This window comes from Afifella sp. JA880 (genome assembly GCF_025379905.1).
GTDB lineage: Bacteria > Pseudomonadota > Alphaproteobacteria > Rhizobiales > Afifellaceae > Afifella > Afifella aestuarii.
In genome coordinates this window covers 680,024-795,366 of sequence record NZ_JAOANH010000001.1, presented here as the reverse complement: position 1 = coordinate 795,366, position 115,343 = coordinate 680,024, and the positions used below count along the sequence as shown (strand labels likewise).

95 protein-coding genes and 1 pseudogene (2 of these 96 running past the window's edge) are annotated in these 115,343 nt (G+C 62.8%); 52 read left to right on the top strand and 44 right to left on the bottom strand.

Annotation, left to right across the window (positions count from 1 at the left end):
• Positions 1-1,929, bottom strand: the 5' portion of a protein-coding gene (pflB, locus tag NYQ83_RS03690; protein WP_261213926.1) for a formate C-acetyltransferase. Its footprint begins 342 nt before the window's first position; 1,929 of the gene's 2,271 nt are visible here — the first part of the coding sequence; the start codon lies at positions 1,927-1,929; the stop codon falls past the left edge of the window.
• 344 nt (positions 1,930-2,273) lie between these two features.
• Between pflB and NYQ83_RS03685 the strand changes: the two genes are divergently transcribed.
• Entirely contained in the window at positions 2,274-3,113 is an 840-nt protein-coding gene (locus NYQ83_RS03685; protein WP_128293669.1) for a MurR/RpiR family transcriptional regulator, read from the top strand.
• 33 nt (positions 3,114-3,146) lie between these two features.
• Here the strand turns inward: NYQ83_RS03685 and NYQ83_RS03680 are convergent, their stop codons facing one another.
• The 5 genes from NYQ83_RS03680 to ptsP form a co-directional block, all read right to left on the bottom strand.
• A complete protein-coding gene (locus NYQ83_RS03680; RefSeq protein ID WP_128293672.1) occupies positions 3,147-3,392 on the bottom strand; it encodes a hypothetical protein in 246 nt (81 codons plus the stop codon).
• Positions 3,393-3,507: 115 nt separating this feature from the next.
• Positions 3,508-6,165, bottom strand: coding sequence for a bifunctional acetaldehyde-CoA/alcohol dehydrogenase (gene adhE, locus NYQ83_RS03675; protein ID WP_261212538.1), 2,658 nt, complete (start codon positions 6,163-6,165; stop codon positions 3,508-3,510).
• A 347-nt stretch (positions 6,166-6,512) separates the two neighbouring features.
• The gene (locus NYQ83_RS03670) at positions 6,513-8,267 is read right to left on the bottom strand and encodes a fructose-specific PTS transporter subunit EIIC (protein WP_261212537.1); all 1,755 of its coding nucleotides are present in this window, start codon (positions 8,265-8,267) and stop codon (positions 6,513-6,515) included.
• A gap of 8 nt (positions 8,268-8,275) precedes the next feature.
• Positions 8,276-9,265, bottom strand: coding sequence for a 1-phosphofructokinase (gene pfkB, locus NYQ83_RS03665; protein WP_261212535.1), 990 nt, complete (start codon positions 9,263-9,265; stop codon positions 8,276-8,278).
• Positions 9,262-11,778 carry a phosphoenolpyruvate--protein phosphotransferase gene (gene ptsP, locus NYQ83_RS03660; RefSeq protein ID WP_261212532.1) on the bottom strand — a complete coding sequence of 839 codons (2,517 nt, stop codon included), beginning with the start codon at positions 11,776-11,778 and terminating at the stop codon, positions 9,262-9,264. The genes pfkB and ptsP overlap by 4 nt, the downstream gene beginning before the upstream one ends.
• 161 nt (positions 11,779-11,939) lie before the next feature.
• Between ptsP and NYQ83_RS03655 the strand changes: the two genes are divergently transcribed.
• Positions 11,940-12,983, top strand: coding sequence for a LacI family DNA-binding transcriptional regulator (locus NYQ83_RS03655; protein WP_261212530.1), 1,044 nt, complete (start codon positions 11,940-11,942; stop codon positions 12,981-12,983).
• Between the two features lie 19 nt (positions 12,984-13,002).
• Here NYQ83_RS03655 and NYQ83_RS03650 read toward each other — a convergent pair whose 3' ends face one another.
• The 3 genes and pseudogenes from NYQ83_RS03650 to NYQ83_RS03640 all read right to left on the bottom strand — a co-directional run.
• Positions 13,003-13,599 carry an SAM-dependent methyltransferase gene (locus NYQ83_RS03650; RefSeq protein WP_261212528.1) on the bottom strand — a complete coding sequence of 199 codons (597 nt, stop codon included), beginning with the start codon at positions 13,597-13,599 and terminating at the stop codon, positions 13,003-13,005.
• Positions 13,600-13,678: 79 nt separating this feature from the next.
• Complete coding sequence (locus NYQ83_RS03645) at positions 13,679-14,302, bottom strand: IclR family transcriptional regulator (protein WP_246008602.1); 624 nt, start codon at positions 14,300-14,302, stop codon at positions 13,679-13,681.
• Positions 14,303-14,473 (bottom strand): annotated as a pseudogene (locus tag NYQ83_RS03640) (helix-turn-helix domain-containing protein); the annotation flags it as partial.
• 227 nt (positions 14,474-14,700) lie between these two features.
• Between NYQ83_RS03640 and NYQ83_RS03635 the strand changes: the two are divergent.
• The 9 genes from NYQ83_RS03635 to NYQ83_RS03595 all read left to right on the top strand — a co-directional run bounded on the left by NYQ83_RS03635 (position 14,701) and on the right by NYQ83_RS03595 (position 27,092).
• Positions 14,701-16,269: an ABC transporter substrate-binding protein gene (locus tag NYQ83_RS03635; protein ID WP_314733296.1), complete on the top strand. Its 1,569-nt coding sequence runs from the start codon at positions 14,701-14,703 to the stop codon at positions 16,267-16,269.
• Between the two features lie 80 nt (positions 16,270-16,349).
• Positions 16,350-17,201, top strand: coding sequence for an alpha/beta hydrolase (locus NYQ83_RS03630; protein WP_128293694.1), 852 nt, complete (start codon positions 16,350-16,352; stop codon positions 17,199-17,201).
• Entirely contained in the window at positions 17,201-18,811 is a 1,611-nt protein-coding gene (gene ggt / locus NYQ83_RS03625; RefSeq protein WP_261212523.1) for a gamma-glutamyltransferase, read from the top strand. The genes NYQ83_RS03630 and ggt overlap by 1 nt, the downstream gene beginning before the upstream one ends.
• 17 nt (positions 18,812-18,828) lie before the next feature.
• Positions 18,829-19,803, top strand: a complete 975-nt coding sequence (locus NYQ83_RS03620) for an ABC transporter permease (protein WP_128293698.1) — start codon at positions 18,829-18,831, stop codon at positions 19,801-19,803.
• Between the two features lie 4 nt (positions 19,804-19,807).
• Positions 19,808-20,734 (top strand): ABC transporter permease, encoded by a 927-nt coding sequence (locus NYQ83_RS03615; protein WP_128293701.1) that lies wholly within the window; start codon positions 19,808-19,810, stop codon positions 20,732-20,734.
• 1 nt (position 20,735) lies between these two features.
• Positions 20,736-21,737: an ABC transporter ATP-binding protein gene (locus NYQ83_RS03610; protein ID WP_261212519.1), complete on the top strand. Its 1,002-nt coding sequence runs from the start codon at positions 20,736-20,738 to the stop codon at positions 21,735-21,737.
• Positions 21,738-21,754: 17 nt separating this feature from the next.
• A complete protein-coding gene (locus NYQ83_RS03605) occupies positions 21,755-22,774 on the top strand; it encodes an ABC transporter ATP-binding protein (protein WP_261213925.1) in 1,020 nt (339 codons plus the stop codon).
• Positions 22,775-22,846: 72 nt separating this feature from the next.
• Positions 22,847-25,675: a heavy metal translocating P-type ATPase gene (locus NYQ83_RS03600; RefSeq protein ID WP_261212516.1), complete on the top strand. Its 2,829-nt coding sequence runs from the start codon at positions 22,847-22,849 to the stop codon at positions 25,673-25,675.
• A gap of 181 nt (positions 25,676-25,856) precedes the next feature.
• Positions 25,857-27,092 (top strand): GTP-binding protein, encoded by a 1,236-nt coding sequence (locus NYQ83_RS03595; RefSeq protein ID WP_261212515.1) that lies wholly within the window; start codon positions 25,857-25,859, stop codon positions 27,090-27,092.
• A gap of 94 nt (positions 27,093-27,186) precedes the next feature.
• Here NYQ83_RS03595 and folE read toward each other — a convergent pair whose 3' ends face one another.
• Positions 27,187-27,819, bottom strand: a complete 633-nt coding sequence (folE, locus tag NYQ83_RS03590; RefSeq protein ID WP_409976951.1) for a GTP cyclohydrolase I FolE — start codon at positions 27,817-27,819, stop codon at positions 27,187-27,189.
• Positions 27,820-28,182: 363 nt separating this feature from the next.
• Here folE and NYQ83_RS03585 point away from each other — a divergent pair, with 363 nt between their 5' ends.
• The 5 genes from NYQ83_RS03585 (at position 28,183) to NYQ83_RS03565 (ending at position 33,748) form a co-directional block, all read left to right on the top strand.
• Positions 28,183-29,520, top strand: a complete 1,338-nt coding sequence (locus NYQ83_RS03585) for a tlde1 domain-containing protein (protein WP_261212513.1) — start codon at positions 28,183-28,185, stop codon at positions 29,518-29,520.
• 198 nt (positions 29,521-29,718) lie between these two features.
• On the top strand, positions 29,719-30,081 hold the full coding sequence (locus tag NYQ83_RS03580; RefSeq protein WP_261212512.1) for a hypothetical protein: 363 nt from the start codon (positions 29,719-29,721) through the stop codon (positions 30,079-30,081).
• Between the two features lie 305 nt (positions 30,082-30,386).
• Positions 30,387-32,285, top strand: coding sequence for a methanol/ethanol family PQQ-dependent dehydrogenase (locus NYQ83_RS03575; protein ID WP_261212510.1), 1,899 nt, complete (start codon positions 30,387-30,389; stop codon positions 32,283-32,285).
• 78 nt (positions 32,286-32,363) lie between these two features.
• Positions 32,364-32,888, top strand: coding sequence for a c-type cytochrome, methanol metabolism-related (locus NYQ83_RS03570; RefSeq protein WP_261212507.1), 525 nt, complete (start codon positions 32,364-32,366; stop codon positions 32,886-32,888).
• Positions 32,885-33,748 (top strand): substrate-binding domain-containing protein, encoded by an 864-nt coding sequence (locus NYQ83_RS03565; RefSeq protein ID WP_314733280.1) that lies wholly within the window; start codon positions 32,885-32,887, stop codon positions 33,746-33,748. Before NYQ83_RS03570 ends, NYQ83_RS03565 begins: the two co-directional genes overlap by 4 nt.
• Positions 33,749-33,845: 97 nt before the next feature.
• Here NYQ83_RS03565 and NYQ83_RS03560 read toward each other — a convergent pair whose 3' ends face one another.
• From NYQ83_RS03560 to NYQ83_RS03545, 4 genes are all read right to left on the bottom strand, one after another.
• Positions 33,846-34,502, bottom strand: coding sequence for a hypothetical protein (locus NYQ83_RS03560; protein ID WP_261212505.1), 657 nt, complete (start codon positions 34,500-34,502; stop codon positions 33,846-33,848).
• Positions 34,503-34,576: 74 nt separating this feature from the next.
• A complete protein-coding gene (locus NYQ83_RS03555) occupies positions 34,577-35,011 on the bottom strand; it encodes a hypothetical protein (RefSeq protein WP_261212503.1) in 435 nt (144 codons plus the stop codon).
• Between the two features lie 98 nt (positions 35,012-35,109).
• Positions 35,110-36,117, bottom strand: a complete 1,008-nt coding sequence (locus NYQ83_RS03550) for a YVTN family beta-propeller repeat protein (protein ID WP_409976950.1) — start codon at positions 36,115-36,117, stop codon at positions 35,110-35,112.
• The gene (locus NYQ83_RS03545; protein WP_261212500.1) at positions 36,114-37,349 is read right to left on the bottom strand and encodes an ABC transporter substrate-binding protein; all 1,236 of its coding nucleotides are present in this window, start codon (positions 37,347-37,349) and stop codon (positions 36,114-36,116) included. Before NYQ83_RS03545 ends, NYQ83_RS03550 begins: the two co-directional genes overlap by 4 nt.
• Positions 37,350-37,598: 249 nt before the next feature.
• Here NYQ83_RS03545 and NYQ83_RS03540 point away from each other — a divergent pair, with 249 nt between their 5' ends.
• The 9 genes from NYQ83_RS03540 (at position 37,599) to NYQ83_RS03500 (ending at position 45,349) form a co-directional block, all read left to right on the top strand.
• Entirely contained in the window at positions 37,599-39,281 is a 1,683-nt protein-coding gene (locus tag NYQ83_RS03540) for a sensor histidine kinase (RefSeq protein ID WP_261212499.1), read from the top strand.
• A 55-nt stretch (positions 39,282-39,336) separates the two neighbouring features.
• A complete protein-coding gene (locus tag NYQ83_RS03535; protein WP_261212489.1) occupies positions 39,337-40,086 on the top strand; it encodes a response regulator transcription factor in 750 nt (249 codons plus the stop codon).
• Positions 40,083-40,580, top strand: a complete 498-nt coding sequence (locus tag NYQ83_RS03530; protein WP_261212487.1) for a DUF3280 domain-containing protein — start codon at positions 40,083-40,085, stop codon at positions 40,578-40,580. Before NYQ83_RS03535 ends, NYQ83_RS03530 begins: the two co-directional genes overlap by 4 nt.
• 170 nt (positions 40,581-40,750) lie before the next feature.
• Complete coding sequence (locus NYQ83_RS03525; protein WP_234627578.1) at positions 40,751-40,963, top strand: hypothetical protein; 213 nt, start codon at positions 40,751-40,753, stop codon at positions 40,961-40,963.
• A 3-nt stretch (positions 40,964-40,966) separates the two neighbouring features.
• Entirely contained in the window at positions 40,967-41,785 is an 819-nt protein-coding gene (locus NYQ83_RS03520; RefSeq protein ID WP_261212484.1) for an ATP-binding cassette domain-containing protein, read from the top strand.
• The gene (locus NYQ83_RS03515; protein ID WP_261212483.1) at positions 41,782-42,585 is read left to right on the top strand and encodes an ABC transporter permease; all 804 of its coding nucleotides are present in this window, start codon (positions 41,782-41,784) and stop codon (positions 42,583-42,585) included. The genes NYQ83_RS03520 and NYQ83_RS03515 overlap by 4 nt, the downstream gene beginning before the upstream one ends.
• Before the next feature lie 125 nt (positions 42,586-42,710).
• Positions 42,711-43,703 carry an ABC transporter substrate-binding protein gene (locus NYQ83_RS03510; protein ID WP_261212480.1) on the top strand — a complete coding sequence of 331 codons (993 nt, stop codon included), beginning with the start codon at positions 42,711-42,713 and terminating at the stop codon, positions 43,701-43,703.
• On the top strand, positions 43,700-44,539 hold the full coding sequence (locus NYQ83_RS03505) for an ABC transporter ATP-binding protein (RefSeq protein WP_261212478.1): 840 nt from the start codon (positions 43,700-43,702) through the stop codon (positions 44,537-44,539). The genes NYQ83_RS03510 and NYQ83_RS03505 overlap by 4 nt, the downstream gene beginning before the upstream one ends.
• A gap of 45 nt (positions 44,540-44,584) precedes the next feature.
• Positions 44,585-45,349, top strand: coding sequence for an ABC transporter permease (locus NYQ83_RS03500; protein ID WP_261212475.1), 765 nt, complete (start codon positions 44,585-44,587; stop codon positions 45,347-45,349).
• Positions 45,350-45,415: 66 nt separating this feature from the next.
• Here the strand turns inward: NYQ83_RS03500 and NYQ83_RS03495 are convergent, their stop codons facing one another.
• Complete coding sequence (locus tag NYQ83_RS03495; RefSeq protein WP_261212473.1) at positions 45,416-46,306, bottom strand: LysR family transcriptional regulator; 891 nt, start codon at positions 46,304-46,306, stop codon at positions 45,416-45,418.
• Between the two features lie 128 nt (positions 46,307-46,434).
• Here NYQ83_RS03495 and NYQ83_RS03490 point away from each other — a divergent pair, with 128 nt between their 5' ends.
• The 8 genes from NYQ83_RS03490 to NYQ83_RS03455 all read left to right on the top strand — a co-directional run bounded on the left by NYQ83_RS03490 (position 46,435) and on the right by NYQ83_RS03455 (position 56,627).
• The gene (locus NYQ83_RS03490) at positions 46,435-46,746 is read left to right on the top strand and encodes a (2Fe-2S)-binding protein (protein WP_261212471.1); all 312 of its coding nucleotides are present in this window, start codon (positions 46,435-46,437) and stop codon (positions 46,744-46,746) included.
• Positions 46,743-48,119, top strand: a complete 1,377-nt coding sequence (locus NYQ83_RS03485; protein WP_261212469.1) for an NAD(P)/FAD-dependent oxidoreductase — start codon at positions 46,743-46,745, stop codon at positions 48,117-48,119. Before NYQ83_RS03490 ends, NYQ83_RS03485 begins: the two co-directional genes overlap by 4 nt.
• Positions 48,116-49,273: an NAD(P)/FAD-dependent oxidoreductase gene (locus NYQ83_RS03480; protein ID WP_261212468.1), complete on the top strand. Its 1,158-nt coding sequence runs from the start codon at positions 48,116-48,118 to the stop codon at positions 49,271-49,273. Before NYQ83_RS03485 ends, NYQ83_RS03480 begins: the two co-directional genes overlap by 4 nt.
• 296 nt (positions 49,274-49,569) lie before the next feature.
• Positions 49,570-51,627 (top strand): hydantoinase/oxoprolinase family protein, encoded by a 2,058-nt coding sequence (locus NYQ83_RS03475; protein WP_261212466.1) that lies wholly within the window; start codon positions 49,570-49,572, stop codon positions 51,625-51,627.
• Between the two features lie 18 nt (positions 51,628-51,645).
• Complete coding sequence (locus NYQ83_RS03470) at positions 51,646-53,640, top strand: hydantoinase B/oxoprolinase family protein (RefSeq protein WP_261212464.1); 1,995 nt, start codon at positions 51,646-51,648, stop codon at positions 53,638-53,640.
• A 275-nt stretch (positions 53,641-53,915) separates the two neighbouring features.
• Positions 53,916-54,083: a hypothetical protein gene (locus NYQ83_RS03465; protein ID WP_261212462.1), complete on the top strand. Its 168-nt coding sequence runs from the start codon at positions 53,916-53,918 to the stop codon at positions 54,081-54,083.
• A 25-nt stretch (positions 54,084-54,108) separates the two neighbouring features.
• Complete coding sequence (locus NYQ83_RS03460) at positions 54,109-55,167, top strand: tartrate dehydrogenase (RefSeq protein ID WP_261212461.1); 1,059 nt, start codon at positions 54,109-54,111, stop codon at positions 55,165-55,167.
• A complete protein-coding gene (locus tag NYQ83_RS03455) occupies positions 55,167-56,627 on the top strand; it encodes an NAD-dependent succinate-semialdehyde dehydrogenase (RefSeq protein ID WP_409976949.1) in 1,461 nt (486 codons plus the stop codon). Before NYQ83_RS03460 ends, NYQ83_RS03455 begins: the two co-directional genes overlap by 1 nt.
• 38 nt (positions 56,628-56,665) lie before the next feature.
• Here NYQ83_RS03455 and NYQ83_RS03450 read toward each other — a convergent pair whose 3' ends face one another.
• A complete protein-coding gene (locus tag NYQ83_RS03450) occupies positions 56,666-57,943 on the bottom strand; it encodes an NAD(P)/FAD-dependent oxidoreductase (protein ID WP_261212459.1) in 1,278 nt (425 codons plus the stop codon).
• Between the two features lie 23 nt (positions 57,944-57,966).
• The gene (locus NYQ83_RS03445) at positions 57,967-58,635 is read right to left on the bottom strand and encodes a haloacid dehalogenase type II (protein WP_261212458.1); all 669 of its coding nucleotides are present in this window, start codon (positions 58,633-58,635) and stop codon (positions 57,967-57,969) included.
• Positions 58,636-58,866: 231 nt separating this feature from the next.
• On the opposite strand from NYQ83_RS03445, the gene argE reads away from it, so the two are divergent.
• The 9 genes from argE to NYQ83_RS03400 all read left to right on the top strand — a co-directional run bounded on the left by argE (position 58,867) and on the right by NYQ83_RS03400 (position 69,535).
• On the top strand, positions 58,867-60,015 hold the full coding sequence (gene argE, locus NYQ83_RS03440; protein WP_261212457.1) for an acetylornithine deacetylase: 1,149 nt from the start codon (positions 58,867-58,869) through the stop codon (positions 60,013-60,015).
• A 158-nt stretch (positions 60,016-60,173) separates the two neighbouring features.
• Positions 60,174-61,010, top strand: a complete 837-nt coding sequence (locus tag NYQ83_RS03435) for a GNAT family N-acetyltransferase (protein WP_261212455.1) — start codon at positions 60,174-60,176, stop codon at positions 61,008-61,010.
• A 17-nt stretch (positions 61,011-61,027) separates the two neighbouring features.
• Positions 61,028-62,407, top strand: a complete 1,380-nt coding sequence (locus NYQ83_RS03430; protein ID WP_261212453.1) for an aspartate aminotransferase family protein — start codon at positions 61,028-61,030, stop codon at positions 62,405-62,407.
• A 3-nt stretch (positions 62,408-62,410) separates the two neighbouring features.
• Positions 62,411-63,340 (top strand): 2-hydroxyacid dehydrogenase, encoded by a 930-nt coding sequence (locus tag NYQ83_RS03425; RefSeq protein WP_261212451.1) that lies wholly within the window; start codon positions 62,411-62,413, stop codon positions 63,338-63,340.
• A 263-nt stretch (positions 63,341-63,603) separates the two neighbouring features.
• Complete coding sequence (locus tag NYQ83_RS03420) at positions 63,604-64,311, top strand: HAD-IA family hydrolase (protein WP_261212449.1); 708 nt, start codon at positions 63,604-63,606, stop codon at positions 64,309-64,311.
• Between the two features lie 61 nt (positions 64,312-64,372).
• Positions 64,373-66,001, top strand: a complete 1,629-nt coding sequence (locus NYQ83_RS03415; protein WP_261212448.1) for an ABC transporter substrate-binding protein — start codon at positions 64,373-64,375, stop codon at positions 65,999-66,001.
• Between the two features lie 77 nt (positions 66,002-66,078).
• Positions 66,079-67,032: an ABC transporter permease gene (locus tag NYQ83_RS03410; RefSeq protein WP_261212446.1), complete on the top strand. Its 954-nt coding sequence runs from the start codon at positions 66,079-66,081 to the stop codon at positions 67,030-67,032.
• The gene (locus tag NYQ83_RS03405; RefSeq protein ID WP_261212444.1) at positions 67,029-67,874 is read left to right on the top strand and encodes an ABC transporter permease; all 846 of its coding nucleotides are present in this window, start codon (positions 67,029-67,031) and stop codon (positions 67,872-67,874) included. Before NYQ83_RS03410 ends, NYQ83_RS03405 begins: the two co-directional genes overlap by 4 nt.
• Positions 67,874-69,535: an ABC transporter ATP-binding protein gene (locus NYQ83_RS03400; protein WP_261212442.1), complete on the top strand. Its 1,662-nt coding sequence runs from the start codon at positions 67,874-67,876 to the stop codon at positions 69,533-69,535. The genes NYQ83_RS03405 and NYQ83_RS03400 overlap by 1 nt, the downstream gene beginning before the upstream one ends.
• A 25-nt stretch (positions 69,536-69,560) precedes the next feature.
• On the opposite strand, the gene NYQ83_RS03395 is transcribed toward NYQ83_RS03400, so the two are convergent.
• Complete coding sequence (locus tag NYQ83_RS03395; RefSeq protein WP_261212441.1) at positions 69,561-70,049, bottom strand: Lrp/AsnC family transcriptional regulator; 489 nt, start codon at positions 70,047-70,049, stop codon at positions 69,561-69,563.
• A 221-nt stretch (positions 70,050-70,270) separates the two neighbouring features.
• Here NYQ83_RS03395 and NYQ83_RS03390 point away from each other — a divergent pair, with 221 nt between their 5' ends.
• Complete coding sequence (locus NYQ83_RS03390; protein WP_261212440.1) at positions 70,271-71,596, top strand: NAD(P)/FAD-dependent oxidoreductase; 1,326 nt, start codon at positions 70,271-70,273, stop codon at positions 71,594-71,596.
• An 81-nt stretch (positions 71,597-71,677) separates the two neighbouring features.
• Here NYQ83_RS03390 and NYQ83_RS03385 read toward each other — a convergent pair whose 3' ends face one another.
• On the bottom strand, positions 71,678-72,661 hold the full coding sequence (locus NYQ83_RS03385; RefSeq protein WP_261212438.1) for an AraC family transcriptional regulator: 984 nt from the start codon (positions 72,659-72,661) through the stop codon (positions 71,678-71,680).
• Between the two features lie 149 nt (positions 72,662-72,810).
• Here NYQ83_RS03385 and NYQ83_RS03380 point away from each other — a divergent pair, with 149 nt between their 5' ends.
• The 3 genes from NYQ83_RS03380 (at position 72,811) to NYQ83_RS03370 (ending at position 76,993) form a co-directional block, all read left to right on the top strand.
• On the top strand, positions 72,811-74,253 hold the full coding sequence (locus NYQ83_RS03380; RefSeq protein ID WP_261212436.1) for an APC family permease: 1,443 nt from the start codon (positions 72,811-72,813) through the stop codon (positions 74,251-74,253).
• A gap of 147 nt (positions 74,254-74,400) precedes the next feature.
• A complete protein-coding gene (locus tag NYQ83_RS03375; RefSeq protein WP_261212434.1) occupies positions 74,401-75,540 on the top strand; it encodes a tyramine oxidase subunit B in 1,140 nt (379 codons plus the stop codon).
• Positions 75,541-75,700: 160 nt separating this feature from the next.
• Positions 75,701-76,993 carry an NAD(P)/FAD-dependent oxidoreductase gene (locus NYQ83_RS03370; protein ID WP_261212432.1) on the top strand — a complete coding sequence of 431 codons (1,293 nt, stop codon included), beginning with the start codon at positions 75,701-75,703 and terminating at the stop codon, positions 76,991-76,993.
• A 54-nt stretch (positions 76,994-77,047) separates the two neighbouring features.
• Here the strand turns inward: NYQ83_RS03370 and NYQ83_RS03365 are convergent, their stop codons facing one another.
• From NYQ83_RS03365 to NYQ83_RS03330, 8 genes are all read right to left on the bottom strand, one after another.
• On the bottom strand, positions 77,048-77,395 hold the full coding sequence (locus NYQ83_RS03365; protein ID WP_261212430.1) for a DUF779 domain-containing protein: 348 nt from the start codon (positions 77,393-77,395) through the stop codon (positions 77,048-77,050).
• A gap of 74 nt (positions 77,396-77,469) precedes the next feature.
• Entirely contained in the window at positions 77,470-78,501 is a 1,032-nt protein-coding gene (gene adhP, locus NYQ83_RS03360) for an alcohol dehydrogenase AdhP (protein WP_261212428.1), read from the bottom strand.
• 78 nt (positions 78,502-78,579) lie between these two features.
• Positions 78,580-80,100, bottom strand: coding sequence for an aldehyde dehydrogenase (gene adh / locus NYQ83_RS03355; protein WP_261212426.1), 1,521 nt, complete (start codon positions 80,098-80,100; stop codon positions 78,580-78,582).
• A 92-nt stretch (positions 80,101-80,192) separates the two neighbouring features.
• Positions 80,193-81,215, bottom strand: a complete 1,023-nt coding sequence (locus NYQ83_RS03350; protein WP_261212424.1) for a GAF domain-containing protein — start codon at positions 81,213-81,215, stop codon at positions 80,193-80,195.
• A 460-nt stretch (positions 81,216-81,675) separates the two neighbouring features.
• Complete coding sequence (locus NYQ83_RS03345) at positions 81,676-83,814, bottom strand: PAS domain-containing protein (RefSeq protein ID WP_261212422.1); 2,139 nt, start codon at positions 83,812-83,814, stop codon at positions 81,676-81,678.
• A 324-nt stretch (positions 83,815-84,138) separates the two neighbouring features.
• Positions 84,139-85,374: a cytochrome P450 gene (locus NYQ83_RS03340; protein ID WP_261212421.1), complete on the bottom strand. Its 1,236-nt coding sequence runs from the start codon at positions 85,372-85,374 to the stop codon at positions 84,139-84,141.
• Positions 85,375-85,488: 114 nt separating this feature from the next.
• Positions 85,489-86,751, bottom strand: coding sequence for an alpha-hydroxy-acid oxidizing protein (locus NYQ83_RS03335; protein ID WP_261212417.1), 1,263 nt, complete (start codon positions 86,749-86,751; stop codon positions 85,489-85,491).
• A 46-nt stretch (positions 86,752-86,797) separates the two neighbouring features.
• On the bottom strand, positions 86,798-87,301 hold the full coding sequence (locus tag NYQ83_RS03330; protein ID WP_261212415.1) for a ferritin-like domain-containing protein: 504 nt from the start codon (positions 87,299-87,301) through the stop codon (positions 86,798-86,800).
• Between the two features lie 193 nt (positions 87,302-87,494).
• Here NYQ83_RS03330 and NYQ83_RS03325 point away from each other — a divergent pair, with 193 nt between their 5' ends.
• The 5 genes from NYQ83_RS03325 to NYQ83_RS03305 all read left to right on the top strand — a co-directional run bounded on the left by NYQ83_RS03325 (position 87,495) and on the right by NYQ83_RS03305 (position 91,378).
• Positions 87,495-88,316, top strand: coding sequence for a manganese catalase family protein (locus tag NYQ83_RS03325; RefSeq protein ID WP_261212413.1), 822 nt, complete (start codon positions 87,495-87,497; stop codon positions 88,314-88,316).
• A 193-nt stretch (positions 88,317-88,509) separates the two neighbouring features.
• Positions 88,510-89,079: an SRPBCC family protein gene (locus NYQ83_RS03320; RefSeq protein WP_261212411.1), complete on the top strand. Its 570-nt coding sequence runs from the start codon at positions 88,510-88,512 to the stop codon at positions 89,077-89,079.
• Positions 89,080-89,125: 46 nt separating this feature from the next.
• Positions 89,126-90,301 carry a zinc-dependent alcohol dehydrogenase gene (locus NYQ83_RS03315; RefSeq protein ID WP_261212410.1) on the top strand — a complete coding sequence of 392 codons (1,176 nt, stop codon included), beginning with the start codon at positions 89,126-89,128 and terminating at the stop codon, positions 90,299-90,301.
• 13 nt (positions 90,302-90,314) lie between these two features.
• The gene (locus NYQ83_RS03310; protein WP_261212408.1) at positions 90,315-91,097 is read left to right on the top strand and encodes an SDR family NAD(P)-dependent oxidoreductase; all 783 of its coding nucleotides are present in this window, start codon (positions 90,315-90,317) and stop codon (positions 91,095-91,097) included.
• 20 nt (positions 91,098-91,117) lie between these two features.
• Entirely contained in the window at positions 91,118-91,378 is a 261-nt protein-coding gene (locus NYQ83_RS03305; protein WP_261212406.1) for a hypothetical protein, read from the top strand.
• 118 nt (positions 91,379-91,496) lie between these two features.
• Here NYQ83_RS03305 and NYQ83_RS03300 read toward each other — a convergent pair whose 3' ends face one another.
• The 11 genes from NYQ83_RS03300 to NYQ83_RS03250 form a co-directional block, all read right to left on the bottom strand.
• A complete protein-coding gene (locus NYQ83_RS03300) occupies positions 91,497-92,537 on the bottom strand; it encodes a UDP-glucuronic acid decarboxylase family protein (RefSeq protein ID WP_261212398.1) in 1,041 nt (346 codons plus the stop codon).
• Position 92,538: 1 nt separating this feature from the next.
• Positions 92,539-93,321 (bottom strand): TIGR04290 family methyltransferase, encoded by a 783-nt coding sequence (locus NYQ83_RS03295; RefSeq protein ID WP_314733279.1) that lies wholly within the window; start codon positions 93,319-93,321, stop codon positions 92,539-92,541.
• A 10-nt stretch (positions 93,322-93,331) separates the two neighbouring features.
• On the bottom strand, positions 93,332-94,420 hold the full coding sequence (locus NYQ83_RS03290; protein ID WP_261212396.1) for a glycosyltransferase: 1,089 nt from the start codon (positions 94,418-94,420) through the stop codon (positions 93,332-93,334).
• Positions 94,417-95,538: a glycosyltransferase gene (locus tag NYQ83_RS03285; protein ID WP_261212395.1), complete on the bottom strand. Its 1,122-nt coding sequence runs from the start codon at positions 95,536-95,538 to the stop codon at positions 94,417-94,419. Before NYQ83_RS03285 ends, NYQ83_RS03290 begins: the two co-directional genes overlap by 4 nt.
• Entirely contained in the window at positions 95,538-96,665 is a 1,128-nt protein-coding gene (locus tag NYQ83_RS03280) for a glycosyltransferase (RefSeq protein WP_261212393.1), read from the bottom strand. The genes NYQ83_RS03285 and NYQ83_RS03280 overlap by 1 nt, the downstream gene beginning before the upstream one ends.
• On the bottom strand, positions 96,662-97,783 hold the full coding sequence (locus NYQ83_RS03275; RefSeq protein WP_261212391.1) for a glycosyltransferase family 4 protein: 1,122 nt from the start codon (positions 97,781-97,783) through the stop codon (positions 96,662-96,664). Before NYQ83_RS03275 ends, NYQ83_RS03280 begins: the two co-directional genes overlap by 4 nt.
• The gene (locus NYQ83_RS03270) at positions 97,765-99,060 is read right to left on the bottom strand and encodes a TIGR04295 family B12-binding domain-containing radical SAM protein (RefSeq protein WP_261212389.1); all 1,296 of its coding nucleotides are present in this window, start codon (positions 99,058-99,060) and stop codon (positions 97,765-97,767) included. Before NYQ83_RS03270 ends, NYQ83_RS03275 begins: the two co-directional genes overlap by 19 nt.
• Positions 99,057-101,078, bottom strand: a complete 2,022-nt coding sequence (locus NYQ83_RS03265) for an SDR family NAD(P)-dependent oxidoreductase (protein WP_261212387.1) — start codon at positions 101,076-101,078, stop codon at positions 99,057-99,059. Before NYQ83_RS03265 ends, NYQ83_RS03270 begins: the two co-directional genes overlap by 4 nt.
• Positions 101,079-101,080: 2 nt before the next feature.
• On the bottom strand, positions 101,081-102,199 hold the full coding sequence (locus tag NYQ83_RS03260) for an NAD-dependent epimerase/dehydratase family protein (RefSeq protein ID WP_261212386.1): 1,119 nt from the start codon (positions 102,197-102,199) through the stop codon (positions 101,081-101,083).
• 497 nt (positions 102,200-102,696) lie between these two features.
• Positions 102,697-103,818, bottom strand: coding sequence for a sensor histidine kinase (locus tag NYQ83_RS03255; RefSeq protein WP_261212383.1), 1,122 nt, complete (start codon positions 103,816-103,818; stop codon positions 102,697-102,699).
• 22 nt (positions 103,819-103,840) lie between these two features.
• Positions 103,841-104,581, bottom strand: coding sequence for a Crp/Fnr family transcriptional regulator (locus NYQ83_RS03250; protein ID WP_261212381.1), 741 nt, complete (start codon positions 104,579-104,581; stop codon positions 103,841-103,843).
• Positions 104,582-104,683: 102 nt separating this feature from the next.
• On the opposite strand from NYQ83_RS03250, the gene NYQ83_RS03245 reads away from it, so the two are divergent.
• On the top strand, positions 104,684-105,058 hold the full coding sequence (locus NYQ83_RS03245; RefSeq protein ID WP_261212379.1) for a response regulator: 375 nt from the start codon (positions 104,684-104,686) through the stop codon (positions 105,056-105,058).
• A 124-nt stretch (positions 105,059-105,182) separates the two neighbouring features.
• Here the strand turns inward: NYQ83_RS03245 and NYQ83_RS03240 are convergent, their stop codons facing one another.
• The 6 genes from NYQ83_RS03240 to NYQ83_RS03215 all read right to left on the bottom strand — a co-directional run.
• Positions 105,183-106,463, bottom strand: coding sequence for a c-type cytochrome (locus NYQ83_RS03240; RefSeq protein WP_261212377.1), 1,281 nt, complete (start codon positions 106,461-106,463; stop codon positions 105,183-105,185).
• Positions 106,460-107,029: a (2Fe-2S)-binding protein gene (locus tag NYQ83_RS03235; protein ID WP_261212375.1), complete on the bottom strand. Its 570-nt coding sequence runs from the start codon at positions 107,027-107,029 to the stop codon at positions 106,460-106,462. The genes NYQ83_RS03240 and NYQ83_RS03235 overlap by 4 nt, the downstream gene beginning before the upstream one ends.
• The gene (locus NYQ83_RS03230; protein ID WP_409976948.1) at positions 107,026-109,902 is read right to left on the bottom strand and encodes a xanthine dehydrogenase family protein molybdopterin-binding subunit; all 2,877 of its coding nucleotides are present in this window, start codon (positions 109,900-109,902) and stop codon (positions 107,026-107,028) included. The genes NYQ83_RS03235 and NYQ83_RS03230 overlap by 4 nt, the downstream gene beginning before the upstream one ends.
• A 1,249-nt stretch (positions 109,903-111,151) precedes the next feature.
• Complete coding sequence (locus tag NYQ83_RS03225; protein ID WP_261212373.1) at positions 111,152-112,861, bottom strand: ATP-binding protein; 1,710 nt, start codon at positions 112,859-112,861, stop codon at positions 111,152-111,154.
• 147 nt (positions 112,862-113,008) lie between these two features.
• Positions 113,009-114,304, bottom strand: a complete 1,296-nt coding sequence (locus NYQ83_RS03220; RefSeq protein WP_128293749.1) for an O-antigen ligase domain-containing protein — start codon at positions 114,302-114,304, stop codon at positions 113,009-113,011.
• Positions 114,279-115,343, bottom strand: the 3' portion of a protein-coding gene (locus tag NYQ83_RS03215) for a GumC family protein (RefSeq protein ID WP_261212368.1). The gene runs 516 nt beyond the window's last position; only the last 1,065 of its 1,581 coding nucleotides appear in the window; the start codon falls outside the window, past its right edge; it ends in the stop codon at positions 114,279-114,281. Before NYQ83_RS03215 ends, NYQ83_RS03220 begins: the two co-directional genes overlap by 26 nt.

The window sequence follows — 115,343 nt, the reverse complement described above, 5'->3', positions numbered from 1 at the left end:
GCTGTCGCGGCCGTGCATCGGATTGGCGCCCGGTGCGAAAGGCTCGCCGGCCTTGCGGCCGTCGGGCGTCGATCCCGTCTTCTTGCCGTAGACCACATTGGAGGTGATGGTCAGAACCGACTGCGTCGGCGTCGCTCCGCGATAGGCCTTCTGCTGGCGCAGAATGTCCATGAAGGTTTTGACCACCCAGGAGGCGATGTCGTCGACGCGTGCATCGTTGTTGCCGAACATCGGATATTCGCCGTCGATCTCGAAGTCGGTGGCAAGCCCGCGCTCGTCGCGGATGACCTTCACCTTGGCGTGCTTGATGGCCGAGAGGCTGTCCGCCACCACCGAAAGACCGGCGATGCCGCAGGCCATGGTGCGAAGCACGTCGCGGTCGTGCAGCGCCATCTCGAGGCGCTCATACATGTACTTGTCGTGCATGTAGTGGATGGCGTTGAGCGCGTTGACATAGACCCGCGCCAGCCATTCGATCATGGGCAGAAACTTCTCCACGACCGTGTCGTAGTCGAGCACATCGGCCGTGATGGGCGCGAAAGCCGGCACGACCTGCACGCCGGACTTCTCGTCGCGGCCACCATTGATGGCGTAGAGCAGGGCCTTTGCGAGGTTCGCGCGGGCGCCGAAGAACTGCATCTGCTTGCCGATCTGCATGGCCGAGACACAGCATGCGATGCCGTAATCATCGCCGTAATACGGCCGCATCAGATCGTCGTTCTCGTATTGCAGCGAACATGTCTTGATGGAGGTCTCGGCGCAGAATTCCTTAAAGCCCTTGGGCAGCATCTCCGACCAGAGGACCGTGAGATTGGGTTCTGGTGCAGGGCCGAGGTTGTGCAGCGTCTGCAGCATACGGAAGCTCGTACGCGTGACGAGCGTGGAGCCGTCGAGAGCCATGCCGCCGAGAACTTCCGTGACCCAGGTCGGGTCGCCGGAAAAGAGGGTGTCATATTCCGGAGTCCGCAGGAAGCGGACGAGACGCAGCTTGATGACGAACTGGTCGATGAGTTCCTGTGCCTGGGCTTCCGTGAGGGTGCCTTCGTCGAGGTCGCGCTGGATATAGATGTCGAGGAAGCTCGATACTCGGCCGAGCGACATGGCCGCGCCATTGGCTTCTTTCACGACCGCCAGATAGGCGAAATACGTCCACTGCACCGCTTCGCGCGCATTGGTTGCCGGCTGGGAAAGATCGAAGCCGTAGACCGCCCCCATCTCCTTGAGTTCGTTGAGGGCCTTGATCTGCTCGGCGATCTCCTCGCGCAGCTGGAGAATTTCGGCGTCGAGCGGGCTCACCTCCAGCGAGGTCATCTGCTCCTGCTTGTCGGCGATGAGGCGGTCGACACCGTAAAGGGCGACGCGCCTGTAATCTCCGATGATGCGGCCGCGCCCGTAAGCGTCGGGAAGACCGGTGATGAGCCCGGACTTGCGGCAGCGCAGAATTTCATCGGTGTAAACGTCGAAAACGCCGTCATTGTGCGTCTTGCGGAGGCTCGGGAACACCTCTTTGAGCTTGGGCGAAGGTGTGAAGCCATAGGCTTCCAGGCCCTTCACGACCATGCGCCAGCCGCCGAACGGCATGATCCCGCGCTTCAGCGGCTTCTCGGTTTGCAGTCCGAAAACGACTTCCAGATCGCGGTCGATGTAGCCCGCGCCATGCGAGGTGATGGAGGAGACCACCTCGGTGTCGGCGTCGAGAACGCCGCCCTTGGAGGCGCGTTCCTCTTTCAGGAGTTCGGCAACCTTGTCCCAGAGGGCCTTCGTCCGTTTGGTCGAGCCGCTGAGGAAGGAGGCATCGCCCTCGTAAGGCGTGATATTGTCGAGGATGAAGTCGCGGAGGTTGACTTCGTGCTGCCACGCGCCGGGCTTGAAGCCACGCCACGGGTCATTCGTCGTCGGGAAGTCGTTGAGATCGACGCGAGAGGACATCACTATGGCGTTCATTGTCACTCCTTGTGAAAAGGGCGCTGTGGCGTGAACCTATCATATTTCTGATGGTTCCGCCGGTTGGATTGGATCCGTTTCACGAACCGTTGACTTTCTGTAGTTTTACTACACAAATGGGTGTGGTTGAAGGGCAAAAGAGCGAGAATCGTAGTTCGCTCGAATTTTCCCCAAGGGCAAAAATACAAATTCGTCAGAGTGTTAGTCTTAATCCGGATCGGATTTGCGGTGTGTAGCATGCTGTCATGCGTACCGCGCAGGGCTTGTCTGTGTTGGCCCCCGTCATGGATGACCGCTTTCGCCGCCTGACGCAACAAATGAGGGCGGAAATGTTGGGAAGAATCACCTCGGTCAAGGATCAGATCCGACCGTCCGAGCGCAAGCTTGCGGACTTCGTGCTCTCGCATCCTGGCGAGGTCATCAATCTGTCGATGGCCGAAGTGGCGCGCCGCTCGGAGGTGAGCGAGCCGACGGTGGCGCGCTTCTGTTCCGCGCTCGGCTGCAAAGGGTTTCGCGAATTCAAGATCAAGCTGGCGCAGGATATCGCCGGCGGGATGCCGTTTCTCGATCAGGATGTGCTGCCCGACGACGGCGCCAGCGGCATCGCCGGAAAAGTCTTCGATCGCACCATCAACACGCTGATCGGCGTGCGCAACAATCTCTCGGCCTCTATGCTCGACAAGGCCGCGAACATTCTGGCGTCGGCGCGGCGCATCGAATTCTATGGCTCGGGCAATTCCGGCACCATCGCGGAGGACGTTCAGCGCCGCTTCTTTCGGCTCGGAATGCCGACCGTGGCCTACAGCGATCCGCACGTTTACTTCATTTCGTCGCTGTCGCTCGCACCGGGTGATGCGGTCGTGGCCGTCTCGAATTCCGGGCGAACGCGCGATATCCTGGACAGCGTGCAGAATGCGCTGACGGTCGGCGCCGATGTCGTGGCGCTGACCCGCTCCGATTCTCCGCTGGCCCGCCTCGCGACGGTGAGCCTTCTGACCGACGTTGCGGAGGAATACGACGTCTACTCGCCGCTCACCTCCCGTATCAGCCATCTCGTTTTGGGAGATGCGCTCTCCATCTGCGTGGCGCTGCGCAAGGGACGGACCCTGCATGAACGCGTGGAGCGCAGCAAAGCTCTCTTGAAGGAAAGCGGCGGGTTGCGGGACTGACGACAGGATATGCAAAGCCGTCGGCACGTGCTGTCAGAAGTCGCCGAGGGAGCGTGCGACATCGTGCATGAGCCGGTCTGCGACCTGCACCGACAGCGCCCGGTCGTCCGGATCCATGCCGAAAACGGGCTCGCTGCTTGCCAGAAAGGTCTCGCTGCGGCAGGTCCAGGCGGACTGGCCTGAGACGGTCATCTCATAGCTGCGGGCGTCGTCGTTGAAGAGGCACTGAACCGTGAGGCCTCGCGCGTCTTTGGCGGTCCACATCAAGCTCTTGCTCATCGTCTCATTCCTTCTGTCTCCGGCGACAAATCTTGGAATTGATTGACACTGGAGTTGATCTGGCGGGTCCGCTCTCTTCGGGAGGAGGGGTGAGAGCGGACCCGCCAATGCGCCGTCATTCGGCGGCAAGAGCGGCCGGGGAGGAAGCCTGCGTCTGGTCGTCGGCTTCGAGCGACGGCTCGACCCAGGCCCGGCCGTAATAGCTGTCGAGAAGGAGCTGCTTCAGCTCGCTGACGAGCGGAAAGCGCGGATTTGCGGTCGTGCACTGGTCGTCGAAGGCCGCCTCTGCGAGGTTGTCGACCTTGTCCAGGAAGTCCGCTTCCTTGACGCCGAAAGCCTGGATGCTCTCCGGGATTTCCAACGCCTCCTTCAGCTCGTCCACCCAGGCGATGAGGCTCTGAACGCGCTCGTGGTCGCGCTCGCCGGAAAGGCCGAGATGGCGAGCGATCTGAGCATAGCGTGCGACGCCTTTCGGACGGTCGTACTGGCTGAAGGCCGTCTGCTTCGTTGGAATGTCGGCCGAGTTGTAGCGGATGACATTCGAGATCAGGAGCGCATTGGCGATGCCATGCGGAATATGGAATTCCGCGCCGATCTTGTGCGCCATGGAATGGCAGACGCCGAGGAAGGCATTGGCGAAGGCGATGCCGGCGATCGTTGCTGCATTGTGCACCTGCTCGCGCGCCTTCGGATCTTCGTGACCGTTGCGGTACGCCGACGGCAGGTAGTCTTTCAGGAGCTTGAGGGCCTGCAGCCCCTGGCCGTCGCTATATTCGTTCGCCAGCACCGAGACGTAGGATTCGAGCGCATGCGTCACCGCATCGATGCCGCCGGCTGCCGTCAGGGACTTCGGCATGTTCATGACGAGGTTGGGGTCGACGATCGCCATGTTCGGCGTCAGCTCGTAATCGGCGATCGGGTATTTGATGCCGGTTTTCTCGTCGGTGACGACGGCAAACGGTGTGACTTCAGAGCCCGTGCCCGAGGTGGTCGGCACCGCGACGAACTGCGCTTTCAGACCCATTTTCGGGAATTTGTAGATGCGCTTGCGGATATCCATGAAGCGCAGCGCGAGTTCTTCAAAGGCGACGTCGGGGTGCTCGTACATCACCCACATGATTTTCGCCGCATCCATCGGCGAACCGCCGCCCTGCGCCAGGATCACGTCCGGCTTGAAGGCGTTGGCGAGAGAGGTGGCCTTGCGCACCGTCTCGAGCGTCGGGTCGGCGTTGACCTCGTAGAAGACCTCGACTTCGAGACCGAGATTCTTGAGGAGGCTGATGGTTTCGCTTACGGCACCGCTTTCGAAGAGGAACTTGTCCGTGACGATCAGGCAGCGCTTGTGTCCCCGCAACTCTTCGAGCGCGAAAGGCAGGCTGCCACGGCGGAAGTAGATGGATTTCGGAAGTTTGTGCCAGAGCATGTTTTCCGCTCGCTTCGCCACGGTTTTCTTGTTCATGAGATGCTGGGGGCCGACATTTTCGGAGATCGAATTGCCGCCCCAGGAGCCGCAGCCGAGTGTCAGCGATGGAGCCAGCCGGAAATTGTAGAGGTCGCCGATCCCGCCCTGCGAAGACGGTGAGTTGATCAGGATGCGCGCCGTTTTCATGCGGTCGCCGAATTGGCGGATGCGCTCTTCCTGCTGATCCTGCTCGGTGTAGAGGACCGAGGTATGGCCGATGCCGCCGAGCGCGACGAGGTCCGCCGCGATATCGCACGCATGGCCGAAATCCGTCGCGCGGTAGAGTGCGAGCGTCGGCGACAGCTTTTCGTGGGCGAAGACCTCTGCCTCGCTCACTTCGCTCACTTCGCCGATCAGAACCTTGGTGAAGGGCGGCACCGAAAATCCGGCCATTTCCGCGATGGCGGCGGCCGATTGGCCGACGACACGGGCATTCAGCGCGCCGTTCGGCATGATGACATGGCGGACCGCATCCGTCTCGTCGGGGGAGAGGATGTAGCCGCCGTGCTTGGAAAAGCGTGCGCGCACCGCGTCATAGACCTGATCGACGACAATCGCCGATTGCTCCGAGGCGCAGATGACGCCGTTGTCGAAAGTCTTCGACATGAGAATGGAGGCGACGGCGCGCTTGATGTCGGCGAATTCGTCGATGACGGCCGGCGTGTTGCCGGCGCCGACACCGATTGCGGGCTTGCCGGAGGAATAGGCCGCCTTGACCATTCCCGGCCCGCCGGTCGCGAGAATGAGGTTGATGTCCTTGTGGCGCATGAGCGCGTTCGAGAGCTCGACCGTCGGTTCCTCGAGCCAGCCGATGATGTTCTCTGGCGCGCCGGCCGCGACCGCCGCTTCGAGCACGATGCGAGCCGCCTCGCAGGTCGCGCGGCGGGCGCGCGGATGCGGCGAGAAGATGATGCCGTTCCGCGTCTTCAGGCTGATGAGCGCCTTGAAGATGGCGGTCGATGTCGGGTTGGTCGTCGGGACGATGCCGCAGATGAGGCCGATCGGCTCGGCAATCGTCAGCGTGCCGTACTCCGGCTCCTCGGAGAGGATGCCGCAGGTCTTCTCGTCCTTATACTTGTTGTAGATGTACTCCGACGCGAAGTGGTTCTTGACCACCTTGTCTTCCATCACGCCCATGCCAGTCTCTTCGACGGCGAGCTTGGCAAGCTTGATGCGGGCGTTGTTGGCCGCCAGTGCGGCGGCGCGGAAGATCCTGTCGACCTTCTCCTGGGAGTAACCCGCATAGACCCGTTGGGCCTCCTTCACGGGAGCGATGAGAGCGTCGAGGCTGGGGAGCGTATCGGATGTCATGGCTCTGGCCCTTCCAGGAATGCCGGTTTTCTGCGCGCTGCCCCAAGGGCGGAACCCGAGAGAGCAGGGATGGCTGTGCCGTTCGCTGAGGGACACCGGGATAGTCTGGGTTCTCCGGCCGAGCGATCGGCTTATGTAGTAAAACTACACTATCTACTACAAGCGACTTTAGCAAGCGAAATCGAGGTTTTCATGACAAAGTTTCGTGTGGCCAATGCGGTCTTTCTGGCCCTACGCGAAGCCCCGTCCATGCTCGCCAAAATATGCCTTGCAACACGATGAGGCCGGCGTTTTTAGCGCCGGCCTCTGCCTGGGTTCTTGCGGGGGAGAGGGCAAGCTCCGCAGGCTTATTCAGCGGGTGCCAGAGCCGGGGCGGCAGCCGCTATCGGCTTCTTGAGAAGTCGCAGGAGCACCGCGCTCACCACCGTGCCGACCAGGAGCGCCACGATATAGCCGCCGAGATGGGTGACGGCGTTCGGGATCGGCAGAACGAAGATGCCGCCATGCGGAACCTTGAGCTCCGCACCGATCGCCATCGAGATGGCCCCGGTCGTGGCAGCACCCACCATCATGGCGGGGATCACCCGCAAAGGATCGCGAGCCGCGAACGGGATGGCGCCCTCCGTGATGAAGGCGATGCCGAGCACGGCTGCGGCATTGCCGGCTTCCCGCTCGTCCGCGGTGAAGCGGTCGGCGAAGATCTTCGTCGCAAGCGCCACGGCGAGCGGCGGCACCATGCCCGCGGCCATTGCGGCCGCCATCGGCGTGTACACCTGGCTGGCGATCAGACCGGTGGAGAAGGTGTAGGCCGCCTTGTTGACGGGGCCGCCGAGGTCGAAGCCCATCATCGCTCCGATGATGAGGCCGAGCATGATGGCGCTCGAGCCCTGCATCGACTTCAGCCAGTTGGTCAGGAAGGTCATGGTTTCCGCGACGGGCGTGCCGATCACGTACATCATCAACAGGCCGGTGAGCAGCGTGCCGAGAAGCGGCAGAATGAGAACCGGCTTCAAGCCTTCAAGATTCTTGTGCAGCTTGATGTGGCGATTCATGAAATCGGTGCCGTAGCCGGCGATGAAACCGGCGACGATGCCGCCCAGGAAGCCGGCGCCCACATTGGCGGCGAGAAGGCCGCCGATCATGCCGGGCGTGATGCCGGGCCGGTCGGCGATCGAATAGGCGATATAGCCGGCAAGGGCCGGGACCATCAGTGCGAAGCCGCCCTTGGCGCCGATCTGGAAGAGATTGTAGGCGAGCGTGCCTTCGTTCTCGTAGGCGTAGATGCCGCCGATCGCGAAGGCGACCGCGATCAGCAAGCCGCCGGCCACGACGAAGGGCAGCATGTACGAGACACCGGTCATCAGGTGCTTGTAGGGGCCCGTGCGAGAGGCCGCGCGTTCCGCCTTGCCGGCGGCGACGCGATCAGCGAGGCCCTGGCTGCCGCCCTGGACTTCGGCTTCCTTGAAAGCCCGTTCAACCAGCGCCTTGCCGTTGTTGATGGCGGGTTTCGTGCCCGAGAGGAAGACGGGCTTGCCGGCGAAGCGGCTCAAATCCACCTGCGTGTCGGCGGCGATGATGACGAGGTCGGCCTTTGCGATTTCCTCGTCGGTCAGCTTGTTCTGCGAGCCGACCGAGCCTTGCGTCTCCACGCGCGCGGAGTAGCCGAGCGCTTCGGCGCCCTTCTGCACGCCTTCGGCCGCCATGAAGGTATGGGCGATGCCGGTCGGGCAGGAGGTGATGGCGACGATGTGCTTCTGTCCGCCCGATGACGCGGCCGGCGCCGCATCCGTGGCGGCACCAGCGTCTTGAACGGCCTGAGCGAGGACGCCGTCTGCATCCTCCAGGACCGCCTCGATGGTCGCGGTGCTTTGCTTCAGCGCGCCGAAACGGCTTTCCTCGTGCTCACCGGGGCCGACCAGGAGCACGGCGGCGGCGTCACTTGCAGCCTTGCCCGAAATCGAATTGCGGATGCCGAGGTCGGAGCGCACCTCGATGTCGATGCGATGGCCCAGATTGTCGGCCGCCTTGCGCAGGGCCTCGGCCGCCAATGCGGCCTGGGTCGTGAGGTCGCCTGCCGATATGACGGCAAGAACGTGTGTCATGGGTCCTCCTATGCTTGTTGCTTGAGGTCCCGGCCAGCCGGGAGCTCCGTCACGACGACCGCCCGCGCAAGACGCTGGACCTCCTCTGCATCGGGCAGGTGCGGCCCGATGCGGCCGAGCTTCGCGGCGGCAAAGGCGATGGAAAGGCGCGCCACGTCTTCAAGCGGCGCATCCTCTCGAAAGGCAGCGACGAGGCCCGCCACCATGGCGTCTCCGGCCCCGACCGTGCTCAAGGTCTCGACGGGCTCGCTTCGACCCATGAGAACCTGGTCTTTGTTCACGAACAGAGCTCCCTCGGCGCCGAGCGAAACCACCACGATTGCGATGCCGCTCGCCTGAAGGGCCTGGGCGGCGGCGAGAAGATCCTCGCGGCCTGCCAAGGATTTGCCCGCCCATTCCTCGAGCTCGTGCTGGTTGGGTTTGACGCAAAATGGCAGATCTTCGGCTGGTGCCGAGAGGGCGACCCTGAGCGGTGCCCCGCTGGTATCGACAACGACGCGTGCACCTCGTTTGCGCAATGCCGCCGCGAGGCGGGCAAGCGTGTCGTCGGGAAGCCCGGCCGGCAGACTGCCGGCGAGCACGACGAGACTATCGGGCGCGACCGTTTCGTTGAGAACGGTTTTCACCCGCTCGAGCGCAGCTTCGTCGGCCACCGGCCCGGGGAGGTTGATGTCGGTGGTCTCGTTGCGGGTGGGATCTGCGATTTTGATGTTCGTGCGCGTTTCTCCAGGAACGCGCACGAAGAGATCGCGAATGTTCTTGGCGCTGAAAAGCGCCTCGAAGGGGCCGGGATTGCCGCCGCCAAGGATGCCCGTTGCGATCACGGGCACCGACCAGTCGGCGAGGCAGCTCGCGACATTGACGCCCTTGCCGCCTGCATTGCTCTGCACGGACGAGGCGCGGTGCACTTCGCCGAGCGTCATCCCTTCCACGACGACCGTCTGGTCGATCGCCGGGTTCAGGGTGACGGTGACGACAGGGAGGGGCGAGGGTTTCACAATTCCTCCCGATCCAAGGCATGCACCTCGGCTGCAGTCTCGCAGGCCAGAGCTTTGTCGGCGAGGGCTTTGAGCGCGCTCAGCGACGTCTCGCGCAGAGCCGCTTTGACGGCGGGGATGTCACGCGGCGTCATCGACAATTCGTTGACCCCGAGGCCGGTCAAAAGGGAGGCCGCGAAGGGCTCGCCGGCGATGCCGCCGCACACGCCGACCCAGCGGCCATGCTTGGCCGCGCCCTCGACGGTCATGCGGATCAGGCGCAGGACGCAAGGATGCAAGGCATCCGCCTCCGCGGCGAGTTCCGGATGCTGCCGGTCGATGGCAAGCCCGTATTGCGTGAGGTCGTTGGTTCCGATGGAGAAGAAATCGACGTAGCGGGCGAGGATGTCCGCTCCGATCGCCGCGGCCGGCACCTCGACCATGGCGCCGAGCGGCACTTTTGGCGCATCGAGTTCATCGCGAATGCTGTCGGCGACGGCCCTGAGGCGCTGCATTTCGCCGACCGACGTAATCATCGGGAACATGATCGAAAGACCGCTGCTCTCGCCGTCACGGGCGGCGCGATAAAGCGCACGCAGCTGTGTTGCGAGAAGGTCGAGGCGGCGCAGGAGAAGCCGCGAACCGCGCACGCCGAGGAAGGGATTGGCCTCGCGCGGGAGGTTGAGATGCGGCACCTGCTTGTCGCCGCCGATATCGAGTGCCCGCACAATGAGCGGACGGTCTTCGAGACCATCGAGCATGGCCCGGTAGGTCTCGTACTGCTCGTCTTCGGTCGGTGCGGAGCTGCGCTCCAGGAACAGAAACTCCGTGCGCATCAGGCCGACGCCTTCGCCGCCTTGCGACAGTGCGAGCTCGATCTGGTCCGGCCGGTTGATGTTTGCGGCGATCTCCACCTGATGGCCGTCGGTGGTGCGCGCCGGCAGGCTGCGCTCGGCGATCTCGCGCTTGTGCTGCTCTTCCTGCGCGGCAAGCCAGTCACGCGCCGAAGCGATGGCCGAGGCGGACGGCTTCGGATAGAGGCGGCCGGCCTGTCCATCGAGAATGACTTCCGTGCCGTCTTCGAGATCGAGCAGGGCCTCGCTGCCGCCGACCATTGCCGGCAGGCCGAGCGTGCGTGCCAGAATGGCAGTGTGTGAAGTCGGTCCGCCCTGAACGGTGGCGAGCCCGAGCACCCGCTCCACGTCGAGGCCCGCAGTATCGGACGGCGAGAGGTCGCCGGCGAGGAGGATGCACGGCTCGGCGGGCAGGGGATCGCCGTCTCGGTTTTCGAGCGAGGGGTCGATCCGCGCCAGGACGCGGCGCCCGACGTCGCGCAGATCGGCGGCACGTGCGGCCAGCACCTCATTGTCGTTGGATTCGAGATCCCGGGCCGTGCGTTCGATCGCCTCGTTCCACGACCAGGCGAGACCGTGCCCTTCGACCATCAACTGACAGGCGAGGGTGATGAGATCGGTGTCGTGGAGGAGTTCGGCCTGGGCGCGGAAAATGTTCGCTTCCGCCTCGCCGAGACGGCGCAGCGTGTCGTCGGCGAGGACGCGCAGCTGCGTCTGCGTCACCGTCAAAGCCTCATGCAGCCTGTTGCCGCCTTCGTTGAGTGGCGTTGGCGTATCCGCAATCGCGATATCGGCGGGCGCATAGACGTGGATCGGCCCGATCGACAGGCCGGGGCTCGCGCCGATGCCTGCGATGACGGGCGTGTCTTCGGGCGGCGTCCAGCCCTTGACGGTCGGCTCCGGTCCCTTCGCCGCCTGGGCGTCGGCTTTTTCCTGGGCGCTGAGCCCGGTGACGGTTGCCTGCATCCGGTCGATTGCGGAGCCCGCATCGGGACCGTCGGCGGAAATGACGATCGTGTCGCCCTGGCGCAGGCCGAGCCGCAGAAGCGACACGAGCGCCTTAGCGTCGGCCACCGCGGCGCCTTTGCGCACCTGGACGGAGCCGCTCGCCTTGCGCGCGGCTGCAACCCATGCCGAGGCCGGGCGGGCGTGAAGGCCCGAAGGGTAGTCGACGGTCCACTCGAAGCGTTCGTCGAGATCTTCCGCGGGCGCCCCATCCATCTCGGGCTGGGCGTTGGCCTCACTCAAAGCATTGATGATGTCGGAGGTGTCGTTCGTCTTGAAGAGCTTCTGAAGTTGCTCCTCGTCTTGCAGGAGGTTGGTGAGACGCCTCAGCGTGTCGATATGCGCGTCCGATTCCGCGGCGATGGCGACGACGAGATGCACCGTCTGGCCCGCATTCCATTCGACGCCCTCAGGCGCTTGCAGGATGGAGAGGCCGTTGCGGCGGACCATGCCCCGATCTTCGACTTTTCCGTGGGGGATGGCGACGCCGTGTCCGAGATAGGTTTCGGCCACGTCCTCGCGCCGCATCATGCTGTCGGCATATTGGGGATCGATGCATCCGGCGGCGATCAACAGCTGCGCGGCTTCCCGGATGGCGGCCTCTTTGTCGGCAGGGGCGGCGCCGAGGCGAACCAGATTGGACGGTGGCAGGATGTCGGGCTGGGCGTTTGTCATTGGTCCATTTCCTCCGTACCAGTTGATTTACTGAAAACGATTACATTCTAGATGTCAATCGTGACGATGCCGAAAATCCATGTTTTGCAGCGCACAATGGTTGCCTGCGCGCACGCAACGTGGCATCGTTCGGGTGTAATGTCTGAAAACGATTTCTGAAAATGTCCATCAGCATCAAGGACGTCGCCGAGAAGGCGGGCGTATCGGTCGCCACAGTGTCGCGGGTCCTCAGCGAGGGGCCCGTGCGCGCGGACACCAAAGAGCGCGTTCACGCTGCGATCAAGGCGCTCGGCTACCGCCCGAACCTCTCGGCCCGGCGTCTGCGCACGCAGCACGCGCAGACGATCGGTCTCATCGTCTCCGATATCCGCAATCCGTTTTTTACGGCTGTAGGTCGCGGCGTCGAGGATGCCGCCTATCGGGCCGGCATGCGGGTGCTCTTGTGCAACACCGATGAGAACGTCGAGCGCGAGCGCATGTATCTGCGCCTGATGCAGGAGGAGCGTGTGACCGGCCTCATCCTCGCCCCGACGCTCGCCATGCTCGATCAGCTGCAAAAGAGCCCGCTGCAGTTTCCAGCCGTCCTCATCGACCGGGCCGGCGCGGGCGGCCTTTACGATTCCGTCGTTCTCGACAACCGCGAGGCCGCAAACACGCTCGTGGAGCATCTTTTCGACGAGGGCTATCGGCGCATCGGCGGCGTGTTCGGCCAGACGAGTGCCACGGGTTTGGAGCGCCGCGACGGCTATTGTGCCAGCATGAAGGCGAGGGGCCTCACCCCGGATCCGCGCCTCCTGCCGCCGACCGTCGATGCCGGCGAGAGGGCGATGAGCGAATGGCTGGCGGGGCGCGATGCGCCGGAGGCGATCATCGCCAGCAATGGCCTTCTGCTCATGGGCGTCGTCAAAGCGGCACAGCGGCTGGGGCGCGCCATCCCGAGCGATCTTGCCGTTGCCGGCTTCGACAATGAGCACTGGACGGAAGTGGTCGGGCCTGGGCTGACGGTGATCGAGCAGCCGGTGCACGACATCGGCCGCAACGCCATGTCGCTGCTCTTCGACCGCTTGCAAAATCCGGGTTTGGCGCCCCGCAAGGTGGTCCTGTCTGGTCGCTGTATCGTGCGCGGTTCGACCTTGGCGTCAAAACCGGCGGCTCTTGCGGAAAACAGATCCGCACCACTGGCTGCGGATGCGATGAACCCCTGAGCGTCGGTCGGGCGCGGGCTCAGGCGGGCTTGCGTGCCACGAGGTCGATCAAGGCCGAGAGGCCGGAATGTCCCTTGCCCTCGTGGATCTCGCTGTCGTGTTCCGCAAGGTGAATGATCTCGAAATCGGAGAACGCCGCCTCGAGCAGGGAGCGCGTATAGAGGTGGTCGGGATTGGGCGGCCCGCCTGTGCCGTAGCCGATCTGCTCGGGTCTGTAGCCTTGCAAGAGCAGAATGCCGCCCGGCAGGAGGGCCCGTTTCATCGCCTTGAACAGTTGCGCGCGCAGCGTCGGATTGGCGAACTGGACGAAGATCGCCACCGCGACGTCATAGGCGGAGGACGGCCATTCCCATGTGGCGATGTCCGCGTGCACGTGAGCGAGGGACACGCCGCGTTCGGCTGCGAGGCGTTTCGATTTTTCGATCGCCACCGCTGAGGCGTCGATCGCTGTCACCTCAAGCCCCCGTTCGGCCATCCAGACGCCGTTGCGCCCTTCGCCGTCGGCCACGGAAAGAACCCGCATTCCCGGGCTCAGCAGGTCCGCATGGGCGGCGAGGAAGGCGTTCGGCTCAGTGCCGAAGAAATAGCCGGGTTGGCCATATCTCTCGTCCCACATCACTCCAGCGCTCCTCGTCGCTCACATTGCCGCTCGTTTCTATCTATCGCGGCGTGGCGGGGCTGCGAGGTGTCTGGCTTCACAGAGCCATTCGTCCGCCGAGCGAGGCGTCGCCCTTCCAGCCGAGCCCTTCGGAAATCCGCCCCGCCGCCTCGGAAACCAGACGAATGAAGCGCTCGATGTCGGTGTCGTCGGTTCGGAAGGCCGGTGCGGCGATATTGATCGAGGCAAAGACAGAGCCGTCCGCGGAAAACACCGGCGCCGACACGGCCACGAGCTGGTCGCTCACTTCCCCACGGCTGATGCAGATTCGCGTCTGACGGATTCGATCGAGTTCGGCAAACAGGCGAGAACGGTCGGTGATCGTGTTGCCGGTAAAAGCTTTGAGCTCCTGCGGCAGAACCGATTCGCGTTCGTCTTCTGGGAGATAGGCCATGATCGCCTTGCTCGATCCGGCATAGAGCGGGCGGCGGCGGCCCACCACTGCATGTACGCGAAGATCCCGCGAAGGCTCGTATTTGGCGATGCACAGAGCCTCGTTCTTGTCGCGCAGGCGCAGCTGAACCGTCTCGTTCGTTTTGAGCCCCAGATCCTCCAGAATCGGATTGGCGAGTTTGACCAGATCGATCTGCGAGGAGGCTGAGGTGCCGAGCACTAGGATGGCATTTCCGAGGCGCCATCGCCCGTCAGACTCCTGCGACACCAGTTCTCGCCGTTCCAGTGTTCGTAACAATCGGAACGTTTTGGCCTTTGTCACTCCGGCTGCACGGGCGATTTCAGACACTCCAGCTTCGGGATGTTCCGCGACCGTCATGAGTATGTTGATCGCATCGTCAACCGACTGAACAACATAGCTTTTTCCCTGGTCTGCCATGGCGTGATCCCCCTTCGCTCAACAGCGTTGCGACAATCTGCCTCAAATTCCGGTTGTGGCACTCGCTTGTCTCACCTAATGAAACACAGTTTCATTCTTATTGACAGCCCTCCGTTGCGCATGCGTTGCTTGCAATCGTTCAAGCGTGGTCAAGGCATGGGCATCGCCGCCTGGCGTGGCACCGGCCTTGTCGAACAAGAGGGGATTAATTCTTGGGTATCTCGACAATGGGATGGATCGGCCGGGGTGCTGCTGCCTTGGCTTTATGCGCGGTCGCTGCCGGAACGGCATCGGCTCAAGACAAGGAGCTGACGGTCGGCATGGCGTCGACGTTCGCGACCGTCGATCCGCATGAGGAATCGAACTCGCCGCACAACGCGATGAGCCGGCATATCTTTGACAGCCTCATCTATCGCGGCGGCGCTGCCGAGAACGAACCGCAGCTCGCGACGTCCTGGGAGGTCGTCGACAACACCCATTGGCGGTTCCATCTGCGCGAAGGGGTGAAATTCCACGACGGCACCGATTTCGACGCCGAGGACGTGATCGCCTCGGTGCTACGGGCGCGCGACAAGCCGAGCCAGGCTTTCGCGTCCTACACGCGCAACATCACGGACGTGACGGCCGAAGATCCCCACACGGTGGTGGTGGAGACGAGCGTCCCGGATCCGATGATCCTCAATTCGCTGAGCCGCATTCGCATCATCAGCTCCGAGCACGCCGACGACGATGTCGCCGCGTTCGACAACGGCACTGCGGCGGTCGGCACCGGCCCGTTCAAATTCGTCTCCTACACGCCTGGCGACCGGATCGTCATGGAGCGGAACGACGACTATTTTGGCGGTGCCTCCGAATGGAGCAAGGTGACTTTGCGCATGCTGCCCGACAACGGCGCGCGGCTCGCAAGCCTGCTCTCCGGTGACGCAGACCTCATCGAGACGCTTCCTGCGGAAGGTGTCGATCGGGTGAAGAATTCCGACAATCTCAAGGTCATTCGCGGCCAGTCGACCCGTATCGTCTATCTCGGCACGGATGTCGCCCGCGATCAGACGCCTTTCATCACGGCAAAGGACGGCTCCAAGCTCGACAAGAACCCTCTCAAGGACGAGCGGGTGCGTAAGGCGCTCCTGATGTCGATCAACCGGCAGGCGATCGTCCAGCGCGTCATGCAGGACAACGGCACCGTCGCCCATCAGTTCGTCGCCGAGGGCTACTTCGGCCATTCGGACGATGTCGACGAAGTCTCCTACGATCCGGAAGGTGCCAAAAAGCTTCTGGAGGAGGCGGGTTATCCCGACGGCTTCCGCCTGACCCTGCACGGTCCGCAGGGGCGCTACGTCAACGACAGCGACGTGCTGCAGGCGGTCGGCCAGATGTTTGCCCGCATCGGCATCGAGACGAAGGTCGAGGTGATGCCGTGGTCGATGTACGCCGACAAATACTCCAACGGCGAATATTCCGTCTTCCTCGGCTCCTGGGGCGTCAACACGGGTGAAGTGTCGAATCCGGCGATCGCCATCGTGGCGGGGCGCGACGAGGCGAAGGGCACCGGCCGCTACAATGGCGGTGGCATCGACGATCCGGAGATCAACAAGCTCCTGGATGAAGCGACCTCGACGCTCGACGAGGACAAGCGTGAGCCGATCCTTCAAAAGGTCTCCGAGCTCACCTTCAACCACCACTATTTGCTGCCGCTGCACTACGAGAACGTCGTGCTCGGAGCCAGCAAGGACGTCGACTACAAGCCGCGTGGCGACAAGTATCTCCTCGCCTACGAGGTGAAGTCGGCCGAGTGAGCCCCAAGGCTCGCCTTTAAGTCACCGGGCGGGGCGCCTCTGCGCCACGCCCGCCATTTCTCCCCTTTCAGGACATAGGAATGCAGGAACTCGGCACCAGCGCTGCCGCTGCTCGCGCGCGCGCCATCTACGACTACGGCCATACGGCGATCTTTGCCTCCACGGCCGACCCGCGTTTTCACATGCTCTTATATGTGCCGCCGGCGGCGGCAGATGGCCGTCCGGTCGATCTCCTGGTCGCTGTGCACGGAACCGGCCGCACCTCGGCAATGGAATTCCGCGACGGTTTCGCCGAGTTCGGTCTCTACAACGACTGCGCCGTCCTGTGCCCGATCTTCCCGATGAATGTGCGCGGAGACGGCGCGCGCTCGGGGTACAAATATCTGATCGAGGGCGATATCCGCTACGATCTCCTGCTCATCTCCATGGTCGAGGAGATGGCTGCGAAATACGCCCAGGATTGGTCGCGTTTTGCGATGTTCGGCTATTCCGGCGGTGGGCATTTCACCCATCGCTTCGCGCTCGTTCATCCGGAGCGGCTCTGGGCCGCATGTGTCGGTGCGCCGGGGTCGGTCACGCTGATCGATCCAGAGCGTGACTGGTGGGTCGGCACCCGCGATCTCGCGGAAAAGTTCGGCAAGCCGTTCAATCTCGAAGAGCTCGCGAAGCTGCCGGTGCAGATGGTCGTCGGCAAACTCGATCTCGAGACCTGGGAAATCACGCACAAGCCTGGCTCGGCCTACTGGATGGAAGGGGCAAACGATGCCGGCGAGACGCGTCCGGAACGCCTGCGTTCGCTCGCGCGCTCTTTCGAGGCTGCCGGCGTGAACGTCACCTTCGACGAAGTCCCCGGCATTTCACACGACCGCATGAAGGTGCTTGGCCATGTCAAAGCCTTCCTGACACGCACGCTGGCAGAAAGGCGCAGCTGATGAACAACGCAACAATCGTCGCCCCGCAGCCGGAGGCTGTGGAGGCCGGAGCCAATGTCCTGGCGCGCGGCGGCAATGCCGTCGATGCGGCGCTCGCCTGCGCCTTCATGCAGGGTGTCGTCGATCCGCAGATGGCGGGTGTCGGCGGTTTCGGCTCGATGCAGGTCTATATGCCGGGCCGAGGCGTGCACGAGATGCTTGAATTCTACGCGCTCGCGCCGGCCGCGGCCACGCCGGAGATGTGGCTCGACAAGCTGCTCGGCCAAAGCCGCGATGGCTTCGGCTTCATTCTGGAAGGCAACATCTCCGAGATCGGCTATCTCGCCTGCTGCACGCCGGGCTCTCTCAAGGGCTATGAGACGGCCCTTCGCGATTACGGCACGTTTGATTGGGCTGATCTGATCACGCCTGCGGCCGAAGTCGCGCGCACGGGCTTCATGATCCGCCCGCACATGCACTGGTACTGGTCGAAGGACCAGTCGGGAGACGGGCAGGCGAACACCATCGACAAGCTGCGCTTCTCCAAGACCGGGCGGAGCGTCTATTTCCACGAGGACGGAAGCCTGCGTGCCGTGGGCGAGATCCTGCGCAATCCCGACCTTGCCAACACTCTGGAGCGGATCGCGCGAAGCGGCGGCTCGGATATCTACTACCACGGCGAAATCGCCGAAGAGATTGCCGCCGACTTCAAGGCGGGCGGCGGCCTCATTGGTCTGGAGGATCTCGCGAAATACGAGGTGACCCGATCGGAGCCGGTCTGGGGGCACTACCGCGGCCATAAGATTTCCACGAGTGCGCCTCCGGCATCCGGTTTCCCGATGCTGGAGATCCTGCACATCATGGAGCATTTCGATGTCGGGGCCATGCAGCATGCAAGCACCGAGCATGTGCGCCTTCTTTTCGAGGCGATGAAGCGCATGACGATCGACAAGGACGCCCATATGGGCGATCCGGCCTATGTCGAGGTGCCGGTCGAACGCCTTCTCTCCGACGAGAATATCCGGGCCCATGCCGAAAGCATCCGCCGCGGCGAACGCGCGAATGTGGAACGCCTCGACCTCTCGCAGCGCGACACCACCCATATTTCGGTGATCGATCGTGAGGGGAATGCGGTCGCCATGACCCACACGCTCGGCAGCCCCTCCGGCGCCATCACCGACGGCCTCGGCTTCATGTACAACGGCACGATGAGCCGCTTCGATCCGCGTCCTGGACGTCCCGGCTCGATCGCGCCGCGCAAGCGTCGGGCGAGCTCGGCTGCGCCGACGATCGTGTTTCGCGATGACAAGCCGTTTATCGTCATCGGCGCCCCCGGTGGCAGCTATATCGCCCCGACGGTCGCTCAGGGCATCATGAACATGATCGATTTCGACATGTCGATTCAGGAGGCGGTGACGGCACCACGCATTGTCGGCGTGTCGAATACGATCGACATCTGCAACCGCATTCGCCGTTCGGTGGAGGCGGATCTGCGCGCGGATGGCTACGAGGTCGAGCGCTCGCCGCAGACCTATGCCTTTGCAGCTCTGCACGGCATCCGGATCGATGACGGCATGTCGAAGGGAGCCGCAGATCCGCAGCGGGATGGTATGGCCATCTCGATCACCTAGGCAGGCGGAGAGGCTGAATGGTCACTTCCATTATTCGGCGGTTCATCCAGGCATTGTTCGTCATCGTGGCGATGACGGTGATCGTCTTTGTCGCCGTCAACGTCATCGGCAATCCGGTCGACATCCTGATCAACCCGGATGCGAACCAGGCCGAGCGCGCACGTGTGATCGCGGAATATGGCCTCGATCAGCCTCTCTGGCGCCAGTACATCGACTTCATGGCGGGGCTGTTGCGCGGCGATTTCGGCAACAGCTTCGTCTACGGTCGCTCCGCTCTTCAGGTGATTTTGGAGCGTTTCCCGGCGACGCTGGAACTCGCCCTCTCGGCGCTGGTGATTGCGCTCATCGTCGGTCTGCCGCTCGGCCTTTACGCCGGGCTGCGGCCGCGGAGCATCGCCTCGCGCATCATCATGTCGGGCTCGATCCTCGGCTTTTCACTGCCGACATTCTGGGTCGGCCTCATGTTCATCCTCTTGTTTTCCGTGCAGCTCGGATGGCTGCCGTCGAACGGGCGCGGCGAGACCGTGGAAATCCTCGGCATGCGCTGGTCGTTCCTGACGGAGGACGGGTTGCGGCATCTCTTTCTGCCAGCCCTCAACCTCGCGCTCTTCAAGACCTCGCTCGTTCTGCGCCTGACCCGTGCCGGCGTGCAGGAGGTGCTGCCGCAGGATTACATCAAGTTTGCCCGAGCCAAGGGACTGAGCGAGCGCCGGATCATTTCCGTGCACGTGCTCAAGAACCTGATGATCCCGGTCGTGACCATCGTCGGACTCGAGTTCGGCTCGCTCATCGCCTTCTCCGTGGTGACGGAGAGCATCTTCGCCTGGCCCGGCATGGGTAAGCTCATCATCGACAGTATCAACCTTCTCGATCGGCCCGTGATCGTCGCTTACCTGATGATGATGGTCCTGATTTTCGTCGGCCTGAATTTCATCGTCGATCTTTGTTACACGCTGCTGGATCCCCGCGTCCGGCTCGATGCCCAACGGTGACGCCATGGACCCTCAGCTTGTAGATCACATCGAAAACGCTGTGTCGGAGACGGAGACGCTCACCTCCGAGCGGGGCCGCAATAAGCTTCGGGAGTTCTTTCGCTCTCCCGGTGCGGTTCTGGGGCTGCTCACGCTTTTTGTGATCATCATTGTGGCGGTCCTTGCGCCGCATATCGCCCCGCAGAATCCTTACGACCTTTCGCAGCTCGATATCCTCGACAGCAGGTTGCCGCCGGGCTCGGAATCCTTCTCTGGCGTGCCCTACGTTCTCGGCACCGATGCGCAGGGACGCGACATCCTCTCTGGCATTCTCTACGGGCTGCGCGCCTCGTTGATGGTGGGTGTGCTCTCGGCGTTCGCCGCCGCGATCATCGGCACTTCGGCGGGCCTCACGGCCGCTTACATCGGCGGGCGGGTTGAGAGCCTCATGATGCGGATCGTCGATCTGCAGCTGTCGTTTCCAACGATCCTGATGGCTTTGATGATGCTCGCCGTCCTTGGCAAAGGCCTGGTGAACGTCATCCTGGCGCTGATCATCGCCGAATGGGCCGTCTATGCCCGCACCGTGCGCGCGACGGCGCTCGTTGAACGTGAGAAAGAATATATCGAGGCGGCGCGATGCCTGAGGCTGCCAGGCTGGCGCATTCTCTTCCGCCATCTTCTGCCGAACTGCCTCGCGCCCGTGATCGTCATCTCCACGATGCAGGTCGCCCGCGCCATCAGCCTGGAGGCGACCTTGTCTTTTCTCGGTCTCGGCGCATCCGTGACGGAGCCCTCGCTCGGCATGCTCATTTCCAACGGCTACCAGTACCTGCTCTCCGGCCTCTACTGGATCAGCTTCTATCCGGGCATTGCCCTGCTCGTGACGATCGTCGCGATCAATCTCGTCGGCGACAGGCTGCGTGATGTCCTCAATCCGAGGAACGTGTGAGATGGCCGCTTTGCTGGAAGTGAAGAACCTCGTCACCGAGTTTCCCCGTCATGGTGCAGCGCCCGTCAAGGCGGTCAACGACGTTTCCTTTTCGCTCGAGAAGGGAAGGGTGCTCGGACTTGTCGGCGAAAGCGGCTCGGGAAAATCCGTGACCGGCTTTTCGATCATGGGCCTCGTCGATGCGCCCGGGCGTGTCGCTTCGGGTGACATCTTCTTCAACGGTGAGAACCTCGCAGATCTCAATGCGGAAGAGATGCGGCGCCTGCGCGGACGCCACATCGCGATGGTCTTTCAGGATCCGATGATGACGCTCAATCCGGTCCTGCGGATCGAGACGCAGATGACCGAAACGCTCCTCGCGCATGAGAAGATGGATCGTGCCGAAGCGCGGGCGCGGGCGCGGGATGCGCTGGGCATGGTCGGAATCCCAAGCCCCGAAGAGCGGCTCTCCGCCTATCCGCACGAGTTTTCAGGTGGCATGCGCCAGCGCGTCGCCATCGCGATCGCGCTTCTGCACAGCCCCGAGCTGATCATCGCGGACGAACCCACAACGGCGCTCGACGTGACCATCCAGGCGCAAATCATTTCCGAGTTCCAACGCCTGGCCGAGGAGAGGGACACGGCCGTGATCTGGATCACCCACGATCTTGCCATCGTCTCGCGGCTCGCCGACGACATTGCCGTCATGTATGCGGGCCGCCTCGTGGAGACCGGCCCGGTCGCCGACGTCCTGACCGGTCCGCGCCATCATTATACGCGCGGGCTGATGGATTCCGTGCCGAGCCAGAACACCCGCGGCGCGCTTCTGAAGCAGATCCCCGGTATGACGCCGAGCCCGGCCAATCTTCCTTCCGGATGCAGCTTTCGCACCCGCTGCGGAGGCGCTGACGCGCTCTGCACGAAGCTCCCACCCGAGATCAGGGAAGGTGAGCGGAGCTTTCGCTGCGTGCATCCCTTGGGCGCGCAGTCGTTGGATGCGGTTGCCGGGGAGGCCGTATCGTGAGCGAGGCGAACGAGGTGATGGAAAAAGCTCCAAAGATGCCGCTGGTCGAAGCCTGCGACGTGACGCGCCGCTTCGGTGCGACGCCCGATCTTGCCGCCCGCATTGCCATCAGTGCAGGCGCGGCGGAACCGCCGGCCGTCGTCTATGCGCTCGACGACATCAATCTCTCGGTTGCCCGCGGCGAAGTCCTGGGGGTGGTCGGCGAGAGCGGCTGCGGGAAGTCGACGCTCGGCCGCATCGTGGCGGGCATTCTTCCTCCGACCGAGGGAGAAATCCGCTGGAAGGGCGAGCCGCATCACAAGCTGAAAGGTCGGGCGCGCAAGGCGGCCGATCTCGCCGCGCAGATGATTTTCCAGAATCCGATGGCGGCGCTCAATCCGCGTATGCGCATCGAGAGTATCGTGGCTGAGGCGCCTCGTGCACACGGTCTCATCGAGGGAAGCGTCTCCGATTACGTCGATGAGCATCTGCGCATGGCCGGCTTCGATCCGGCGATGAAGAAGCGCCTGCCGCACGAATTCTCCGGCGGCCAGCGTCAGCGCGTGAACATCGCTCGGGCGCTCGCCGTGAAGCCGGAATTTCTGGTTTGCGATGAAAGCGTCGCCGCCCTCGACGTCTCCATCCAGGCCCAGATCATCAATCTCTTCGTGAAGCTGCGGGAAGAGCTCGATCTCACTTATATGTTCATCAGCCACGATCTCGGCGTGGTCGAGCATATCTCCGACCGCGTCGTCATCATGTATCTCGGTCGGATCGTGGAAGAGGCGCCGGTGGAAGAGATCTTTGCCCGCCCGAACCATCCCTATACGCAGGCTCTGCTCGCCGAAATTCCGCGCATCGAGCCGCGCAAGCGCCGCTTCCAGGCGATCAAGGGCGAGATTCCGAGCCCGTTATTTCCGCCGAAGGGCTGTCACTTTCATCCCCGGTGCCCGTTCGCTCACGAACGCTGCCGGGTGGAGGTGCCGAAGCTCAAGCCGGTTGCCGGCGGCCATCTCTCCGCCTGCCATCTGAACGACGAGCCTGCCGCTGGGGCGTGACGATCGACTGACTTGACCTTCCAGTGGCTGGAAGCTCCATTTAGGGTGCGATCAGCCACGAGGATTGGTCTCATGAACGAGATTGCACCCGCCGCGAGCCTCCGCGAAGGCTCGTCTTCACGCCGATACCGTGTCGAGGGCATGACCTGTGCCTCGTGCGTGCGCCGGGTCGAACAGGCGATTGCGGCGCTGCCCTCTGTCGACAAAGCCAGCGTCAATCTGGCGACGGAGACGGCGGAGGTCATCTTCGCTGATACGCCTGAGGATCGCGCCGTCATCGCCGCGATCGAGAAGGCCGGCTACGACGTCCCGCGCGAGAATTTTGAGATCGCCATCGAAGGTATGACCTGCGCCTCCTGCGTCGGCCGGGCCGAGGGCGCAATCAGGGCTGTGCCCGGTGTCGATGAGGTGACGGTCAATCTGGCGACCGAACGCGCCTCGATTTCGGCCCGGGGCGGGCTTGATCGCGGGGCCGTCGCGGCGGCGATTCGCGAGGCGGGCTATACACCGCGCCTGATCGAGAATGACGCGGCCGGAGCCGACCGGCGCGCCGAGGTCAAGGCGCGTGATTATGCGGCCCTGAAGCGCGATCTCACCATTGCTGCAATCCTGACGCTGCCGGTCTTTCTGGTCGAGATGGGCTCGCATGTCTCGCCGGTGATCCATGATCTCGTGCAGCGGACGATCGGTTCGGGAACCAATCATCTCGTGCAGTTCGTCCTGACGACGCTCGTGCTCTTCGGCCCGGGATTGCGATTCTTCCGCAAGGGCTTGCCGGCGCTCCTTCACGCCGCACCTGACATGAATTCCCTGGTCGTCGTAGGAGCCAGTGCCGCCTGGGGCTATTCCACTGTCGCGACTTTTCTGCCCCAAGTGCTGCCGGCCGGGACCGCGAACGTCTATTTCGAGGCGGCGGCCGGGATCGTGACGCTCATTCTCGTCGGTCGTCTTCTCGAAGCACGTGCCAAGGGCCGCACGGGCGAGGCGATCAAACGCCTGATCGGCCTGCAGCCGAAGACCGCCCGGGTCGAGCGGGAGGGGCGTTTCGTCGAAGTGCCGCTTGAAGATGTCGTCGTCGGCGATGTCCTGCAGGTGCGGCCCGGCGACAAGATTGCCGTTGACGGAGCTGTGCTGACCGGCACGTCCTATGTCGATGAATCGATGATCACCGGCGAGCCGATCCCCGTCGAAAAGGCCGACGGCGCCGAGGTCGTCGGCGGGACCATCAACAAGACCGGCAGTTTCACCTATCGGGCCGAGAAGGTCGGCAGCGATACGATGCTCGCCAATATCATCCGCATGGTCGAGGCGGCGCAGGGCGGCAAGCTGCCGATCCAGGCGATGGTCGATAAGGTCACGCAATGGTTCGTCCCGGCCGTGATGAGTGCGGCCCTCCTGACTTTCCTCATCTGGCTCGTCTTCGGTCCAGAGCCGGCGCTGGGCTTCGCCCTCGTCAATGCGGTCGCCGTCCTCATCATCGCCTGCCCCTGCGCCATGGGGCTCGCAACGCCGACCTCGATCATGGTCGGCACGGGCCGGGCGGCCGAGTTCGGCGTGCTGTTCCGGCGTGGTGAAGCGCTGCAGACGCTGCGCGAGGCGGGCGTGATCGCGCTCGACAAGACCGGCACTTTGACGGAAGGCCAGCCTGAGCTCACCGATCTCAGCGTCTCTGAAGGGTTCGACGAGGCCGAAGTTTTGGCGCTGGTGGCGGCCGTCGAGGCGGGCTCCGAGCACCCGATCGCCGCCGCGATCGTGGCGGCGGCCGAGCGCCGGGGGCTGGGGCTGGCGAAGCCCGAGGCTTTCGAGGCGATCCCCGGTTTCGGCATCACGGCACGCGTTGCCGGCCATGATGTCATGGTCGGGGCCGACCGATTGATGGCGGAGCGCAAAATCGCTCTCGATGGCTTTACCGAGGACGCAGAACGTCTCGGCGCGGAGGGCAAGTCACCACTTTATGCCGCGATCGACGGGAAGCTTGCCGCGATGCTTGCGGTCGCCGATCCGGTCAAGCCATCGACGCCGGCCGCGATCAAGGCCCTGCACAATCTCGGGCTGAAGGTTGCGATGATCACCGGCGACAACCGCCGCACGGCGGACGCCGTTGCCCGCCGTCTCGGTATTGATGAGGTGGTCGCCGAAGTGCTGCCGCAGGGCAAGATCGACGCGATCAAAGCCTTGCGCTCTGGTGGGCGCAAGGTCGCCTTCGTCGGCGATGGCATCAACGACGCACCGGCGCTGGCGGAGGCCGATGTCGGTCTGGCGATCGGCACCGGCACGGATGTGGCGATCGAAAGCGCCGATGTAGTCTTGATGTCGGGTGATCTCGGGGGTGTCGCCAATGCGATCGCTCTCTCCAAAGCGACGCTTGCCAACATCCGTCAGAACCTCTTCTGGGCCTTCGCCTACAATGTCGTGCTGATCCCGGTGGCGGCCGGCGCGCTTTATCCGTCGACCGGCGTGCTTCTGTCGCCGGTTTTCGCGGCCGGAGCGATGGCGCTCTCAAGTGTCTTCGTCGTCACCAATGCGCTGCGTCTGAGGCGGTTTTCGCCGCCGCTCGAGGTTATCGGAACGCGGAGCGCGCCCGCTGCCAAGGCTTCGCAGAAAGCGGAGCCGGAAGCCTCGTCAAAGCCGGCACAATCTGTGTCCCAAACTCCGGCCATGCCGGCCAATGTCATGTCAGAAAAGGAGATTTCCATGCTGAAGCTCAAAGTTGAAGAGATGTCGTGCAAGCATTGCGTGGCCAACGTGGAGAAGGCGGTGAAAGGTGTCGATCCCGAGGCCAAGGTCGATGTCGACCTCGATGCCGGCACGGCCGCAATCGAGAGCTCGGCCGACGAGGCGGCGATCGAAGCTGCGATCCGCGAGGCGGGTTATCCGAACGAGAAGCTCGCCGCCGCCTGAGCGAGCTTTTTTCATCTTCCGGCCGGGCGGAAGCGCGAGACCCGACCTGGCCGGAACCCATACCTGCCTTGGTGCCGGCTCCCATCTGGCCCGTCTGGTGGCCGGCGAACGCGGCTTGACATGCGAAAGGTGACCTCGGTATCGATGCGATATGTTATAAAATTACATATCGCGAGGCGAGATGCAGCAATCCAAGTCCAATGACGGGCGCCTGCCTGTGACCGTGCTGTCGGGTTTTCTGGGCGCGGGCAAGACGACACTCCTGAACCATGCGCTCAACAATCGCGAGGGCCGGCGCGTCGCCGTCATCGTCAATGACATGAGCGAGGTGAACATCGATGCCGACCTCGTGCGCGAAGAAACGGCGCTGAACCGTTCCGAAGAGAAGCTCGTCGAGATGACCAACGGCTGCATCTGCTGCACGTTGCGCGACGATCTCCTCACGGAGGTGCGCCGTCTGGCCGAAGAGGGGCGCTTCGATTACCTGCTGATCGAAAGTACGGGCGTTTCTGAGCCTTTGCCTGTCGCTGCCACGTTCGAGTATCGCGACGAGAACGGACGTAGCCTGTCCGACATCGCGCGCCTGGATGCGATGGTCACCGTCATCGACGCCATGCATCTCCTGCAGAATTACGGATCGTCCGATTTTCTGGCCGATCGCGGTGAGACGGCGGGGGAGGGGGATGAGCGCACACTGGTCAACTTGCTGGTCGATCAGATCGAATTTGCCGACATCATCATTCTCAACAAGGTGTCGGGTGCGGAGCCTGCCCATCTCGATGCGGCCCGTGCGATCGTGCATGGCCTCAACCCGGACGCAAAATTGATCGAGACCGATTATGGCAACGTCGCTGCTGACGACCTCTTTGACACCGGATTGTTCGATTTTGACCGCGCCCACCAGCATCCGATGTGGTTCAAAGAGCTCTACGGCTTTGCCGACCATGTGCCGGAAGATGCCGAATACGGTGTGACGAGCTTTGTCTGGCGCGAACGTCGTCCGCTCATTCCCGAGCGCTTCAACGAATTTCTGCAGACACCGCTGCCCGGCGTCATCCGCGCCAAAGGGCATTTCTGGCTGGCCACCCGAGCTCAGATCGTGGGCGAATTCAGCCTCGCCGGCGCGGCGGCGATGGTGAGACCGCTCGGCTTCTGGTGGACGTCGGTGCCGCAGTCGCGATGGCCGGATGATCCGGAATTCCGCAAGCGGATCCTGAGCTTTTTCGACCCCGTTTACGGGGATCGGCGCCAGGAGATAGTCTTCATCGGAATGCTGGGCGAGATGAACCGCGAGCGCATTACGGCGATGCTCGAGCGTTGTCTTGCAGAACCGACCGAGAATGGTCGTTTCGATCCGAATGCCTATCGCGGTCTTCCGGATCCTTTCGAGGCGTGGGGATCGTCGCAGGCCGCCTGACGCTGGCCCATTAAAGTGACACCGCTTCAGGAAGCGGTGTCACTTGATGTCGAGAGCACGCCGTTTCTCGGGCGGGAAGCGCCCGTCGTCGTGCTCAGCCGAACCGTTCGCTCGGGGCTGCGATTTGAACGAGAAAGTCCCGCCGCAAGTCGGAATCCTCTTTGAACGCGCCGATAAAGCGGCGGGTCACCATGCTCACGCCGGGCTTCCTGATGCCGCGTGTGGTCATGCACATATGAGCGGCCTCGATGACGACAGCGACCCCGCGTGGCCGGAGAACCTCCTCGATCGTGTCCGCAATCTGCGAAGTCAGCGTTTCCTGGATCTGCAGCCGCTTCGCATAGGCTTCCACGAGCCGTGCAAGTTTGCTGATGCCGACGACACGCCGGTTTGGCAGGTAGGCGATATGCGCCTTGCCGATGATCGGCACGATGTGGTGCTCGCAATGCGATTCCAGTCGCATGTTCCGAAGCACGATCATGTCGTCGTAATCGTCGGTCTCTTCAAATGTCCGGGCGAGAAGCTCGGTTGGATCGGTGTTGTAACCTTCGAAGAACTCCTCGTAGGCGCGCACGACGCGCGCGGGCGTGTCGATCAGGCCTTCACGATCCGGATCGTCGCCGGCCCATTCGATGATGAGCCGGACTGCGGCTTCGACGGCGGCGCGATCGGGACGCGGCCGCCCGAGTGTCTTTTCTTGCGGCATGGCCGCGGGGAATGATGTCATGTCTCTGAGGATAGCCTTGGTGATCAGGGCAATTATTTGAAACGTTATAACATTAAAATCAAGAATGATCCCTCGATGACGCCCGCCTTGCAAAGGTCCTCAGGTGAGGCGGATCGAACCGCCATCGGTGGGGAGGTTGCCCTGGCGCGAGCGAGCAGGCATTCTCCGCGCGATTTTTACGTATCTTTTGGCGGTTGCGGCACGGGCATCCCGCTGAGAGCGGAGGCGTCGGTTATCGTAAACGAAAGCATAACGAGCCTCGGCGTATAGAGGAGCGAACCACAGTCCGGAGCGTGCATGTGCCGACGTCCGGCGTGAGTGGGAGTTGCGGTTCGCTCGCAGGGGCAGGGGAGAAGCTTGTTGATGAAGCCGAGCTTTGATGCGCGTCTGTTGACGGCGCGGAGACGCCTGAAGGGCTCCAAGCCTCTGCTCTTTTTGAGCGCCGCTGCCGGCATGGCCGCGTTGGTGGGGACGGCGCCGCTCGTCGCCGAGGGGGTCGTACAAGCCTCCGCTCATCTCATCGCGGCCGGAGAGGTTTTTTCGGCGCCGATGATCGGGGAAGACGCGCGGCTCAAACCCGCCTCGCGGGGAGACCGCCTGTCCTCGGTTGCTCTGAGGCAGAGCCCGTCGAACCGTCTCGGACAGCGCAGCTCAACGGTCGAGCGCAACCCCTTTGAAGACCCCGATGTGAAAGGCCCGGCGACTGGTCTTTTCGACTCGCAGCGTTTCGCCTGGCAGCCGAGGATGTTGCACCTGCCGGAAGTCGTTGCGGGCTATCCGGGGCTCCTGGTGCCGGCGAGTGAAAGCGGCGCCGTACGATCGGCGACGGCCTTTACGATGGCCCCCGAGACCAGTGCCGAAGTGTTTGCGAACCGCTGGATGTCTGAAACTTTTGAGCCCACGGCCGGAGCGTATCTCGCCGCTCTCATCGGGAGGGGGCACGTTCCATCATCGCCTGACGAGATGGTCCCAGATGCGGTGGCGAGGCTCGACCTTGTCCCGGCGCCGAGGCCAGATATCGGCGAAACGGAGATCGCCAGCCTGGAGCCCGATGCCCGCCCGGCATCGACGGTGGGTTTTGACGAGGCTCTCGATGCGCAGGCCGTTTTGAAAAAGGTGGCCGTGCCGGCATCCCGGCCCACGCCGGGCGTCGTTGCGAGAGGCGGGCGCTCGCCCGCAAGCCTTGCTTATGCGGCGGTCGAAGATCCGGCCGCAAGCGATTCATCTGACGGCTTTTTCAACAAGCTCTTTGCGCCTGCAAGCAGGGCCGCGCTTCCGGGACGGGATAGCGGCATTGCCGTCTACGAGATTCAATCGGCGACAGTCTATCTGCCCAATGGGGAACGTCTCGAGGCGCATTCTGGCCTTGCCAAGATGCAGGATGATCCCCGCTATGTGCGCGAGAAGAACCGCGGCCCGACGCCGCCGAACGTCTACAATCTGGTGATGCGCGAAAGCCGCTTTCACGGTGCGGAGGCCATTCGCCTGCTGCCCTCCGATGGTCGCAAGAAATACAACCGCGACGGGCTCCTGGCGCACCCTTACATGTATGCCGGCGGCGGCTCGCGCTCCCAGTCCAACGGCTGCGTGGTCTTCGCCAATTACGAGCGCTTCCTGAAGGCCTTCAAGAAGGGGCACATCACCCGCATGATTGTCGTGCCGCGGCTGAAGGACCTCAACACCTATATGGCTGCGCTTTAGGGCTGCATGGGCCCGTTGGCTGAGCCACCAGGCTGGTGGGTGAGGGTGCCGGCGCAGTGGATTCGAGATGGCAGGCTGGCGCGCAGCCGCGGCCAGCTGCGTTTCCGGCTCGGTTGGCTGGTGACTTCCGCGCCAGCCCCGCTGTGGCTAAACTTCTATAAAATCCGACAGCCTGTCAGCGCGATGGGAGGGCGAACGATGCGTCACACAATCTTTGGCCCCGTCCTTGCCGCCACTCTTTGCACGAGCCCGGCATTGGCGATGGCCGCCTCGGCCGGCAACGACTATCCGAGCGAGGCGATCGCCGAATATGTCTATGCCTGCATGAAGGCGAATGGCGAGACGCGGCCGGTTCTCTCCGCCTGCGCCTGTTCGATCGATGTTGTCGCTTCGCTCCTGACCTACGAGCGTTATCTGACCGCCAGCACCTTCTTGAGCATGCACCAGCTGCACGGCGAAGGTGCCGATATCTTTCGCAACAGCCCGCGTTCGAATGCGTCGATCCAGGATCTGCGCCGCGCCCAGGCCGAGGCGGATGTGCGCTGTTTCAAGGGCAACTAAACACCCGAAATCACGGCTTTCTCTGGTCTTTTGGGTCTTGGGTGCATCTAAGTGCGACAAGGAGTCATAAGTAACCTTGCCGAGAGCTCAGGATGCCTTTACAGTACTCATTAGGTTTTCGACTAAAAAAGACTCCAGTCTGGGAATTGGATGCTGTCGAAGGTTAGTTCGAGCGCGCCAAAGCAAGCGTAGCTCGATGTTGTGGCGTATTGTCGAAAACCCATCTCAATAAGCGTTCGTGCGTGTGCCAGAGGCTTTGCGTAACGAAACCATAGACGACGCTAATGTCGCAATGGGAGGGTCTAATGGGTCGCATCTTGACGGCGCTGTGCGCCGTGTTTGGGCTCGTCATATTGATGGGGCCTGCTTTCGCAAATGAAAAACTCATCGAAATGGAGAAGAACGCGAAAGAGTGGGTCATGCCCACCGGAAACTACGCCAATCACCGCTTCTCCGAGCTCAATCAAATCAACAAGGACAATGTCGGCGATCTCCAGGTCGCCTGGACGTTTTCCACCGGCGTGCTGCGCGGTCACGAAGGCGGACCGCTCGTCATCGGTGACACGATGTATGTGCACACGCCTTTTCCGAACATCGTCTACGCGCTCGACCTCAACAACGATGGCGCGATCAAATGGAAGTATGAGCCGGTTCAGGATTCGGGCGTGATCCCGATCATGTGCTGCGACACGGTCAATCGCGGCCCGGCCTATGCGCCGGAAGGTGAGGGCCATCCGGCGATGTTGATCCTCAGTCAGGCTGATACGACGGTCGTGGCTCTGAACGCCGACACCGGCGAAGAGGTCTGGAAGGTCAAGAACGGCGACCCCGGCAAGGCCGAGAGTGCGACCGCAGCGCCCCTGGTCTACAAGGACAAGGTGCTGATTGGCGTCTCCGGTGCCGAGTTCGGTGTGCGTGGTCGGGTCACCGTCTACAATCTCGCCGACGGTTCGGTCGCCTGGAAGGCGTTTTCCACCGGTCCGGATGAAGACATGCTCGTCGATCCGGAAAAGACGATGGCGCTCGGCAAACCGATCGGCAAGGATTCCAGTCTGCAAAGCTGGGAAGGCGATCAGTGGAAGACCGGTGGTGGCACCACCTGGGGCTGGTATGCCTACGATCCGGAGCTCAATCTCATCTATTACGGCACCGGCAATCCATCGACCTGGAACCCGAACCAGAGGCCGGGCGACAACAAATATTCGATGACGATCTTCGCACGCGATGCCGATACGGGCATGGCGAAGTGGCTCTATCAAATGACGCCGCACGACGAGTGGGATTACGATGGCGTCAACGAGATGATCCTCGTCGATCTCGAAATGAACGGCGAGATGGTGAAAGCGCTCGTGCATTTCGACCGCAACGGGATCGCCTACACCATGAACCGCGAGACGGGCGAACTCCTGCTCGCCAAGAAATATGACCCGGCCGTCAACTGGACGAGCGGCGTCGACATGGACAAGAATAGCGAAACCTACGGTCGGCCCACGGTGGTCAGCGATTATTCCACCGATGCGCAGGGCGAGGACACCAACGTGGAGGGCATCTGCCCGGCGGCTCTCGGCACCAAGGACCAGCAGCCGGCCGCTTATTCCCCGAAAACCAAGATGTTCTATGTCCCGACCAACCATGTCTGCATGGATTATGAGCCGTTCCGGGTCAGCTACACCGCCGGCCAGCCCTATGTGGGCGCGACCGTGTCGATGTATCCGGCACCGGACAGCCATGGCGGCATGGGCAACTTCATCGCCTGGGACGCCACGACTGGCGAGATCGTCTGGACGATCCCCGAACAGTTCTCAGCCTGGGGCGGCGCGCTCGCCACGGCCGGCGACGTCGTCTTCTACGGCACGCTCGAAGGCTATCTGAAGGCGGTCGATATCGAGACTGGTAAAGAGCTCTACAGGTTCAAGACGCCCTCCGGCATCATCGGCAACGTCAATACCTATGAGCACAACGGCAAGCAGTACATAGCCGTGCTTTCGGGTGTCGGTGGCTGGGCCGGCATCGGTCTTGCCGCGGGGCTCCTGTCGCCTGAATCGGCTGCCGGTTGGCACGAGGCTGTCGACCAGGGGCGCGAGCAGGGGGACACGGAAGCTCAGGTGGGTACGGCCGGCCTCGGCGCCGTCGGCGGCTATTCGGGCCTTGCCAACTTCACCAATCTCGGTGGCGTGCTGACGGTCTTCGCACTTCCCGATTGAGACTGACGAGCCGAAGCGGGAGCCCGGCCTTTGGCCGGGCTCTCCACCGATGCCCTCATCAATCAGCCAGGAGTTACGATGCTCGCTCGCAGCATGGTTGCGCTCGTCTTTGCTGTTGTCGCCGGATTATCAGCTTCTGTCGCCGTCGCGCAGAACAATACTCCGGGAGATCCCACAATCGCGGAGGAGCGGGACGGAAAGTATTTCGACGCCGACGGGACTCCCACCTTCAAGTTCGAGAATGGACAAGTCGACTGGTACACGTTCTCCGGCTATCGCCGCTATCACGCCGCCTGCCATGTGTGCCATGGCCCCGACGGTCTCGGCTCGAGCTATGCGCCGGCGCTCGCCCACTCGCTCGAACATCTCGATTACGCGAATTTCCTCGCCGTCGTCGCGGGCGGACGCGAGAACGTGTCGAGCTCGCAGAAGAACGTCATGCCGTCCTTTGGCACCAATCCGAACGTCATGTGCTACATCGACGACATCTACATTTATCTGAGGGCGCGTGCGCAGGGAGATCTGCCGCGCGGCCGGCCGCCCAAGAAGGAAAAGAAGCCGGATTCCTTCATGAAGGCGGAAAACGATTGTCTCGGCACATGATGCCGCCTCTCACCCGCATCCGCTGGGCGATCGCGATCTCGACCGCGATCCTCGGGGTCTTTGCGACACCCTGGCCGAGCCTGGCTCAGACGACCGGCCTCGGCGAGGCCATCGAGCTCGTCGATCCGAACGTCTTCCGCGTCTGCGCCGATCCGAGCAACATGCCTTTCTCCAATCAGAAGGAGGAGGGCTACGAGCAGAAGCTGGCCGAGCTTTTCGCTGAAAAACTCGGGAAGACGGTCGCCTACACCTACTTCCCTGAAGTGATGGGCTTCGTCCGCCATACGCTCGGCGCGTATGAATGCGACGTCATCATGAGCTACGCGCAGGGCGATGAATTGGTGCAAAACACCAACGCCTATTATCAGACCGCCTATGCGCTGGTGACCATGCCGGGCTCCGACGTCGGAGACGTTACGACGCTCGCCGATCCGCGCCTCACGGACAAGCGCATCGGTGTCGTCGCGCGCACACCGCCGGCGGCCAATATGGCCATGTACGGGCTGCTCAAGAAGGCGAAACCCTATCAGCTGATGGTCGACACGCGGCGGGGGACGAGCGCCGAGGCGATGATCGCCGACCTAAAGAAGGGCGAGATCGACGTGGCGGCGCTCTGGGGACCGCTCGCCGGCTGGTTTGCGAGCCAGTCCGATCCGCCTCTCAAGGTGACCCCGCTTTTGAACGAGGAGGGCGGCTCGCGCATGGTCTACCGCATCACCATGGGCGTCCGGCCGACCGATCAAGAGTTCAAACGCACGCTCAATCGGCTCATCAGAGAGAACCAGGACGCGATCGACGCAATCCTGCTCGACTATGGCGTGCCCATTCTCGATGCGCACGAAAACCCGATCACGCATTGATCCGATGCGCTCCGGCTGCTGCTTTCAGCCGGAGCACCTTCCCTCGATATGGGGATCTTCGGACGGGGAGGGCGCCGGGGCGTGGCGTGCGTCCCGCTCAATCCGGCAGATCGGCCTGTATCACCCTTGCGAGCGCGAAGAGCCGTTGCTCGATCAGTGACGGCACTTCGCAGACATAGGTGAGGGAATGTCGCCGGTCGTCGAAGATGCGGACCTGCACGAGAAGGTTGGTTTTGAGCTCCTGAGCTTGCGGAGAATTGGGCGAGGCCTGACGGAGGTCGCTCAGGCGCGACTGCTGCATGCGGATTTCCTCCGCCATCGCCTTTTGCCGCCGCGCATAATGCTTGATGCCGTTCATCACCTCGCTGCGCTCTGCGTTCAGGGTCGTGAAAATCCCGGCGAAGAGTTGGGTCAGACGCTCCTCTCTCCGGGATGGATCGAGCCGAGCTGAAAAGTCCCGGACTGCATCCTCCGCGTCCTCGATTGGCATGCGGCGTGCGGAGAGCCGCCGAGCCAGCCCTGCGATTTCCTCGTCGTCGCGCCACGCCGTTATCGCCTTATCGACCGAGGGGCCGGTCCATACCTGCACGACCGAGAGCGTCGGCACTTCCGGCTGAATGCACGGCCAGTCGGGATCTTTGCGCGGCTGGGCGATCGCAGGCGCGCCCGTCAGAGCGAGCCCCGTCAGAGCGAGTCCCGTTGGAGCGAGCATTGCAGCGACGACGATCAGGAAGCGGCATCCGGAGACGACCATGCAACCAGAATGCGCGTCGATGGGGCCGGCCGCAAGCCCATCAGGGCGATGCCGCCGGCCCCCGCCCCCACCCCTCATTTGACCAGGATCTGTGCGCCCTGGGTCTCCCCGGTGGTGTTGGGAATCCGCAATTCGAACCGGCCGGGCCGGATCGGCACGAAGGTCATTTCCACTTCGCCCGCAGCGTCGAACTCGATCGAATCGACGCCGAGCGGGCGGATTTCGATGTCGTTGATGACGATTTCGTTCACCCAGACATTGCGGAAGAAATCGGCGCCATGCACGGCGAGCTCGGCCGTGCCGTCGGCCTCGATCGTCAGCTTGTACTGCTTGCCGGATTCAAGCTCGATCGGCGCCTCGACCAGCGGCTTGCCCGAGGACAGCGTGATCGGCCCAACAGCGATCGGCCGGGTCAAGAGCCCGGACTGGGCATAGGCGCCCACGGGCGTCAGCGCGCAAGCTGCGGCCGCCGCCAGAATAGCAAGTCCTGCGCTCCTCTTCATCTGCATGGTTCTTCCTCCCCTCGTTTTCGCACTGGCGCTTTTCGACCGTGTCGTTCCGTTCCGTTTGTGTCGCTGTGTCTTGGCGTTTCCCAACCGGCGACCGCCTATTCCGGCGTCGTCACCACCCCCCAGGGCAGTCGCCCGACCTGAACGCTCTTGATCACCTTGCGATCGGCCACATCGATGACGGAAATGTCGTTGGAGATTCCATTCGTCGAGAAGAGAAGGCTTTCATCCGGCGAGAAGGCGAGCTGCCAGACCCGCTGCCCGACGAGGAGGTACTCCTCCACCTCATAGGTTTCGGCATTGACGATGGCGACGCGGTTCGCCGGGCCGAGAGCGACGAAGGCGGTCTTGTCGTCGCCGGTGATGCGCACCCCGACAGGCTGGATTGCTTCGGGCCGCAGGCCGGGGATTTCGAAGGTGATCTTGTGGGTCACTTCATGGGCAGCCGTGTCGATCACGCTGACCGTGCCGCCGATCTCGGCGGAGACCCAGACCTCCGAGCCGTCGTGTTTGAACTCAGCGAAGCGAGGCCTGGAATCGACGAGCACGTTGTCGGTGATGTCGTGCGTTTTGGCGTCGATGAAATGCGCCATGCTCGTGGTTTCCGACGTGTTGACGATCACCGATCCGTCCGGTGACACGCCCATGCCTTCCGGCTCCACACCGACCGGGATCTCGCTGACGAGCGAGCGGTCTTCGACGTCGACGACGGTGACGAGGTTGTCGTCCTCGTTGGCGATGTAGAGAAGGCGCCCCTCCGGATCGAGGGCAAAAAGCTCGGGATCTGGGCCGGAGGGAAGCGTGGCAACGACCTCATAGGTCTCGGAATCGATCATTTGCACTGTGTCGTCGTCACTCGCGCAGAGAAGCACGTATTTGCCGTCGTTGGTGATGGTGATGCCGCGCGGACGCTGGCCGACGGGCACGGTCTCGATCACCTCCATGGAGGCGCTGTCGAGCACCGTCATGGTGTTGTCGCCCTCGTTGGAGACGAAAATCTTGTAGGCGAAGGCGGGCGCCGGCAGCGACAGCGCCGTTGCTGCGAGCATCACCCCAACGAGACGGCAGAGCGTCTTGCGCTCTCTTTTCCGAATGTCCCGCGTCATAGCCGGCACTCGCTCTCGGGTCGGTCGTAGCCGAGCGTGTCGAGTGTCGAGGTCTGGTGCAGGAAACCGTCCTGTGGCGAGACGGAGACGACCATGCGCCCGTCGGCGAGCAGGATCGGTTGCCGGAGCTGCCAGTTCCAGTCGCGCAACGTCAGCTTCTGTCCCTTGAAGGCTGCCACCTCGAACTTCGGTCCCTTGATGAAATCGGCCATCGTCGCGGCATCGCTACTGGATGCGCGCGTCGCCGCCTCGCCGATCATCCGGACGGCCGTCCAGGCGTCCATATCCTTTGCTGTCATTTGTCGGTCGTAGGCAGCGACGAAGCGGTTCTGGATCTGGATTCCAGCCCATTGGTCGTGAGCCGGCGACCAGCTCGTCGGCCTCAGCCCGGAGGTCCCGGCGACCGGCCTCGGATCCCAGGTGTGGTAGGGGACATAGGGCCCAAATATCTCGCTCTCGTCGGCGACGACGACCACGTCGTGATCAGGTGCCGACTGGGTGAAGACGGCCATCTGCGCGTCGACCTGGACGAGGCCGGAATCAGTGGTGCGGGCGCCGCCGGTATCGGTGAAGACGCGCTTTTCCACGATTCTGGCGCCGAAGCGTTTCGCGGCCCGTTCCACCGCGGCGGCATAATCCTGATCGGCTGAATGCGAGCCGACGAGGAGGAACAGCCGCGTCCATTTCTTGGTGACGAGATATTGCACGAGCGCGTCGGCGAGCATCGCCCGGCTCGGCGTCACATGAATGAGATTGGCCCGGCAATCGGATTCGCGCAGCCGGTCGTCGGCGGCGCCGATATTAAAGACGAGCGTATCCCGCTTCGCAGCCTCATCGGTGACGGCAAGAAGCGTGTCGGCAGGAAGGTCCGCCACGACAAAACGGACGCCCCCAGCGCTCATCTCGCCGAGGGCGTCCAGTGCCTGCTGCTGGTCGCTCGCAGTGGCATCCTCAAGTTCGTATTCCTGGCCGGTGAAGCGGCCGGTCGTGTTGTTGTCCGTAATCGCGAGTCGTGCGCCGGCGATGCCGTCATCCTCGCGCGGCCGCTCGCTCAAAGAAATGGGAAGCCAGTCCGGCAAGGGGCTACGCAGGTAGCCGATCATGACCTTGCCCTTACCATCCTGTGCCACGCCCGGGCTGGCGCTGCCGACGACGAGCGCGAACGCAACGGAAAAAACGATCGCGAGGAGATTGCGCGCAATGTCGATCCGCATGAAACGCCCGTTTGCCATGTCTCTACCTCACGTCATCTCGCGTTAGAGAGGAATTAAGCGAAGGTTAGAATACGGTGAGAACTCCACGCATCCTCTTTTTGGCGTCCGGCCCGCATGCCGAGACTGAGAAAGATATGTTTGCGCACTTGCCGGGAAGAATTGAACGGGTAACATTCATCCGGCGCGACGAAGGCTCGTGAAAAAGAGCAAATAAAAAGCGCGAAAGGGAGGAGGCGACACTTTCGTGCCTCCGGACAGAGGGCCGGCATGCGGATATTTCCGCCGATGACGATCCGCACGCGCATCCTGGCGTTTCAGATGATCGTCGGGGCCTGTGTCGTCGTCCTCATCGTCGGGGCGTTTCTGGCGATTCAGGCTTTTCACTTCTACCTTACACGCGGGGCGCTCGCCCACCGTCAGCTTGCTGCCGTCACCGCTCTGGCGCGCGACGTCGATCACTACTCCAAGGCGCTCGCCGCGTTGCTGATGACTGGAAAACCGGGGCTCGGCGAAGTGGTGCGCCTTCAGACCAGCATCGGCGCCGCCTTCGAAATCTTGTCGGAAGCGACGCGCGAGGAGACGGCCTTCCTCGACAGACGTGGTGACGCCCGTGGCCAGACGGAGGAGGCGACGCGGATCGCGCGCCTGAAAAGCCTCTATGACGACATGAACCGTCGCGGCGAAGCGCTTCTCGCGATGCAGAAGGTGGGGCAGGGGGAGGCCGCGGCGCAGGTTTTCTTCCGTGCGATCGATCGCCGGGACGATGAGGAATTCTCCGCCCTCATCGATGTGGCGATGGCGGACGAGATCGCCGAGATCGAGACGGCCGACCGCGAGGCTCGTGCGCTTCTCGCCCGGCTCGGCTGGGGGATCGCGCTTGTCTCTGCGGTGCTTCTGGCGGGGGCGTTGATCGCGGGCTACGTGCTGCATCGATCGCTGGTGCGGCCGATCGGGCGGCTGAGTGCGGGGGCCGAAGCGATTGGACGCGGCGAGCTCTCCTTCCGACTCGGGCCGCTCGGCGATGATGAGATCGGCATTTTCGCGTGCCGTTTCGATGCGATGGCGGCCCGTATCGAGAAGCAGCGGGCAGAGCTTCTGAAAGCGCGAACGGGCCTCGAGGCGGAGGTTGCATCGCGCACGCGAGAGCTTGAAGAGGCGAATGCCGCCCTCTGCGAACGCGATCGGTCGCGGGTTCGCTTCCTTGCCGATGTGAGCCACGAATTGAGGGCCCCTCTGACCGTTCTGCGCGGGGAGGCCGAGGTGACCTTGCGGACAAAATCTCTGCGGCTCGCCGATTGCCGGGAGACGCTTCAGCGCGTCGTCGAAGAGGCGGAGGCGATGGGGCGGCTCGTCGAGGACCTGATGGTGCTTGCGCGCTCTGAAACAGACGAACTGGCTCTCGCCTCTGACCAGGTCGACATGAAGGACGTCGTGGAAGCCGTCGTGCGAGAGGCGGCGAGCCTTGCGCGGCCGCGGGCCATTCGGATCGCTTCGGAGATGACGGCCGCGCCGATCGTCATCGGCGACCGGCAGCGGTTGAAGCAGGTGTTGATGATCCTGCTCGACAATGCCGTGAAATACTCAAAGCAGGGAGAAACGGTCCACCTCAGCCTTGGCTGCAGCGACGGCGCGCTCGAACTCGCCGTCGTCAATCGCAGCGGTCCGATCGTCGAGGATGAGCTGCCGCGGCTCTTCGACCGCTTCTATCGCGGGCGCGATGCAGCGATGGCCGGTTCCGCCGGCAGCGGTCTCGGCCTCGCGATCGCGCGGTGGCTGGTGGAGAAGCACGGCGGCACGATCTCTCTCGATCGATACGGTTCAGACAGAATCAAGGCCGTGCTGCACCTGCCGGCAGCCGCGATAGAACGCGACGGCACGGCTTCCTCGCGTCCGATTGAGGCGCGGGAGACGGGCGGGTGGGAGCCGGCCTATCTGCCGGCGGCAGAATGATCGACATGCGTGAGGGATACGGGTCGATGAACGGATGGAACGGGGAGCGGAGATCATGACGAGGCTTCTCTTGGTGGAAGACGATCCGCGCATCTCGGGTTTCGTGCGCCGGGGGCTGAAAGCGGAAGGCTATGTCGTCGATCTCGCCGAAAATGGCCGGGAAGCCTTGGCGCTCGCCGCCGAGGCGGTCTATCCGCTCATCATCCTCGACCGCATGTTGCCGGGTGTCGATGGCATCGAAGTTTGCCGAGAGCTGAGAAAACTTCGCCTGCGCAGCATGATCCTGATGCTGACGGCGAAGGACAGCTTGAAGGATAAGGTCGACGGATTCTCGAGTGGCGCCGATGATTATCTCACGAAGCCATTTGCCTTCGACGAACTTGTGGTGCGTCTGCAGGCTCTCTTGCGCCGCGGGCCACATCTCGACGAGGAGGGGCCGCTCGTCGTCGGCGACCTGACACTCGACCCATCCGGCCATTCTGTGCGTCGCGGGGGGCGAGACATCGCGCTGACGGCGCGCGAATTCGCGCTCCTCCACTATCTCATGCGGCATGCCGGCAAGGTGGTGAGCCGCACACGTCTGCTCGCCAATGTGTGGGGCTACAGCTTCGAACCGGGGACGAAGACGGTCGACGTCTATATCCGCTACCTGCGGCGCAAGATCGATGAGGGAGAGGCGGAACCGCTGATCCAGACGGTGCGCGGCTTCGGTTACAAGCTGTCCGCGGGCGGCACAGGCGCCGGCCGGACGGTGCCACGCGAACCGTTGCCATCTTCCGCCAGAAATGCCGGGTGTCTCCCATGAGGCTGTCCCACCTGGCTCTCTGTATCGTCTTCGCTCTTGCAGGTCTCTCGGCAGAGGCCGCGCCGCTGAAGATCGCAGTCTTCGATTTCGAGCTGATCAACACCACGACCAGCGACCCCCCGAACGCAGCCGAAAAGCAAAGGCTCGTGATGCTCTCCGATCGGCTGCGCGCGGCGCTCGACGCCGACCAGACATTCAAGATCGTCGATATCGCACCGGTTCGCGAAAGGGTTGCTGAGACGCGGCTGCAGGCCTGCGGCAATTGCGATCGCAGCTTCGCCGAAAGCCTCGGTGCCGATCTCTCCATGGTTCCCGTCATTCACAAAATGTCGGAGCTGATCCTGAACATCTCGATTGCCGTGCGCGACGTGAAGACGGGCAGGATCATTGCCGGTTTCAACGCCGATATCCGATCCAACACCGACCGTTCCTGGCAGAAGGGGCTCGACTGGCTTCTGGCGAACCGTGTTCTCCCGAAAGACAAGGCCGAATGACGGCGATCATCAGGGCAGCATCGGTGCACGCTGGTCTTACCGCGGACCAATCCCGCCATATTTACAACCGCGCGTCGCATCAACGGCGTTTATCTGCATGGGCCGAAGTGACCGTCGCAGGACGGATCCGAGGACCTGCCCCGGGGGGCACCGGTACGAGAGGAGATGACATGGACGTCGTCGATCTGGTCCTCGCCGTGTGTCTGGTGAACAGCCCCAATAGCTGCCACGAAGAGCACCTCTACTACCAATCAAGCGGGCCGCTGAAGGCCTGCCTCTGGGAGGCGATGCCGACCATGGCGCAATGGGCGGGTGAACATCCGAAATGGCGCATTGCCGGTTTCCATTGCGCATGGGTGAACGACAGGGAAGAGAAGATCTGAGCGATGGTGGTCCTGCGGGCGGTCTCGGCTCAAAGCGACCTTCTCGGCGAGGTGCCCGTAAAGGCCGAGCGGCAGGCCCTTCTTCTGGAGCATCTCTCCTTCTCCTACCGCGACAAGCCGGTGCTCGATGATGTCGGCTTCGCCGTGGAAAAGGGACGGTTTACGGCGCTCCTCGGTCCCAACGGTGCCGGCAAGACGACGCTTTTCTCGCTGATCACAAGGCTGCTTGCGACGTCGCAGGGGCGCATCCTGATCGCTGGCCGTGACGCGCGAGAGACGGGCGCGGCAGCGCTTGCGCCGCTTGGCATCGTCTTTCAGCAGCCGACGCTCGATCTCGATCTCACGGTGCGTCAGAATCTTGCTTATTTCGCGCGGCTCCGGGGCCTTTCCCGGAGAGAGGCGGGCCGGCGGATCGACCGCGAACTCGCCCGCTTTGACATGGCCGAGCGGGCCCGAGAGACGGTGCGCTCGCTGAACGGGGGGCATCGGCGCCGTGTGGAGATCGCCCGCGCGCTCCTGCATGATCCGGAGCTTCTTCTGCTCGACGAACCGACGGTCGGGCTCGATGCGCCTTCGCGGAAGGCGATCGTGCGCCATGTGCATGCGCTGGCGGGCGAGCGTGACGTCGGCATTTTGTGGGCGACGCATCTGATCGACGAGATCCAGGATGAGGATGCGCTCGTCATTCTCCACGCGGGCAGGGTGGTGGCGCGCGGCACGGCGGCCGATATCATCGCGCGGTCCGGCGCCGGCTCTCTCGATGCTGCCTTCACCATGCTGACGATGCCTGCGTGGGAAAGCTCGGTGGGAGGGAGGGCGTGAGCCTCTATGCGCGCGTCTTCACGGCGATCGTCTGGCGCGAGATCATGCGCTTTCTCTATCAGCGCGAACGCTTCCTCGCGGCGCTGGTGCGGCCGCTCGTCTGGCTGATCGTCTTCGCCGCCGGCTTCCGCGCCGTCCTCGGCATCTCGATCATCCCGCCCTACGAGACCTACATCACCTACGAGGTCTACATCGTGCCGGGGCTCATTGGCATGATCCAGCTCTTCAACGGCATGCAATCATCGCTGTCGATGGTCTACGACCGGGAGATGGGCTCGATGCGCGTGCTCCTGACGACGCCGCTGCCGCGCTGGTTTCTCCTGGTGGCAAAACTGACGGCCGGAACCGCCGTCTCGCTCCTTCAGGTCTACACGTTCCTTGGGATCGCCTGGCTCTTTGGCATAGAATTCGCTCATCTCGGTTACGTTTTCATCCTGCCGGCGCTTGTCGTGAGCGGGCTGATGCTGGGCGCTGTAGGCATGTTCATCTCCTCCACCGTCAAGCAGCTGGAGAATTTCGCCGGCGTGATGAACTTCGTCATCTTCCCGGCCTTCTTCCTGTCTTCGGCTCTCTACCCGCTCTGGCATATGCGCGAGGCGAGCGTCGCGCTCTACAGGATCTCCATGGCGAACCCCTTCACGCATGCGGTCGAACTCGTGCGGTTCGCGCTCTACGGCAAGCTCGCACCTGTCTCGCTGATGGTCGTTCTCGGCTGCCTTGCGGTTTTTCTCGTTCTTGCGATCTGGGGCTACAAGCCGGCGCAAGGGATGGAGATGCGGGCTCGGCCTGCCGAGGCATAAAGATGCCGATCACTTCGGCCGGGCGCGACAACAGCTTGGCAGCGGCAAAGATACTGCTAAATTCATAGAAAAATCCGCTCCCGCATGTCGGCGGCGGGAAAAACGGCTGCGATTGGGAGGAAATGATGCGCCATCTAGTCTTGGCGCTCTCGGCGTCGTCCGTCTTATGTCTTGCCATCCCCAAAACGGGGGAGGCAGGCGCGGAAGAAATCGTGCGCGTTGGCGTCTTGAAGTTTGGGACCGTCAACTGGGAAATCGACACCATTACGAACAATGGCCTCGATGAGAAGCATGGGTTCAGGCTGGAACCGGTGGTGCTTGCCGGCAGCGATGCCGGCCGCATCGGCATCAATGCCGGCGAGATCGATGTCATCGTCAGCGACTGGCTCTTCGTCTCCCGCCAGCGGGCGGAGGGCATCCCGCTGACCTTCGTGCCTTATTCGACTTCGGTCGGCGCCATCATGGTCCCGGATGACAGCATTGCGAAGACGCTGGCAGACTTGAGGGGAAGTCGTGTCGGCGTCGCCGGAGGCCCGCTCGATAAGAACTGGCTCATGTACCGCGCCGTCGCGGAGGACAGATACGGTTTCGATCTCGCCGAGGAGACAGAGCCTGCGTACGCTGCGCCGCCGTTCCTCGCGGAGAAGCTGAAGGATGGCGAACTCGCTGCCGCGTCAAACTTCTGGCATTACAACGCGCGCTTGGAGACGGAAGGCTACCGTGAGCTCCTGAGCGGTCAGGACGCTGCGACAGCCCTCGGTGCGACGGGACCGATCTCGGCGATCGGCTATGTCTTCAATGAGGAGTGGGCGGCCGAGCACAAGGACACGATGCTCGGCTTTGTGGCCGCCTCGCGCGAGGCGAAGGAGCTTCTCGCCTCCTCGGATGCTGCCTGGGACAAGCTCCGCCCGAGCATGAATGCGGAAAACGACGCCGTCTTCCACAATCTCGTCCGGCGCTACCGCGAGGGCATTCCGAGCCGGCCGATTGCTGAGGAAGAGGCCGATACCAAGACAATCTATCTGAGGCTCGCAGCGATCGGCGGCGAGAAGCTGGTCGGGTCGGCGAAGACCTTGTCGCCCGGCACCTTCTGGTCGGCTCTGAAGGATGCCCAGTGACCACGGGCGTGCCAATCCCCCCGCAAGATGCGCGTGTCGGCGCAACGGTGCTGCCCTTCCATGCCGCCTTGCATGCGCCGTTCAATCCACTGCTTGCGGCCAAGGCGCAACGTGACGCCTTTTCCGTTCACATCGAGACCAAGCGCTTCAAACGTGCGAATGGTGGAGAGGTGGAGGTCATCCGCGACCTGTCCTTCGCGTTGGAGCCACAGACCTTCACCTGCCTTCTCGGCCCGTCGGGATGCGGTAAGACGACGACGCTGAAGATCATGCTCGGCCTCGACGGCGACTTCTCCGGCGCGGTTTCTTCAGCGCTCATGCGCGCGCGGTCCGCCGCCGTCTTCCAGGAGCCGCGGCTTCTGCCCTGGCGCAGCGTGGAGGACAATATCCGTCTCGCTCTGCCGCCGGAGATGGCGGAGAAGGATCTGATGCCGGTGCTCGACGCCGTCGAGCTCACGCATGTTCGCAATGCTTTTCCCTCCGAGCTGTCGCTCGGCATGGCGCGCCGCGTGGCGCTGGCGCGCGCTTTCTCCGTGGAGCCGGAGGTTCTGCTCCTCGACGAGCCTTTCGTCTCGCTCGACGAGATGACGGCGAACCGGCTTCGCCATCTGCTTCTGCAGCTTTGGCAATCCCGGCCCGTCACGGTGCTCATGGTCACCCACAACATTCGCGAGGCGGCACGGCTCGCCGACCGGCTGATCGTCCTCTCGCCGTCGCCCGCACATGTCGCCGGAACGGCCGAGATCTCAATCCCCCGCGCCGATCGCATGGGCGCAGCGCTCGGAAGCCTTCTCGTCGATCTTGCCCGACGCTTTCCGAGCCTTGCGCTGGAGTGAACGAGCCGGCTTAATCGCTCGACCCAAAAATGACAGGAGCGGCGCATGAGGTCCTTCCTCACAGGGCCGGTCGGGCTGCGGGCGATCTCGATCGCAGCCTTTTTCGCCGTCTGGACCACCGCCTCCTACGCTTTTGGGCCGCGCCTTTGTCCGGGGCCTGCCAGCGTCTTCGCTTTTGCGGCGGAGGAGATCGTCTCGGGTGAATTGCCCTATCATCTAGCGATCACGCTTCTCAGAGTGATCGCGGCCTTCGCAATCGCCATGTCGATCGGTCTGGCGACCGGCCTCATGATGGGGCGCAGCCGGATCGCCAACGATCTCGGCGAGCCATGGCTCATTCTTTTCCTCAACGCGCCGGCGCTGATCGTCATCGTGCTTGCCTATATCTGGATCGGCCTCAATGAGAGTGCGGCGATCCTGGCGGTCGCGCTCAACAAGATCCCGAACGCCACCGTCACCATTCGCGAAGGGGCGAGGGCGCTCGACACGCAGCTCCTGGAGATGGCGCGCGTCTACGGTTTTGGGCGCATGAAGACGCTGCGCCATGTCATCCTGCCGCAATTGCAGCCTTATATCGCCGCGGCGAGCCGCTCCGGCCTGGCGTTGATCTGGAAAATCGTCCTCGTCGTCGAGCTTCTCGGCCGCTCCAATGGCATCGGCTTCCAGATCCACCTGTACTTTCAGGTCTTCGACGTGCGCGCCATCCTCGCTTACACGCTCGTTTTCGTCTGCGTCATGCTCCTGATCGAACTCGCTGTGGTGCAGCCACTCGAGCGGCACGCCAACCGCTGGAGACCCAAACCGGCGTGAGGCTCGCAGGGGATGCGGCAGTCTCTGGAGATGGCTTCGCCCGGGCCAGATGGCCCGGGCCGGTCGTCAGCCTTCCAGATACTCTTCCACCGCCTTCTGCAGATGCTCGATCATGCTGTTGCGGAAGCGCGACCACGGAAGCGTTTCCGACAGGAGCAGATTGATGGGCAGAGAGAGGAGGGGCCGGAACGGTCGCCAGTCGACGTTTTCCGGTGCCATCAGCATGGCGAAGCGGTCGACAATAGCGACCCCCGACCTCTGTGCCACCTGAACGGCCGCAACGATCGACATCGTCGCCTGGATGTCGACACGTCGGGTCTCGTCGTACTGCAGGAAGGCTTCGTCGAGGAGCGCGCCGAAATGGTTCAATGAGTTGAAGGAAATGAACGTCTCGTCGGTGAGGTCCGGCGGCGTGACGTGGCTGAGGGCCGACAGCCGGTGTCCACGCGGGAAGATGCAGATCATCTCCACCTGGCCGAGGCTCCGCATGGTGAGCGTGTGAAGATCCTGCGGCGACAGGCAGAGGCCGAGATCGACCTGATGTGAACGCACCATCTCCGCGGTCTCGGCTCCCGGCAGGAGATGCGAGACGATCTTGACCCGCGGATTTGCGGCACGAAACGATGCGATCGCGCGCGGCACGATCGCGGCGGCAAGTGAGGAGGAGGCGGCGATGCGGAGCACGCCGCCCGAGCCAGCGCGCAACTCCTCTGCAAGAAGCCGCAACGCTCCAAGATCTCGAAAAACGCGGTCGGCGTCCGGGAAGAGCATCTCCGCCTGCGGTGTTGGGTGAAGGCGGCCGCGGATTCGCCGAAAGAGCCGGAGACCGAGTTGATCCTCCATATGATGGAGGATCTTGCTCACGGTCGGCTGCGACACGTTGAGAAGCTTGGCCGCGTCGGTGACGCTGCCTGTCTGCATGATCGTGCGAAAAATCTCGAGCTGGCGCGCGTTCATGGGTCTCCGGCCGACTTTGTTCCGTCAGCCTATAGCCTCGGGCTATTGTTTGTCGACACATCGGAATTTGATCTCGTCTGTATCTCGCTCTTCAATCGCGGCAACGAGACGCAGCGGTTTTGCATGTCATGGACGAACAGTCGCTCTTTCTTCGTGTCGCCGAACAAGATCGCGAGATCGTGCCTTTCTTTGTGAACGGGCATCCAGCGACGGCGCTGTCTGGGGACACCGTGCTGACGGCTCTCCTGACCCATCGCCACGAAGTGCGTCTGAGCGAAATCCTGGAGCAACCGCGAGCGGGTTTCTGCCTGATGGGGGCCTGTCAGGATTGCTGGATTTGGACTGAAGACGGCAAAAGAGTCCGTGCCTGCTCCACGATGATTGAGCCGGATATGCGGTTGCGGACGCGTTCGCCTTTCAACGGAGCGCGTCCGGAATGAGCTCGTCTCGGGTCGTCGTCATTGGTGCGGGACCGGCCGGAACGCGGGCGGCGGAAACGTTGGTCGCAGCCGGATTGAGGCCGGTGGTTGTTGACGAAGCGCCGAGGAGCGGCGGCCAGATCTATCGCCGCCAGCCGCAGGGTTTCAGCCGACCCTTGAAGAAGCTCTACGGGTTTGAGGCCGACAAAGCCGCCCGTCTGCACGAAACTTTCGACCGTCTTCAAGACAAGGTCGACTATCGTCCGGGGACGATGGTCTGGGGCACGGAGGGCGGCAATCTCCACCTTGCCGACCGTGACGGCCGCCAAGACGTCGTCGCTTTCGACGCCCTCATCCTCGCCACCGGCGCCGTCGACCGCATCGTTCCCTTCGAGGGTTGGACGATGCCCGGTGTCTATACCTTAGGCGGCGCCCAGATTGCTCTCAAATACCAGGCCTGTCTGATCGGCCGGAATGTGGCGCTCGTCGGGTCCGGACCGCTCCTCTATCTCGTCGCCTACCAGTATCACCGTGCCGGTGGAAAACTAGCCGGTATCTTCGATACGACACCGCTCTCGCGTGAGCTTGCGGGTCTGCCGAGAATGGCGGCAAACCCCGCCAACACGGCGAAGGGGCTCTACTATTTCGCCTGGCTGGCGGCACACGGCGTTCCCATGCTGCATGGCGTTTCGCCTGTCCGCGCAGAAGGCGAGGGGCGTGTCGCGCGCCTCGTTTTGCGCGACCGCACGGGCCGCGAGCGGACCTTTGCCTGTGATGCGGTCGCGACCGGCTATCATGTCCAGTCGGAGACGCAGCTTGCCGATCTTCTCGGCTGCGATTTCGCTTTCGATGCCCGCGCCGGGCAATGGCTGCCCCGCCAGGACGAGATGGGGCGCTCTTCGGTGGCTGGCGTCTATCTCGCTGGAGACGGCGCCTCGGTGCGTGGCGCCGATACGGCCGAGGCGACCGGCACGCTTGCCGCGCTCGCCTGCCTTGAGGATCAGGGCCTGCCACGTGATGCTGCCGCGCGCGATCAGGCGCTCCAGGCCATGCGGCGAGGTTCGGTCTTCGCGTCGGCGCTGCGTGATGCTTTCCCGTTTCCCGAGCATCTCTACGAGAACCTGGCCGATGAGACGATCCTGTGCCGATGCGAGGAGGTCTCGGTCGGCACGTTCCGCGCCACCTTGCGGGACAAGGGCGCTGACGAGGTCAATCGTGCAAAGGCGTTCTGCCGTGTCGGCATGGGGCGCTGTCAGGGGCGCATGTGCGGTGCTTCGGCGGCGCGTGTCGCCGCGCAAACGCTCGGTGTCGAACTCGCTTCCGTCGGCCGCCTGCGCGGACAGGCACCGGTGAAGCCGCTGCCCGCCGCCATTCAGGCGGAGGCCGGCGAATGACGGACGCGACGAAATACGATGTGGTCATCGTCGGTGGCGGGCTGATGGGCGCGTCCGCAGCCTTCTTCCTTGCGACACGCTACAAAGCCTCCGTGGCGCTTGTGGAGCGTGGTCGCGTCGGCGCTCAGGCGAGCGGCGTCAATTTCGGCAATGTTCGGCGCCAGGGGCGTCCCTTCATCCAATTGCCGCTCGCGCACCATGCCCGTGACATCTGGGGCCGGCTGCCGGCACTGATCGGCGAGGATTGCGAATTCCTGCCGACGGGTCATCTCAAGATCGCCTTCGACGAGGATTCGCTTGCGGCCCTCGAGACCTATAACGCGGAGGCACGACACCGGGGCCTGTCGCTGACGCTCATCGGTGTGAACCGGTTGCGCGCGGACTATCCGTTTCTTGGGCCCGGTGCCGTCGGCGCCTCGTTCTCGCCAGAGGACGGGCACGCCAACCCACGGCTCGCCGCGCCGGCATTCGGACGGGCAGCGCGGCGGGCGGGCGCGCATGTCATCGAGCAATGCGAAGTGATCGGCGCCACGCGTCAAAGCGACGGTTTCATCATCGAGACGGCGGATGGACGCGTTCTGCGCACCCCGATCCTCATCAACAGCGCCGGGGCATGGGGCAATCGCTTTGCGGCCGGCTTTGGCGAATCCGTCCCGATGGAAGCCCGCGGCCCACAGATGGGGGTGACGGAATCGCTTCCCTACTTCGTCTCGCCTGTGCTCGGGACGGGCGATTCCAGTTTCTACATGCGCCAGGTGAAGCGCGGCAGCGTCGTCTTCGGAGGCGGTGGTCATGTTGCGGTCGATCTTGCCGATCCGAGGCCGCGTCCGCGTCCCGCACATCTCCTCACGCAGCTGCGTTCGCTTACGAGATTTCTTCCCTCAATGGCCGGCGTGCAGGTGGTGCGCACATGGAGCGGCGTCGAGGGCTACCTCCCGGACAAGCTGCCGGCGCTCGGCTGGAGCGCGAAGGTCCCGGGCCTTCTGCACGCTTTCGGCTTCAGCGGTCACGGTTTTCAGCTCGGTCCAGGCGTCGGATCGGTCCTCGCTGATCTCGCTGCGACCGGCGACACGAACGTTCCGATCGAGCCTTTCTCGATCCAAAGGTTCGCCGGCAACGGTCCCGCGAAAATCTCTTCCAGGCCCAGCTTATGAAGCTGATCGACAATCTGCGTGAAGCCACCCCCAACGGTCCCGGAGCAAAAATGCGCTCAAGACGAAATTTCTCGCCTGCGCGGCGCGCTCGGCGATCGCCGTGGATGCCGAGGCGATCTGGCGCGCCGTGCACGGTCCGCCAGGCGAGGGACGCGTCGCGGAGATGATGAGGCACGTCCAAGTGCATCACTGATACCGCGCCAGCCCAGAAATTCGAGATGGATGCCGACCAGAGTGCCGGTCTGCCGAAGGGCGGGCGGCGAAGGGACCGGCTTTGACGACAAGGAGACGTAACGATGAGCTATCGAGTCGGTGTCGATATCGGCGGGACCTTCATCGATTTCTGCTTTTTCAACGAGCAGACGGACGACATTTTCACCCTCAAAGTCCTCACCACGCCTTCAAAGCCGGGCTCGGAGGTGATGGAAGGGCTGAAGATCGCGCAAAGTCGCCACGGCATCGAGCCCTCCGAGATCACGAGCTTCGTCCACGGCACGACCGTCGGCGTGAACACTCTGATCCAGGGTGTCGGTGCGCGGCTCGCACTCTTCGCCACAGAGAATTTCGAAGACGTTCTCGAGCTGGCGCGCCTGCGCATGCCGGAGACCTACAATCTCCAATCCTCACGCCCGGACCCCCTTGTGGCGAAAGACCTCGTCTTCTCCATTCGCGAGCGCATGCGCAGCGACGGCAAAGTCTTGCGGTCGCTCGACCGCGACAGCGTCATCGCAGCCATTGAACGCGCTCGGGAGAAAGGGGCGGAGGGCATCATCGTCGCCCTCATCAACGCGTATCGCAACGCCGATCATGAACGCGAAGTGGTGCGCATCGTGCGCGAAGTGGCGCCGGAGCTCTTCGTCTTCGCTTCCACCGACATCTGGCCGGTGATCCGCGAATATGAGCGCACCACGACGGCCGTCATCAATGGCTACGTCCATCCGCGCGTCGCCCATTACATCTCCTCGCTGCAAGAAGCTCTGCGTGAGCATGCAGTGGAGCCGGAACCGCTGGTGACGAAGTCGAACGGCGGCATCATGAACGCCGAGCTCGGCAAGGAGAACTGCGTCAGCATGCTCCTTTCCGGCACAGCCTCAGGCGTCATGGGCGGTGCCTTCGTCGCCAGCTGGGCCGGCTGCATGGACGCGCTCACCATCGATATCGGCGGCACCAGTGCCGACGTCGCGGTGATCATCGACGGCAAGCCGCAATTCGCTGCCGGCGAGAAGGTGGGGCCACATTCCCTCTACGTCCCGGCAGTGGCGGTTTCTTCGATCGGTGAGGGCGGTGGCTCGGTCGCCTGGGTCGATGATTTCGGCGTTCTCAAGGTTGGACCCGAAAGCGCCGGTTCCGATCCGGGGCCTGCCTGTTACGGGCGCGGCGGCACGAAGCCGACGATCACGGACGCGTTCGCCGTCTGCGGCCTCATCGGCCATGAGAGCCTCGCCTACGGCAGCATCTCCATCGATGTGGACAAAGCACGTGCGGCTGTCGGCACGGTCGCGGACAGGCTCGGCTGGAGCCTGGAAGCGACGGCGCAGGCGATCATCAACGTCGCGATCTCCGGCATGTATCTGGAGATCAACAAGCTGATCGCCCGTCACGGCATCGACGTTCGAAGCTTCACGCTCGTCGCTTTCGGCGGTGCGGGCCCGATGCTGGCGCCCATGCTGGCACTCGAACTTGGCATCCGCCAGGTGCTCGTGCCGACGACACCCGGTGTCGTCAGTGCGCTCGGCGGCCTTGTCTCCGACATCCGCAACGACTTCATCGCAAGCCATTATCTGACCGTGGCACCCGATAATATGGAAGCGATCCGTGCTGGATTTGCCGAGTTGAAGAGCGATGCCCTCGCATGGCTGCGCGACGAGCAGAAATTCAAAGGCGAGCCGACGTTCCTGCTCTCCGCCGACATGAATTACGCCGGCCAATCCTTCGAAATCGAAGTCTACCTCGAGGCGAACTGGCTCGAGGGAGAGGACGTGACGGCGATCATCGACGCCTTCCACGCACGCCATGTGCAGCTCTACGACTTCCATGACGCCGATGCCGAAGTGAACATCGTCAATCTGCGTCTCGTCGTGACGGCCGCCGGCCCGCGTCCCGAGCTGAAGAGCGAGCCGGTTTCTCCGGCGCCTGCGGAGCCCGCCCGCTACGTCCCGGCGACCTTCGCCGACAAGAAGGTGCAGGCGGGCCTCTACCTCCGTCACGACCTCGTTCCGGGACATTCTTTTGAAGGCCCCGCGATCGTCATCCAGTCCGACACCACGACCTGTGTTCCTGAAGGCTTTTCAGCCTCCGTCGATGGCTTCCGCAACATCATGCTGCAGGCGACTGCGGAAAAGACCCTCATCTGATCGGCCCGGGAGAGAAACATGACCGACAAGGCTACCCTGCAGATCCTCGCCAACCATTTCCGGGCCGCCTCGGAAAGCATGGCCTACACGCTCTACCGCACGGCTCAATCCGCCTTCGTCAAGGAGACGGAGGATTTCACCATCGCGCTGGTCACGCCGGAAGGAACGACTTTTTCGGTGCCCCTCGATTACGGTGCGACCTGGTATCCGGGGCTCGATTACGGGCCGGGGATCGAGCGGATTGCCGAATACAACGAGGGCGACGTCTGCCTCACGAACGATCCCTACAGCGGCTTTCTCGCCACCCACACGCCCGACATCCATATGTGGAAGCCGATCATCGTGGACGGAAAGCTCGTCTGCTTCGCTGTCGGCCACATCCACAACACCGATATGGGCGGCGCCGTCCCGGCCAGCCTGTCGCGGACGCTGACCGAGATCCACCAGGAAGGCATCCGCTTCCCGCCCTGCAAGCTCTACGACAAGGGGGTCCTCAACCAGGAGCTTCTCGACATCATGATGACCAATGTTCGCCAGCCCGAGCAGAACTGGGGGGACCTCAAGGCCTTCGTCGGTGCGCTCAACACGGGCGAACGGAAGGTGCGCGAGATCGTCGCCAAGTTCGGCGTGGAGGCGGTGACGCAGGGCATGCACGACATGCTCGACTACGGCGAAAGCCAGGCGCGCGAGATCCTGCGTTCGATGCCGGACGGGGTCTATGAATTCTCCGATTATTGCGACGAGGATTCGCTCAACGGCTATCCCTGCCGGCTGGCCTTAAAGCTGACGATTTCAGATGGCGAAGCGGAACTCGATTTCACCGGCACCGACACCCAGCTCACCTCGTCGTTGAACGTGCCGACTGGCGGCAATCCGCGCCATACGCTGATGCTCGTCGGCGTCTATTACATCCTCTACAGCCTCAACCAGAACCTGATGTTGAACGCCGGTCTGACCCGGCCTTTCACCTGCATCTTGCCCGAGGGCAGCGTCGTCAATCCGGTCTTCCCGGCAGCGGTCGGCATGCGCAGTCTGACCTGCGGGCGGCTCCGCAGTCTGATCTTTGGAGCGTTCGCACAGGCGATTCCGGAGCGGATGCCGGCGGCGCCGGCCGGATCGAGTTCGATCGTCAATGTCATGACGACGGAGCCGAAGACCGGGAGGCGCATCATCGCTGCGATCGATCCGATCGTCGGCGGCTCGGGTGGCATGCCGACGCGCGATGGAACGGACGGCTCCGGTGCGGACGGCGCCTATCTCAAGAACACGCCGGTGGAGATCAACGAAGCGGAGGTGCCGATCGAGATCATCCGCTACCGGCTTGCGCCCAATTCCGGTGGCGCCGGGCGCTGGCGCGGCGGGCTCGGCACGATGCTCGAGTTCAAGGTTTTCTCGCCCCACACCCGCATCACCATCCGCAACCGCGACCGCAGCCGTTTCCGTCCCTGGGGGATCCTCGGCGGCAAGGCCGGCAAGCCTTCGGATTCGATCCTCAATCCCGACACCCCCAACGAAACCTTCCTCGGCAACCAGGATTTCGTCATCGCCGAACCGGGCGATGTGTTCCGTATCTTCTCGCCCGGCGGGGGAGGGCGCGGCTCGCCTCTCGAGCGGGAGCCCGCCCGCGTCCTGCGCGATGTCGAACGCGGCTTCCTGTCGGAGAAACTCGCTCTTGAGGAATACGGGGTCGTCCTCGTTGCCGGTGCCGTCGACGAGGCCGCGACCGAGACACGCCGCAGTGAAATGCGCGCGGAAACGGACGGGAGCGCCTTTTTCGACTTCGGCCCTGAGCGCGAGGAATATGAGAAGGTGTGGACCCGCGAAGCTTACGACGCGCTGACGGAGATCATGTTCTCCCTGCCGGTCGAATGGCGCTTCTTCATCAAGCATCGCATCTTCCGAGCGCTTGAAGAGGCCGCAGACACCGGCCACGGCAGTGCCGAACTGGTGCGGCGCGCTTATCAGGAGCTCCTCGAGGAACTTCCTCAGATCCGGGAGGCGGTGCCCGCTTGAGCGGGCGAGGTTAGCAGGAGGCGGAGGGGCGGGGCACGGCAAGCGAGGCGCGGTCCCCAGTCTGCGGTCGCCCTGGGGACAGGACGAGACACCCCCGACCTCTCTCACGCCGAATGAGGCAGGTTCTCCACTTTTCGCTGGCATGCGCGTCATTATCCGCTTCGCGCAGCCCTCCTTGCAGAGGATTCTGCCAAGCATGCCGACACTTCGTCATGTCCTGTCGGCATGGCTCGGCTAGCTTCGCGCAGCCCCCTGCCGTCTCCGTGAGGCCTCCCATGTCCCTGAGTTTTGATCTGGCACGACTCCACGCAGGAACCGTGTGGGGCCACCGCTATGAACGCTCGCAGGATCACATCCTGCCGACCGGCGGCTCAAAGGGCTCCGGCCTCGGCAAGGATATCGGCCGCGAAGCCTTTCCCACCGACGGACGATGTCGGTGTTGATCGACCTTTGAAGGACGGAAATGACATGAGCGTAGCTAAGACCTACGACATCGCTCTGGTGCCGGGAGATGGTATCGGGCCCGACGTGACGAAAGCCGCCTGGGCGGTTGCCGAGGCTGCAGCCGCGAGAGACGGATTCGCTCTCACTGCCACGACCTATCCCTGGTCCTGTAATTATTACCTGGAGACGGGGCGGATGATGCCGGAGGACGGCATCGAGACGCTGCGTGGCCACGATGCCATCCTGCTCGGCGCTGTCGGCTGGCCTGCGACCGTCCCCGATTCCGTGTCGCTGCATGGCCTTCTCCTGCCGATCCGGAAGGCTTTCGATCAGTATGCCAACATTCGTCCGCATCGGCTTTTGCCGGGCGTGGAAGGGCCTCTCAAGTCGGAGACCTTCGACATTCTGTGCATCCGCGAAAATACCGAAGGCGAATATTCGGGCGCCGGTGGCCGCGTGCATCAGGGTACGGCCGACGAAGTGGCGGTGGAGACGGCAATTTTCACCCGCACCGGCGTGGAGCGCATCCTGCGCTTTGCGTTCGAGGCGGCAAAGGGGAGGCGCGGGCGTGTCGCGTCGGTGACGAAGTCGAACGCGCAGAAGCACTCGATGGTGTTCTGGGACGAGATCACGCGTCTCGTCGCGGCCGATTATCCGGATGTGGAGGTGACGTCCTACCATATCGATGCGATGGCGGCGCGCATGGTGATGGCGCCTGAGACGCTCGATGTCGTCGTCGCCTCCAATCTCTTCGGAGACATTCTCACGGATCTGGGTGCGGCGATCCAAGGCGGTCTCGGCTTCGCCGCCTCGGCGAACGTCAATCCGACGCGCTCCGCCCCCTCCATGTTCGAGCCTGTCCACGGTTCGGCCCCGGACATTGCCGGGAAGGGTCTTGCCAATCCTCTCGCGGCGATCTGGTCGGCCGCGATGATGCTGGATCACCTTGGCGAAGGGCAGGCATCGGCGCGCATTTTGAGGGCGATGGAGGCCGCGACCGCTCGCGGCTTCGGCATTCGGCCGGGCGCCCAAACGACTGACGCAATCACGGACGCCGTTTTGACGGCAATCAACGAGGAATGATGATGGACGGCAATATCTCTCCGAGCCTTTTGCGGCAGGCGGGGCTCATCGACGGAGCTTGGGTCGAAGCCGATCAGGGCGCCACGATCGAGGTGATCGATCCGGCGACGGGCGCGGTCATCGGCACGGTCCCGGATATGGGGGCGGCCGAGACGCGGCGGGCGATCGAGGCGGCGGAGAAGGCCTTCGCTTCCTGGCGGCGTACGACGCATGCGGAGCGTGCCGACAAGCTCCTTGCCTGGTACGGGCTGATGCTTGCGCATGAGACGGAACTCGCCACGCTGCTGACGCGCGAACAGGGCAAGCCGCTTGCCGAAGCGCGGGGCGAGATCCGCTACGGTGCTTCCTTCGTGCGCTGGTTTGCGGAAGAAGCGCGCCGGATCGGTGGCGAGACGATTCCGTCACCGACGCCGGATCGGCGCATCCTGGCGCTGAAGGAACCGGTCGGGGTCGCCGCGATCATCACGCCTTGGAATTTTCCGAACGCCATGATCACCCGCAAGGTGGCGCCGGCGCTCGCAGCGGGCTGCACCGTGGTGGTGAAGCCGTCCGAATTCACGCCATTTTCGGCACTGGCACTCGGCGTTCTGGCCGAGGAAGCGGGGATCCCGGCGGGTGTCATCAACATCGTCACCGGCATGCCGAAGGACATCGGCGGCGAGCTCACCGGCAGCGAGATCGTGCGGAAATTGAGCTTCACCGGTTCGACTCGCATCGGGTCGCTCCTGATGGCGCAGTCGGCCCCGACCGTGAAGCGGCTGAGCCTCGAACTCGGTGGCAATGCCCCATTCCTCGTCTTCGACGACGCTGATCTCGATCTCGCGGTCGAGGGGGCTGTCGCCTCCAAGTTCAGGAACGGCGGCCAGACCTGCGTCTGTTCGAACCGCATCCTCGTTCAGGCGGGGGTCCATGACGTCTTCGTCGAAAAGCTCTCCCGGCGGGTTGCGACGATGCGTGTGGGGTCGGGCCTTCAGGAGGGCACCGATATCGGTCCGATGATCAATCGCGCCGCACTGGAGAAAATCGAACGCCACGTGGAGGACGCGCTCGCGCGGGGTGCGAAGCGTGCGCACGATCCTGTCGAGCTGCCGGACGGCCCGCAATACGTCGCGCCTCTCGTCCTGACGGAGGCGAATACGGACATGCTGCTCGCCTCGGAGGAGACGTTTGGGCCGATCGCGCCAATTTTCCGCTTCGAGCGCGAGGAGGAAGCGGTCGCGACCGCCAACGCAACGCCGTTCGGGCTTGCCGCCTATTTCTACACGCGCGATCTCGCCCGCACATTCCGCGTCGGCGAGGCGCTCGATTTCGGCATCGTCGGGCTCAACACCGGCCTCATCTCGACGGAGGTCGCGCCTTTCGGCGGCGTGAAACAGTCGGGCCTCGGGCGTGAAGGTGCAAAGGCCGGCATCGAGGAATATCTCGAGACCAAGGCCTTTCACATCGGCGGTCTCGGCTGAAAAACTTCGAGAAGCGGGAGCCTCGCATGAGGCTCCCGTCACTGGATCCGGTCGAGAGCCCTGTAGTAGAGCCCGACGAGCGGCAGGAACCAGGGCTTGCCGAAATGGCCGGGCACGGCCTGCCAGTCGAGGCCCTTCATCGGATTGCGGTCGTCACGACCGAGAATCACATCGGCCATGATGGCGCCGAGATGGGTGGAGAGCTGGGCGCCATGGCCGGAATAGCCCATCGCATAATAGACGCCATCGGCTTCGCCGGCACGGGGGAAGCGGTCCTTCGTCATCCCGACGAGGCCGCCCCAGCAATAATCGATGTCGATATCGGCGAAGTCGGGGAAAACCTCCGCCAGGTTCTCACGCAGGATGCGACCGGACTTTTCGTCTGACGTGGCATCCGAGACGGCGGAGAAACGGGCGCGACCGCCGAAGATCAGGCGATTGTCGGGCGACAGGCGAAAGTAATTGCCGATGTTGCGCGAGGTGACGCAAGTCCGGTTGCCGGGCATGACCGCCTCTGCCTCGCCCGGGCTGAGCGGACGCGTCGCGATGACGAAGCTGCCGACCGGGATGACCCGGCGGCGGAAATAGCCGAAGGGCCCGGTCGTATAAGCACCGGTCGCAAGGAAAACACGCTCCGCCGCGAGCGTCCCGCGTGGTGTGGTCAGCAGGTGACCGGAGGCGGTCTTCGTGTGGTCGCGGACCGGTGCCTCTTCGAAGATCATCGCTCCGTGGCGGTGTGCGGCCTCTGCGAGGCCGTGGACGAAGCGGCCCATATGCATCATGGCGCTCTTCTTGAAGAGCATGGCACCGTGGAAGGCGTCCGAGCCGATCTCGCCGCGAAGGTCGTCTTTCGCCAGGAGGGCGGTTTCCGGATCGACTTCGTTGTGCACGGCCTCGAAGTTCTTCGCGATCGCTGAGAGATGTTCCGGCTTGGAGGCGAGCTTTAGCTTGCCCGCGCGGCGGAAGCTGCAATCGATCTTTTCCTCCGCGACGATCCGCTCGATCGTATCGATCGCATCGTCGAACGCGCGGTAGAGGGCTTTGGCCCGGTCCGCACCGAGCTCTTCTTTTGCCGCCGGATAGGAGTGGGCAAGGCCATTGTTGAGATGGCCGCCGTTGCGACCCGAGCCGCCATAGCCGACGTGCCGCTCTTCAAGGACGGCCACGGAAAGCCCGGCCTTCGCAAGGCTTCGGGCAGCCGACAGACCGGTAAAACCTCCGCCGATGACGGCGACGTCGTAACGACCGTCGACAGGGCCTCGCGCGCCGCCGGTGAAGCGCGGCGCCGTTTCGTGCCAATAGGATTTGAGCTGCATCGTCGCTTGTCCTGGGCCGCGGCTCAGAGGCCGACCACAGCCGGCAGACCGGAAATGTCGGCAATCTCGGTGTAGCCGTAATAGGGATTTGCTGGTTCGTGGCCGCGGTTCACCCAGACTTTGTGCTCGATGCCGAGATCGTACGCCGACATGAGGTCGTAGCGGAAAGACGATGAGCAATGCAGGATCTCATCGGGTCCGCAGCCGAGCTGATCGAACATGTATTCGAAGGCCTGGAAGCGCGGCTTGTAAGCATTGGCCTGCTCGGCGGTGAAGACATGGGCGAAAGGCGCGCCGAGCTTCTCCACATTCGACATGATCTGAGAATTCATGGCGTTTGACAGGATGACGAGAGGATATTCCTTGGCGACCTTCGCAAGGCCGGCCGGCACGTCCGGATGCGGACCCCAGGTCGGCACGGCTTCATAGAATGAGCGGGCCTCCGCCAGATCGAAAGCGACGTCATTGCGTTTGCAGGTGCGCTCGTAGGCGCTGACGAGCACCTCTTCATAGGGCTTCCAGTCGCCCATGATCTCGTCGAGCCGGTAGGCGGAGAAATTGCGGATGAAAGTGGCGAGCTTTTCCGGCGACAGCCTTTCTCCGAGGATTTCTTTGGCTCTCTCGGCCATCTGAAAATGGGTGAGCGTGCCATAGCAGTCGAAGGTGATGTATTTCGGGCGGAACACGGGCATGGCCTTTCTTCACTGCGACGATAACGGCGCGTTGGGGGCTATCCTGACGTGAGCGTAGCGGCGATTTCGCGCGCGTTTTCGTGGTCCGCCCCGCAAGCAAAGCAGATTCTTCCGAATGCCGGTGTCCACACGGCAAGGGCTGCCGGTCCTTTTCTGCCAGTCTTGATTACGACGCGCGATCGTTTCCAAAGGATGGCGTCCTATTGCGCTCCTGCCGGGGAAGGCCCACCGATGTCCGCCGAACGTATGCTCTCTGCCCTTGTCGCTTTCCGCTCCGTCGTAGGAACGCGCAACGGGGCACTCATCGACTATATCCGCGACTATCTCGCCAGCTACGATATCGCCTCTGCGGTGATCTCCGGGCCGGAAGGCGACCGCTTCAACCTCTTCGCGACGATCGGCCCAAAAAACGTCCCGGGCTATATTCTCTCCGGCCATATCGATGTCGTTCCGGCGAATGAGACGGGATGGGCATCCGACCCGTTTCGCCTGCGCAATGTGGAGGACAGACTCATCGGTCGAGGCGCCGTCGACATGAAAGGTTTCGTGGCGGCCGTGCTTTCCTCTGTGCCGGAGCTGGCGGCGTTGGAGCTGCAGCAGCCGATCCATATCGCACTCTCTTACGATGAGGAGGCGGGCTGCCGCGGTGTGCCGCATCTCATCGAAAAGCTGCCGACTTTATGCGCTCCGCCTCTCGGCTGCATCGTCGGCGAGCCTTCGGGCCTGGAGCCCGTGCTGCGTCACAAGGGCAAGGCCGCGCTCCGCATCCGGGCGGAAGGCGTCGCCGGCCACAGTTCCCGCCCAGATCTCGGTCAGAACGCCATCCACGCCTTGTTGCCCGCTTTGAAGGCGGTCGCTGATGAGGCGGCGAAGCAGGAAGAGAGCGGCCCGAGAGATCCGCATTTCGCGCCGCCCTACAGCACCTTGCAGATCGGCGTGGTGTCGGGAGGCGAGGCGCTCAATATCATCCCGAGCCATGCGGAGGCGGATATCGAGGCGCGGGCCGTGCCAGGGCTCGATCCGTTGGGATTGCTGCAGGGTGCGCTTGCGGAGGTCGAAGCGAGCGAGGCTCTCGAGGCTGAGGTGATCGCGAGCTATCCCGCGCTGTCGTTGGACGAGGACCATCCGCTCGCCGCGCTTGCCGCGGAGCTCTCCGGGCATGCTCTGGTCGAAGCCGTGAGCTACGGGACGGAGGCCGGTCTGTTTCAAGCCGCCGGAGTTCCGTCCATCGTCTGCGGGCCGGGCGACATCTCCCGGGCGCACAAGCCGGAAGAATATATCACCGTCGATGAGCTCAACGAGGCCCGCGCAATGGTGCTCCGGCTGGGACGCAGGCTTACGGCGGGGGGCATATCCGAGGACATGGCGCGCGCTCTCTGAAACCTCTCGGCGAGCCCAGGGATGCGGCTCGCTCGGTAGAAGCTGCGGCAGCGGATCGGCGGGACGGCCGGATGTGTCGTCGGTGACGGGCGCGCCGGGCACATCGTTCTCTCCTGTGCTGCTACCAATTGCGAGAACCAAGGATTCTGTTGCGAGAGATGACCGACATTCTGCTTGAACCGTTTTCCGATCCGCATTTTGAGGCAGCCGTCCGCCTGTCGCAGGCCGAGAATTGGCCGCACCGAACCGAAGACTGGGCGATGGTCGCTGCGGTCTCGCAAGGCTTCGTCGCAACGAAGGGCGGGCGCGTCGTCGGCACGGCTTTCACCACACCCTTCGGGACGGATCTTGCAACGATCGATATGATCATCGTCGACAGCTCTTTGCGCGGCCAGGGGCTGGGGCGCCGGCTCGTGGAAGGCGCGATCGAGGCGTCCGGCTCGCGGAATCTGCGCCTTGTGGCGACGGAGGATGGTCTTCCGCTCTACAAGAAGCTCGGCTTCGAAGAGCGTGGCGGGATCGTCCAACACCAGGGCAAGATTGCTTCCGCGGCGCCTTCGGCGGACGTCGAGGTGGCGCGCGACGAGTATCTCGACGCGATCATCGACCTCGATCGAGCAGCCTACGGGGGCGATCGCCGCGCGCTTCTCGGGCAGCTCTTTGCCGCCGGCGGCGAAGCCGTCGTCTTGCGCGACAAGGGATCTCTCTCAGGTTTCGGGATTTGTCGCCCATTCGGGCGCGGCCGAGTCATCGGTCCCGTCGTTGCCACAAATATCGAGGCGGCCAGGAACCTGATCCTCGCCCTCATTGAGCGGCACCCCGGAGAATTCCTGCGCATCGATACGCGCCGCGACACCGGTCTCTCGTCCTGGCTCACGGATCTCGGGCTCCCCGAGACCGGATCCGGTGTGGCGATGGCGCGGGGCGAAGAGCCCCGCGCGATCCGCGACGGAGAACCAAAAACTTTCGCCCTTGTCTCTCAGGCCTTTGGCTGACGTTTCCGGAGAACGACATGCTTTCAAATTCATTGCTCGAGGCTGATCGCGAGCACCTGGTGCATCCTTTGAGCTCCTTTCGCGGGCATGAGCGGGACGGGGTACGTGTCATGGCCTCCGCAAAGGGAGCGTGGCTGACGGACCGAGAGGGACATCGGCTTCTCGACGGCTTTGCCGGTCTGTGGTGCGTGAATGCGGGCTACGGACACGAGAGCATCGTTGAGGCCGCGGCCGAACAGATGCGCCGCCTGCCATACGCGACGGGCTATTTCGATCTGGGCTCCGAGCCGGCGATCAAGCTTGCCGAGGCGCTCGCCGAGAGGGCGCCGGGTGATCTCGACCATGTGTATTTCACGCTTGGGGGATCGGACGCGGTCGATAGTACGATCCGTTTCATCCGCTACTACAACCACGCGCGCGGCACGCCGGAGCGGGATCAGTTCATCTCGCTGGAGCAGGGTTTTCACGGTTCTTCGACCGCAGGCGCAGGCCTCACGGCGCTCAAGGGCTTCCACACGGGCTTCGGCGTGCCTTTCGAGTGGCAGCACAAGATCCCGTCTCATTACCTCTACCGCAATCCGGTCGGACGCGATCCCGAGACGGTGATCGCCGCCTCGGTCGCGGCGCTGACGGCCAAAGTTGACGAGATCGGCAAAGACCGCGTCGCCGCCTTCTATGCTGAGCCGATCCAGGGTTCGGGTGGCGTCCTGGTGCCGCCTCCGGGCTGGGTGAAGGCGATGGCGGATACCTGCCGCGAACTCGGCATTCTCTTCGTCGCCGACGAAGTGATCACCGGCTTCGGTCGCACGGGCCCGCTCTTTGCCTGCCTGGAAGAGGGCGTGGTGCCGGACTTCATGACGGTCGCGAAGGGTCTCACCTCCGGCTATGTGCCGCTCGGTGCCGTCTTCATGGCCGATCATGTCTATCAGACGATCGCCGATGGGGCAGGGGAGGCCGCGATCGGCCATGGCTACACCTATTCCGGCCATCCTGTGAGTGCGGCTGTCGGCCTGGAAGTCCTGAAGCTCTACGAAGGGGGGCTTCTGGAGAATGGCCGGCGGGCCGGGAAGCGGTTGATGGCGGGCCTTGAAAGCCTCGCAGAACACCCGCTTGTCGGCGATGTGCGTGGCCGCGGAATGCTGGCTGCGATCGAACTCGTCACCGACAAGTCGGCAAAGACGCCGCTACCTGCTGCGGCGGAAGCCGGAAAGCGCATCTTCGATCGGGCCTACAAGAACGGGCTGATCGTTCGTGCCTTCGCTCAGGGCGTCATCGGCTTTGCGCCGCCACTTTGCTGCAGCGATGAGGAGATCGACGAAATCGTGGAGCGCACCCGCCGCGTTCTCGACGAAACCCTGGCCGATGCGGATGTGCGCGCGGCCATGAAGGGCGTCTGAGCGATGGCGCTGCTTTATCTTTCGCACAAAGAGCGCGCCGAGGTCTGGAAACCGATCTTCGGGCGGGAATTGCCGGAACTGGAATTCTACGACGGCTTTGATGCGGTCCAAGATCCCTCAAAGGTCCGTTTTATCGCGACCTGGAACGCTCCGGCCGACCCGGTGAAGACCTATCCGAACCTGGAGATGATCCTCTCGGTCGGTGCCGGTGTCGACCAGTTCGATTTTCGCGCTCTGCCGGAGCATGTGAAGGTCGCGCGCATGGTCACGCCGAGCATCGCCGAAATGATGCGCGACTATGTCGTTCTCGGTGTTCTGGCGATGCACCGGCAATTGCCGCGTTACATCGCCCAGCAGCGCGACAAGACCTGGAGCGCCGGCCGTGTCGATCTTGCGCGGCGGAAAACCGTCGGCGTGATGGGGCTGGGTCAGCTCGGAACGGCCGTGCTGGAGGCGCTTCGTCCCTTTGGTTTCAAACTCGCCGGCTGGGGGCGCTCGCCCCGCGCGCTCGACGGGGTGCAGACCTTCGTTGGGCGGCGCGAGCTTCCGGCGTTCCTGGCAGGGACCGATATTCTCATATGTCTTCTGCCGCTGACGAAGGAGACCGAGAGCGTTCTCGACGCGCAGCTCTTTGCGGCTCTGCCGAAAGGCGCCACGCTTGTGCATGCCGGGAGAGGTCGGCAGCTCGATCATGATGCGCTTCTAGATGCACTTGATACCGGCCATCTCGAGGGTGCTTTCCTCGATGTGACCGAGCCTGAGCCTTTGCCGGCCGAGCACCCGTTCTGGAGCCATCCGCGCCTCGTTCTGACGCCTCATGTGGCCACCATGACGGATTTCGAAGAGGGGGCCTTGGCCGCAGTTGAGTGCCTGCGCGCACACGAGGAAGGCCGACCGATCCCCGGGCTCGTCGACAAAGCGCGCGGCTATTGACGATTGCGTGAGCAAGATTCCGACTTGCTTCAAAAATCGACAGATTATGCTGTGATGCCGGCCGCATTCGGAACCTCATAAAGGGTCGTCCTGCGAGACTGCATTCCTGGAAAGAAAGCACATTACAGTCGACGGAGTACAAAACCGGGCTGATTTCTGACCAAGCAATCGCCCGGCGACGTTGAGTGCATCGGTGCTACGCCGCGGAAGATTATGCTGCGAGATGGCGGCGTCTCTCGTGGGCGTTCAAGGCGGAGGAATGCGTGACCCGCAGGCTGGCGACTTTCAAAGTTCTGACTTTCGATGTCGTGGGCACGCTCATTGACTTTGAAACGGGCATCAAAAACGGGCTCGCCAGCCTTGCGGCAGACGTAGGTGCGACGCTGGATGGCGAGGAGGCTCTCGCTATCTACCGTGAGAGCCGCCGCGATCCGGGTGCCGGCCGTTTCCCTGACGACGTCGCTCGCTGCTACGACAAGATTGCCGCGAAGATGCATCTTCCGCGCGGTGAGGAATATGGCGCCCGCGTCGTAGAAGCCGTCGCCTCTGCGCCGGCCTTTTCCGACAGCCGCGCAGCTCTTGCGAAATTGCGCCGTCGCTTCCGGCTCGTTGCCATGACCAATGCGCAGCGCTGGGCCTTCGAGCGCTTCTCGGACGAACTTGGGAAGCCGTTTCACAAGTCTTTCACGGTCGACGACACAGGGACCGAAAAACCGGACCCGGCCTTCTTCGAGGCGGTGCTCGCCGATTTGAAGGGCGGGGGGATCGAGAAGGCCGACATCCTGCATGTCGCCCAAAGCCAGTATCACGATATCGGTGTCTCCCGGCAGCTAGGCCTCACCAATTGTTGGATCGAGCGCCGTCACGGCCGGAAAGGCTACGGGGGCACGATCGCCCCTGAGCGGTTCACCGAGCCGGACTATCACTTCACTTCCCTGGCTGCATTGGCGGAGGCCGTCGACCAGCCCTGAACCTGTTTCAAACCGCGCCAAGACGGGATGCCACCTCTTTGTCACCGGAAAGGACCGACGCATGAGCCAGAATGACCGGACGAACTGGGACGTCACGAATTGGACGAGGCGCGACGATGCGATGGTGGAGGAGGCCATCCGACGAGGCGCTTCACGCCGCGATCTCTTGCGTCTGCTTGCGGCGAGCGGCGTGGCGATGGCGGCCGGAAGCGCCATCATGACGCGTGCGACGACGGCCTTTGCTGCGACCCCGAAGAAGGGCGGATCGATCACCGCCGCCGGTTGGTCCTCCTCGACGGCCGACACACTCGATCCCGCAAAAGCCTCTCTTTCCACCGATTATGTGCGTTGCTGCTCCTTCTACAATCGGCTGACCTTTCTCGACGAGAAGGGCTCCGTCGAGATGGAGCTCGCAGAGAGCATCGAATCCGATGACGCCAAGACGTGGAAGATCACCCTTCGCCCGGACATCACCTTCCATGACGGCAAGACGCTGACGACCGACGACGTCATCTATTCGCTCCAGCGCCATAAGGATGAATCCGTCGGCTCCAAGGCGAACGCCATGGCCCAGCAGATGGAGACCTTCAAGAAGGTGGACGACCGGGTTCTGGAGCTGGTGCTGCGTTCGCCGAACGCTGACCTGCCGATCATTCTGTCTCTGCACCATTTCATGATCCTCGCCGACGGCACGACCGACTTCACGACGGCGAACGGGACCGGCGCTTTCAAATGCGAGACCTTCGAGCCCGGGGTTAGATCAGTCGGCGTCCGCAACGAGGATTATTGGAAAGAGAACCTTCCTTATCTCGATTCCCTCGAGTTCATTGCGATCCCGGATGAAACGGCACGCGTGAATGCGCTTCTGTCGGGTGACATCGCGCTCGCTGCCTCAATCAATCCGCGTTCGATCAGGCGCCTCGATACGATCGATACGGTGACTTTGTCGAAGACGACGTCAGGAAATTATACCGACCTCAACGTCCGCCTCGACATGGCGCCAGGCGACAAGAAGGATTTCGTCGATGGCCTCAAATACCTCGTCAATCGCGAGGTCATCGCGCGTTCCGTCATGCGCGATCTGGCTGTTATCGCCAACGATCAGCCGGTTTCGCCGAATGACCGCTATTACAATGCAGAGCTGAAGCCGAAGGATTACGACCCGGAAAAGGCGAAGCAGCTCTTCGAAAAGGCCGGCGTTCTCGGGCAGTCGATCCCGATCGTCGCTTCGACGGCTGCCACCTCGTCGATCGACATGGCGATGGTGGTGCAGCAGGCGGGGTCGGAAATCGGCATGCCCTTCGATGTGCAGCGTGTTCCCTCCGACGGTTACTGGTCGAACTATTGGCTGAAGGCGCCCATACACTTCGGCAACATCAATCCGCGTCCGACCCCGGATATTCTCTTCTCCCTCCTCTACACCTCCGACGCGCCGTGGAACGAGAGCCGCTACCAGTCTGAAAAATTCGACAAGATGCTGGTGGAGGCACGCGGCACCCTCGATGAGGCCAAGCGTAAGGAAATGTACGACGAGATGCAGGTGATGGTGGCGGAAGACGCCGGTACCATCATCCCTGTCTGGATCTCCAATGTCGATGCCCTGTCTTCGAAACTGAAGGGCCTGCAGCCCAATCCGCTAGGCGGCATGATGGGTTACGCCTTCGCCGAATATGTCTGGCTCGACGACTGAGAGAGCTGAAGGCCGAGCCATCCTGCGAGCCTGGGTGCTCGGCCTATCGCGCCCGAAGAACGAGGAGAGAGAGCTGCATGAATTCCACGATCGCCGGTCTTATTATCCGCCGCATTGGGATTATGCTCGTCTCCCTCGTCATTGTTGCGTTTGCTGTCTTCGCGGCCACGGAGCTTTTGCCGGGCGACGTCGCACAGATCCTTCTTGGGCAGTCGGCGACGCCAGAAGCGGTTGCAGGGCTTCGCAAGGCGATGCATCTCGACCAGCCCGCGGTCCTGCGCTTCCTGCACTGGCTTGCTGGTCTTGTGACGGGCGACTTCGGCCGGTCCTACGCCAACAACCGCGACGTGGCAGACCTGATTTCCGGGCGTCTCGTGAACTCGCTGAAGCTCGGAGCCGTCACCACGCTCTTTTCGGTGCCGCTGTCGCTGTTTCTCGGTGTGACCGCGGCCATGTTCCGCGGCTCGTTCTATGACCGCCTCGTGTCGGTCTTCACGGTGACCGTGATCTCGGTGCCGGAGTTCATGGTCGCGACCCTCGCTGTCCTGATTTTCGCTGTCTATCTCGGCTGGCTGCCGGCGCTCTCCTTCGCCAATGAAGTGCACGGCCTGGGTGAGCTTCTGCGGGTCTATGCCATGCCGGTGATCACCTTGAGCTTTGTCGTCTCGGCGCAGATGATCCGCATGACCCGCGCTGCCGTGATCGATACGATCAACACCCCCTATGTCGAGATGGCGCTCCTCAAGGGCGCGACCCGGCGACGAATGGTCATGAGACATGCGCTGCCGAACGCGCTCGGTCCGATCGCGAACGCCATGGCTCTGTCGCTCTCCTATCTCCTCGGAGGCGTCATCATCGTGGAGACGATCTTCAACTATCCGGGCGTCGCCAAGCTCATGGTGGATGCCGTTGCGACCCGCGATCTTCCTCTCATCCAGACCTGTGCGATGCTGTTCTGCCTGAGCTATCTTCTTTTGATCCTCATTGCGGACGTGATTGCCATTGCCTCCAACCCGAGGCTGCGCCAGTGAAAGCTCTCGTCGCCGCCGCCCGCCGCCGCACAGGCTTCCACATCAATGCCGTCGGAACGATCGGCGCGATCGTGGTCCTGTTTTGGATCGTGATTGCAATCTGCGCGCCGCTCCTCGTGCCTTATCCAGTCGGCAAGATCGTCGATTTCGATTTTTTCGGACCGATGTCGCAGAAATTCTGGCTCGGCACCGACTATCTCGGCCGGGATATCCTCTCGCGCATCTTGATGGGTGCGCGCTATACGGTCGGCATCGCCTTCGCCGCGGTGTCGCTCGCCTGTTTCGTCGGCGTTGCACTCGGCATGATCGCCGCCGTCGTGGGCGGCTTCTTCGACACGGCGCTGTCGCGCTTTCTCGACGCGCTCAACGCCATCCCCTCGCTCATGTTCGGGCTTGTGGTCGTTGCCGGCGTCGGCAGCTCCATCCCTGTGCTGATCATGACGCTGGCGCTCATCTATGCGCCGGGGAGCTATCGCTTTGCCCGTTCGCTTGCCGCCAACACCAACACGATGGATTTCGTGACGGTCGCGCGGGCGCGGGGAGAGGGCACCGTCTACATCATCCGGGAGGAAATCCTGCCCAACATCATCGGTCCAGTGCTGGCGGATTTCGGCCTGCGCTTCGTCTTCATCGTGCTGCTTCTGTCAGGCCTGTCTTTCCTCGGCCTCGGCGTGCAGCCGCCGAATGCCGATTGGGGTGGCCTGGCACGCGAAAACCTCGCCGGCCTGCCATACGGTGCGCCTGCCGTGATCTTTCCGTCGATCGCCATTGCGAGCCTGACCATCTCGGTCAACATGCTGATCGACAACCTGCCGACCCGCATCCGCGATCGGAGCGCCTGATGGGCAATATCGTCGAAATTCGTGATCTTGCCGTCGCCGCGAAGACCGATTCCGGGCGTGTCGTGGATATCATCAAAGGCGTCGATATCGAGGTGGCCGAGGGTGAGGTGGTCGCTTTGATCGGCGAAAGTGGTTCCGGCAAAACCACGATCGCATTGACGCTTCTGGGTTACACGCGCCCGGGCTGCAGGATCACCCGCGGCGAGGTCGTGGTCGCCGGCCGAGACATGGTGGCGATGAGCGAGGCGGAGCGCCGGCATGTGCGCGGGCAGCAGGTCGCCTATGTGCCGCAATCGGCAGCTGCGGCCTTCGATCCCTCCCAGACCATCATGGAACAGGTGGTGGAGGTCTCCCGCATTCATCAACTGATGCCGCCGGAGGATGCGCGTCGCAAGGCCGTCGAGCTCTTCCGGGCATTGTCGCTGCCCAATCCGGAGATGATTGGCGCGCGCTATCCGCATCAGGTGTCGGGCGGACAATTGCAGAGGCTGGCGGCGGCGATGGCCCTGATGGGCGATCCCGAGGTGATGGTGTTCGACGAGCCGACGACGGCTCTCGACGTGACGACGCAGATCGAAGTTCTGCGCGCCTTCAAGTCGGTCATCGCCGAGCGGAATATGGCCGGGATCTATGTCTCGCACGATCTTGCCGTCGTCGCCCAGATCGCCGACCGCATCGTCGTCCTGAAGGGCGGCGAAGTGCAGGAAGTGGCCGAGACGGAGAAAATCGTCCACGCGCCGCAGCATGCCTATACGAAAGAGCTTATCGCGGCCTTTCATCCCGTCGAGCGCGCGCCAGTCGATCTGCGCAATATGGCGCAGAGAGATGCCATCTTGGAGGTGGAGAGCCTCAGCGCCGGATATGGACCGACCGGCTCCGATGGACAGCCTGGCTTTCTCGCGCTCAAAGACGTGACCTTCCGCCTGGCAGCAGGTGAGAGCCTCGGGATTATCGGCGAATCCGGCAGCGGGAAGTCGACGTTGGCGCGCGTCATTTCGGGACTTCTGCCGCAATCCTCAGGCAGCGTGACGTTCGAGGGCCGGGAGCTTGCGAAAAGTGTGAGCGGGCGCAGCCGTGAAGAGCTGCGCAAGATGCAGATCGTCTTTCAGCTCGCCGATACCGCTCTCAATCCCAATCGGCCTGTGCGGGCAATTCTGGGCCGCCCGCTCACCTTCTATCATGGCATGAGGGGGCGCCAGCGCGAGGCGGAGGTCGACCGGCTGCTCGATATGGTGCGCCTGCCGGCCGCCTTGAAACATCGTCTGCCGAGCGAATTGTCGGGCGGCCAGAAGCAGCGCGTCAACCTGGCGCGCGCCTTGGCGGCGAAACCTGAGCTGATCCTCTGCGATGAGATCACCTCGGCGCTGGATACGGTGGTGGCGGCCGCCATCCTGAAGCTCCTCGATGAATTGCAGCGAGAGCTTGGCCTTTCCTACATGTTCATCAGCCACGATCTGTCGACGGTCGAAGCGATCTGCGACGAGGTCATGGTGATGTATCAGGGAGAGAAGGTGGAGGAGATGCCGACGAACCGCATGAAGTCAGGTGCCGAGCATCCCTATTCCCGTCTCTTGATATCCTCTGTGCCACAGCTCGACACCAACTGGCTCGACCGCCTTGAGCAGGACAACGAGCTGATGCAGGCCGTCGCCGGACGCTGAGCAAAGCTGCAGCCAGCGGCTTGCCTCAGGCGTGAAGCTTGTCGCGGAACAGCGATATCAGCGGTAGATGCGGCTTGATGAAGGGCGATTTGATCACCACGAAGCTGAAATACTTGTCGATGCCGATGTCGTCATCGATGAGCTTTTCCATGATCGTCTGGTAATGCACGATGCCGGCCGTCACGAATTTGGCGAGATAGTCGTAACCGCCCGAGACGAGGTGGCATTCCACGCACGAATCGATCTTCTCAATTGTCGCCTGAAAGCGCGAAAAGTCCGTATGTCGATGGTTTTTCAGGGTGAACTCGGTAAAGACGGTCAGCGTCTCTCCGATCTTGCTCACATCGATCTGCGCTGAATAGCCGGTGATGTAGCCGGAAGCCTGAAGCTTCTTCATGCGGGTCAGGCAGGGGCTTGGCGAGAGATTGACGAGCTCCGCGAGCTCGACATTGGTGATACGCCCGTTCTTCTGCAACTCGCAGAGGATCTTCACGTCGATCATATCGAGTTTCATGCGCGAATTGGTGGGCAGGGGGACCTCCTCCGGCGTGCACGGCATAAGATGCCGGCAGATTGCGCCGAGTTGAGCTTTCTGACAACCAGCCTGCGCGTGCATGCTTGAAACACAAGCTGCCGCCGTCTGCATGTTTCGAAGCATCTTCTGCTGCTGAAGCTGGAGATTGCTGCCGATCCGAACCGGTCTCGATGCTAGATTCGGAGCGATTGGAGAGATTCATGCCTGTTCCTTTGCTGAGCGTTCCCTCATCCCCGCAATTGCCGGCGGCCGCCGATGTCGTCGTGATCGGAGGCGGGATCATCGGGGTGTCGGCGGCATATTTTCTCGCAAAGCGCGGCGTCAGCGTCGCTCTCCTGGAGAAGGGGATGATAGGCGCCGAGCAGTCGAGCCGGAATTGGGGCTGGTGCCGACAGCAAAACCGTGACGCACGCGAACTGCCGCTGGCGACCAGGAGCCTGGAGCTGTGGGACGAGCTCGTTGCGGAGCTCGGACCGGGTCTCGGGTTCCGGCGCTCCGGCCTCCTTTATCTCTCAAACGACGAGAAGGAGATCGAAGGCTGGGCGGAATGGTGCCGCTTTGCCGCGACGATGGGCGTAACGAGCCATCCTCTCAGCCGAGAGGAGGCCACGTCGCGGGGCGCCATCACTGGAAAATCGTGGAAGGGTGGCGTCTTTTCTCCGTCTGACGGGATTGCTGACCCCGCCCGCGCGGCACCGATGATCGCCGAAGGCATCATGCGGTTCGGAGGCACGGTTCATCAATCCTGTGCCGCCCGAGGCCTCGAAAAAGAAGGCGGGCGCGTCTCTGCGGTTGTGACAGAAAAAGGCGCTATCCGGACGCGACAGGTGGTGATGGCAGGCGGCGCCTGGGCGTCCTCGTTCTGCCGGCAGTTCGGCGTGGTGTTTCCGCAGGCGTCGATCCGCTCCTCCGTTCTTTCCGTTGAGCCGGGAGCGGAAGGGCTTCTCGACGCATTGCACACGGCGGATGTGACCGTGACGCGACGCGGAGATGGCGGCTACACGCTCGCGGTGTCGGGGATGGCGAAGACGGATCCGACTCTGCAGCAGCTGCGCTTCGCCCGGTACTTTCTGCCGATGTTCGCCAAGCGTTGGCGCAGTTTGTCGCCGGGTGATCTCACGGCGTTGCGCGCCGGACATGAGACGATCGCGCGCTGGTCACTCGATCGGCCGACGCCCATGGAGCGGATGCGTATTCTCGATCCCGCACCCTCCACGCGGGCGACGGACAAAATCCTGTCGCGGGCACGTACGCTGCTGCCGGCCCTGAAACAGGTGCCCGTGCAGGCACGCTGGGCCGGCTACGTCGACAGCACACCTGATGGTGTGCCGGTGATCGACCCGAATGTGGGGCCGGGAGGGTTTCTGCTGGCCGCCGGTTTTTCCGGACATGGTTTCGGGATCGGACCGGGGGCGGGGCAGCTCATCGCCGATCTCGTCACCGGAGCGGAACCGAGCGTCGATTACAAGCAATATGCGCTGTCGCGCTTCGGACGCAGCGCCCGGGGGAAAGTCGCCGAATTCTGAAACAGGTTTGTGGTTGCCGCGCGACGGGCTGGCCCCGCCCGTCAGTCCTCAGCCGAGCCTGCAGATCCCCCGAGGATGCGCCTACTCGCCGTCCTCCCACCGCTTTTCGGCGCGCCACAGCGCCGTGCTGTCAGCATAGCCGAGCGCCTGCGCGAGCCGTGACCGATTTCCGCCAGGGGCCGCGTTGTGCCGGCGCAAAAGGGACTTCCTGTAGTCCTGCACCAATTTGCGGATGGACGTGCCTTCGTCCGCGAGGCGGCGCTGAAGTGTCCTCGGTGGAATTCCGAGCTCTCTGGAGATTGTGGCGAGCGTGATGTTGGTGAAACCGAGATGGATGGCGATGAGCGCCAGGACACGTTCGGAATAGGTGGTGGGAGCCACGGTTTCGACGAAGAGATCGTTGATATGCCGCTCCAGGACGCTGGCGAGAGCGGGATCCTCTTTGCGATAGACGCGGCGGGCGCCGGCAAGGTCCATCACCAGCCTGTTGGTCGACTGTCCGAACAGGACAGGTGCCTGGAAGATGCGCTCCAGCGGTTTCGGGTCGCGCGGTGCGCCGTGCTCGAAGTGCACCTCGAGGGGCCGCCAGCTGCTTGAAAAGCACTGCCTGACGAGATGGCAGGTCGTCGCCAGGGTGAACTCGCTGTCCTGCCTGCGCGGGGAGAGCGACGTGTCGGTGATTCCGTAGGACCATATCAGTGTCTCGTCTTCGCAGGAGACGGACGAATGACTGGCGCCCTGCAGCGCGGCCATCGAGCAGCACAGGCGCTTGAAAGCGGCTTCGATGGTCGAGGTCATCGAGAAAAGCATGCCCATCGGCCCGAGATCCGCGGGCTTGATCGACACCCCGAGCTCAGCACCGAGAAAAGGATCGCGAACCACGACGGCAGCCTCTTCGAAGGCAGCGAGATAGCGGGCGATCGGGACGACAGCATAAGGATCGTTGAGCTGAGCCCGCAATATACCGTGGCCCGCCAGTAAAACGTCGGTCTTGGCTGTGCGCTTGTCGAGTTCTTGAATGATCGGCGCCAGTGCGGAGGCGCGAATTGATGCAATCACTGGCATGCGACTGTCTAAGTGTAGGGCATTTGCCGTTGACATAATCGTCAAACCCCCTCTCGGCGCGAATTATCGATTCATTGGCGTAACATGCAATATCGATACCAAATTCCCCCTCGTAGCTTTGGCGAATAGCAGTTCCAATGAGGGGTGATATGACGTTGGAAATCGCCAATCCTGTCGCCAGTCCGAGACTGGCAAGGAATTCGGTGGGGCTTGCCCATATCGTATTCTTCGTCGTCGCAGCCGCCGCTCCTTTGACCGCCGTTGTCGGAGCTTCACCGGTCGCTTTCGCTTTCGGCAACGGTGCGGGCGTTCCCGGCGCCTACCTTCTGGCGGGGCTGTTGTACCTGGTCTTCTCCGTTGGGTTCACGGCAATGAGCCGCCATGTGGAGGGGGCCGGTGCTTTCTATGCGTATATCTCTCAAGGCATCGGCCGGCCGACGGGCGTCGGCGCGGCCCTGATGGCGCTGATCACCTACAGTGCCGTGCAGATCGCCATCTACGCGCTCTTCGGCGTCTTCGTTGCGGCGGGGCTCGCGCCTTACGGCATCGAGATGCCCTGGTGGGTCTGGTCGTTCGCCGCCTTGGCGGTGGTCCATCTCTGCGGGCAGCGCAACATCGCGTTCTCGGGCAAGATCCTCGGTGTCTGCATGGTGGCGGAGATCGTTATTCTCCTGCTGCTCGATGTCGGGATCCTCCTGCAAGGCGGCGGGCCGGAAGGCATCGGCTTGACCTCGTTCGCACCCGCTACCGTCCTGTCGCCGGGGCTGGGGGCGGCACTCGTCTTCGTCATCGGCTCGTTCATCGGCTTTGAGGCCACAGCCATTTTCGGCGAAGAGGCTGAAAACCCTGAGACGACGATCCCGAAGGCGACTTATGTCGCCGTCCTTCTCATCACCTTGTTCTACGCGTTTTCGACCTGGGCGATCGTGCAGCATTACGGCGCCTCGCAGGTGCAGGCGGTCGCCGAAGCCGGGCTCGACAATTTCTTCTTCGCAGCCATGGATGCGGTGCTCGGGCGCTGGGCCAGCGAGACCATGAACATCCTTCTGATCACGAGCCTGTTTGCCTGCGTGCTCTCGTTTCACAACACGCTCAACCGCTATTTCTTTGCTCTAGGTCGGGAAGGGCTGGCGATGAGGGCCCTCGGTCGGGTGCATGAAAAGCATCTGTCGCCGCACATCGCCGGCGTCGTCCAAAGTGTGAGCGCGGCCGCCATCCTTCTCGTCTTCGTCGTCTCGGGAGCCGACCCCTATGCCGTGGTCTTCTCCTGGATGTCCGCTCTCGCGGTGATCGGCATCTTATCGGTGCAGGCTTTGGTTTCCGTGGCGATCATCCTGTATTTCCATCGCCATCCTGACCAGCATGGCCGCTGGACCACGCTGGTGGCACCGAGCGTTGCATTCGTGGGATTGCTCGGAGCTCTTGCCCTGGTGATCAACAATCTCTCGCTGCTGTCGGGCAGCGACAGTCCCGTGGTCGCCTCGTTCCCCTATGCGATCGTCCTCGTTTGCCTGGGTGGCATCCTCTTCGGCTATCGCATCAAGGCGAAGCGCCCCGATCTCTATGCCGGGCTCGGCCGCATGCTCGACTAGCCCTCCCGGAAGGCCGGCAGGCGTTCCATGATTGGAGCGCCGTGCCTGCCGGCCTTCGCCTCTTCCTTTCTCCCTTCAATCACCGTTTCAAGTCGCACGGTGCGCAGGCGCCTGCGCGACGCGAGCCCGAACACAAGGACCAAACCGATGCCGGGTCTGCCGAAAATCGATTTCCTCTACCTCTCCGAACAAGACATGATCCGGGCCGGCGTGACCGACATGCCCGCCTGTGTCGACTGCATGGAAGAGATGTTCGCCCTGCTTCATCAGGGCGATTACCGAATGGCCGGTCCCAACAGCGACAGCCATGGGGCCATGGTCGTCTTCCCTGAAAACTCGCCCTTCCCAAAGATGCCGAAGCCTACGGCGGATCGTCGTTTCATGGCGATGCCGGCCTATCTCGGCGGCAATTTCTGCACTGCGGGTGTCAAATGGTATGGCTCCAACATCGCAAACCGGGACAAGGATCTGCCCCGCTCGATCCTGATGTTTACGCTCAACGACGCCGATACGGGCGCACCGCTCGCCTATATGTCGGCCAATCTTCTTTCCGCTTACCGCACCGGCGCAGTGCCGGGCGTCGGGGCGCGGCACCTTGCGCGCAAGGATTCAAAAATCGTTGGCATCCTAGGGCCTGGTGTGATGGCGCGCACCGCGCTCGCTGCCTTCATCGCCGCCTGTCCGAAGATCGACACCGTCCGGGTCAAGGCGCGCGGGCAGAAAAGCCTCGATGTCTTCATCGCCTGGGTGAAAGAGCATTACCCGCAGATCACCAAAATCGAGATCGTGAACGACCTCGAGGCAGTCGTTCGTGATTGCGATATCGTCACCTATTGCGCCTCCGGTGAAGTCGGCGATCCGGAGACCTATCCGATCGTCAAGCGCGAATGGGTGAAGCCGGGTGCGTTCCTGGCCATGCCGGCCCTTTGCGAAATCGACGAAGCGATGAAAGCTCCCGACGTCCGCAAGGTCCTGGACAACACCGGTCTCTACGAGGCCTGGTACGAAGAGGTTCCGAAGCCCGCGCATCGCACCATCCCGGTGATCGGCGTGAAGTTCATGGATATGCTCGCCGAGGGCAGCATGAAGCGCGAGGAGCTGGAGGATCTCGGCGCGATCGTCGCAGGCGATGCCTCAGGCCGAACCAACGATGACGAGATCATCCTGATGTCGGTCGGAGGCATGCCGGTCGAAGACGTTGCGTGGGGCACCGTGATTTACCGCAATGCGGTGGAGAAGGGCATCGGCCAGAAGCTCAACCTGTGGGACGAGCCGGCGCTGCGCTGAGGCGCGCCCAACATATCCACCCGCCATCGAATAAAGCTCTGCACAAGATCGAGGGACGCCGGCTGGCGGCGTCCTTCCGTCCGATAGCGAGACGGCTCATTGCGCTCGACCGCTGCACGGGGACGAGCCCCGGCAACGGTCTCTCAGAAGGATCTCCCCCATGGCCCCCACGATCACGCCGGTTGAAACGGCGCAGGATTTTCCGCCTCGCACCTCTGTCGTCATTATCGGAGGCGGCATCGTTGGCCTGACGGCTGCCTTGACGCTTGCCGAAAAGAACATCCCCGTCGTCGTTTTGGAGAAAGGACGGCTCGCGGGCGAGCAATCGTCGCGAAATCTCGGCTGGGTCCGCAAGACGATCCGAGCCGCGCCGGATGTGCCCCTGGCAATGGCCGCTGATCGGCTGTGGGCCGCGATGGCAATGCGGGTCGGGGCCAATGTCGGCTATGAGCGCACCGGCATCATGTATCTCGACCGCACCGAAGCGGATGTGGCCGGGCATGAGGATTGGCTGAAATCGGTGAGCCATCTGGGGCTCGATTCGCGCCTCGTCACGCCTTCAGAGATCGATGAATTGGTGCCGGGCGGCGAGGGCAAATGGGCCGGTGGCCTTTACACGCCGTCGGACGGCCACGCCGACCCGACCCTGGCGGCGAGCGCGATCGCGAAAGCCGCGATTTCGAAGGGCGCCATCGTCGTGGAAAATTGCGCGGTACGCACCTTGTCTTTGGAAGCGGGCAGGGTCGCCGGTGTCGTGACCGAGCGCGGAGAGATCCGCTGCGACCACGTCCTTCTCGCCGGGGGGCTGTGGTCGCGCCGCTTCCTCGGCAATCTCGGTATCAGCTTGCCGACCTTGCCGCTCGTCTGTTCGGCGTTCCGTTCCCCGCCGATGCAGGGGCCCTGCAAAATCGGCGTGGCCGGACCGGATTTCTCCTTCTGTCAGCATCACGACGGCAGCTTCATCATGACCCAGCGTGCCGCTCTGATGGCACCTTTGACGCTCGATCACGTGCTGATCGGCATGCGGTATCTGTCGCAGCTGCGTGGAAACCGCGGCATCGTGCGGATGAAGGTCGGGCGCGAAACGATCGATGATCTGAAACTCCCGCGCCGTTGGGGACCTGCGGACGAAAGCCCCTTCGAAAAGCTTCGTGTGATGGATCCGCCGACGGTCTCCAATTTCAACCGAGAGGCGGTCGCCAATCTCAGTGCGGCCTGGCCGTCCTTGAAAGGTGTCGAGATAGAATCTGCCTGGGCCGGCACGATGGATATCACGCCGGACACTCATCCGGTGATCGGGCCTGTCGCCAGCATTCCGGGGCTGACCTTGGCGACCGGCTTTTCCGGCCACGGTTTCGGCACGTCGCCTGCCGCAGGTCAGCTCGCGGCCGAACTGGTGACGGGAGAGACGCCGATCGTGGATCCCGCTCCTTATCGCTTCGAGCGGTTCTGATGCCGGTGGCCTAAGCTCCTGAGAGAAGAGTCTGAAAGTGAGCGGGACGGAGGCTTACCGGTCCGCAGTGTCTGGCGCCTCGCAGAGCGTCGAGCGGATGAGGAAGCGGCGCTCGCGGCCATTGTCCAGGGAGAACATGCCGCCACGCCCGGCAACGACGTCCAGGACGAGATCTGTGTGCTTCCAGCGCTCGTATTGCGCCCCGCCGATATAGAAGGGCATGCCGTCGATCTCTCCGAGCTTCACATCCTGCTCGCTGATCAGAAATCCGTCTTCCGGGTAACACATCGGCGAGGAGCCGTCGCAGCAGCCACCGGATTGATGGAAGAGGACAGCGCCATGGTCGGCAATGATCTCCTGCAGGAGCTCGCGTGCGGCTGGCGTTGCGGAGACTGAGCCCATCGCTTTCACCTTGCGAATTTCAAAGGGCAGGACGGGAAGGTGGGGCAGCATTGCCGCCCCACCGAGCTGGTATCTCAGGCGGCGATCTCGATGACCGCCCGGCCGTCGATCTGGCCCTTGTGCATCTTCTCGAAGACGCTGTTGACGTCTTCCAGCTTCACCGGATTGACGATCGACTTGACCTTGCCGTGGCCGGCAAAATCGAGCGCCTCCTGAAGGTCGAGACGGGTTCCGACAATGGAGCCGCGAACCGTGATTCCTGCCAGAACCATGTCGAAGACGGAGATCGGGAAAGAGCCTGGAGGCAGACCGTTCATCGCGATCGTGCCGCCGCGGCGGACCATGTTCTCAGCCTGCTCGAAGGCCTTCAGATTGACGGCCGTGACGAGAACGCCGTGTGCGCCGCCTCCGGTCTCTTTCTTGATCTTGGCGGCAGCGTCTTCCTTGGCGGCATTCGCCGTCAGTGTGGCGCCGAGATTTCGTGCCAGATCGAGCTTGTGATCGTCGATGTCGACGGCGGCGACGTTGAAGCCCATCGCCTTGGCGTATTGGACGGCAAGGTGGCCGAGGCCTCCGATGCCCGAGATGACCACCCAGTTGCCGGGGCGGGCATCGGTCATCTTCAGCCCTTTGTAGACGGTCACGCCAGCGCACAGGATCGGAGCGATTTCGGTGAATCCGATATCATCCGGAAGGTGCCCGACATAATTGGGATCGGCCACGACGTATTCGGCAAAACCGCCATTCACCGAATAGCCGGTATTCTGCTGGGATTCACACAAGGTCTCCCAGCCGCCGACGCAGTGCTCGCAATGCCCGCAGGCCGTGTAGAGCCACGGGATACCGACCCGGTCGCCTTCCTTGACGCGGGTGACGCCCGCACCGACACCGGAGACATAGCCGACGCCTTCATGGCCTGGAATGAAAGGCGGGTTCGGTTTGACCGGCCAGTCTCCCTCCGCGGCATGAAGATCTGTGTGACAGACACCTGAGGCCTGGATCGCGACCTGGATCTGTCCTGGCCCCGGCTCGGGAACCGGCACCTCATCCACACTCAGCGGTTTGCCGAATTCGCGCACGACTGCGGCCTTCATGGTCTTCGCCATTGTCTTCCTCCCTTGGATTTTGTCTTGGAAAAGAAGCCCGGCGGCCCCCAAGTCGCCGGGCCCTCGCCGGTGGCTCGTTCAGAAAAAGCCGAGCTTCTTGGGATTGTAGCTGACGAGCAGATTCTTCGTCTGCTGGTAGTGGTCGAGCATCATCGAATGGGTCTCGCGGCCGATCCCCGATTGCTTGTAGCCGCCGAAAGCCGCATGGGCCGGATAGGCGTGGTAGCAATTGGTCCAGACGCGCCCGGCCTGGATGTTGCGGCCGAAATGGTAGCAGCGGTTCATATCGCGGCTCCACACGCCGGATCCGAGGCCATAGAGCGTGTCGTTGGCGATATGCAGCGCTTCTTCCTCGTCCTTGAAGGTCGTCACCGACACGACGGGACCGAAGATCTCCTCCTGGAAGATGCGCATCTTGTTGTTGCCGTGAAAGACGGTCGGCTGGACGAAATAGCCGCCTTCCAGCTCGCCGCCGAGATGGTTGCGCTCGCCGCCGGTGAGGATTTCAGCGCCTTCCTGTTTGCCGATGTCGATATAGGAGAGGATCTTTTCGAGCTGTTCGCTCGATGCCTGCGCTCCGATCATCGTCTCCGGGTCGAGCGGATTGCCCTGCTTGATGGCTTTCACGCGCTCCAATGCACGCTCCATGAAACGGTCGTAGATGGAGTGCTGGATCAGCGCCCGCGACGGGCAGGTGCAGACTTCACCCTGGTTGAGGGCGAACATCACAAACCCTTCGATGGCCTTGTCGAAGAAATCGTCGTCTTCCGCGCATACGTCGTCGAAGAAGATGTTCGGCGATTTCCCGCCAAGCTCCAGCGTCACCGGAATGAGGTTCTGGCTAGCATATTGCATGATCAGCCGGCCGGTCGTCGTCTCGCCGGTGAACGCGATCTTCGCGATGCGGTTGGAGGAGGCGAGGGGCTTGCCGGCTTCGAGCCCGAAGCCATTGACCACGTTGAGGACACCCTCAGGCAGAAGGTCGCCGATGACGTCCATCAACACCATGATCGAGGCGGGCGTCTGTTCGGCCGGCTTCAAGACCACGCAATTGCCTGCGGCGAGCGCCGGAGCGAGCTTCCAGACCGCCATGAGGAGAGGAAAATTCCACGGTATGATCTGGCCGACGACACCCAAGGGCTCGTGGAAATGGTAGGCGATCGTCTCGTGATCGATTTCGGAGAGCGTGCCTTCCTGTGCCCGCACACAGCCGGCGAAATAGCGGAAGTGGTCGATCGCAAGCGGCAGGTCTGCAGCCTTCGTTTCCCGGATCGGCTTGCCGTTGTCCCAGGTCTCTGCGGTGGCGAGGAGATCGAGATTCTCCTCCATCCGGTCGGCGATACGATTGAGGATGAAAGCCCTCTGGGCGACGTTGGTCTTGCCCCAGGCGTCTTTCGCCGCGTGCGCGGCGTCGAGGGCCGCCTCGATGTCTGCCGCATCCGAGCGTGCCACCTCGCACAGCGATTTGCCGGTGATCGGCGTGACGTTGTCGAAATACCGACCCGACTTCGGCGCCACCCATTTGCCGCCGATGTAGTTGTCGTAGCGTGTGGCGAAAGGCAGCCGCGTTTCGCCGAACGGCCGTTCCAGTTGATCCATTGCTGTTCTCCCTAACCGGGCGCTCTTGGCGAGAGAAAAGCGTTTCCTCTCGGGCGCCCTGGACAACAGGATCGATGTCGCCTGGAGGTCTGTCAGCCCCCCTCCAGCGGGAGAGAGGCTGCATCTGTCGCAGGAATGCGACAGGGAGCCGCGGGATCTTGTGTCGCCGCCTCCAGCCGTTTTGCGCCGAGTTTGCGATGGAAGGTCGCGCGCGAGATTCCGAGGATGCGCGCCGCCGCCGAGACATTGCCGCCGGTGCGGGCAAGAGCGCGGGCAAGAACCGCGCGTTCCGCATCCTCCAGGCTCTCCACACCCGGGATACTCAGGAGATCGGAGGCCGGCACCGGCGCCTTGGCGAGGTTGCCTTTGATCCCCAAGGCCAAGCGCGCGCTGTGCGATGCGCCGACGGCGAGGTCGTCGGCATTTACGGCGACGAGCGCCGCCGGATTGTGCTCCAGCCCTGAGACGGCGAGGATCCGCGCATGCGCAAACGTGCGCCGGAACGCTTCCGCTTCGATCCGCCGTGCCGCTTCGCGCACGCTGAGCGCGATGAGCCCGGCGAAAGTCTCGGTGAGATCGGTGCGGCAGGAGGAGACGTCGAGAACGCCGGCGAGTTCGCCGTTGTGGTCATGGATGGGGGCCGCCATGCAGCCGAGCGCCCCGTTGCGCGCAAAGAAGTGCTGGTCGCGGTGCACGGTGACGGGGCGGCGCTCGATGACGCAGGTGCCGATGCCGTTGGTGCCTTCCGTTGCCTCGCTCCACAGCGCGCCCGGCCATAATCCCCACTCGTCGAAGATGGCATCGTCGCCAGCCTCGCCGCGACGCTCGACCGGCACGCCGTCGCTATCGGCGAGGAGCACGCAACACCCTGCCGCGCCGACGGCGCTGAAGAGCTGATCAAGACTGGCTTCGGCGGCGCGAATCCATGGCTCCATCCGCTCGCGAACCAGAGCGAATTCGCTCACCGTCAGCCGGTGAGGCGGGTGCCTGTTGGCTGGGTCTAGCCCATAGAGACGCGCCGAGCGGCTCCAGGACGCGACCATCGGCGATTGCGCGGCGGCCCCGGCCGCGATCGCAGAGTGAACCACATCGACGTGGGCACAAGTCTCGGACATCCCAAGTTTCCTCCCATGGGGTTTCGATGCGCATGGCCGTTTTCTGTATTCGGCCTTACTTGGCGCATCGTCCGATCACGCGTTCTTGCAGGCTCCTTCATTTGTTCTTGCGGCATGACTGTCGACGTTCTGCGGCGACGCCATGCACGACGGGCGCGGTCTCTCGTATTCAGTGTGACGCAAGTATTCTTCGACATGGGCTGCAAACGCAAGAGGCGCCCATCGGCGCCTCGCCATCTTGTGCGAGCCGCCAAGCGGCAGCCGCGCGATGAAAACGACCGGCCGCCGATGTGAAGGTGAGCGGTGCGATGACCGGCGGGATGTCCTACGAGTCTCCGTCATGCCTGCCGCTTCCTGTCGTTCCGACACGTTCGGTTCTTGGCCGCAGATTTCGCCGAGTGGGTTTGGACAAGCAGGGAAGGCCTCAACCTTCGAAATCCCACCTCCTCAGATGCTCCTTCTATTCCCTGCCGGGTTGCTGCTTTGAAACGGGCAAGTCGATGCAGCAATGCAGGCCCGTTTCGGTGAGATCGAAACTCGTCTTTGCCCCAAGAGAATAGGGGAGCGCTTTCTCTATCAGCTCCCTGCCATAGCCTCCGCTGTTTGCGCGCTCACCCTCGCGTCGAAGATGGATCCCGTCCTCTATCCATCGCAGGACCAGCCTGAGTTCGCCACCATCCTCACGATGCATGGTCCACGTCACGCTGAGGTGACCGTGATCGCCCGAAAGCGCGCCATACTTGCGCGCGTTGGTCGCGAGTTCGTGCAGCGCCAGCGCCAGCGTTTGAACGGTGCGATTCCGCAGCCGCACCTGCGGACCTTCGGTGATGATCCGGTCTGTACCGGCGGTGGCGCCAAGCGCGTCGAGCTCCGAATGAACGAGGGCGCCGATGCTGACCGCTTCCTGTTCCGCATGTGACAGGAGCCCTTGAACCCGCGAGAGCGCCGCCAGACGGTCCCCAAATCGCCCTGCGAAATCTGGGAGGCTGTCACTCGTCCGCAATGTCTGCTCTGAGATCGAGCGCACCACCCCAAGAAGGTTGCGGGTACGGTGCTGGAGCTCTGCCACCAGGATCGCCTGCGTGTCCGCCCAGCGCTTTTGCTCGGTAATGTCGCGCATAACCCCGAGCATCCGGGTCGCGTGACCGCCGCTGTCGTAGAAGAAGCGCCCTTGCGCGTCGAGCCAGTGGATGGAACCGTCGGGATGAAGGCTGCGGAACTCGTGCTGGTAGAGCCTGTTTTCATCTCGCGCTGAGGTCAGCGCCCGTTCGGTGGCGGCCCGATCCTCCGGATGAACCCGTGCGATCCACGCCTCGTAGCTCGGCACGACCTCGCCGACCTCGTACCCCTCCATGCGGAAATGCTCGTCCGACCAGAGGATGGCCCCGGTCACGAGATCCCAGTCCCAGGTCCCGAGACCGCCGATGGTGAGCGCGAGGCTCAGGCGCTCCTCGCTCTCGCGGAGCTGCAATTCGGCCGTCTTCTTTTCGGTCACATCAATAAGCACACCGCGCACACGCATGGGCGAGCGGTCGCCAACCACCTCCGCAAGCTCCACCCGGCCATGCATTTGCACCCATCGCACTTCGCCGTTCGGGCGGATGATGCGGTGCTCGTGGAAAATCGTTCCGCTGCCCCGAGGGTGGCGTACTTCATCGTGGAGCCGCGCTAAGGCGGATCGGTCTTCGGGGTGGATGAAGTCCGGAACGGGGTCAGTTATTGGCGGCTCATTCTGCGGATAGCCGATGATGTCTCTGAATTCCGGTGACCAATAAAGGGTGCCCGCGCGCCAATCTGCCTCGAAGACACCCAGGCGGGCCGCGGTCGTTACTTCCTTGAACCGTGCATCACTCTCGCGAATATGCGTGATGTCGCGAATGGCGAGGACGATCAGCTCCATGTGATCCAGACGCCGGCCGTTCAGCACCATCACCCGCTTGCCGATATCATCGAATACGTGCGTGACTTCGTAGTCGTCGAAAGCGCGCTCACGGGGCAGCACGTCTTCCAAGAGCTGGCGTAGTTGTGGAATGTTCCACTGGCCATTGCCTAGCTCGTAGACAAGACGGCCAACCGTTTGCTTCGGGTTGACTTCGAAGAGGTTGTAGAATGAACCGCTGGCGGAATGGACGCTCAGATCCGGCTTAAGGATCAGTAGCCCCTCGCGCACGCTGTCGATGAGCTTGTCGGCGAGCTCGACCCGGCCGGTCAGCTCGGCTCGCAATGCCTCGCGTTCGGTATCGTCGGAAATAGCCAGAAGGACCAGATCCTGATGATCTCGTCTTGCGATCCGTCGCCCGCTGACATGCATCACGCGCCTGCCGAGGCGTTCGAATTCGTGCTCCACGCGATAGTCCGAAACTGTTCTCCTCTCCGGCAGAACCTCACTTAGAAGGTGGCGCAGCTCCCTAATATCCCACTGACCATTACCGAGTTCGTAGATGAGACGCCCGAGCGTTTCGTCGCGAGTCACCTGAAAATGCTCTAGGAAAGCATTGTTCGCAGTCTCAACGCGCAACTCGGGGTCAAGCGCCAGGAGCGGAAGACGCACGGTCTCAAGAATTGCGCTCGCGAGAGCATCATCCTGCTGGATTTGCATTGGCTCCCTCGCGTTGCCGACGTTGAAGACGGCAGTTTCAGACACAATGACAGGCACGCTGCATGATCGGCACTGTGAATACCTAGCGGATATCGTCAAGCACAAACGCCCCTTCGGGGCCGCCACTTAGCTCGCAGGGAGCAGACGTTGCAGAAGCTCGGTCTGTTACGTATGCGCGAGCTTGGTGAGGGGCTGTTCTGCGCCGGCGGACGGCTCCAGTCTTCGCACACTGCGTGGCGGCGGCGCGTCGGGTCTGTTCCGTAGAGACGAGGGGATTGAAATATCCCGCACCAATGGCCGCATCCGGCCGATCCGGTTGAGCCGTCAATGCGCGTGTCCTACCACGCCAGATCTCGGTTTTGCGGGCAGTTCTCCGAGGTCGATGTAAAGATCCTGCTCCGGCAGATCATATGTCGCGTCTCTAGCCAGGGTGAGAAGCATCGTCTTCATCACCGCGATCGTCAGCCACTCCCCGGCGCAGCGGTGGTTCGCGGCGTGTCCGCCGCCGCCCTGAGGAATGAGACTGTAGGCGTTGCCGCGCCATCCCAAGAAGCGTTCCGGTCGAAATTTTTCCGGCTCGGGCCAAAGACGTTGATCGTGGTCGGTTCCGTAAAGGTCGAGGATGAAGCGGTCGCCGGCCTCAAAGGAGAAGCCGCGCCAGTCAAACGGAGCGCGAGCGATTCCGGCAACGACGGGGAAGAACGGATAAAAGCGTCGCACTTCCTGCACGAAGGCCTCGCGATAAGCGTCGTCCGTGCTGACGCGATCGCGCGTCTCCGGATGACGGTGCAAGGCGAGCGCTCCATAGGCCATGAAGCGGGCAATGGCCACGGTGGGGCGTATGATGTTGAGGATCTCGACGCTGGCCAAGGAGGCATCGAGAACGTTGCCAGCGGGATCGCGATGTCGACTGATGACGGCAAGAGCGCTTTCGGGAAGCGGCGTAAGCGAACCGGCGCGCACCGCCTCGACCGCGTGGCGGACTCGACGCTCGGCCCGGAGGCGCAGGAGGCGCGCTGCCCAATTCTTGGGGCCGACGGTGCCGGCATTGTCGATCATGGCACCGAGTTCCCGCGTGAATGGCTGCAACTCGTCGGCCTCGAGTGGCATACCCGCCCACTCGCAAACGGCGCGGCACAGGACGAGGCGGAATTCGTCGTGCAGCACGACCCTGTCCACGCTCCGCCACATCGCGGCCCTTTCCTGGAGGGCGTCGGCGGCGCGCTCGGCGATCTCCTGCAACCGCTCTTTCCTCATAAGCGATAGCATCATCTCCTTGCGATGATGGTGAGCGGTGCCGTCAAGTGTCGCCACGCTGCCTTTGTCCTGCAGGAGTTTCAGCGTCGAGGCGGGCAGGGCGCTGCGGCGCGTGAACCGTTCGGGCTCGTAGAACATCTTGGCTGCGTCTTCGCCGAGCGTGCAATAGAACCGTCGGCCAAGCAGGCGCGTTTGGAAGATATCCGAATTGAAATCGCGGCACCGGCGTCCGACAAACTCGTATCCCTCTCGCAGGAAAGCGAGACTGCTGTCGAGCGTGTGCTCGCGCGGCATCTGAGGCATTTCTGGTCTCCGCCAGGTCTCTGCTCCTGGGTCAACAACCTGGGAACTCTCCGGTTCGCCTGAGCGGCAGGCTTTTGTTTCTACGTCTCAGGGTTTTGAGGCCGGGGGGTTGCCTCAAGGGCTCCTTGCCAGGAGCTCCCGGCCTAAAGCTGTGAAGCTGCCATGACCGCACAGGGCCATTGTGAGGTCGAGGTCGGCGGAGAGGTTGTCGATGACCTCGCGCACACCTCGTTCCCCGGCGAGAGCGAGCCCATAGACATAGGGTCGGCCAATGAGGACCGCCGCGGCGCCGAGGGCCTTCGCCTTGAGGATGTCGGCGCCCGTCCGAATGCCGCTGTCGAAGAGGATCGGAATGCGTCCGTTGACGGCCGCGGCCACGCCTGGCAGCGCGTCGAGGGCGGCGAGTGCCCCGTCGACCTGACGGCCGCCGTGATTGGAGACGATGATCCCGTCGACGCCGGCATCGACCGCTTGCCGCGCATCGTCGGGATGCACGATACCCTTCAGCAGGATCGGCAGCCGCGTGCGCTGGCGCAGGAAGGTAAGGTCGTCCCAGGCGAGGTCGGGACGCGAATAGGTGGCGATGAAGCGGCGGATGGCAGAGAGCGTCTTTCCCGAAAAGACCGCACGGCGAGCACCCTGCGGCCACGACCGCAGGAGCTCCAACGCCGAGCGCAACGCACCAGGGCCGGGCAGCGGCAGTGGTTGCCGATCGCTGCTTTCCTTGATCAATTCCTGGAAAACCGGGTCCGAAAGGTAATTGGCGATGCCGCGGCCGCGCAGGAAGGGCAGGTAGCCGCCGTCAAGATCGCGTGGGCGCCAGCCGAGTTGTGTGGTGTCGAGGGTAACGACGATTGCGCCGTAGCCCGCGCGCTCGGCTCGCGTGACAAAACTCTCCGTCAGCTCGTTGGAGGACGACCAGTAGAGCTGGAACCAGCGCTCGCCTGCGCCGCACGCCCGGGCAATCTCCTCCATCGGAAACGAGGACTGACTGGAGGTGACGAATGGGACACCAGCGGAGGTGGCCGCACGTGCTGCGGCGAGGTCGGCTTGGCGGTGCGCCATCTCCAGGACGCCGATGGGAGCCAGGAGCAGCGGTAAGGGGAGTCGGCACCACGGCAGCGTCGTGGTAAGGTCGCGCTCCGCCACGTTGTTCAGCATTCGCTGCAGGATCGGGTATCGGTCGAAGGCGGCGCGGTTCGCCGCCGCCGTCTGCTCCATACCCGCACTGCCGGCGATGTAGGCGGCCGCGTTTGCGCCCATCGCCGAGAGCGCATTTTGTTCCAGCATCTTTGGTGCGGCCGGCACCTTCTGGCGTCGACCCATGAGGCCGTCCATGAAGATCGCGGTCTGCCGTCTGCGGCCCATCCCGGTCATGCGCCCGCTCTTCCGGGCTCCGATGCTGCAGCGCTCAAAGCGAAAATCAGCGCTTGGCCGTCTGTCCGCCCGCCTGGCGTTCAAGATAAGCTTTGGTCACGCCGGGCAGATGTTCCGCCAGCCAGGAGGCCATGGCCTCTTCCTCCTTAAGGATTTCCCGGCATGTGTCCGCCACCTGCGTCTCGCCCAGTTCCTCCGCCGCCGCGACAAGCGCCGTGTAGGCGCTGATCTCGAAATGCTCGAAGGCATAGCTCGCCATCGCGCCTTTGATCACCTCGTCGCTCGTGAACATCCCCCCGAGCCCCTGCATCATCGCGGTCGTCTTGCCGCCCATATCCTTCATACCTGAAGAGCTCGCTCCGAGCGACTTCAGGCAGCCTTCGATGCGCTCAGCCTGCGACTGTGTCTCCTTCAGATGCTCCTCGATCCGCTTCTTGACCTCCGGGTAGTTCTCGATGCGCGAGGATTGGGCGTTCAACATCGTCTCTGCCTGCTTCTCCATGGCATGGGCATCGCGAAGCCATGCGACCAGGTTTTCAGTCTGCGTCATACTTTGCTTCCTCAGGAATATTGGATCCCGTTGCGCGGAAAAGGTTGCTTGCTCCAACATAGTTCCATGAGCTTCGCCTGCTAAAATTGAGGCGCGCAAGTAATAAACAGAGTATTTTGTCCTTATCGCAGGAACTCAGCTTTTTCCCGCGACCTACTGGGGCATCTACATATCCAAAAAGGATGGAGGTTCCATGTTCTTCCACAACAGTAAGCTGCAGTACGAGGTCCGCATCGATAAGCCGAATCCGCTGTTTGCGAAGATGCTGCAGCAGGCGATCGGTGGCATTGAGGGAGAGATCCGCGTTGCCATGCAGTATTTCTTCCAGGCGATGGGCGCGCGCGGCGACAGCAAATATCGGGACCTGCTCATCGCTACCGCGACTGAGGAACTGTCCCATATCGAGTTTCTTGGCCACGCCGTTGCCCTCAATCTGGAGGACGCGCCGTTGTCGATGCAGGAAGAGGCCGCGAAGGATCCCGTGGTCGGTGCCATCCTCGGCGGCATGAATCCCCGCCACATTCTCTCGTCGGGCCTCTCCGCCATGCCCGTCAATTCAAATGGCGTCCCATTCGACATGAGTCACGTCTACGCCACCGGCAATATCGGCGCCGACATGATGGCCAACGTGACTGCCGAGGCCGGCGGGCGCGTGCTGGCGTCGCGACTTTACAGCATGACCGACGATGCCGGCATGAAGGACATGCTCGCCTTCCTGATCGCACGCGACACGATGCATCAGCAGCAATGGCTCGCGGTCGTCGAAGAACTGGGAGGCATGGAAGGCACCCTGCCTATCCCGAATTCCACTCCGCAGGATCACGAGGCGACGAAACACTCCTACGTCTTTCTCAACACCTCGCTCGACAAGGAAGCGGCAACAGGTCGTTGGACCTCCGGCAAATCGCTCGACGGGCGGAGTGAATTTTCCGTGGCTCCCGCGGAGCCGATGGGCCAGGAGCCGTCGCTCGGCAAAGCCCGCAAGGGCTCTGGTGCGCAGACACAACAGATGTGATCGCGACACCAAATCGGCGGGCGCTGGACACCCGCTTCCTGCGAGCTGCGTCTAGCCGGCTTACTTGAAAGCTCTATCCGAACAGGAACTTGCGCCGACGCTCTGCTGTTTTCCCGAGAGATGGAAAAACGCTTTTAGGCGGCGCCCAATTCTCAGAGGTGGGGCGACAGGCGGCGATCCAGGGAACATCAGCATGACAGATGAGACGATGCAGAGCGACGCTCCGCTGACCAGTGGCAGAGAGAGCGTGCGCAGCGAAGCGGAAAAGGGGACCGCGGAGGAGGGTTATGCCCTCGCCGGGCGCACCTTCACGGTCGACCGGCCGCGTGAGGAGCTCTATGCGTTCTGGCGCGATTTCTCGAATCTGCCGCGCTTCATGGAGAACATCGAGGAAGTGCGGGTGGCGGACGAGACGCGTTCCCATTGGGTCGTGCGCGGTCCGGCCGGCGAGAGCGTCGAATGGGACGCCATCATCACCGAGGACGAGCCCGGCCGGCGCTTTTCCTGGGAATCGACGGAAGGTGCGATGATCCGCAACCGTGGCACCGTCGAGTTTCTCGATGGCCCTGCCGGACGTGGCACCTGGGTCAGAGCGACGATCGCCTATGACCCGCCCGGCAGCGCCTTGGGCAAATGGGTGGCGAAGCTCTTTCAGGCCGAACCGAAGCTGCAGGTGCGTCGCGATCTCCGTCGCTTCAAGCAATTGATGGAGACCGGTGAGGTCTCGACCTCCAGGCCACCTTCCGCCGCGCCGCGGGCCTAACCGCTCAAAACTCAACCGGCCCAGACCGAATATCGAAGGAAACCACATGCGCGCCCTCACCTGGCACGGCAAACACGACGTCCGCGTTGATACGGTCCCTGATCCAGAGATCGTCAATCCGCGTGATGCCATCATCAAGATCACCGCGACGGCGATCTGCGGCTCCGACCTTCACCTCTATGATCACGTCATCCCGACCCTGCAGGCCGGCGACGTGCTCGGTCATGAATTCATGGGGGAGGTGGTGGAAGTCGGGCCGGGCAACGACCGGCTGAAGAAGGGCGACCGCGTGGTCGTCCCCTTCGTCATCGCTTGCGGCCAGTGCTTCTTCTGCAAGCATCAGCAATATTCCGCCTGCGACAACTCCAACCCGGCCGACAAGGCGGACATGTCGGAGAAGCTCTATGGCGCCCCGATGTCGGGGCTTTTCGGCTATTCGCATTTGACAGGCGGCTATGCCGGCGGGCAGGCCGAGTATGTGCGCGTTCCTTATTCCGACACCGGCCCCATCGTCATCCCGGACGGCGTTGACGACGAAAAGGTACTCTTCCTTTCCGACATCTTCCCGACCGGCTGGATGGCGGCCGAGAATTGCGAGATCGAGCCGGGCGACACCGTCGCTGTCTGGGGCTGCGGGCCGGTCGGCCTCTTCGCTATCCAGAGCGCCTTCGTCATGGGCGCCCATAAGGTGATCGCCATCGACCACTATCCGCATCGTCTGGAACTCGCGAAGCAGATGGGGGCCGAGATCCTCAACTATGAGGAAGTGAAGGTGCAGGAGGCGATCGGCGAGATGACGGGCGGCCTCGGGCCGGACGCCTGCATCGATGCGGTCGGCCTCGAATCCCATGGCTTTGCCTTTGACAACCTCTATGACCACGTGAAGACGGCGACCTTCGCCGCGACGGACCGTATCCATGCGCTGCGCCAGGTGCTGATGTCGTGCCGCAAGGGCGGCCGCGTTTCCATTCCGGGTGTGTATGGCGGGCTTGCCGACAAATTTCCTGTCGGCGCGCTGATGGAGAAAGGCCTCTCGGTGAAGACCGGCCAGACGCACATGCAGAAATACATGCAGCCGCTCCTCGACCTGATCATGGAGGGGAAGGTCGACACGACCTTCCTGATCAGCCACCGGCTGCCGCTCGAAGAGGCACCCCGGGGCTACAAGATGTTCAAGGAGCAGCAGAACGAATGCACCAAGGTCGTTCTGCGACCTCACTGACACGGAGAGCATGATGGCTACCAATTCCAGACGCTTCGCCGTCGTTAGCGGAGCCTCCAGCGGCATTGGTCTTGAACTGGCGCGGTGCTGCGCGGAGAACGGCTTCGATCTCTTGATCGTGGCTGACGAGCCCGAAATCGACGATGCCGCGGCCGAGCTTTCCGTGCTCGGGCACCAGGCACATGCCGTCAAAGCGGATCTTTCGACGATTGAAGGCGTGGAGAAGGTCTACGCGGCCTGTCAGGGACGGCCGGTGGACGTGCTTCTCGCCAATGCCGGGCGCGGTCTCGGGCATGGTTTTCTCGACCAGGACTTCGATGATGTCCGCCGAGTGGTTGACACCAACATCACGGGCACGCTCTATCTGCTCCATAGAATTGGTCGCGACATGCGCGCGCGGAATGAGGGTCGAATCCTGATTACCGGTTCGATTGCGGGTTTCATGCCCGGGACATTCCAGGCGGTCTACAACGGCACCAAAGCGTTCCTCGATTCCTTCTCCTTCGCCTTGCGCAACGAGCTGAAGGATACGGACGTCACCGTCACATGCCTTATGCCGGGGCCGACTGAGACGGAATTCTTCGACCGTGCAGATATGCAGGATACCAAGGTCGGCCAGCAAAAGAAGGACGATCCCGCGATGGTGGCGCGTCTCGGCTTCGAGGCGATGATGAAGGGCGAAAGCGACGTCGTCACCGGCTGGAAGAACCGGGCCCAGGCGATGGCAGCGCATGTCATGCCGGCTGAGCAGCTCGCCGAAATGCACCGCGGCATGGCAGAGCCCGGCTCCGGCTAAAACCGGAAAGGAGAGACGAAGTGGTGGACAAGCCAAAGATCTCGACAGGTCCGAACGCCCGGCCTCGCGGCGAGACGATTGCGAGTACGGGTGCAGGGATTCCCGACGAAGCGGCTGGGCCCGCCGACGTTTCGGAACGTCGAAAGGAAAAGGAAGAGGCACGACCGGCCGATCACCCGAAGGAGGCCCCGGCCCACCAGCTTCAACAGGAGCCGGCCGAGGGATCTCGCGACGTCGTCGAGCAGGAGCTTGAAAGGCAGAAGGGCAACAAGTCTCCCTGATTCTCCCGAGTGTCCGGGCACCGGCGTTTTGCGCTTCCCCTTACGACATGATGGCATCGCCGACGGCCCGTCTTTGAGGATGGGCCGTCAGAGTAAGCGATGCTGAGATCTATCCGCTCTACCGCGTCGGCGGCGCCCCAGGCATCACCATCCCATTGGCTTCCGCAACCATAGGCGCCGCGCCACAGCTCCGCGACGGCTTCTTTTCGCTGCCGAGAGCCTCGGCAAACCAATCGGCGGTGTAGCGCAGTCCCGTCTCGAGACGCACTTTCGGTTCCCAGCCGAGAAGGGCGCGGGCCTGAGCGATGTCTGGCTGCCGGCGTTTCGGGTCGTCGACCGGCAAAGGCTTTTCGATGATACGCGAGCGGCTGCCGGTCAAAGCCAGAACCTCGTCGACGAGCTCACGGATGGTGAACTCGAAGGGACTGCCGAGATTGATCGGACGTTCCGGGGCGGCGGGAAGCCCGATCATGCGCATCAGCCCGTCCACGAGATCGTCCACATAACAAAAGGATCGCGTCTGCTGACCGGAGCCGTAAATTGTGATGTCCGCATTGGTGAGGGCTTGACAGATGACATTGGAGACGACGCGACCGTCGTCTGGACGCATGCGCGGCCCGTAGGTGTTGAAGATGCGCACCACGCGCACATCAGTTTGGCGCGTGCGACGAAAATCGAAAGCAAGGGCTTCGGCAGCCCGCTTGCCTTCGTCGTAGCAGGCGCGCGGCCCGGTTGAATTGACGTTGCCGAGATAGCTTTCCGGCTGCGGGTGAATCTCGGGATCGCCGTAGACTTCGCTGGTCGAGGCAAGCAGGAAACCCGCGCCCTGCTCATTGGCGGATGCGAGCAAATTGCGGGTGCCCATCACGCTCGTGAGCATCGTGTGTACGGGGTCCGCCTGGTAATGCGGCGGTGAGGCGGCGCAGGCGAGATTGCAGACGAAGTCGGCCCGCACGGACAGCGGCAAAGGGTCGATGATATCCTGGCGGAGGAAGTGAAACTTCGGGTCTCGTGCGAGACGATCGACGTTTTCCGTCTTGCCGGTGAGGAGACTGTCGAGGCACAGAACCTCGTGTCCCTCCGCAAGCAGCGCCTCGCTGAGATGTGAGCCGATGAAGCCGGCTCCACCGGCGATGAGGATGCGGGGCTTGCGTCTCATCTCAATATCCTTCTGCAGCGTTCAGCCGCTTCACGGCGGCTTGAGCCTCACCGGTCTCTTCACGGTGGGCAGGTTCGCCTCCGTCGCATTCGCAGAGATAGATCTCGTGGCCCGGGCGCCCGACGATCTTGAAGCCTGCGCTGCGCAACATGGCTTCCACCGCAGCGTGGTTCGCCACCCACCAATTGGTGGGATCAGCGCAGAAGCTCTCCTCGATGAACGCCATCTTCGGCCAACCTTTCTCTTCAAGAAGCGCACGGGTTTCGAAATTCGTTTCGTGACGGGCATGCGGCGAGACGCTCTCGTCACCGAATGTCAGCGTCTGGAAAAGCAGCAGCTTCGGACGAAGCCGCGCCAGCATGTCGAGCGCGAGAAGCGGGTGGCGCAGATGGTAGAAGACGCCCATGAAGAGGATCAGATCAAAGGAGCCTTCAATCTCGTCGACCTCGTAGACCGAGGCATGGTGGAAGCTGACGGTATTGCCGCCGAAACGTTCTGCCGCCCATTCGGCCTGGCGAAGATAGTGAGGATCGGAATCGATCCCGACCACTTCGGCGCCGCGTTCGGCCAGGGCGAAGGAATAGAAGCCGGCATTGGCTCCGATGTCGAGGACGCGCCAGCCGCGAAGGTCCTCGGGTAGTGAGGGCGCAATCTGGTCCCATTTGAAACGCGGAAAGTCGCCGAGGAAATGATCCGGTGCGGTCTGGAACCCGCCCGGCAAATGCAGATTGTGAAACCACGGAGCGAGAGCACTGATTTCGTTGCGGAGTTTCTGATCCTGCATGATTCCCTCGTCAGGCTGCGGAGGCGTTTCTGACGGCGGGACGCTCGGTCACATCCTGCAGAAGCGCTTCGAGCTCACCCGCGCGCTGCTCGCCGCTGTGTTGCTGCATCACCCGACACCGGCCAGCCTCACCGATGGCAGCCGCGTCGTCTGCTCCGAATTGAGAAAGCGTGCGGATGACGTCCGCGGAGGAGTGTGCGACCAGAAGTTCGCGTCCAGGTTCAAAGACGTCTTCAATCCCCGCCCAATGGTCGCCAATGATCGGCGTTGCGCAGGCGGCGGCCTCGAACATCCTGACGCTCGGGCTGTGGCCGAGCTCGACCATCTGTCGGCGGGTGACGTTGAGCGCGAAACGAAGCTGAGAGTAGAAGCGCGCATGATCGGCAGGTGCGACATGGGGGATATGCGTGACATTTGCGGGCCAGGCGATGTCGTCGGGGTATTGCGGGCCCGCGACGACGAAGCGTTTCTCAGGCAACGCTCTCGCCGGCTCAATCAGCAGGCTTTCAAGCTCCTGTTGCCGATCCGGGCTGTAAGTGCCGAGATAACCGAGATCCCAGAGCTTTTCCTCATCGACCGGGTGATAAAGGTCGGTGTCGACGCTGCAATAGAGCGCGCATGTTTTTTCGGCTCCGTAGCGCTCTTCGAGAACCTTAAGTGCTTTTCCACCGGCGAAGGAAAGATAGAGATCGAATGAAGGGATGAGCTCGGGTGAGAGGTACTCTCGGTCTCCCCTCTTGAGCTTCTCCAACGTCACCGGGGTGTCGATGTCGTAGAATGCGAGCAGCGCTGGCTCGATCGCGGCAAGCCGGCGGATCAGGTCTGGCCCTTCAGGCACGAAAGATCCAACAATGACGGCATCGGCTGCGGCGATCGTCGCGCGATGATCCTCAATCTTTTCAAGGTCACCGTAGAGATGCAGCTCGCAGAAGTCCGGCTGCGGCATGTCGCGGTTGTTGGCGTACCAGGGCACGTCGCGCTCGAAGAACGTGACCTCGTGGCCTCTTCTGGCGAGGCCCTTCAGAAGCGATCGGTAGGTGGTGGCGTGGCCATTGCCCCAGGACGAGGAGAGGCTGAGGCCGAAGATGACGATCTTCATGCATTTGCCTTTCGAAGATCCCGATCCGGCGTCGGAAATGTCTCTTGTTCCGGCTTTCTCTCGCGGAAGATGGCGTCGACCTGTTGGGCCCGGTCGGCGTAGGTGTGGGATGCAAGGATGCGTTCGCGGGCACGCTCGCCGATGGCATGAGCTCTTTCCGGGGTGAGTTCGGTGAGGTGCCGGGCGACCTCCGCCCCGTCATGTGCCACCAGGATCTCTCGGTCGGGTTCCAGAAAGAGGTCGATGCCCTCCCAGTAATCGGTGATGAGGCAGGCGCCGGCGCCTGCAGCCTCGAAGACGCGAGTCGCCGGCGAGAACCCGTTCTGCGCCATGGAAGCGCGGCAGATGTTGAGGACGGCGAGGGGGGTGACGTTGAAGGCGTTGTGATCCGTAGTCGGCACATGACCAATGAGGCGGACGTTTCCCGGCAACTCTGAGGGCTGCCAGCCGGAGCCTCCGAGCAGGAAGCGCCGTTCCGGCATCATCTGCGCAGCCTGCAGGAAAAACGCTTTGGTGCGCGCTTCTCGATCTGGCAAGCGATTGCCGAGGAACGAAAGGTCGGCGGCAAAGCGGGGGTCCGGTGCGACCGGAAAGTGGGTATCTGGGTCGAGAGCGTTGTAAATCGGAATGCAACGCTGGGCTCCGAAGCGGCGATAGGCATCGACAACGGGGTCACCGCCGCCATAGGTCAGCACCATGTCCAGATCCGGCAAGGCACGGTGGAGGGGATGATCGGGAAGGGCGGCGAGTTCGCTCAAGGTCGCAGGCGCATCGACGTCCCAAAACACTTTGAGTGCGTCAGGCCGTGCCGCCGCCATGACGCCGTCGAGAAGCTCGTCGTCGTAGACGCCAACGCCGCTCGCCTTCACCACGATATCGGCGTCTCGGGCTTTTCGCACGACCGCGGCGAGGTTCTGCGCATCCGCCGGATAGACGACGACCTCCGCCCAGTCGGGTGGCTCCATATCGCGATGTGCTTGTCGGTCGAAAGCGTCCGGTTCGTAGAAGGTCACGTCGTAGCCGCGCAACGCGAGCTGACGGATGAGCCCCCGGTAATACGTGGCGGCACCATTCCAGTAGGCGGAGACGAGGCTCGAACCGTAGAATGCGATGTGCATCAGATGACCTCGGCGGGGGCTGCAGGTTCGAGAGAGAGTCCGCCCGGCCGCAACGCGCGCATGATGGCGAGTAGTTCATCGACGCGATGGGCGCAGCTGTGGCGTGCTCGAACTGTCTCAAGGCCGTTGAGGGCTAGCTCGCCTGCGAGATCGCGGTCCTCGGAGACAGCACGAAGGCTGCGCCGTGCCTCCTCGCGATCGTGGACGACGAGATAATCCTGCCCGGGACGGAAAAGAGCTTCCTCGTCGGGCCAATAGGCGGAGACGAGTGGGATGCCGCAGGCGAGTGCCTCAAAGACGCGGATCGTCGGTATGCCCGGCAGATGTTCGACGTAGAAGCGCCGCGGCACATGCACGGTCGCCGTCTGCCGCGCGAAAACGTCTGGCACTTCGGCATTGGCGATCCAGCCGCGGTAATCGGCGCCGCACGCGGCAAGGCGCGCAAGCGCCTGCGGAGGGTAGCGCACACCATGGACCTTGAGCGTGAGGCCTTCCTCTTCGACCGGTCCGAACAGGAACCTCTCGAGCTCGACATTGCGTTCATCGTCGCCCCAGTTGCCGACGAAGACGATGCCGTTGCGCTCGCCCTCTTCGGTGGGAGGCGTGAAGGTCGAAAGGTCCGCCGCCTCGTGCCAGACGAAGACGCGGTCGCCCCAGCCCCAGCGGCGGTAAATCTCCGCAAGGCTTTCGCCGAACGCGAGGATCCCGTCGTAATCGGAGATCGGCAGGCGGCGGATGACGTCCGGATCGCTCACCGCCCTGTGGTGCGTGTCGTGGAAGAGCAGCAGGAATTCGCTGCCCTGCCGGCGCAGGCGACCGAGTTCCGCGACGACGGACGGTTCCGTCCATTCGTGCACGATGATGATGTCGCTCGCGGCTGCCGCTTCGTCGAAGTCCGGCCGGTCGTAGAAGATGGACGTGAGGTCAGGAAAACGCGACCGAAAAGCCGCAATCGGCGTCTCGCCGTGGTCGGCTACGAGATTGTCCCGGCTCCAACTCTCAGCCGGCTCATAGGCGACCGCCTCATGACCCCGTTTCTTCATCTCCCGCAGGATGCCCCGGATGAAATGCGCGTTTCCGTGGTTCCAGCAGGAGGCCAGGGAATGTGTGAAATAGGTCAGCCTCATGCCGCACCTCGTAGTGTCGGTACCGACCGGGCGGCGACTTCGCGGTAGATGGCGAGCGTTCGGCCTACGACCGCCTCCATCGAATATTGCCGAGCGCGCCGGCGGGCACTGGCGGCGAGCCGCTCTGTGAGTTCCTCGTCGGCCGCGAGCTCCGTAACGCTGTCGGCGACCGATCGAGAGCGCCGTGGATCGACAAAAAGCGCTGCGCCGTCCCACAGCTCGTGGAATGTCGGGATATCGGAAAGAACGAGGGCACAGCCGCTTTGGGCGGCTTCCAGGACGCTCAGGCCGAACGGTTCGTAAAGCGCTGTCGAAACGAAGATTGACGTGCGGGCCAGCCAGGCCTGCATTGCGGACCGGCTGAGCTCTCCGAGGCGCCGCACGTGCCTTGGGCAAACGCAGGCGCCGTTCGGTCCTTCGAGCGGCCCGGCGACATACACAGAGAAGCCCAGATGTGAGGCGGCGAGGTCGAGCGCGGCGAGGTTCTTGCTCTCGTCCCAGAAACGACCGGCCGAAAGGACGACGCTGCGGTCCATCTCGGGCCCGGCTCCCGGAAAGCTGGTGCCGTTGTGCACCACCCGGAAGGGGATGTTCCCGCCATAGACCTTGCCCGCTGTGTCCGCGAAGGAGGCGCTGGGAACGATGACGGCATCGGCACGCCGCAAAGCTCTTCTCATGAGCGCCGTGCGCCAGGCGAAATCCTCCGGCATGTCTTCACCGCGACGGACTTCCCGCCACCAGGTTCCGACGCAGGAATGCAGCGACGCGACGAGCGGGACAGGGAAGGACGCGTCAGCCGCCAGCGCCGGAGAATGGAGATGTGCAAGGTCGCAGCCGCTCTTCGTGGCGAGGGCAGAAAGGCGTTCGCCCACCTTTCGCACAGCCTCTACATCTTCTGCCATCCAATCGAGGGGGAGATCGAGGTGGGTGAGCCGCACGTTCCGAATGGAGGCTGCCTCGGTGGTTTTCTCTGGGGAAGGCTCAGGTCCGATGACGACGAGATCAACGGCGATGTCGAGTTGCGAGCAGGCGCGGGCAAGATCGAGGGTGTAGGTCCACACGCCGCCGACCGCATCGGTCGTCAGCAGCAGGCGCCTGATTAGGAATGGTGTCGGCATGCGCCCTCCAGCTCGTGCAGGCGCAGGGGCCGTTCATCCTGGATGTCGCTGAAGCTCTGGAACTGAGCGAGATAGTAGTCGTGCGCGCGCTCCCACGCGTCGGAATCGGGAGGGCCCCACATCTTCCGGTACGCGGGCGAACTCGGATACGGATAGAGCGGCACCGGATCGTTCGCCCATACGCCCTGGTCGCGCAGGTGGTCGCGCCAATAGGCGACGAGCTCCGGCTCGTCCTCGGGTGTGGCGATCAGATTGGCCTGCACGAAAGGGATGCGTGCTTTGGCAAAAACGAGACGGTCGGCCAGTTCCTCCGTCGTCATCTTGCAGCGCTTGTCGAGATTGGCGCGCCCTTCTTCGGTGAGGCTCTCAAGCCCCGCCTCGACGGAGACGCAACCCGCAGCACCGAGAAGCTCGATCATCGGCTCGGACCAGATGTCGATACGGGTCTGCACGCCGAACTGAACGGGACGCTCGACGAGTGCTTCCAGAAGCGGTTTCTGGGCCAGAAATATCTCGTCGACGAAGTAGAGATAGCCGACGCCCTGCGCGATCAGCTGGTCGATCTCCTGAAGAAGCTGCTCAAGGTCGCGCCGGCGATATTTGTCGCGATAATCGATCTTGGCGCAGAATGAGCAATTGTAGGGACAGCCGCGGGAGGCTTCGACCTCGGCGCCAGGAACCGCTGGTGCGTCATCGAAGCGATGATGGTGGTGAGCGTGTCTTTTCACCCATTCGTCCGGCCAGGAAAGGGCAGGATGAGCGATGAAGGCCGAGGCGGCAGGCCCGCCGTTCGTGACCGGGCCATCGTCTGTCATCCAGGCGGTCGAGCGAACTGACGTCGGATCCGAGGCCTGCGCGATTGCTGCGATCACCTCTTCCGCTTCTCCCATGACGACGCCATCCGCACCGAGCTTGCGCAGAGTCGTTTCGGGAGTGACGGAGCCGTGGGGCCCGATGGCAATCGTGGTTCCGCCCCGTTTGTCGAGGTGAGCGAAAAACTCCGCCGGCACCCGCAGCTCCGGGGGTGCGCAACGCCAGAAAAGATAGGTGGGGGCGGTCGTTGCGATGCTGATCTCAGCGCCGAACGCTGCGACCTCTTCGGCCAAGGCCTGGTTGCTCGTCTCCACGAGATTGCCGTCGAGCATCAGAACCTCGTGACCGTCTCGCTCCAGGAGAGCTTTGGCGTAGCCGAGCTCAAGCGGCAAATGCGGCGCCGCGCAGCCGAAATAGATGCTGTTGTCGAAATGCCAGCGCGGGTTGACGAGAGCCACTTTCATGCGCGGACCTCCATTGCGGGCTGGATGCTGGAAAGAGAGGCGAGAGGTGCGGCCGCGGCATCCTCCGCTTCGAGCCATCTCGCAAGGCGGGCGATGCCGGTCTGCCAATCAATGGGCTCGGGGAGCGACAGGGCGGTGCGCAGAAGGCGCGTGTCGGAGACGTAGTAGCGCTGGTCGCCGTTGCGCCAATCTTCGAAACGCCGGTGCACCGGGCGGCCGATCAGATCCTCGATATGGGCGAGCACCTGCACGAGGCTCACGGCATTGGCGGGGCCGCCGCCAAGATTGAAGGGGCGTCCGGCCATTGCACCGATATGCTTTCGGGCCCCGATATAGGCTGCAACGGCATCCTCGACGAAGAGGATGTCGCGGACCTGGTGCCCGTCCCCAAAAATGGTGATCTCCTCACCTTTGAGAGCGGAAATGAGGAAGTGGGCGACCCACCCCTGATCTTCCGTGCCGAACTGGCGTGGGCCGTAGATGCAGCTCATACGCAGCACCGTAGCCGGCACGCCGAGGCTGCGGGCATAGTCGAGAACGTATTGATCCGCTCCGCCCTTTGAACAGCCATAGGGCGTTTCGAAGTCGAGGGGTCGCTTTTCGCTGATCCCGTTCGCCCGGATCGCTTCGTCCTTCGGTGCGTAGGTTTCGCAGTCCAGCTCGAGACCTATGTCGGCCAGATCGCCATAGACCTTGTTTGTGCTCGCAAAAACGAAGGGAACAGGGCTGCGGCGGACAGCTTCGAGAAGCCCGACCGTACCTTTGAGGTTCACCTCGAAATCATCGAGCGGATCAATCAGGCTGGAAGTCACCGCAACCTGCGCCGCAAGGTGAAAGACGGACGAGCAGTCCTTGACGACGTCGTTCATCATGGCGGTGTCACGAATATCCGCAAGCCGCGCGGAGAGCCGGTTGCCGTGGCTCTCGTTCAGCCAATGCAGGTTTTTCTGGACCCCGGCCCGCGCCAGCGAATCGACCACAAGAACGTGCTCGCCGGCCGACATGAGGCGGTCGGCGAGATTGCTGCCGATGAAGCCGGCGCCGCCTGTAATGAGGACTGGACGCGTATTGGCGATCGCCGGGCGCGCCAGGGCAGCAGTCTCGGCGACACCCGCCACTCCGCCTGCCGTCAGAAGACGGGCGAGCAGCTTCGGTCGCCCATCGCTGCGGAAGAGCCCGAAATGATAGTGCCGTTCGTCGAAGCGCAGGCCTTCCTGGACGGCGATATCATGGGGAATATCTTCGAGCCCATACCAGTAGAGGCGGTCCGCTGGCGCCTCTATCGCGTCGAGGAAGCGGCGCGCCTGTTCGCTGGAATCCCCGCGCCAGGTGGAGTGGCCCGTTTCCGTGATCCACAATCCGAGGTCCGAATTGAAGGGTGCCGCCGTCTCGCGGATCGAGCCGAGCAGGGAGCCCCAGTTCTTCCAGAGCCCTTCCTCGCTGTCCCACGTCCCGGGAAAACCGTGGACGCCGAGCGCGTCGACGGTGCCGAGCACGCCGCGCTCGCCCATCAGTTTGAGCCAGTTCAGATCGTTGGGGCAGGGCCCGCCAAGCACCACTCTCTTGCCGCGCTCGCGGGCCCAGTAGGCAGCAGCACCCACCATTTCGCAGAATTTGTGCCAGTCGGTGTCGAGCCGCCAGTCCCAGTCGAGAAGGTTGTTCGGCTCGTTCCAGAGCTCCAGGGAATCAAAGCAATTGCCGTAGCGGCCGATGACGACGTCGATGAAGTCGGCGTAGGCACGGAGTTCGCGCGGAGGCCCGTTGCTGCGTCCGGTCTCGGAGAGCGATGGCGGCGTGTAGTGCACACACGGCAGAAGCTCGACATGCCTGGCCAGAAATGGCAGCAGCCAATCATACCATTCGGCCCCGGCTTCCGTATGGAAGTCGGCCCAGGAGAGGTGGGTGCGCAGATGCGTGGCCCCGATCGTCTCCATATGTCTCAAGGCACGCTCCACTCGAACCTGCTCACCTGGGCGGAACCATTCGACGACACCCGGCATGTTCTCTTGTCTCGACATGCTCACGCCACGAGCCCTCGCGCTTCGAGTTCGCGGCTCGCTTCGCCGGTGCGATCTTCCGCCTGTTGCTCGGCCACCCATTCGGCGAGGCTCTGCAGGCCCGCCTCGAACTCAACCTGAGGCGCAAAGCCGAGAAGCCGTCCTGCCTTGTCGATGTCGGCGAAGCAGTTGCGGATATCTCCCGCGCGGGCCTTGCCGTTGTATTGCGGGGTCAGGTCTGGACGATTGAGCGCCGAAGCTGCAGCCCGTGCCACGTCATTGATGGAGACGTCTCGGCCGGAGCCGATATTGAAGATCTCGCCTGCCGCGGCCTCGTGCTCAAGCGCCAGCCGGAAGGCGCGGGCGACATCGCTGACATGCACGAAATCGCGTCGCTGCTCACCATCCTCGAAGACCATGGGGGGCTGGCCGTTACGGATACGCGCCGCGAAAATCGCCAGCACCCCGGTATAGGGGTTGGAAAGCGCCTGGCCAGCGCCATAGACGTTGAAGAGGCGCAGAGCCACGGCGTCGATGCCGTAAGCCGGCGCTGCGATCAGCGTCATCTGCTCCTGGGCGTATTTGTTGAGCGCATAAACGGAGGCGAGGCTCGGCCGCTTCCATTCAGGTGTCGCGACGGGCTTCAGCGGGTAACCATCATCGTCGACCGGGCTCCAGGCGCGTTCGACGTTACCTTCCGCAATGCGGCGGTGGGCATTTTCGATGAACTCGCCCATGGCATTGCGATAGAGGCCTTCGCCATAAATGCTCATCGACGAGGCCGTGACCAGGCGCTCTACGGGAGCCTTCGTCAAGGCCTGCAGCAGGACCGCCGTGCCGCCTTCGTTGACGGAGACATAGCGGTTGATTTCGTACATCGACTGTCCAACACCGACCTCAGCGGCGAGGTGAATGACGTGGTCGACGCCTTGCAGTGCCTGTTCGACCTTCGCCTGGTCGCGGATATCGCCGATGACAAGTTCTGCGGCGGGGATGAGCGCCTCGGTGTCCGGCTCATCGCCGTGAACCTGCGGGTGCAGGCAGTCGAGCACACGCACTTCATAGCCGTGCTCGACGAGTTCTGCGGTGACATGGCGGCCAATGAATCCGGCGCCGCCTGTGAGGAGGACGCGTTCAGACATTGCGAGTTTGACGCTGGGAAAGGGTTTCTTGGAAACGGCTTGCTACGCGCCTGCAGAACAGTCGACACATCTCGTTCTCCATGATGCGGGGCGTGGATGAAAAGGAAGATACACAGACGACTGAACAACCCATGTGAACCGCAGTTCCTGAGGTGTCGTCGTAGATGAGGCGTTTTTAGATGCGTTAGCTAAGTATAATGTAAGTCGGCAAATAATATAGGGTGTCGTTAAGGCTTTTGTTCTTGTGGTTATGCGGGCGGGTACGCTGAAAGAGTGGTGAGTTGTGCGCTCCGCCAGGACCGCTCAGCGCGGCATTACCGACGCCACGTGGCTGAAGCGACATTCGTCATCTGGTAACGGGTCGGCTGCTGAGAAGTGCGCCGGCAGCGGAGGGAAACAGACAGGCCCGGTTCACATGCCGCCAGTCGCTTGCTGAGAGATAAACTCTCGGCACGGATTGCCGTGGAGTTCCGATTCTCTCGCCCGATTTTGTTCCTCTAAGATAATCGCGCGATGCGATCGTTGAGCGGTACCGTGATGGTGCAGCGGAGGCCGTTGGCCTCGAAGGCCCGTACGGCGCTCCCGTTCAGCTGATAGGGGAGCGTGCGTTCCAGAAGCTCGGTCCCGAAGCCGCTACGCGTGGGGGCGCGAAGGTTTTGCATCCCCCGTTCCTGCCAGACCATAACAAGAACGTTGCCCCCAGTGTTGGCTTCGATCTTCCAGGCCACCCTGATACGGCCTTTCGGGACCGTCAGGGCGCCGTATTTGATCGCATTCGTGGTGAGCTCGTGGATGATCAGGGCAAACAACTCTGCGGCTTTCGGCTGAAGGCGGACGTTCGGTCCGTCGATTGTCAGCCTATCTCCCTCGCGGACCGCCGCCATTAGCAGTTCGTCCGCGATGAGCATGGCGAGATCCACCCCCACGGATGGATCACTCACCGCAGCCGATTGGACACGGGCAAAGGCATCGATTCTGCCTTGCAGATGCATGGCATAATCCTCCACCGTCTCGCTGGTTTCGGTCGTTCGCCTTGCGATCGACCGCAGCACCGCGAGTGCGTTGCGGACCCGATGCTGAAGCTCGTTGAGCAACAGGTGCTGCCGCTTTTCCGCTTCGCGGAGAGCTTCGCTTGCCCGGACCCTCTGGGTGGTCTCTACGGCAGTGTCGATCATGCCAAGCACGGTTCCGTTCTCTTCGCGGACCGGGCTGTAGGAGAAGGTGAAGAAGGCCTCCTCCTGTTCGCCTGAGCGGTCGATAAGGAGCGGGAAATCCTCGACGAAAGTCGTCTCGCCGGCATAGGCGCGTTCGGTGATCGGACCGATATGATGCCAGGCTTCGCCCCATATCTCGGCAAATGAGCGGCCGAGCGCGTCCAGTTCGTTACCGAGAAGAGGAGCGAAGTTGTCATTGGGGATCGTGACGAAACCCGGCCCCCAGACGACAGCGGACGGGAACCCGCTCTCCAAAACCAGGGCGACTGCGCTCCTGAGCTCCGCAGGCCAGTTTTCGATTGGTCCAAGCGGCGTGGCCGACCAGTCGTGCGCGCGCACGCGTTTCGCCATCCCGCTTTTGCCGAGCGGCCAGGAATCCGTCGGTTGGGGGGGCTTGCGATCCATGTCTCAACCGCAGAACAGAGTGTTACCGGTTCGCATCAATGTTACGCCCTTCGTGATCGAGATGCAGGTAGTTAGGATTGAACAGCCCCACCCGCATCAGAGCTTCGAGATCGGGAATGACCAGCCTCCTGCGATTGAGCTTGATCAGGCCGTCGCGGCGAAGATCCTGCAAAGTGCGATTGATATGGACGAAAGAGAGCCCTGTCGCGTCGCCAAGCTCTATCTGCGTGAGAGGAAGCGGACAGCTCGATCCCTCTGTCAGACCGATGCAGCGGAGACGGCAAAAAATCTCGCAGAAGAGATGCGCCAGACGTTCCGTGGCGTTGCGCTGCCCAAGGGCCACGGTCCATTCGCGCTGAATCGCGGCGCTCACGAGAGCATCCCACCAAAGCGCCTGTAAAATTCGGGGGTATGCGAGCCCCATAGCTTCCAGAGTTTCTTGCGAGATTTCGGCAATCTTGACGTCGGTGAGAGTGCCGATCGAATGGTCCATCCGCTTGAGGATGAACACGTTGAGATCGCACAGATCGCCCGGCATGAAGAAGGAGATGATCTGTCGTCGTCCGTCCTCCAGGTGCTTGTAACGGCACGCCCAGCCTTCCAGGACTAGGTTGACGACGCGCGGCTTCTCCTCTTCGCGGATCACGTCCTGATGTGCCGGCAAAGACCGCACTCGCTCGGAGGCGATACGCGTCAGTTCTGACTTGTCCTCGGGTGAAAGCCGGGTGAAATGTTCGAGCTTCCGCGTCAGGGCGGGTTCCACAAAGGTCTCCTGAGCCTTTCCTGGATGGCCATCCAACTAGAAAGCGGTTTAATAACACCTAGAATGCGCGAACAACGATGACGTTGCGCGAAAGGCGATACGATGTGCGACGAAAGAAAGTGCGAGGGGCTTCAAGGCCGGAAGGTGCTGGTGGTCGAAGACGAGTATTTCATCGCTCATGACTTGATGGAAGCACTCGAAAAAACTGGCGCGCGGGTGGCCGGGCCGGTTCCGACGCTGCGAGAGGCTATGAGCCTTCTCGAGGCCAACGGAATCGAACTCGCGGTGCTCGATATCAACCTACAGGACGACGTGGTCTACCCGCTCGCCGACCGTCTCAGAGCCGATGGCATTCCAGTTGTTTTCGCCACCGGCTATTCGTCGGTCGCCATCCCCGAGGCCTACCACGACGTGCCGCGTTGGGAGAAGCCGTTTTCGGCCACGCAGTTGGCCCGGGCCCTGGCCGGGCTTGCGTGACGATTTCTTGCCCGCCCTACGTGCGTCTGGTCGAGCTCTTTGCTCGTGAAGCGGGTCGGCCCCTGAGGGCAGACGACACTGGCAGCGGGATGGCTTCGTATGAGCTTCTGCACATCTTCGAGTGCTACGGAGATGTGGCGGCGAGGAGCTCTGCGATCTCGCTGGCGTCTATGTCAGGCGGCTGTCCGCCCCATCTCTCACGCAGGTAGTTGGCGAGGTCGGCGAGCTCGCGGTCAGTCAAGCGATCTGCGAAAGCCGGCATTTCTTGCATGCGCTCGTGCCCACCGAGGGGGCGGGCAGGCACGCCCTCGCTGATGATCCGGATGAGGTTGAGCGGATTGTCCAGCATGGCCGTGGTGTTGGTGTCGAGCGGGACGGATGCGTGTGGCTGACCCTCGCCGTCGATGCCGTGGCAGCCTGCGCAAAGCCCAACATAGAGGTGTCTGCCGTTTTCCTGTCCGTCCGCGAGGGCAGGCTTCACGGGCGAGACACCGGTTCGCTCCGCTCCGTCCATCAAATAGGTGACGACTGCGTCAATGTCATCGTCCTTCAGATACTTCGTGGAATGGCTGAGAACCGGGTACATGCGGAACGTCATCGTTCCCTGAGGTGACAACCCGTCCTTCAGGAAGGCTCCGAGATCTTGCTTCTCCCAGCCGCGTCGCACCAGGCCAGTTGCGGATATATCTGGCGCCAATGCGCCTTCCATCACTTCCCCTTTAAGATGCTCGTTTGTCTTGGCGAAGGCGATGTTGCGCGGCGTATGACACTCGCCGCAGTGCCCGGCCACGTCCACCAGGTAACGCCCTCGGTGCCAGAGTTCCGGCTTGTCCGCGGCTTCCGGCAGCTCGCGCCCGTCCGGTCGATAGACCAGGTTCCAGAAAGCAACGGCAGGACGAATGTTGAAGGGAAAGGTGAGATCGGGTCCGTGGTCTGGCTTGTCGATCGGCCGCTGCGCCATGAGGTAAATGAAGAGAGCGTCGACATCGGCGCGGGTCATGTAATGATAAGAGGTGTAGGGCATTGCCGGGTAGAGGTGCGAGCCATCCGGATTGATGCCCCAGACGAGCGCCCGGTAGAGGTCGTCGGCGGTCCAGTTGCCGATCCCATGATCGCGTGAGGGCGTAATGTTCGTGCCGTAGAGAGTGCCGAAAGGGGTCTCCATCGGTAGGCCGCCGGCCAGTGCCACGCCGTCCTGCGACATGTGGCAGGCGCCGCAATCGGCGGCGCGGGCGACATAACGACCGCGCTCCACCATGCGGGCGCGCTCCTCATGAGTAAGCTTGGTGAAATCAATCGTCGCTGGAGGAATGGTCCCGGGTCCGGTGAAGACGAAATAAACAGCGAGAGCGCCGCCTGCGAGAACAGCGGCGACGGCCAGGATGAGCGCGGCGAAGGTTCTCATGTCGCTTTTCGCTCGTCGGCGTCTTCGATCGTCAGCCCCGGTGTCGATAGGACCACGTCTTTCACCGCTTCCAGGTAGCGGACGTAGCCGGTGCAGCGGCAGATATGATCGTTCATGCCTTCAAGCACGACCTTCTCGACATCTGCTCGCGGCACCGGTTGTCGCTCCAGGCGTTCCAGGAGCACGGTTGCGCCGTTGACGAAGCCGGGCGTGCAGTAGCTGCACTGGAAGGAGAAGTGTTCAAGATAGGCCTGCTGGATGGGCGATAGGCGCCTGACATTGCCGTCGGCGTCCCGTTCGGCGTGCCCTTCGATCGTGCGCACGGATCCGCCGTCAAGCAAGGCTGCCCCGGTGATGCAGGCAGGCACCGAGCGGGAGGTGCCATCCGGTTCGTCGATGATGATCGAGCAGGCGTGGCAGACACCTTGGCCGCAGCCGTAACGAGTGCCGGTGAGGTTGAGGTATTCCTGCAGGAACTCCAGCATCATCAGGTCCTGAGGGATTTCGATCGGCCCGACCTTGCGGCCGTTGATGGTCATGCTGACGGCGGTTGTGGGGATGCTCATGCGAGAGCCTTCTGGATGCGTTCGGGCTTAAGGGGATAGGCGTAGAAGCGCTTGCCGGTGGCGTCATGCACGGCGTTGGCGATGGCCGCGACCACAGGAATCATCACGACTTCTGCGATGCCCTTTGGTGGGTCCTTCGCCGAGAGCGGTGGCAGGACGTGGCCTTCCTGCGACCAGGCGGCGACATCTCGCGCCCGCGGAAGTCGGTAGCGGTTGAAGTTCCAGGTGCCGTTGCCGGGTCCGTCCTCGTAGCGGGGAAGGTCTTCATAGAGGGCGTGCCCGATTCCCATAGCTAGGCCACCCTGGAGCTGCCCGGAGACGAGCTCAGGTACGATCATGTTGCCGCATTCCATCCACGACTTGTGGGAAAGGAGAGTCACTTCGCCTGAGCCGCTGTTAACGGAAAGTTCCACCAGGGTTGCGACCGGCGCGTAGTAGGTGACGGCGGCATTGTTCCTCTGGACAGGGGGATAGAACACCCTCTGCCGCGGCTGGAAGGCGTAGCCGCCGTCGCGCATCTCGGCCTTTCGCTCTGCGCGGGCTCCTTCACCCCATTTCACGGAAAGCGCATCGATCGGAGCACGGAAGCGGCGCCCCTCGACCTCGAACTCCGCCTCCGTCCATGCCCAGCGGTTGAAGGTGTGGACCGTGACGCCGGTAATGTAGCCGCGCTCATGCGCCCGCTGTGCAAGTTCCTCCAACGATAGCGGATTGAGAGCGCCCGCAACGAGCTTGCCGTTGCGCCACTCGGCATCTTCCCGTCGCACGACGAGCGGAGCTGCCTGGCCGCCACCGACGCCTTCCGACCAGAACGAGAGCGCCGCCTCCCACAGACCGAGCTCGAACAGCTGGCGCGCCGCTTCGCGCGTCGCATGGGAAAGGTAGTAGGCGGAGTTGGAGGCGCTGCGGGGCGATGTGATCCGAGGCACCCAGTGCGGGTCCTTCGCGGCTTCGTCCTGCTCTTCCTGGCTCATCGTGTAAGGCTCGTTATTTGAAACGAGCGGGAGGCTCGGCCAGTCGACGGCGGCGAACTCGGCCTCGTCGGCCGGGCGTCCGAGATGCTCCGCCGGCACTAGCATCTGCGAGGTCGTTGAGCCGCAGCCGATCTCGGAGACGATGTGACGGAGACGGATTTTCCCTCTTGGGTCGACCTCGATCTGGCACAGAGCAGCCTCCGCGCCCGTACCGTAATCCTTGTGCACGGCAGCGAAGCCAACGCCGTAGAGATGGCCGGGATGGGCCGCTTCGTAGGTGGCCTTACGTTCGCGTCGTTCCAGCCAGAGCGGGTCGTCGGCGGCTGCATCGAGAAGTTCATCGGCGCGAAGGGTCCCGGCCGGGATGGCCCCTTGCGTGTTCTTCATGCCCGTCTTCATGACGTTGCGTCGGCGCAACTCGATGGCGTCGATGCCAAGATCCGCTGCGATCTCATCCACCAGCATCTCCGTCGTGATCATCGACTGCAGCGTACCGTATCCGCGCATGGAGCCGGCCGTGGGCGCCCGCGAGGCGTTGACGGTGACGGCGAGGTCGCTCTTGGGAAAATAGTAGATCGACTGAAGGGCGGTTGCGGACACCTGTCCAACGGAAGGGCTGAAGTTTTTGCGTCCACCCCCGTCGCCAATGAGCTCGCTGGCGAGCGAACGGAATTTTCCGGTCTTTGAGTCCACGGCGATCGCGGTGTCGATGTCGAAGGGGTGCCGCTTGATGGCGCTCTGAAAGTGTTCCCAGCGATCGAGCGCCAGCCGCACCGGCCGACCTTCGGCGTAGAGCGCTGCCATGCCGGCATAGTAGGGGAAGGAATGGTGCTCCTTTTGACCATAGCCGACGGTATAGCCGGGATGGAAGGAGAGTTCGGAGAAGGTGAAGCGGCTCGTACGTACCATGTCGATAAGGTGATCGGCGTTGGTGTAGGGCGATTGGGTGCCGGTAACGACGTGCAGCCGGCCGCTCTTCTCCTCGTACCAGGCGTTGCCGTTATCGGTCTCCATGGCGGCCGGATCGACGTATTGCGAAGAGAAGCTGCGCTTGTAGATGCGCCAGCCCTCCGGCGGGTTCTGAAGCTCCTGGCGAAGCTGCTGCGCGTGATAGAGTGCCTGGGCAGAGGCCTCGCCGCCTTCACTTGGTGACGGCCATTCCACGGAGCGGTTGGCAATCCTGCCGAAGACGGTGGTGTTCTTCAGAGGTGAAAAGACGTCGGGTGCCTCGGGCGTCTCTCCTCCGATGCGCACATAGCGGGCGCCACCGTAAGGATCGCGCTGAAGATGTCCTGTCTCGGCGCCCCAACGGATTGCCTCATCCCGGAATTGCAGCCGTTTCTTCGCGAGCCGGAAGCGCACGAAGTCGTGGAAGATGAGGAGGGCAACTGGTTGGCCGAGGAAGGCAGGCGTCTCTCCCCGCGCCAGGAGGAGAGGGCCATAGAAGTCTTCCTCTGGCATAGAGACGCGGTCGCGCTCGAGCTCCTCAGCCGTGACGATCACGTCCGGTCTGGCGTCCTCATCAAGGAAGGAGAGGTCGATACCTTCGAACAGTCTGTCGGCTCTGGCCGCCCTTATGAGAAACCCGTGAGACTGGTTACGTGGCCAGCCGGGCATGTCGCGCGCCCGAATGTCGGTGGCGAAAACCTTTTCGCCGGTGACCTTCGGGATGCCGTCGCGGCGGAAGCGAACGCCCCTGTCCTTCAGCCAGCGCGGAGGCTGGCGCACGGTACCGCCCTGCAGATCCGCAAGCGCCTCGTTAAGCGGCACGATGGAGGCCACCACCCCCGCGGCCGCAGCGCGCCGTAGAAAATCACGCCGCGATATGTCGCCGGGGCGGCGACTCTCTCTTTCTTTGCTGTATCCTTTGGCGACGGCGGGGGGGACGGAATCGTGCATGGTGTCCTTTGTGGGGTCGTCCTCTATAGGAACGTGGTGTGGTGGGGCGCCGTCCGACCCGGGGCGGCCGAGAAATTCGTGCAGTAAGCACGCGAAGTTAAATGAAGTTCCGTCGCTCCAGCGGTTGATTTTCATGGTCGAAGGAACCGTGGCCAAGGCACTAGCGCGCCGGCAGTTTCGCCTGCGCCGCCGCCTTTGCGGTCAACTGGCTCGGCGAGCAACGTCTCTTCCACCTTGAATTGGCTCCGGCGTGCGCGGTCGGCCTGCAAACCGATTTAGAGCGTTTCACCGTTCGAACGAATCTTGAGGGATTCCCGTTCGGGGCGGTTTGTGATTCAAGATGCTGGCTGGGCGGAGGCCAGAATCGCATGACCGCCGCCCTTTGAGATGCTACGAGCTTTTCGTAATTGGCTGGCGCCACCGGACCTCCAAGTCTTCTTCTGGCAGGGAGCCACTCGGGAAAGAGGTGCCCGCTTTCGGCTTCCGCGAGGACCGATACTCGGTCCATCAGCCCGAGTTCGATGCGAAGCGGATGGATCGAAATGACGCGAGCCGGTGATGCGGTCTTGGATCGGCGGACTTTAGCAGCACGCGGCCCTTCCACGGATGGAAAGGCCTCAGGGCGATATAGTAGTCATCGCCGCGTTTGATGATGTCCGCCACACACAGCTGGCCGACCTAGTCCGTGCGCATGCCTGAGAGGAAGGCGGACTGATGCACTCGCATCTAGTGGGCCCGCCGAAGGCTGCCTGGTCTCGATGTGAACAGCAGGCGTGGCGGTGCCGCTCTTGTACCGTCAGCACCATAGGCCGGGAATGCCGTCACCTATCGACCCGAAATGGACGCCCGCTGTGAATGTGTCCTGGTCGCGGCATCCCCAACCAGTCGTGATCGCCTCTAAACCTGAACTCACACCACTCCTGAACGCGCCTAACGGGCGGGTCCGGCGCGTGTGGCGCGCGAAGTGGGGAACGATCCTGTCGGTGGTACTGCGGTGGTTCGCGATTGAACTCTCGATCACGTCGAGGGGGCGGCCGCCGTGGTCCGGCTGGGGTATGACGAACAGGATGCGCTGTGAGCCGCGGTTGGGGGGCTCGGCCCCGATCTTGCCGACCCACTGAAGAATCTGCGGTTAGCGAAGCGCGCGCTGGAGGTGAACCTCGAGACTAATTTAGGTGACGTGATTAAATCGCATCAGCGGAGACGTTTCGCCATGCGGCTTGTCTTCCATTGGGCGTTGGGAACGCGATCAGGCGCTTGCGAGCTTGCGGCTGTCGCGATCTGCACCGAGCTGCTGCATGGCAGGAAAACTTGGCAGGTCAACGAAGAAGATCGTTCCGCCGCCTTCTGTGCTGCGGAAGTCGATCTCGCCGTTGAGGTGTTCGATGATCGCTTTCGTGATTGAAAGGCCGAGACCGGTACCGCCAACCTTTTGATTATCGGAGAAGTTGGCTCGTTCGAATTTTGTGAAGATGCGGGTGTGGAATTCCTGCGGGATGCCCGGCCCTTCGTCGCTCACATAGATACGGGCGCGTCCGGCGCGTTGTGCAATGCGTATGCGAACGGTGCCTGCTGGCGGGGAGAATTTCACCGCATTGGAAATCAGATTGAGAAAGGCCTGGCTGAGACGGTCCGGGTCAGCCAGGCAGACGAGGCCGGGGGCGGTCTCTTCGATCTCGATCGAGATTTCACGTTCCGCCGCAAAGGCGCCCAGCGAGTCCACGGTCGCTTCGAGGAGGGGCCGAAGTGCGAAAGGTCGGATGTCGAAATGCATCCTTCCAGATTCGATCTGCTCGATATCCAGAATGTCGTTGATGAGACGCACAAGCCTTGCGCTGTTGGCATAGGCGATCGAAACGAGGCTGTTGCCTTTTGCGCTGAGTTGACCGGCCCCTCCTGCCGCGACAAGCCCAAGCGCGCCGTGGATTGCGGTCAAAGGGGTGCGCAATTCGTGGCTTACCGTCGAGATGAAGTCATTCTTCATCCGCTCGGAGCGTTTCTGGTCGCTGATATCATAGGCAAAGCCGTCCCAGACGATCTCGTCATGCCCGAAGCCCCGCGGTTCCGCTACGGCGCGCAGCCAGAGGATTCGGCCTTTGGGATGCATGCATTGCGCCTCGAAAGCCCATGGTTCCAGGGTTTCCGCGGAATCCTCCAATACGAGGCGCAATTTCTCGCCGTCCTTCCGGGAAATCAGTCGCGCGAGTTTCGCGGGGTCCTCGACGAAATCCTCCGGGTCCATATCCAGGATGCGTCTCGCGCCGTCGGAGATATAGCGCAGATCCAGCTGTCCATCTTCGCTCCGTGCGATCTGAAATAAGACCCCCGGCGCATTGTTGGCCGTCGCCTGTAAGCGAGCTTGTGCTTCGTTGTTCGCAGCCATTGCCCAGCGCCGCTGGTATTCCCGAATGACGAGCTGGCCCATCAGGAGGACCGCTGCAAAGTTCACCGGGACGAAGAGGGAGGCCGACTTGAGAAAGATCTCCCAGGGCACGGCGGTCATCACGCCGATGACCAGGGCGGGCACGACGGCTGCGCTGAGCGCATGATAGAGGATATAGCGCTGCGACGCCTCGCGCCCGAGGTACTTCGTCCAGACGTACCAGAGAAGGCTGGAGCAGATCGCGGCCGAAGCGATGCCGGCGGCTCCGGGAACGGCCCCGACGCCACCGAAATAAAGGCGGAGTGCGATCATCGGAACGGCGGTAATGAGAGCGCATACCGGCCCGCCCAATGCTGCCGAGAGCGCCACCACCGCATTTCTCGGATCGGTGCGCACGCCATTCATCAGCTCGACCGGGTTGAGCATGACGAGGATGCCGGTCGCCGCGAAGACGAGGCCGAACGCGATGCTCCGACGCCAGAACGTTCCTTCCAGGCGCTCTCCAAGGAGAGCGAGAAAGATGATGGCGAGGATGATGGCGGAGGCTGCCTCGACCATCGTGACTACCGCATTCATGTGTTCCTCTGCGCCTGGGCACCGGCCTCGTCATGACCGAGTCCGAGTTGGACCATGTTCGACCCTGATGCCTGTATCCGCCGAGCGCTCTGCGGGCGGGGGTCAGGGGGAGCCGAATGTGCGCAAAAGTTGCATGCAGGGCTTTCTTCAAGCTTTCCTGGATGCTGTTTCCAGCCGGTCGCGCTCCAATTCGCGAGCGTGAATGCCAAGGAGAAGCAAAGCCGGCCAAAGGAGATAGGCCTCGATCTCGATGTTTTCCCCGAAGCTCAGGATGATGAAAACGAGTACGATGCCGAGAGGAAGCCGTCCTCGGCGGCCTTTGACGGAATCGACGGCGACAATCCAGAACTGCCAGACCAGCGGGACGAGGAGAGCCCACACTCCGACAAGACCTTTCACGAACAGCAGTCCATACCAGGTGTGATGACTTCCGATCGGCATGTACTCGACGATATGGGGACCCGGTTGAACCGTGCCGTGGCCGAACCACACCGCCTCGTTTTGCCAGCGCTCATAGGCGATACGTTGCAGGGTCTCGCGGACGCGGGTGCTGTCGGCTCTGGCGCCCTTGAAGGCCGAAACCGCATCCTGCATGGCCTGTAGAAGATATGTGCCGAGCGCGGCCATCGATGCGGCGACGCCGGCAGCGAGTTGCCAAGCGACGCTTTTGGCCAGAAGCGGCATCATGCGCGGGCCGACAGCGCATACGAAGAGGGCGACAAGGCTCATGCGCGACTTGGAAAAGAAGACCATCGCCAGCCCGGCGAGAATGCCCATCGCCATCCAGAAGCGGCTGCGGTCTTCGAGCGCGAAGAGAACCATGACGACGCCGAGAAGGCCGGCAAAGGGCGACCACGGGGCGTAGAATTGCCAGCGCGGCGTCCAGCTCGACGGATCAAGTGTGTAGAAATATACAGAGAAATATTCCGGACCCGGGCCGCCAACGGCCTTCAGAGGCGAAACGAATATCTTTTCGGGCAAGCCGATCGAGGGTGCGACGAGGAGGATCGGTAGGAGTGCCACCGTGCATGCGCCGACGATGCACTGGCTGCGGATGACAACGTCTCGGCGGATCTTCAAAATGGCCCCGGCGAAGGGAACGAGTGCGACCATCGCCCAGCCTTTTGCCCATCCGATCGAGGACTTGATCGTCTGACCCATGCCGAGGCCCCAGTCGAAATGGCCGACCCACAAGGCAACAAGCATGACCAGCATGCCGCCGATCCAGCCCCAAATGATCGGCGGCACCGAGCCGGTGGGCCTGAGGTCCGGCCTGAGGCCGGGACCGAGGTAAAGCGACAGGAAGCCTAGACCTGCGAGGGACCAGGAGATCACTGGTCCCACCACGTAGAGCGCGCCGAAGGCGTAGAAGAACCAGGTCAGAGAGATCGTCCAGAAGACGAGATTCTCCGGTAGGTTACGCTGTGGCGTCGGCGTTTTCATCGCCAGCTTCCTCGGTTTCCAGGAGACGGTCGATCAGAGGACGACGCATCCAGGCGAGGGCGAGACCCATCAGGAGAAACAGGGAGCCTGCGCCCGCCGCGCCCAGTGCGATCTTCTTATTGGGCGAAGACGGCTCCCATTCGATTGACGGCTGTTCGATCACCTGCACCATCGGATACGAGGCAAAGACATCGTTGCGGGTGGTGTTCATGCGCGCCAGCGCCGATGCGAAGACGGCTTCGGCGACCTTGTAGTCGCGGTTGAGACTGTCGAGGCGCGACGCCGTCTCGACGAGATCACGCACCCGCTCCTGACCGGCCTCGTGCTCTTGCTTGAGAGCGGCGACCCGCGCGGCCAGGCCATCGCGCTTGGTGACAAGATCGACGAGCTGAGAGAGGAGGGCCGACCGCTCCCCCTGCGAAGAGGGGTCGACCTGCTCCCAGATGGCGGCGACCGGAAGGCCGGTTACGGCCCGTGCGCGATCATCCATGCGCGCCTTGGCGCCGTTGTAATTGTTGCGTGCCTCGACGACCTGGGGATGGTTCTGTCCGAAGCGTCCGGTGAGGCTGGAGAGCTTCGCCGAAGCCTCGGCGGCGTTTTCCGAAAGGGCGGCGAACTCGATGTCGCCGTGCAGACGCAGCATGGACGAGGCGTTGCCGGCATCGACGTTGAGCATCGTCGAAAGGGCCACGACGGCCTCCTCCGATTCCCGCAGCTCCGACGTCGTGGAGGCGACCTGCTGGCCCATCTGCTCGATCATCGTCACGAGTTCGAGATGCTGGTCTGCGCTCGCCAGCCCGGTCTTTGCCTGCAGCTCGCTGATTTTAAGACGAATAGCCTCAACGGCCTTCTGGTGTTCGCGGACAGTGTCGATCGTGGAGACTTCCCGGCTCTCCATCTCGTCGCTGCGCAGCTGGTCCAGTTCGCCGAGAAAGGCCGCGAGAATGGCTTCCGTCTTGTCAGCCGCGTCCTCGGGCGAGGAGCCCGTCATCGTCAGGCGGATGAGGCTCGTCTGGTCGAGGAGCTTGATGCGCGGACG

Excerpts from the sequence above, each read along its gene's own strand:
- NYQ83_RS03685 (WP_128293669.1), top strand. The coding sequence starts at position 2,274 with ATGTTGGGAAGAATCACCTCGGTCAAGGATCAGATCCGACCGTCCGAG.
- NYQ83_RS03680 (WP_128293672.1), bottom strand. The coding sequence starts at position 3,392 with ATGAGCAAGAGCTTGATGTGGACCGCCAAAGACGCGCGAGGCCTCACG.
- adhE (WP_261212538.1), bottom strand. The coding sequence starts at position 6,165 with ATGACATCCGATACGCTCCCCAGCCTCGACGCTCTCATCGCTCCCGTG.
- NYQ83_RS03670 (WP_261212537.1), bottom strand. The coding sequence starts at position 8,267 with ATGACACACGTTCTTGCCGTCATATCGGCAGGCGACCTCACGACCCAG.
- ptsP (WP_261212532.1), bottom strand. The coding sequence starts at position 11,778 with ATGACAAACGCCCAGCCCGACATCCTGCCACCGTCCAATCTGGTTCGC.
- NYQ83_RS03655 (WP_261212530.1), top strand. The coding sequence starts at position 11,940 with ATGTCCATCAGCATCAAGGACGTCGCCGAGAAGGCGGGCGTATCGGTC.
- NYQ83_RS03650 (WP_261212528.1), bottom strand. The coding sequence starts at position 13,599 with ATGTGGGACGAGAGATATGGCCAACCCGGCTATTTCTTCGGCACTGAG.
- NYQ83_RS03635 (WP_314733296.1), top strand. The coding sequence starts at position 14,701 with ATGGGATGGATCGGCCGGGGTGCTGCTGCCTTGGCTTTATGCGCGGTC.
- NYQ83_RS03630 (WP_128293694.1), top strand. The coding sequence starts at position 16,350 with ATGCAGGAACTCGGCACCAGCGCTGCCGCTGCTCGCGCGCGCGCCATC.
- ggt (WP_261212523.1), top strand. The coding sequence starts at position 17,201 with ATGAACAACGCAACAATCGTCGCCCCGCAGCCGGAGGCTGTGGAGGCC.
- NYQ83_RS03620 (WP_128293698.1), top strand. The coding sequence starts at position 18,829 with ATGGTCACTTCCATTATTCGGCGGTTCATCCAGGCATTGTTCGTCATC.
- NYQ83_RS03615 (WP_128293701.1), top strand. The coding sequence starts at position 19,808 with ATGGACCCTCAGCTTGTAGATCACATCGAAAACGCTGTGTCGGAGACG.
- NYQ83_RS03610 (WP_261212519.1), top strand. The coding sequence starts at position 20,736 with ATGGCCGCTTTGCTGGAAGTGAAGAACCTCGTCACCGAGTTTCCCCGT.
- NYQ83_RS03605 (WP_261213925.1), top strand. The coding sequence starts at position 21,755 with ATGGAAAAAGCTCCAAAGATGCCGCTGGTCGAAGCCTGCGACGTGACG.
- NYQ83_RS03600 (WP_261212516.1), top strand. The coding sequence starts at position 22,847 with ATGAACGAGATTGCACCCGCCGCGAGCCTCCGCGAAGGCTCGTCTTCA.
- NYQ83_RS03595 (WP_261212515.1), top strand. The coding sequence starts at position 25,857 with ATGCAGCAATCCAAGTCCAATGACGGGCGCCTGCCTGTGACCGTGCTG.
- folE (WP_409976951.1), bottom strand. The coding sequence starts at position 27,819 with ATGACATCATTCCCCGCGGCCATGCCGCAAGAAAAGACACTCGGGCGG.
- NYQ83_RS03585 (WP_261212513.1), top strand. The coding sequence starts at position 28,183 with ATGAAGCCGAGCTTTGATGCGCGTCTGTTGACGGCGCGGAGACGCCTG.
- NYQ83_RS03580 (WP_261212512.1), top strand. The coding sequence starts at position 29,719 with ATGCGTCACACAATCTTTGGCCCCGTCCTTGCCGCCACTCTTTGCACG.
- NYQ83_RS03575 (WP_261212510.1), top strand. The coding sequence starts at position 30,387 with ATGGGTCGCATCTTGACGGCGCTGTGCGCCGTGTTTGGGCTCGTCATA.
- NYQ83_RS03570 (WP_261212507.1), top strand. The coding sequence starts at position 32,364 with ATGCTCGCTCGCAGCATGGTTGCGCTCGTCTTTGCTGTTGTCGCCGGA.
- NYQ83_RS03565 (WP_314733280.1), top strand. The coding sequence starts at position 32,885 with ATGATGCCGCCTCTCACCCGCATCCGCTGGGCGATCGCGATCTCGACC.
- NYQ83_RS03560 (WP_261212505.1), bottom strand. The coding sequence starts at position 34,502 with ATGGTCGTCTCCGGATGCCGCTTCCTGATCGTCGTCGCTGCAATGCTC.
- NYQ83_RS03555 (WP_261212503.1), bottom strand. The coding sequence starts at position 35,011 with ATGCAGATGAAGAGGAGCGCAGGACTTGCTATTCTGGCGGCGGCCGCA.
- NYQ83_RS03550 (WP_409976950.1), bottom strand. The coding sequence starts at position 36,117 with ATGACGCGGGACATTCGGAAAAGAGAGCGCAAGACGCTCTGCCGTCTC.
- NYQ83_RS03545 (WP_261212500.1), bottom strand. The coding sequence starts at position 37,349 with ATGGCAAACGGGCGTTTCATGCGGATCGACATTGCGCGCAATCTCCTC.
- NYQ83_RS03540 (WP_261212499.1), top strand. The coding sequence starts at position 37,599 with ATGCGGATATTTCCGCCGATGACGATCCGCACGCGCATCCTGGCGTTT.
- NYQ83_RS03535 (WP_261212489.1), top strand. The coding sequence starts at position 39,337 with ATGACGAGGCTTCTCTTGGTGGAAGACGATCCGCGCATCTCGGGTTTC.
- NYQ83_RS03530 (WP_261212487.1), top strand. The coding sequence starts at position 40,083 with ATGAGGCTGTCCCACCTGGCTCTCTGTATCGTCTTCGCTCTTGCAGGT.
- NYQ83_RS03525 (WP_234627578.1), top strand. The coding sequence starts at position 40,751 with ATGGACGTCGTCGATCTGGTCCTCGCCGTGTGTCTGGTGAACAGCCCC.
- NYQ83_RS03520 (WP_261212484.1), top strand. The coding sequence starts at position 40,967 with ATGGTGGTCCTGCGGGCGGTCTCGGCTCAAAGCGACCTTCTCGGCGAG.
- NYQ83_RS03510 (WP_261212480.1), top strand. The coding sequence starts at position 42,711 with ATGCGCCATCTAGTCTTGGCGCTCTCGGCGTCGTCCGTCTTATGTCTT.
- NYQ83_RS03500 (WP_261212475.1), top strand. The coding sequence starts at position 44,585 with ATGAGGTCCTTCCTCACAGGGCCGGTCGGGCTGCGGGCGATCTCGATC.
- NYQ83_RS03495 (WP_261212473.1), bottom strand. The coding sequence starts at position 46,306 with ATGAACGCGCGCCAGCTCGAGATTTTTCGCACGATCATGCAGACAGGC.
- NYQ83_RS03490 (WP_261212471.1), top strand. The coding sequence starts at position 46,435 with ATGGACGAACAGTCGCTCTTTCTTCGTGTCGCCGAACAAGATCGCGAG.
- NYQ83_RS03485 (WP_261212469.1), top strand. The coding sequence starts at position 46,743 with ATGAGCTCGTCTCGGGTCGTCGTCATTGGTGCGGGACCGGCCGGAACG.
- NYQ83_RS03480 (WP_261212468.1), top strand. The coding sequence starts at position 48,116 with ATGACGGACGCGACGAAATACGATGTGGTCATCGTCGGTGGCGGGCTG.
- NYQ83_RS03475 (WP_261212466.1), top strand. The coding sequence starts at position 49,570 with ATGAGCTATCGAGTCGGTGTCGATATCGGCGGGACCTTCATCGATTTC.
- NYQ83_RS03470 (WP_261212464.1), top strand. The coding sequence starts at position 51,646 with ATGACCGACAAGGCTACCCTGCAGATCCTCGCCAACCATTTCCGGGCC.
- NYQ83_RS03465 (WP_261212462.1), top strand. The coding sequence starts at position 53,916 with ATGTCCCTGAGTTTTGATCTGGCACGACTCCACGCAGGAACCGTGTGG.
- NYQ83_RS03460 (WP_261212461.1), top strand. The coding sequence starts at position 54,109 with ATGAGCGTAGCTAAGACCTACGACATCGCTCTGGTGCCGGGAGATGGT.
- NYQ83_RS03455 (WP_409976949.1), top strand. The coding sequence starts at position 55,167 with ATGATGGACGGCAATATCTCTCCGAGCCTTTTGCGGCAGGCGGGGCTC.
- NYQ83_RS03450 (WP_261212459.1), bottom strand. The coding sequence starts at position 57,943 with ATGCAGCTCAAATCCTATTGGCACGAAACGGCGCCGCGCTTCACCGGC.
- NYQ83_RS03445 (WP_261212458.1), bottom strand. The coding sequence starts at position 58,635 with ATGCCCGTGTTCCGCCCGAAATACATCACCTTCGACTGCTATGGCACG.
- argE (WP_261212457.1), top strand. The coding sequence starts at position 58,867 with ATGTCCGCCGAACGTATGCTCTCTGCCCTTGTCGCTTTCCGCTCCGTC.
- NYQ83_RS03435 (WP_261212455.1), top strand. The coding sequence starts at position 60,174 with ATGACCGACATTCTGCTTGAACCGTTTTCCGATCCGCATTTTGAGGCA.
- NYQ83_RS03430 (WP_261212453.1), top strand. The coding sequence starts at position 61,028 with ATGCTTTCAAATTCATTGCTCGAGGCTGATCGCGAGCACCTGGTGCAT.
- NYQ83_RS03425 (WP_261212451.1), top strand. The coding sequence starts at position 62,411 with ATGGCGCTGCTTTATCTTTCGCACAAAGAGCGCGCCGAGGTCTGGAAA.
- NYQ83_RS03415 (WP_261212448.1), top strand. The coding sequence starts at position 64,373 with ATGAGCCAGAATGACCGGACGAACTGGGACGTCACGAATTGGACGAGG.
- NYQ83_RS03410 (WP_261212446.1), top strand. The coding sequence starts at position 66,079 with ATGAATTCCACGATCGCCGGTCTTATTATCCGCCGCATTGGGATTATG.
- NYQ83_RS03400 (WP_261212442.1), top strand. The coding sequence starts at position 67,874 with ATGGGCAATATCGTCGAAATTCGTGATCTTGCCGTCGCCGCGAAGACC.
- NYQ83_RS03395 (WP_261212441.1), bottom strand. The coding sequence starts at position 70,049 with ATGAAACTCGATATGATCGACGTGAAGATCCTCTGCGAGTTGCAGAAG.
- NYQ83_RS03390 (WP_261212440.1), top strand. The coding sequence starts at position 70,271 with ATGCCTGTTCCTTTGCTGAGCGTTCCCTCATCCCCGCAATTGCCGGCG.
- NYQ83_RS03385 (WP_261212438.1), bottom strand. The coding sequence starts at position 72,661 with ATGCCAGTGATTGCATCAATTCGCGCCTCCGCACTGGCGCCGATCATT.
- NYQ83_RS03380 (WP_261212436.1), top strand. The coding sequence starts at position 72,811 with ATGACGTTGGAAATCGCCAATCCTGTCGCCAGTCCGAGACTGGCAAGG.
- NYQ83_RS03375 (WP_261212434.1), top strand. The coding sequence starts at position 74,401 with ATGCCGGGTCTGCCGAAAATCGATTTCCTCTACCTCTCCGAACAAGAC.
- NYQ83_RS03370 (WP_261212432.1), top strand. The coding sequence starts at position 75,701 with ATGGCCCCCACGATCACGCCGGTTGAAACGGCGCAGGATTTTCCGCCT.
- NYQ83_RS03365 (WP_261212430.1), bottom strand. The coding sequence starts at position 77,395 with ATGGGCTCAGTCTCCGCAACGCCAGCCGCACGCGAGCTCCTGCAGGAG.
- adhP (WP_261212428.1), bottom strand. The coding sequence starts at position 78,501 with ATGGCGAAGACCATGAAGGCCGCAGTCGTGCGCGAATTCGGCAAACCG.
- adh (WP_261212426.1), bottom strand. The coding sequence starts at position 80,100 with ATGGATCAACTGGAACGGCCGTTCGGCGAAACGCGGCTGCCTTTCGCC.
- NYQ83_RS03350 (WP_261212424.1), bottom strand. The coding sequence starts at position 81,215 with ATGTCCGAGACTTGTGCCCACGTCGATGTGGTTCACTCTGCGATCGCG.
- NYQ83_RS03345 (WP_261212422.1), bottom strand. The coding sequence starts at position 83,814 with ATGCAAATCCAGCAGGATGATGCTCTCGCGAGCGCAATTCTTGAGACC.
- NYQ83_RS03340 (WP_261212421.1), bottom strand. The coding sequence starts at position 85,374 with ATGCCTCAGATGCCGCGCGAGCACACGCTCGACAGCAGTCTCGCTTTC.
- NYQ83_RS03335 (WP_261212417.1), bottom strand. The coding sequence starts at position 86,751 with ATGACCGGGATGGGCCGCAGACGGCAGACCGCGATCTTCATGGACGGC.
- NYQ83_RS03330 (WP_261212415.1), bottom strand. The coding sequence starts at position 87,301 with ATGACGCAGACTGAAAACCTGGTCGCATGGCTTCGCGATGCCCATGCC.
- NYQ83_RS03325 (WP_261212413.1), top strand. The coding sequence starts at position 87,495 with ATGTTCTTCCACAACAGTAAGCTGCAGTACGAGGTCCGCATCGATAAG.
- NYQ83_RS03320 (WP_261212411.1), top strand. The coding sequence starts at position 88,510 with ATGACAGATGAGACGATGCAGAGCGACGCTCCGCTGACCAGTGGCAGA.
- NYQ83_RS03315 (WP_261212410.1), top strand. The coding sequence starts at position 89,126 with ATGCGCGCCCTCACCTGGCACGGCAAACACGACGTCCGCGTTGATACG.
- NYQ83_RS03310 (WP_261212408.1), top strand. The coding sequence starts at position 90,315 with ATGGCTACCAATTCCAGACGCTTCGCCGTCGTTAGCGGAGCCTCCAGC.
- NYQ83_RS03300 (WP_261212398.1), bottom strand. The coding sequence starts at position 92,537 with ATGAGACGCAAGCCCCGCATCCTCATCGCCGGTGGAGCCGGCTTCATC.
- NYQ83_RS03295 (WP_314733279.1), bottom strand. The coding sequence starts at position 93,321 with ATGCAGGATCAGAAACTCCGCAACGAAATCAGTGCTCTCGCTCCGTGG.
- NYQ83_RS03290 (WP_261212396.1), bottom strand. The coding sequence starts at position 94,420 with ATGAAGATCGTCATCTTCGGCCTCAGCCTCTCCTCGTCCTGGGGCAAT.
- NYQ83_RS03285 (WP_261212395.1), bottom strand. The coding sequence starts at position 95,538 with ATGCACATCGCATTCTACGGTTCGAGCCTCGTCTCCGCCTACTGGAAT.
- NYQ83_RS03280 (WP_261212393.1), bottom strand. The coding sequence starts at position 96,665 with ATGAGGCTGACCTATTTCACACATTCCCTGGCCTCCTGCTGGAACCAC.
- NYQ83_RS03275 (WP_261212391.1), bottom strand. The coding sequence starts at position 97,783 with ATGCCGACACCATTCCTAATCAGGCGCCTGCTGCTGACGACCGATGCG.
- NYQ83_RS03270 (WP_261212389.1), bottom strand. The coding sequence starts at position 99,060 with ATGAAAGTGGCTCTCGTCAACCCGCGCTGGCATTTCGACAACAGCATC.
- NYQ83_RS03265 (WP_261212387.1), bottom strand. The coding sequence starts at position 101,078 with ATGTCGAGACAAGAGAACATGCCGGGTGTCGTCGAATGGTTCCGCCCA.
- NYQ83_RS03260 (WP_261212386.1), bottom strand. The coding sequence starts at position 102,199 with ATGTCTGAACGCGTCCTCCTCACAGGCGGCGCCGGATTCATTGGCCGC.
- NYQ83_RS03255 (WP_261212383.1), bottom strand. The coding sequence starts at position 103,818 with ATGGATCGCAAGCCCCCCCAACCGACGGATTCCTGGCCGCTCGGCAAA.
- NYQ83_RS03245 (WP_261212379.1), top strand. The coding sequence starts at position 104,684 with ATGTGCGACGAAAGAAAGTGCGAGGGGCTTCAAGGCCGGAAGGTGCTG.
- NYQ83_RS03240 (WP_261212377.1), bottom strand. The coding sequence starts at position 106,463 with ATGAGAACCTTCGCCGCGCTCATCCTGGCCGTCGCCGCTGTTCTCGCA.
- NYQ83_RS03235 (WP_261212375.1), bottom strand. The coding sequence starts at position 107,029 with ATGAGCATCCCCACAACCGCCGTCAGCATGACCATCAACGGCCGCAAG.
- NYQ83_RS03230 (WP_409976948.1), bottom strand. The coding sequence starts at position 109,902 with ATGCACGATTCCGTCCCCCCCGCCGTCGCCAAAGGATACAGCAAAGAA.
- NYQ83_RS03225 (WP_261212373.1), bottom strand. The coding sequence starts at position 112,861 with ATGAATGCGGTAGTCACGATGGTCGAGGCAGCCTCCGCCATCATCCTC.
- NYQ83_RS03220 (WP_128293749.1), bottom strand. The coding sequence starts at position 114,304 with ATGAAAACGCCGACGCCACAGCGTAACCTACCGGAGAATCTCGTCTTC.